Origin of the sequence: Actinomadura citrea (assembly GCF_013409045.1) — a bacterium.
Taxonomy (GTDB): Bacteria; Actinomycetota; Actinomycetes; order Streptosporangiales; family Streptosporangiaceae; genus Spirillospora; species Spirillospora citrea.
The window spans coordinates 4,163,503-4,276,978 of sequence record NZ_JACCBT010000001.1 but is presented as its reverse complement, the minus strand read 5'-3'; the positions used below and the strand labels follow the sequence as shown (position 1 = coordinate 4,276,978).

Here is a 113,476-nt window from a genome sequence, read left to right as displayed (position 1 = left end):
CTCCCGGTCATCTTCACGCTCTCGTTCACCTACCTGGTGGGCGGGGCGATCGCCGGGTCGCCCGGCCGCTACCTGCACTTCTTCCTGCCCGGCGTCATGGTCATGGCGGTGGCCCTGACGACGGCGTACACCGGCATCGTGCTGAACCAGGACATCGACCAGGGGGTCTTCGACCGGGTGCGGTCGCTGCCGGTGTGGCAGTCGTCGGTGCTGGTCGGGGCGATGCTGGGGGATGTGGTCCGGTACGCGGTGGCGTCGGTGGTGCCGTTGCTGCTGGGGCTGGCGCTGGGGTTCCGCCCGGACGGCGGGCCGGCCGGCGTGGTGCTGGCGCTGCTGTTCCTCCAGGTGTTCGCCTTCAGCCTCGCCTGGATCGGAACCTTCGTCGGCGTCAGCGTTCGGACGCCGACCGCGGCGCAGACGCTGAGCTGGACGCTCCTGTTCGTCCTCGTCGTCGCCAGCAACGTCATGGTGCCGCAGCAGACGATGCCGGGCTGGCTGGAGGCGCTGATCAAGGTCAATCCGATCAGCGTCGTGACGACCGCCATGCGCGGGCTGATGGACGGCACCGTGACCGCGGGCCAGATGGGCTGGGCGTTCCTGGCCTGCGCGATCCTCGTCGCGGTCTTCGCGCCGCTGACCATGTACCGGTACGGCCGCGCCCGTCGCTGAGCGCGCTCACAGTGCGTGCAGGCAGAGCAGCAGACTGCGGGCCTCGATGTTGACCTGGTAGCTCTGGCGGGCCAGCTCCATCACCTGGGGCACCGTGAGCCAGCAGAAGTCCGGGGGCGGTTGGGCGGGGAAGCCGCCGCCGACCTCGACCACGAGATGGCGCGTCAGGGCCTGCCGGAACCGGCCGCCCTCCTCTGACTGCACCACGTCGTACTGCACCCGGACGGCTCTGGACAGGACGAGATCGAGATACCGCGGGCGCCGCTCGCCGGTCGCGTCCTCGTAGTTCTCGGGGGTGCACTGCACGGTGGGGCCGAGCTCCACGGTGTCGCGGCATCCCGGACGCAGGTCGGCGCGGACCAGAAGGTGCCGGACCCCGTTGATGCGGCGGACGACGAGGGCGGCCAGCCCGGTGCCGCTGGGCGCGAGCAGCGGCTGGCACCAGTCGGACACCTCCCGGTTGCCCGCGTGGACCTCCACCCCGACGACGCTGAAGTATCTGCCGTCGGGACGGCGGATCGCCTCGGCGTCCCGCTCCCATCCGTCCACGGAGTCGAGGGGGACCGCGCGCGTCGTGAGCGTGTACGCGGACTTGCGCTCGGTGAGCCAGCTCCTCACCTGCACCGGCGAGAGGAGCGCGCTCCCGGAGGCGGCCGGCGCCCCGTCGCCCGGCAGCGCGCCCATGTACGGGGCCGAGGACAGCAGGCAGGCCAGGACGGTCCTGGAGTCCATGTTCACGACGTTGGGGTGGTGCAGGAGGTCGAGGATCTGGCCGAGCGTCATCCAGGCGAAGTCGTCGTGCGGCTCCACCTCGTCGGTGACCTCCATGACCACGTTCCGGTTGCGCTTGGCCCAGAACCACGCCCCCTGCTCGGACTGCAGGACGTCGACCAGCACCCGGGCCCGCCCGGGTTCGGTGAAGTACTCGACGAACCGGGACCGGGCGCCGCGGTGCGTCCGCAGGTAGTTGCTCGACGTGGACTGGACGGTCGGCGACAGCTGCACCGTGTTCACGTTGCCGGGTTCGATCTTGGCCTGCATCAGGAAGTGCAGGACGCCGTCGATCTCCTTGGCGAGGATGCCCACGATCGCGACGTCCTGCTGGTAGATGATCGGCTGCCGCCATTCGGGGGTGGCGCCGTAGTCGGTACGGGCGTGGATGCCGCCCACGGTGAAGAAGCGGCCGCTCTCGTGCACGAGGTCGCCCGAGTCCGGGGCGAACGACCATCCGGCCATGCGCTCGAACGGGATGCGCGTCACCTGGACCGGGACGCGGCGGCGGCGCTCGGCCAGCCAGTCGACGATGTCCCCGGCCGGGCGCGGCCGGTACTCGGCCGACGCGGCGAGCCGCCGGTCCAGCTCGGGCTCCTCGCTCGGCGCCCTCAGCCGAGAGCCCGCGTTCACACCCGCCATACCTGCCATGCCCGCCTCCGTCCACGGCCCCCGGATCTGGCCGCCGTTCGCGCTCGGCTGTACGATTTCACTTAAGTTACATATAGCATCTGGCGGCGAGAAGGGAGACCCCCGTGTCCGCCACGGAGCGCGACGTCGCCTTCGGCCCGGAGCACGCCGAGGTCTACGAGCTGACGTACCGGCACCGCGGCAAGGACTGGGGCGAGGAGGCGGCGGAGGTCACGCGGCGCATCCGGGAGCACCGTCCCCGTGCCCGGTCCCTTCTCGACGTCGCCTGCGGCACCGGGGCCCACCTGGAGGCGTTCCGGTCCGGCTTCGACCACGTCGAGGGCCTGGAGATCTCACGCTCGATGCGCGAGCGGGCCGTGCGGCGGCTGCCGGGAGTGACCGTCCATGACGGTGACATGCGGGCCTTCGCCCTCGGTCGCGCCTTCGACGCGGTGACGTGCCTCTACACCGCGATCGCCTATCTGCCGAGCGTCGCCGCCATGCGCGCCGCGGTCGGAGCCATGGCCCGCCATCTCGTCCCCGGCGGGGTCCTCGTCATCGAACCCTGGTGGCCGCCGGAAAGATTCATCGAGGGGTTCGTCGGAGCCGACCTGGTGCGGGACGGCGACACGGTCGTCGCGCGGGTCTCCCACTCGATCCGGCGCGACCGGGCCGCGCACATGGACGTGCGCTGGCTGGTGGGCCGTCCCACGGGCATCCGCGAGTTCCGCACCGTGGAGACCTTCACCATGTTCACCGCGGACGAGTTCCTGGCGGCGTTCCGGGACTCCGGATGCGACGTCGAGCACGAGGAGGCCGGCCTGAACGGGTACGGCCTTTTCGTCGGAGTCCGCCGCGGCCGAACCGAGGCCGAGCCGAGGCCGAGGCGGACGGGTGCTACTCGCCCCAGCGCAGGTAGGTGATGGGCGGCTCCCGGCCGGGGAGGGTGCGCAGGGTCACCACGTCGAGGCCGACGGCCTCGCGCAGCGCGGCCGTCTCCCCCGGCCACTTGGAGTAGGCGATCTCGTCGAAGGCGAGCACGCTGCCCTTGGTCAGGTAGGGCCGGATCGCCTCCAGGGCGGCGCGGGTCGGCGCGTAGATGTCGAGGTCGAAATAGGCCAGCGCGATCACGGTCTCCGGGTTGTCGGCGAGGTAGCGCGGCAGGGTCTCGCGGACGTCGCCCTGGACCACCGCGGTCCGCCGGACGTGTGCGAAGGGCTCGCCGGACTCGTGCGCGTCGAGCACCTCGCGCAGGTGGTCGGGGTAGCCCTCGCTCACGGCGAACCGGCCGGCCACCGCATTGGGCCCGGCCCGGTCGACGTCGGCGATGTCGGGGAAACCGGTGAAGGTGTCGAAACCGATGACGCGCCGCACCGAGGTGTACGGCTCGTGGCACCCGCGAAGCGCGGTCAGCGTGGCCAGGTGCCGCCCGTGGAGCACGCCGAACTCCATGATCACGCCGGGGACGTCGAGGATCATGCGGTACAGCGCGTCCATGCACAGCAGGTCGGTGAGCTGCTGGCGCCGCAGGTACAGCGCCAGATTGTCGATCAGGTACTCGGGCGGGATGGGGGTGTCGCGCAGCAGTCGGGTGAGCCGCTCGCGCACGTCGCGCTCCTGGTCCGACTCGCGCGCCAGCGAGCGCGGGTCCCTGTGGTTCGGCGGGGTCACCTGTCTCGTCCTCCCAGCGGCAGAGATCGCGTCAAGACGGGATCAGCTCATCCACGCGGCGGGCGCCGGTCCGCCGCGGCCGACGGGCGGGAAGAGGGCCTCCAGCCGGTCGGTCTCCTCCTCGGTCAGGGGCTTGTCCAGCGCCCTGACCGCGCCGTCGACGTGGTCGGGGGTGCGCGGGCCGACGAGGACGCCGGTCACACCCGGCCTGGACAGCGTCCAGGCGAGGCCGACCTCCGCGGGGTCCCGCCCGATGTCCGCGCAGAACCGCTCATAGTCGGCGATGGCCGCCTCGTGCTCCTTCAGCGCGTCGACCGCGCGCCCCTGCGCGGACTTGACCGCGGTCCCCTCCGCCTTCTTGCGCAGCACGCCGCCGAGCAGGCCGCCGTGCAGGGGCGACCAGACCAGCACCCCGAGCCCGAGAGCCGTCGCCGCGGGAATCACCTCGAGCTCCGCGTGCCGGGTGACGAGGTTGTAGACGCACTGTTCGGAGGCCAGCCCCGGGACGCGGCGGCGGGCGGCGGTCTCCTGGGCCAGGGCGATGTCCCAGCCGGCGAAGTTGGACGAGCCGACGTGGCGGATCTTGCCCTGGCCGATCAGCAGTTCCATGGCCAGCCAGATCTCGTCCCAGGGGACCGACCGGTCCACCTGGTGCATCTGGTAGAGGTCGATCCGGTCGGTGTTCAGCCGGCGCAGGGAGGCCTCGCACGCCGCGACGATGTGCCGCGCCGACAGGCCGCGGTCGCCCGGGTCGTCGCTCATCGGGCCCCCGACCTTGGTGGCCACGACGACCTCGTCCCGGCGGCCCGGGCGTGCCCCGAGCCAGTCCCCGATCACCTCTTCGGTGTGGCCCTTGTAGACGCGCCAGCCGTAGATGTCCGCGGTGTCGACGAGGTTGATGCCGCTCGCCAGGGCGTGGTCCATGAGGCGGTGCGCGTCCGCCCCGTCCACACGGCCGCCGAAGTTCACGGTGCCGAGGCCGAGGCGACTGATCCGCAGATCGGTGGAACCCAGCGACGCGCGGAACTCTCCGGGGTGGGGCATCGACCGCCTCCTCAGGCTCTCGACCGGCTTTCACGATACTAGTTATTCAAGTCAGATTCCCCTATGTCCCCTACTATCGCGTCCTGCGACGTCAATGCTATCGTTTTCTCAAGTGTAGGACCTTTGGCGGGTAAAGGTGGTCCACATGGCCCCGAGGGCGGTGCCGCATTGGCGCGGGACAGCGATCCGGTCCACGGCGGACGACCCGCCGAGCGTGTCCGGCGACAGATCCTCGGTGACCCCACCGAGGAAATCGGGGGGTGGGGGATCGTCATTGACTCCGACGGCATCCCACGCGTGAGCACGGCACGGTGACGGGGAACGCGCCGCCTCTTCCGGCGGCGCCGGACTGCTGATCGTCCCCGCGCGCCGTCGTTGGAACGCGGCCGAATTCCGCCGGGGCGAGGCCGCGGCCGACCTCGATGGACCGTCTGACCCGATCTGCTCTTTGCTTCGACCCGTCGAATCCAGGGTCGTGCGAGATGGGAGAAACGCCCATGGTAACGAAGGCATCCGGCGGGGATGCTGTGGGAGCCGCCGCACCCGATCCCGCATCGGACCGGCCTCGGAAGTTCATCCCGGAGCTCGAAGGACTGCGCGGCGCCGTCGTGCTGCTCGTCGTCCTCGGCCACACCGGAGTGGCGACCAGCGTGCAGGGCTGGTCCTACATGCACTCCACCGGGAACGGCGTCTGGGCCATCATGCTGAACCGGGTGGCGGTCGCCTTCCCGATCTGGTTCGTGATGACCGGCTACCTGCTGTACCGCGCGTTCGCGCTGTACACGCTCACCGGCGAACGGAAGCCGAACGCCAAGCGCTACTTCTGGCGCCGGGCGCTGCGGATCCTGCCCGCCTACTGGGTACTGACGATCACCGCTCTCCTCGTGCTCAACCGCGACACCGTCCACGGGGTCTGGGAATGGATCCGCCCGCTGCTCCTGCTGCAGATCTGGGAGCACGGCGCCATTCCCATGGGGATGATGCACACCTGGAGCAACGCCAACGACTTCCTGTTCTACCTGGCCATGCCGGTGTTCGCCTGGCTCCTCCACCGGTACGCGCGGCGCGCCGAAAGCCCCGAGGCCCGGGTGCGGCGGCTGCTCGTGCCGCTGGCCTTCCCGGTGTTCATCGGCTTCGGCTTCTTCACCTGGCTCCACTTCCCGCAGTTCAGGGACGACCCGATGAAGCTGTGGCCGACGCAGTACTTCTGGCCGATGAGCTACATGGGCTGGCTCTCGGTGGGCATGATGCTGGCCGTGCTGTCCGCCGCCGCGGAGACGCGCCCCGACGCGGTGCCGCGGGTGTACCGCCTGATCGGCCGGCATCCGGGCAAGCTCTGGCTGGGGGCGCTCCTCATCTTCGTCCTGGCCTGCCTCTCCCCGCTCGCGGACTACCGCCTGGTGGACTACGTCGCAGCGCCGGCGGCGGCGGCCGACTACTGGCTCTTCCTCGCCTTCTCCGTGGCCGTCTTCGCGCCGCTGACCGTGCCGGGCGTGCGGTTCAAGCTGGCGGGCCTGCTGCTGGACAACTCGTTGCTGCGATTCTTCGGCCGCATCTCCTACAGCGTCTATCTCTGGCACATCTTCGTCTACGCCCAGTTCGTCGGACCGCTCTTCGCGCCCGAGGTCGGCGGCTACTGGGAAGTCCTGGGCGTCGAACTGGCGCTGTGCGTGATGGTCGGCTACGCGAGCTACATCGTCGTCGAGAAGCCGTTCCACATGCTCCGGCCGCGGCTGGGCAAGGCGCCGGTCGAGTTGAGCGTCGCCGTCAGCACTCCCGCCGAGGCGCACGCCACGGCGGGCGCGGTGCGCACCCCCCGGGACGCGCAGGCCTGACCAACGCCCGCGGCGGGCGAGACGATGCCCCGGCACGTCTCGCCCGCCGCGGGCGTGAAGACCACCAGGGAACGCCGAGGAGGCGGGGCGATGAGACTCCTGGTCACCGGGGGCGCCGGTTTCATCGGCTCGGAGTTCGTGCGGGCGACGCTGCGCGGCGAGCTGCCGGGCACGGCGGGCGCGTACGTCACCGTGCTGGACGCGCTCACGTACTCGGGGAACCTGCAGAACCTGGCCCCGGTCGCCGGGCACCCCCGCTACCGGTTCGTGCACGGCGACACCTGCGATCCCGACGCGGTCGACGCGGCCGTGGCTGGCCAGGACGCGATCGTCCATCTCGCCGCCGAATCGCACGTGGACCGCTCGATCGACACCGCCACGCCCTTCGTGCGGACCAACGTGCTGGGCACGCAGAACATGCTGGAGGCGGCCCAGCGGCACGGCGTCGGCAGGTTCGTGCACGTGTCCACCGACGAGGTCTACGGATCGATCGCCCAGGGGGCGTGGGCGGAGGACGCTCCGCTGCTGCCCAACGGCCCCTACGCGTCGGCCAAGGCCGGGTCGGACCTGCTGGCGCTGGCCTGGCACCGGACCCGCGGCCTCGAGGTCATGGTCACGCGGTGCACCAACAACTACGGCCACTACCAGTTCCCGGAGAAGGTGATCCCGCTGTTCGTGACCAACCTGCTCGACGGCCGGCGGGTACCGCTCTACGGCGACGGCCGCCACCGGCGGGGCTGGCTGCACGTGTCGGACCACTGCCGCGCGCTCGACCTGGTGCTGCGATCGGGCCGCCCGGGCGAGGTGTACCACATCGGCGGTGGGAAGGAACTGTCCAACGAGGACCTGACGGACCTGCTGCTGGAGGCGTGCGGCGCCGGCTGGGAGGCGGTCGACCACGTCCCCGACCGCCAGGGGCACGACCGCAGGTACGCGCTCGACACCACCAAGATCGAGGAACGGCTCGGCTTCGTCCCGCGCGTGCGCTTCGAGGACGGGCTCGAGGCGACCGTCGAGTGGTACCGCGCGAACCGCGCCTGGTGGGAACCCCTGAAGGCCGGTCTCCGGGAGCTGCCGGGGCCGGCGCTCAGATCGCCTCGCTGACCGCCGACATCGTGTAGTCGCCCACCCGGAGCGCGGGCATGGCCGTCCGGGGCGTGGAGTCGTCCCTCTCCCTCGGCAGGGTTCGTTCGGTGCGGCCGATCTCCGTCACCCGGCCCAGCAGGTCCACCGGGCTCTCGTTGAAGCGGAAGTTGTTCGTCTCCCCCACCACTTCGCCGTCCTCCACCAGGTAGACGCCGTCGCGGGTAAGCCCGGTGAGCAGCAGCGTCCGGGGGTCGACGTCGCGGACGTACCACAGCGAGGTGACCAGGAGCCCGCGCCTCGTGGTCGCGACCAGCTCGGCGAGCGACCGGCCCTCCCCCGGCCCCTCCAGCACCAGATTGCCGACCTGCGGCGTGACCGGCAGCCCGGTGAGATCGGCGGAGTGGCGGGTCTGGACCAGGCGGGTGAGGACGCCGTCGTGGATCCACTCGGCCGGCGAGAGCGGCAGGCCGTTGTCGAACACCGAAACCGTGTCCGCGAACACCTGAGCGACGTCGGCGGAGCCCCGGGCGGCGACGAACGGCGCGCACCGCAGGCCCGGCTCGTGCGGGTCGCTCCGCAGCGTGAGCGGTGCGCCGGTCAGGCGCTCACCGATCCGGGTCCCGCCGTCCGGGCCGCCGAACACGGTGCGCGCGTCGACCGCGTCCTTCGCCCCGGCCGCGCGGTAAAGCCGCAGCATGAGATCGGCGACGCACGACGGGGACAGCAGCACCTCGTAGCGCCCGGCGGGGAGCTCGACGCGCCTGCGTCCCCGGTCGAGCCGCTCCCCCAGCCCCTCGTACAGGGGAAGCGGATCGATCTCGCCGAGGTCGGCCGCCCCGGTGCCGCTCCACGTCGAGGCCGCGCCGTCCCCGGTCTTGGCGGTCAGGTCCACGACGCCCGAGGTCTGGACGTGCCGCAGCCGCAGGCCGGTGGAGGACGCCAGCCACGTGGCGTGCTGCCGCTGTTCGGCGTAGCCGTACAGCAGGCGGCGCTCCCCGCGGGCCCGCTCGAACGTCGCGGCGAGGCTGGCGGCGAACCGGGCGAGGACGCCGGCCGACGCCGTGGGCGCGGGCTCGGCCCAGTCCGCCGAGGAGGGCACGACGTCGCCGGTCAGCAGGGGACGGGCGTCGGCGGCGGGCGTCGCCGTGCGCGCGGCGCGTTCGGCCGCCGCCACGACGGCCCGCACCGCCTCCTCGTCCACCGCGCCGCGGTGCGAGACGACGCCCGCCGCGGTGCCGTGCGCGCCCGGGGTCACGGCGATCACCGTCAGCCTCGTGTCCGCGGTGAGACCGCTCGACGTCAGCGCGTTGCCCGCCCACCGCGCGTGCGCCGTGGCGGCCTCGTCGACGATCGCCACGTAGGCGTCGGCGTCCTTGCCGACCTGGACGGCCAGCTCCGCGAGCCGTGGTGCGCTACCGATCTCTGCTGCCCTCCTCGACCGTGGCCCGCGGACCGGGAACCGTGCTCCGAGGCGCCGCCCGGGAGGTCACGGCAGCCCGTCCGCGCCGGTGTCGATGACCTTGATCCCCCTGAACACGGCCGCGGGGCAGCCGTGGCCGGCCGCGGCCACCTGCATCGGCTGGCCCTTGCCGCACAGGTCGGCGCCGAAGAGCCGGTAGGTGTCCTCGCCGCCGAGTGCGGTCAGCGCCGACCAGAACTCCGTGGTCGAGGCCTGGTAGGCGACCCCGCTCAGTTGACCCTCCAGGCGTCCGTTGCGGATCCGATGGCATCGCTGGGCGGTCATCTGGAAGTTCTGGCGGCGCATGTCGATGGACCAGCTGTCGGAGCCGACGAGGTAGATGCCGTCCTCGATCCCCGCGATGAGGTCGTCGGTGGACGGGCCTCCGGGCGCGGGACGGAGCCCGACGTTGGGCATCCGCGGCAGCGGCACGTGCATCGCGGACTCGGCGAACGAGCAGCCGTTGGAACGTCCCAGGCCCGCCAGGCCCGCGGTGCGCCGGTCGTGCTGGAAGCCGGTGAGGACCCCGTCCCGCACCAGGCTCCAGGACTGCGCCGCCACCCCTTCGTCGTCGAAGCCCACCGTCGCGAGGCCGTGCTCGGCCGTGCGGTCCGCGGTGACGTTCATCAGCGGCGAGCCGTACCGGTGCGAGCCGAGCCCCTCCGGAGTGAGGAACGTCGTGCCGGTCGAGGACGCCTCGTGCCCCAGCGCGCGGTCCATCTCCGTGGTGTGGCCGACCGACTCGTGCACGGTCAGCCAGAGGTTGGACGGATCGATGACCAGGTCGTAGCGGCCCGGCCGCACCGGGCGGGCGCGGAGCTTGGCGGCGAGGTGCGCGGGCAGCTCGGACAGCTCGCGCTCCCAGTCCCAGCCGTCGCCGGCGAGGTACTCCCAGCCCCGGGCCGTGGGAGGCCCGAGGGTGCGCAACGTCGCCGTCCCGCCACCGCGCGGGTCCGCGCCCTGGACGAAGAACAGCGGGTGGACCCGCACCCGCTGCTGAGTGGTCACCGTGCCCGCGAGGTCGGCGTAGAACTTGTTCTCCCGGACGACGGTGAGGAAGGCCAGCACGTGCTCGACCTCCGGCGCGGCCAGCAGCCGCCGGCTCCAGTCGGCCATGAGCGCGATGCGCTCCTCCTCGGGCACCTCGAACGGATCGACCCGGTACGACGAGACCCACGTCGCGCCGTGGTGGACCGGTTCGCCGACCGGCTCACCGGAGCCGCCGCCGATCGCCGAGCACGCGCGGGCGACGGCCACCGCCTGCTCGGCGGCTCCGGCGGCGGCGCGCGCCGTCAGCTCGGGGGCGGCGGCGAAGCCGGGGACGCCCCCGTGCCACAGGCGCACGGCCAGCCCCGTGTCCGTGGCGTCCTGCCCGCCGCCGAGGACGCCGTCGCGCAGCAGCAGCCGCGCCGTGCGGACGCGGTCGAGGCGGAAGGACGCGTGCCCGGCCCCGAGCCCGGCCGCGCGGCCGAGCGCCGCATCGGCCAGGGAGTCCAGCGGGAGGGCGGAGAACGAGGCGTCCACACCACGTCGCACGCTGCCTCACTTTCCACACCCGGGCACGTCCTACTAGAAAAACATATTGCCTCGCGTTGTAAAAGCCGACCGCGAACGCCAAATCCAGCAACTGCCGGGGAAGGCAATCCGTCGATCTGGGCGATAACTATAGTTTTTGATAGCATTGACATTCGACCCCGTCCGGTGCGGAGGGAACCAGGTCCGCGACGGGACGACCGGGATCGGTGCGACGCCGAGGGGACGCGATGGACGATGTCGCGGCTGCTGCCGTGGGGGGCAAGGTCTGTGACGCGGCGACCGCGGCGGCCCTCATCGAGGACGGGCAGTCCGTCGCGAGCACCGGAGTCATCGGCTGGATCACGCCCGACGCGGTCCTGCGCGCCATCGGCGAGCGGTTCGAGCGGCTCGGCTCCCCCCGGGACCTGACCTTCTTCTTCCCCTGCGCCACCGGCGACGCCATGGACATCGGCGGCATGGACGGCGTGGCCCGCGAGGGGCTGATGCGCCGGATCGTCGCCGGCTCCTACATCAATCCGCGGCATCCGCGCACCGGTGCCCGCCCGGCGCTCACCGAGCTGATCCGCGACGATCTCGTCGAGGCCTACAGCTGGCCGATCGGCGCCGCCATGCACTGGCTGCGGGAGGTCGCGCGGCGGAGCCCGGGCTACCTCACCCGCATCGGTCTCGGCACCTTCGCCGACCCGCGCCACGGCGGCGGCCGCCTCACCGGCCGGGCCAAGGACGACCTGGTGGAGGTGGTCGAGCTGCGCGGCGAGGAGCTCCTGCTCTACCCCACCTGGCCGCTGGACGTGGGGATCATCCGGGCCAGCAGCTCCGACGCCCACGGCAACCTGTCCTTCGAGGATCTGCCGCTCACCTCCGCCGCCCTCGCCCTCGCCCTCGCCGTCAAGGCGAGCGGCGGCACCGTGATCGCGCAGGTGTCGCGGATCGTGCCGCGCGGGTCCCGGCCCGCGCGCGAGGTGCAGGTCCCCGGCGTGCTCGTCGACCGCGTCGTGGTCGCGGCGGGCGAGCTGATCGGGACGGAGGTGCGCAACGACCCCGGCTACCTGCGGCCGGTGCCGCACCCGGTCGGGCGCCTGCCGCGCCTGCGCCCCGGGCCGGGAAAGGTCATCGCGCGCCGTGTCGCGCGGGAGATCCGCCCGGGTGAGACCACGATCCTCGGGTTCGGCGCGGCGTCGAGCGCGATCCTGGCCATGGCGGAGGACGGCGCCTTCCGCGACGACCGGCTGGACGACTACACCTTCACCACCGAGCACGGCTCCTTCGGCGGCGTCGTCATGGGCGGCTGGCAGTTCTCGGCCAACTACTCCCCCGAGGCGCTGGTCGACGGGACCTACCAGTTCGACTTCATCGACGGCGGCGGCTGCGCGCTCGCCGCGCTCTCCTTCGCCCAGCTCGATGCCGCCGGGAACGTCAACGTCAGCCGCTTCGCGGGCACGAGCCCGGGCGGCGGCGGATTCGTCGACATCGCGCACAACGCGCAGCGGATCGTCCTCGGAGGCACCCTCACCACCCAGGGCCTCGACGTCTCCTGCGAGGGCGGAAGGCTCGACATCCTGCGGGAGGGCGAGATCCAGAAGCTCGTGCCCGAGGCCGACCACGTCACCTACGCGGTCCGCGCCGGTCTGGAGCGCGGCCAGCGGGCCCTCGTCGTCACCGAACGCGCCGTGTTCGAGATGACCGCCGAAGGACTCGTGCTGACGGAGGTGGCGCCCGGCGTCGACGTCCGGCGGGACGTCCTCGGGCAGATCGGCTTCCCTGTCCGTCCCGCCGCCGGCGTCACCACCATGGCCGCCGACCTGTTCCGTCCGTAGCCGCGCACCGGGGAGATCGATGAACCGCATGGTCAAGCCTGACGAGCCGCACGGCCGCCGGTCCGGCGGCCCCGCACCGGCGCGTCACGACGGAGGACTCGTGTCGGCGGCGGCGGACGAGGCCGTCCCCGCGCTGTGGGCGATGGCCCAGCTCGCGACCCCGATGGCGGTGCGGGTGGCCGCGACGCTGCGCATCGCCGACCACATCGCGTCAGGTCTGCGGACCGTGCCCGAACTGGCCGAGGCCACCGGCGCCGCCCCTGACGGGCTCGCCCGCCTGATGCGCTACCTCGCGGTGCGCGGGGTGCTGAGCCTGGACGACTCCGGCCGGTACGGTCTGACCGCGCTGGGCGAGCCGCTGCGCGGCGATCACCCCGCCGGCCTTCGCGCCTGCCTCGACATCGAGGAGGGCGGCCGGGCCGAGCTGTGCTACGTCGAGCTGCTGCACAGCGTGCGCACGGGCGAGCCCGCCTACCCGCGGCGCTTCGGCCTCTCCTTCTGGGACGACCTGGCCGCCGAGCCCCGCCACGAGGCCGCCTTCCGCGCCATGCTTCGCCCCGGCGGCAGGGACCGGGCGCGCCGGATCGCATCGGCGTACGACTGGGCGTCCCTGGGCCGCGTGGTGGACGTCGGCGGCGGGGACGGCACGCTCCTGGTCGCGCTGCTCACCGCGCACCCGGGGCTCCGGGCCGTGCTCGTCGAGCGGCCCCCCGCCACCGACGCGGCGCGAAAGGCGCTGGCCGCGGCGGGCGTCGCCGACCGCGCCGAGGTCGAGACGGGCGACATGTTCGGCCCGCTCCCGCCGGGGGCCGGGGGCTATGTCCTCTCCCTGGTCGTCCACAACTGGGGCGACGATCCGGCGCGCGCCATCCTGGCCCGCTGCGCGGAGGCCGCGGGCACGGGCGGCTCGGTGTTCGTCGTGGAGAACGTCGGTCCGGGCGGCGGGCCGACCGGGTTGGACCTGCGGATGCTCGCCTACTGCGGGGGGAAGGTGCGGTCGCTGCCGGAGCTGTCCGCGCTCGCCGACGAGGCCGGGCTCAGGGTCGCCTCCGTCCATCCCGCCGGAGCGGTTTCGATCGTCGAGCTTCACCCCGGCAGGTGACCCGGGACACGGCGGGCCGCGGCGGGCCGAGGAACCCCGCGCCGGCGGCGACAACGAGGAATCTCGCGGAAGGGACGAGCCGATGGCCACGGGGACGATGCAGCCGCGTGAGGCGCTCGCGGCGCTGGTGGGCGAGGGACTCCGGGATCCGTATCCCCTGTACGAGGAGATACGGGCGCACGGCGACCTGGTGAAGATCAAACCCGGGGTGATGGCCGCCGTCGGGTACGACGAGTGCGACCGGGTGCTGCGGGATCCGCGGCTGCGCGTCCAGGACGGGGAGAGCTTCGACCTCTTCTATCCGGAGTGGCGGGCGCACTCCTCGCTGCGCGCGTACACCGACTCCATGCTCTACAGCAATCCGCCCGCGCACACCCGCCTGCGGCGGCTGCTGCGGGGAGAGTTCACGCCCCGGCGGGTGGCGGGCTACGAGACGGCGATCGAGCAGATCACCGACCGGCTCCTGGACTCGCTGGCGGAGGCGGGCGCGGGCGGCACGGCGGTCGACTTCATCGCCGAGTTCGCCTCCCGGCTCCCGATCGCGGTGATCAGCGGGCTGCTCGGGGTGCCCGAGCGCGACCAGGCGTGGTTCCGGGCCATCGCGGCCGACGTCACGACCGCCCTCGAGGGGATCACGAACGCCTCCCGGCTCGCTCCGGCGGACACGGCCATGGACGACCTGGCCGTGTACTTCGACGAGCTGATCGAGCGGCGTCGCCGCTGTCCCGAGGCGGACCTCGTCAGCTCCCTGGTCCGGGTGCACGACGACGGAGGCGGGCTCGGCCGCGACGAGCTGGTCGGCAACATGATGCTGCTCCTGACGGCCGGGTTCGAGACGACGAACTTCTTCATGGCGCACGCGCTCCTCCTTTCCTTCGAGCATCCCGGCCTCGCCGACCGCCTTCGCGCCGAGCCCGGCTTCGCCTCCGCCTACGCCGAGGAGGTGCTGCGGTTCGAGCCGCCCGTGCAGGCGACGAGCCGCTGGGCCGGGGCGGACGTGGAGCTGCTGGGGACGACGATCCCGGCGGGCACGAAGGTGGTCGCCATCCTGGCCGCCGGCAACCGGGACCCGCGCCGCTACCGCCGGCCCGACCGCTTCGACCCGGACCGGCCCTACACCGCGCCGCTCACCTTCGGCGCAGGCGGCCACTTCTGCCTCGGAGCGCCGCTGTCGCGCCTGGAGGCGCGGATCGCGCTTCCCCGGCTGCTGCGCCGCTTCCCTCGCATCCGGCTCGCCGGAGAGCCCGCCCGCCGCGACTCATGGGTGGGCCGCGGCATCGACCACTTCCCGATCGCGATCGACTAGACGGAGCCCGCGCCGGATTCCGATCCGCCGGCGTGGGGTCACGGCCTGGTCCAGGCCGCCTCGCACGCGGTGAGGCGAAGCAGCCGGAAGCCCACGGCGTCGCCGAGCCCGGGCTGCTTTTCGAGGCGCATGAGCAGTTGGGCCAGGGCTTCGATCCAGCGGCTGCCGGGGAGGTCGCCCGCGTCGGCGACCTCGAGTCCGCCGGACTCGACGATCGACCGGACCGCCTCTTTCGCGCGGGGATGGTCTCCGGCGATGGGGACCGTCAGCGTGACGCCGTTGTGCGCGGCGCCGGCGAGCTGCCGCGCGGAGAGGCAGTTGAACGCCTTGACCACGGCGCCGCCGGGAAGCAGGCAGGCGATCAGCTCGGCGGCGGAGCCGTGGCCGAGGAGGTCGTGACCGCCCGGGTTGGACATGTCGATGACCGGCTTGCCGACCACGTGGGCGCGGATGCGCGGAGCGATCTCGGTGTGGATGGCGGCGAGAGGGCTGGCCAGGGCCACGATGTCGGCCTCGCGGGCCACCCGTTCCAGGCTGCCGGCACGGGCGCCCGGCAGCCGTTCGGCGAGGCCGCTCGCGGAGCCGCCGCCCCTGCTGGCCAGCAGTAACGGCCGTCGCTGCGCCGCGAAGGTCTCGGCGAGCGCCGTGCCCATCCGTCCGCAGCCGACGATGCCGATGACCGGCGCGCGGGCCTCCGGGACCGCGCCGGATTCGGAGAACCTCATCGCGGCGGCGTCTCCGATCGCGGGCGGCGGGCTCCGTGCGGGTCGGGCGCGTAGGCGTCGAGGGCCGTCCGGAGTTCGTCGGGGACTTCGACGGGCGTCAGGCCGCCCTCCTCCACCCGCACCGTGCAGGAGACGGTCTGCTCGCCGCGCGCCACGAGCCGGGCCGGCCCGTCGGTGGTCCGGTAGTACTCGAAACCCATGGTGATCTGGTGGAAATCGATGGCGACGAGGGACATCCGCACCGAGACGGTGTCGAGCGCATAGAGCTCGGAGAAGAACTCGCACGAGCACGACGAGGTGACGAGCGCGAGGTCGTCGTTCAGGCGCGCCACGGTCTTCGGTGCCTTCTCCGCGAGAAACCTCTCCCGGCAGGCGCCCTGCCAGGACAGGTAGTTCGTGAAGTAGACGTTCCCCACGAGATTGGTGTCGGCGAAGGTCACGAGGTGCCGGTATTCGAAGTACGCCCTCACGATGCCCCCTTGACGGGGATCGCCATCGCCATCGGCCCGGCTTCGCCTTCGACGGAAAGGACCACGGAGACGATGTCCGCTCCCCCGGCCTGGAGGACCACCCATCCGTTCTCGTAGACCCCTTGGACGGCGAGTCCGGGCGGGCCCGGCGGCCCGGACAGGCATGCGCCGACCGTATGCAGGCGTGTCCGGATGTGCCGTTCCGGCTCACCGACGAGGCGGCCGAGCCGGTCGGCGAGACCGGTCCAGTGCGTGGGGGGTTCCGGCGCGGGGTCGGAGGTCCGCGCGCAGGCGACCGGCTCCCCTTCCACCAGGACGTCCCAGGGTCGGCCGTTCGCTCGGCGACCGGCGTTGAGGTCGTGGCCCGGCCCGGCTGCCTCGACGACCAGCCGGACGTCGCGCTTCGGGAGCAGGGCGGTGAGGGTGCGCTGCAGGTAGGGCCCGACGAGCACCGGATGCAGGGTCGTGACCGGCAGCGGGCCGACGTCGCGAAGGCGAAGCCCGGTCCAGCTCACGACCGGCCGGCCGGAGCCGTCGCGCACGACCACGTCGTAGGTGTGGTCGGCGCCGGAGTGCTCGCGTTCGACGGCGGCGAGCGTCAGCTCACCCCCTTCGGCCCCGCCCTGGTGGACGGCGAACCGCGCGCACCCGACCGGCAGCAGGCGCCGATGGGGGACGCATCCCTGGAGGACGTGGATCGAGGCGTCGTTGCGTGCGGGGTCACCGAACAGGAGGTCCGCCGGAAGGCCCTCCCCGAACCGCCAGGGCCGGTCGCCGTCCAGCACGGCCGTGCACGCGGTGGCCTCCAGCTGAGCGTAGCGGCGGAGTCTGCGGAAGCGCCGGCCGTGGAAGAACAGCGGCCCGTACATGTCGTCACCGGTGTGGGCCGGTACCCGCGCCGTCACGGCCGGGTTCTCCGGTGGCTCCGCGTCCGCCGGGGTGACGGTCCCGGTGAAGTGATCGACGGCGAAGCCCGTCTCGTCACTGCGCACCGCGACGTCCACGTCCCCGTCCTCGCGGACGAGCGCACATATCCGGACGGTACGGGTCCCGTGCTCGGGGACGACCACGGGGCGGTCGAAGCGGGAATCCACCACCCCCGCCACGGGCCGGCCGGTCAGCGCGGCCGCCGCCTGGGCCATCGCTTCGAGCACGCACACCGCGGGCAGCACGGCCACACCGTCGATGCGGTGGTCGTCGAGGTAGGGGTCGCCCGGCAGGCTCAGCTCGGCCTCGGCCACCAGTTCGACGCCCGGGGTCCACGCGCGCACCCGCCGCAGGAAGCGGTGCCCGTCCAGGGCCGCCTCCCCGGCCTGGCCGAGCTGCGGCAGCCGCCCGCTGATCACCATGGAATGCGACGGCGGCCGCGCCTCGGCCGCCTGCGCGAGCAGCTCGGTCCCCCGGTCGGGGGGCACCGGCGCCACGCCGGCGCGGGCGAGGTCGTCGAGCACCTTGAGGCGCTCGCCCATACCGACTCCCGACCAGACCGTCCAGTCGAGGTTGGCGACCCGGCAGCCCGGCAGATCCCGGGCGAGGGTCCGGACCAGCTCCCGCATGCGGCCGTTGGCCAGGGCATAGTGCGCCTCCCCGGCAAGGCCGAAGCGGCCGATCACGGACCCGAAGGTGAGGAGCAGCCGCAGCCCCTCCGCGTCGACGGCGTCCAGCAGCGCACGCAGCCCGTGGTGCTTGGGCGCCGCGTGCTCGGCGTAGGCGGCGCCGATCTCGCTGAACCGCGCCGGACGGTTCAGGCCACTGGCGTGGATCACTCCTCTGACCGGTCCGAGCCGGTCGACGATCGCGGCGACGCCGTGGTGGAGCGACTCCGGATCGGTGACGTCCGCCGCCTCGTAGCAGAAGTCGATGCCGGCCTCCCCCAGCCGGGAGAGGTTGGCGCGCAGCTCGGCGTCGGCGTCCGCCCCGCTGCGTCCGATCAGCCCCAGCCGCACCCCCCAGCGCCGCGCCAGGAAGTACGCGCTCGTGAAGCCGATGCCCTTCCCGCCTCCGGTCACCACGAGCACTTCCCCGGCGGACAGCGGGGGTCCGGCCGCGTCCGGAACCGGCCCGGCCGGAGCGCCGGAGCCGGCCGCCCGGTACGCGGGGGCGCGGGTGCGGCCCTCCTCGTCCACGACGATCTCGGCATGACCCTCCCACGAGGCCGTGAGCAGCGCGCCGACCGCGTCCGCGGGGGCGGCCGCCAGAGCCCGGACCCAGCGGACCGGCAGGGAGGGGTACTCGGCGGCGATCGTGCCCACGAAGCCCGACGCCGTGTCCCCCGAGTCCACGACGGTGAAGGGCGCGCCGGTGTCCACCGCGAGGTGGGCGGCTTCGAGCAGCGCGTCGATCGCGCCGTCGTCCGGGTTCTCGGGGAGGAACGCGACGACCGCCGGGCGAGGGTCCCCGGAGGAGTCGGCTCGCTCGTCCCCCTCGGTGAGGGCGGTCAGGCGGGGCTCGACGAGCGCGCGCAACCTGCCGTCCCCGAAGACGTGCCAGACGCGGGACCCCGGTTCGGCGTCCAGCTCGACCGGACGGGCGTATTCGACCAGTACGCGATGCCAGTCGCGGACCCCCTCCGGCGGCCCCTGCGAACCGGCCTCGCCTTCCGCGGCGGGCAGTTCCTCGATCGCCTGGGCGAACGAGCCGACCGTGGCCTCCGCGAAGAGCGGCGGGGCGGCCGGTACCGCCCGCCGGGTCCGTTCGGCGGCCTCGGCGGCGAGCTGGACGACGCGCAGGGAGTTGAGATGGAGGTCGCCGAGGAGCCGGTCCCCGTCGCCGATCACATCGGGGGGAAGCTCCAGGGCGTCGGCGATGAGGCCGCGCACCACGGAGGGCACGTCGGAGTCCGCTCCGGGCGGTGCCTCCGCCGCGGGCGCCGCGGTATCGGCGGCGACCGGTCCCGCGGCGACCGCCGCGGAACGGCCGAACCGACGGTCGAGGCCGTCGGTCGGGGCGCTCTCGCAGGGGTTGGCGAGGAACTCCGGCTCCCGCCAGAGGTCGAACGGGCGGTGGAAGCGTTCGGCGAAGAGCGCCGTGAGGTCGGAGACGGCGCCGACGGCGAACAGCGCGGCGGTGGCGTCGCCGAGCGCGGCGGCCGACCCGGCGCCCGCGTCCAGCGTGCGGACCGGCACGTCCGTGATCGACTGGGCCATCGCCGTGAGGGTGTGGCCGGGGCCGGCCTCGACGAGCAGGTCGCAGTCGGCGGCGAGGAGCTCCAGCGCCTGGCGGAACCGCACGGGCGCGGTGAGCTGCCGGGCGAGCAGCGTGCGGATGTCGTCGGCGGCCGTCAGCTCCCGGCCGGTGACCGTGGAGTACACGCGACCGGGCAGGGCCGCCACCGCCAGGTCCGCGAGGTGCCGCGCGAGCACCGGCTCGGCGGCGGCGACCGCCGGGGAGTGGAAGGCGTGGCTGACCCTCAGCCTGCCGGCGGTGATCCCCTTCGCGCGGGCCCTCTTCACGACGCGGTCGACCTCGGTGAGGGGGCCGGCGACGACTTGGACGGCGCCGTTGTCAGCGGCGATCACCAGATCGGCGTCGTCGATCAGTTCGGTGACCGTGCCGGCCGGCGCGGCGAGGGAGGCCATCCCCGTTCCCGCCTGGGAGGTGTCGGCCATGATGCGGCCGCGCCTGGTCACCAGGTGCAGGGCGTCCTGGCGGCTCAGCGCGCCGGCCCAGTGCAGGGCGGTGATCTCGCCGAGGCTGTGCCCGACCGCCGCGTCCGCCGTGACCCCGAGCCGGTCGAGCCAGCGCAGCGCCGCGGTGGAGGCGCGGAAGACGGCAGGCTGGGCGACGGCGGTGTCGATCGGGTCCGCCGCGAGCCCGTCCTCGAAGTGCTCCCCCGCCTCGGGGAGGACCACGCCGAGGGCCCCGGCGCGCTCCCGTACGGGGGCGCCCTGCCCGGGGAACAGCAGCCCGACCCGGGCCGGAGCGCCGCGGCCGACGTAGATGCCGGGCCGGGCGGCGAACCCCTGTTCGCCGAGCCCGGCGAGGAGCTCGCCGGCCCGTTCCGCGCGCGCGGAGAGCTCGGCGGGGTCGCGGGCGACGACCGCCGCCCGCACCGGCGCGTCACCGTGCGCGCGCTCCCCGAGGCCGGCGGCCAGATCGGCGTGCTCGGCGAGCGACATCGTCCTCGCCCGCACCGCCACGCGCTCCAGGAGGGCGGTGAGGTCGGCGACCGTGTCGGCGGAGAGGGCGAAGACCTCGCAGTCGAGCGGCTCCCGCGCCGCCCGGCGGTCCCGGGCCGCCAACCGCGCCGTGGTGCGGCGGACGCTCGCGGCCTCCAGGACGACGTGGGTGTTGATGCCGCCGAATCCCATCGCGCTGACAGCGGCCCGGAGGGGAGCGTCCGGCCAGGGCTCGGCCTCGCGGACGATGCGCAGCGGCGCGCCGGGGTCGCGCAGGAGCGGGTGGGGCTCATCGCAGCCGGTGGTCGGCGGGATGACCTGACGCTGCAGCGCCAGCGCCGCTTTGATCAGCCCGGCGGCGCCGGCGGCCGCCTTCGTGTGCCCGATGTTGGCCTTGATGGATCCGAGCGCCGCCGGTCGGGGCCTCCGCCGTCCGTCATGGATCTCGGAGAGGGCGTGCAGTTCGGTGCGGTCGCCGACCTCGGTGCCGGTGCCGTGGCCCTCGAACAGCGCCACGGTCTCCGGTCCGAAGCCCGCGCGCGCGTAGGCACGCTCCAGAGCGAGCCGCTGCCCGGAGACGTCCGGCCGGGTCAGCCCGCCGTTCCCGTCCGAGGACATCCCCCAGCCCCTGATCAGGGCGATCGGCCGCTGCCCGGCGGCGACGGCGTCCCCGGCGCGCATCAGGGCGACCATCGAGCAGCCCTCGCCGGGCAGGAAGCCGGTGGGCCGGGCGTCGTACACCCGCATCGCCGAGTCGGCCAGCGCACCGAGCCGGGAGAACCCGACCAGCTCGAACGGGTCGAGGCTGAGGTCGACACCGCCCGCGAGCGCGAAGTCGAGGTCGCCGTCGCGCAGGTAGGTGCAGGCAGTGATGACGGCGAGCAGGGACGACGAGCAGGCGCCGTCGACCGTGTAGCCCGCGCCGCGGAAGTCGAAGTGGTTGCACACCCGGCCGGCGATGGCGTTGGCCAGCCCGCCGACGAGGCTCTCGTCGTTGGGCTCGGCGAAGGGCTCCTTGTAGGACTCCTCGACCTCCCGCAGCAGGCCGTCCAGTTCCGTGGTCCCCCAGCCGCGCGCGGCGAGGGCGGACACCAGGTTCCTGCGGACGTAGGGCCAGCGCAACCGCATGAGCGCGGCGCGGCTGAACTCGCCCGTCAGGGTGTTCCCGAGGATCACGCCGGCGCGCCGCCGGTCCAGCCCGCGTCCCCCGGGGAAGCCGGCGGCGGTCAGCGTGTCGCCGGCGACGTCCAGGGCGAGCCAGTGCGCGAGGTCGGTCACGCGGTACGCCGGCCCGGGCACCCGGTAGCGCGAGCGGTCGAAGGTCCAGCCGTCGAGGACGGCCGCGTACCGCAGATCGGTCGTGTCGGGACCGCCGGCCGGGTCGCCGTAGTCGCCGAGGTCGAGGCGCTCACGCGGGAGCGGCCGGAAGGCGCGCCGCCGCGCCAGCACCGTCTCCCACAACTGCTCCGGCGTGGAGGCGTCGGGGTGGCGGCAGCCGAGGCCGACGACGGCGATCGCGTCGTTCTCGACGGTCACTTCGCCTCCTCGCCGGTCGCCAGCACGCCTCCGCGGGCGGGCGCCGGCCGCGGCGCGGTCTTGGGCTCGGTCAGCGGCGCCGGCTGCGCGGTGGCGCGCTGCCGCGCCCCCATGATCGCCAGGGCGGCGCCGCGCAGCACGCACACGATGACGAGCGCGAAGAACAGGCCGTAGACCACGTGGATGTGGACCAGGAACGCGTACACGAGGGCGGTCGACGCGCCGAAGAAGAACTGGTTGCGCGGCCGCACCGGTGTCGTCCCCGGGTCAGTGATCATGTAGTTGGTGAACAGGACGAACGCCACGCCGGTCATCGCCAGCAGCGCGCTGAGCGTCGCCGTGCCCTCGATGGGCGTCCGGATCAGCGCCTGGAGCGCGAACACGCCGATCCAGCCGAGGATCAGGGGCATCTTCCTGGTGAGCTTGGCGTTCAGCATCGTCCCGGCCGCGAGGATGAGCGCCGGGATCGCCACGTCGAGCGGTCCGCCGACCCACTCGGTGAACTGGTACGGAGGCGCGATCCCGACCCAGGGGAACAGCACCAGGACGACCGCGATGCCGAAGTTGGAGGGGTTCAGCACGTGCCGCGGCCGTCCCTTGATCCGGACCCTGATCAGATACTTCGAGGCGACGGCCACGATGACCGCGAAGATGACCGGGCCCAGCCGCGCGTTGGCGTAGAGGAGCATCGCGCAGGCCAGCGCGGTGATGTGGGCGGGCATCAGGAAGTTCATGAAGGCGACCGGCCCGCCCGCGTACTTCACCGGCCGTCGCGTCGCCCAGGCGTCCAGGGTCTCCAGCCCCAGCTCCATCACGTACGCCACGGCCATCGCGGCGAGCGGGGTCGCCCACGACGGCTCGAACCCGAGGACCGTGTGCCCGAGGATGTTGAAGACCGTGATCGATATCGCGAACCGGCGCAGCGCGATGATCCGCGGATCCTTGGCGGGTCCGCTCGGGGCGGCGGACGCCGGGTTGGTCGTGGATTCCACGTTCGCCGAGTTCACGAGGCCATCTCCCTGATCGAACCGTCGGGCCCGAGCAGCATGCTGTGCCAGCCCGGAGTCGCCTGGACCTTGCCGGTGTGCCGGGTGCCGCAGGAGTCGCGCCAGGTGATCGTGACGGGGACCGGCGCCGCGGTCCCGTCCAGCGCGAACAGCAGTTCCGGCGAGGACACGCCGGCATGGCCGTTGGCCGGATAGACCTGGCCCGTCCGCTGGCCCTTGGCTCCGGAGTCCAGGACGACCTGCGCGCCGATCGCCGGTACTCCGGCGGAGCCGGCCGGTGGCGTCGCGGCGGAACCGCCCTGCCGCGTCCCGCATCCCGGCGGGCTGAGGAGCCTCAGCCCGAGATAGGGCCGCTGCGCACTGCGGACGTTGCGGTAGAAGTGCGATTGACCCCACTGGTTCGCGACGGCGAAGTCGAGCCGCCCGTCGTGGTCCACGTCGGCGAGCGCGATGCCCCGCGACGCCTGGCGGTCCGCGACGCCGAGCCGGCCGGCGACATCGTGGTACCGGCCGTCCGAGCCGCGTACGAAGAACCTGTTGGGATTGTCGCCGGAAATGTCGTCCTTCTTCTGCACATTCGGCCACAGGCGCGGGTGCGCCAGGACCTCGTCGTTGGACATCGCCAGCTCCTGCAGCTGGGCCCAGCGGTTGTCCTTCCCCTCGACGAATCCGGTGGCCTGGACGATCTGGTCGCGCCCCTCGCCCGCGAAGTCGCCGGCCTTGATGTCCCAGCCCCAGCCCGACCGGGACAGCCCCAGCCGCTCGCTGTGGTCGTCGTAGTACGCGCGCCCGTCTGTCCCCACGACCTTCTTGCGGGTGCTCACCCAGGCGAAGTTGCTCTCCAGGAGCCCGTACTCCTGGGTGATGTTGCTGACCACGATGTCGGGCACGCCGTCGACGTTGATGTCGGTGAACCCCACGCCCATGCCCTTGAAGGAGTCCCTGCCCAGCTGCATCGACTTCGGCGTGGTGAGGTGGCGCACGCCCTTGAGAAGGCGGAGCTTGAGCTTCCCTGGCCTGGACTCGTTGGCGAGCAGTCGGTCGGGGCCGAAATCGTTGGCGAAGTAGAGCTCCGGCAGGCCGTCGCCGTTGAGGTCCTGCGCCCCGATCGCCAGTGTCCAGCCCTTGGCGACCTCCTCGGAGAAGAGCCGGCGCTCCTCGCCGTAGACCGCCGAGGGACGGGAGCCGCCCTCCGCGGACCGGAACCGCAGGACCCGGTTGACGCCGCCGTTGATTCCCGCGGACATCGAGCCCTGCATCTGCAGCTCGCTCTGGCGCGCGGTCGGATCGAGGACCCGCGCGCGGTCCGGGAAGTAGTTCCCGACCACGATGTCGGTGTGGCCGTCACCGTCCAGATCGGCAAGCGACACCGCGTTGGTGTTCCACACCTGGTATGGGCGCATCAGTTCCTGTGGGGCGAAGGCCTCGTTCTTGCCCAGCGCCGCCGGAGTGCGCAGGAACAGCACCGGCGATCGGCCCCAGTAGTAGACGAGGACGTCCATGCGGCCGTCCTCGTTGAAGTCGCCGGGCACGCACCCCATCGGCGCCATCGTCCTGTCGTAGGGCAGGCCGTGCGGAGCCAGGCTCGTCGCCGGGAGACGTGACCCGGTGCCCGGTACGGGGCGCAGCATGACGCTGTCGTCGCGCGGATCGACCAGGCAGACCTCGTCCGCACGGCCGCTGCCGTCGATGTCGGCGAGCGCCACCGCGGCGCCGACCGACGAGATCCAGTGGTCGATCCCCTTGTAGGCCGGGGCGACCGTGCGTATGTCGCGGGGCGAGGCCGTGCCGTTCAGCGGCTGCTGCTGGAACGCGAACCGGCTCGCAAGGCGTTCGTTCTCCGCCTGCGCCACCGATGGAAGCCGGGCGTTGTACCAGCCCGCCACGATGAGCAGCGCCGCGCAGATCGGGGCCAGCCACACCCGAATCCTTCTGGTCATGCCCTCACCCCTCGTTGTGCTTCCGCCACGCCTGACGCACCCTCGCGCGCCACACCTCGTAGCCCTCCGGACCGCTGCCGCAGCGCTCGGCGGTCACCGCCGCCTCGTCCGTCCACGCCGCGGCGACCGCGGGGGCGGCTCCGGCCAGCGTCTCGATCGCGGCCGCCGACCGCTCCGGCACCTCCTGCGACTCCACGTGCGCCTTCGCCGCGAACGCGGCGCCCTGGGCGATGTGCTCCTCGAAGCCCGCGGCCCGGTCCAGCAGCTCACCCAGCCGCTCCGGGGTGAGGGCGCCGGTGTACGCGGCGGCCAGGCCGATGCCCGCCCAGACGTCGGACCGACGGGCGGCCGGAAAGGCCCCGATCGTCTCGGCCACCTCGACCGGATCGCCGCCGGCGTAAAACCACAGCGCCCGGCCGACACCCTGGTCCCGGATTGTCCGCATATTTCCCCGCGCCGGCCGCTCGACCCAGTGCCGGACCAACACCCGTCTGGACTTGAAGAAAGCCTGATGGAACCCCCAGCCGTCCCACACAAGCCAACGCAGCAGTGGTCGCCCAAAGCGAATGCCCGTCCACGGATGCACATGCGTGCGCGCGTACGCCCAACCGACCCCGACATGAATCAGGTGGATGTACCGTGCGCCGGGCCCTTCGGCCAGCGCGCGTACTCTGCGGCCGCCCGAAAACGTGCCCAGGTCCGCCAGGGCGACGCCCATGGCCGCGCCTTCGAAGGCGAATCCACGTAGATCGTGCGGCAGCGCCTGGAAATCCAGGCTCGCCGGATCCGCACCGAGGGAGGTGTTGAATCCGGTGGCGAAGCTCTGCACCACGTCCGCCAGCCGGGCACGAGCCTGCGGATCACCCGGCGGAAAACCCAGGCGCTCGACGTCGAGGGTCTTGGGATCGATTTCGAGGAAGCCGCGCAACGGCGGCGTCAGCAGATTCCCTACAGCGGCCATTCCAACCCCACAGTGGCAATACTGACCGGCGGCGTTCGGCCAAAGAGTTTCTTGCCGTGCTGGCGACGACCGCCATGGCCATCGGTCAGAACGGTCTATGGGGTAATCGCGGCCGAAAGATGACCCGACTGGCGCCCCATGAACTTCCGCGCAGCGCGCTGAGTGGCCTTACGCCCTTCTACACATACACTCGACTCGGCGAAAAGTCACGCCTCTTCGTCGTTGCTTCCAACGGCTCCGCCGACCTGGCCCGCGGCCTGGTCGAGAATGACCACGATCCATTCCGCCAGGCTGAGCTCCATCGCTTCGGCGGCCTCCTGCCAGCGGAGTTGGCGCTCAGCGATCACGTCGATGCGGACAGTGGCCTCATCCGGCTTCTTGCTGTCGTCACCGTTGCGGATTTCTCGCAGGCGCTTTCTGAGCTCTCGTCTCGTCCATCCGAGTTCTGCCGCCTGCTGCAGCCAGTGCTCCTGGTCGGATGGCGGGAGCGCGGCCACCTCCGCGTGGTGCTGGAGACTGAGCTGGTCCCGCCGGCGGGACCTCGGGATGCGGCGCGCGATCCAAGCGTAGTTCTTGAGTGTCTGGTAGTCGAGCGACGTGGCCTCTATGGCCATCCGATACCGGTTCGGGTAATGCCGCTCTCCGTAGATGAGCCAGTCGCCGAGCCACCAGCGCGAGCAGTCCGAGATAAGGGATATCTGGCGTCCGATTCGCTGCCACGTCTCGAAGGGAAGTCGGGGGGGCAACTCCAAACCGCTTCGCCGCGGCCTCGCCGATTGGTCGAGCACCATTCTGGCCGCGGAGACCCGATTTGCCTCTTCAATCGGGGACCGATGAGGCGATGTGTAACGTTGCCCATTTCCGGAGCCGGACACGAATATCCTCCCGAACAGTCGCGGTGCGCTGCGTGTTGCCGAATGAGGTCAGAGGCTGGAGATGAATTTTTCGACCACGGCTTCTGCGGATCCCCTTGGACGTGGCGCACGCGAATTCCCTGGCAGACTTAATTTCGGCCCCCTCCGGTCGCCCACCACCGTCGGCCGCCCCCCTTCGATCACGCCTAACGCCCGTCGCCCGCCCACCTCCGATCGTCTCCAGCCGTCGGGGTGAGCAGCAATGATGGTCATCGTCAAACTATTTCACCAGGTTGTCAATAGGGCGAATCGGTTATTAACGCCTTGCCAAGGTGATCTCACCGAGATGCACCAGGAACATTGACCTTTCAAGCGTGTCTCACGTGGAAGGGTGAGATTCTTATGACCGGCGACGGCGGCACGACGCGCGAGAGGGGCGGCCGGCTCGGATCGACGACGGATTCGGAGGTCCCGTTTCCAGGGGCTCGCCCGACCGGCCCTGTCCGGGCACCGGTCAGTTCGCCGCCCGTTTCGCACGGGCGGCGGCGGCCTCCACGATCGCCGACGCCCAGTCGAGCTGCCCGCGCGCCCCTGGCTCCTCCAGCGCGGCGCGGTGCAGGCGCGGCCACAGCCCCGCCCTGGTCCACGCGGTGAAGCGCCGGTGGGCGGTGGGCACGCTCACGCCGAACTCGGCCGGCAGATGCCGCCAGGCGCACCCGCTGGTCAGCACGTACACGATCGCGGTGAACACCATCCGATCGTTCACCGGCGCCGTCCCACCGCCCTGCCGCCGCGGCGCGAACTCCGGGATCAGAGGGCCGACGATCTCCCACAGCTCATCCGGCACCAACCGGATCGCAAGGTCCGACAACACGAACACCGATCATGCCGCATCCGTCATCCGGCCACATGAGACATGCTCTTAGTAGTCTCGGACAGGCGGGCTCGGGAAGCCGCGCGGACGGTTCGCGTCGGCCCGAACAGCGCGAAGCCACGCTATGAAGTTGTCCCACCACAAAAGATCAGCTCAATGGCGTTGGGCTCTGCGTGATCTCGCTCATCGCGCCCATGCGCGACGTCTCCGGGAAACTCGTGCGGTCCGGGCCCGGCTCCTGCGCGGCCGGCGCCGACGGCAAGGCCCTCACGCCGGCGATCGGGGCGCGGACCTGCCCCGGCAGGCGGCGCCGGCGTCGTGCCGGCCCGCGATGGCGGGAGGCCGACCGCCTCGGGACGAGACCGCGAAATCCCCTGCTCGGCCGCCTGGCGCCATCCACCGGCCGGCCTCACCGGCTGAGAATGCACACCATCACCGAAACCGCACCCCGCCGCTTATTCCATGACGGGCAAAGCCGCCCGCATAAAGTCGCGGAGATCACACCGCCAGGGGTTACCATTCACAGCCGGTCCTGAGGGTCCCGCACGACTCCGATGGGCCCCGGCCCTGCACCCGGCACGGTCACCTCTGGCGCTCCTGCCGGGACGGCACCTCAGCCGGTCGCGCCGCTCGTGACGAGAAGGCCGTGCATCACGAAAGGCGCGGCCTCCAACTGGAAGTCCATCATCGGGTGATGGCGCTTGACCACACCCTGCAACGTGAGCAGGCAGAGCATGGGGAATATGAACTCCGGCTCGGCGTAGAGGCGATATTTCCGCTGCAGATCGAAGAGATCCAGGCAGAACGCGGGGAGATCGAAGTCTCGGGCCACCATACCGACATTTCGCAGGACAAGGTCGGATATCTCAGCGCGAAAGGCCGCAATATCCGTTTCCGGGTCCGTGCGCCGCACCGTTGACAGCAGAATGTCGGCGCACACCTCCCCGTCTCCTCGGATCATGCCGGCGAAGAAGCCGGTGAACCTCTCCCGCGCCCTGGGGCTCATTCGGAAGACCAGACCGGCGTCCAGGAGCACGACGGTGCCGTCGGGCTTGAAATAGGTGTTCCCCTGGTGCAGGTCGAGGTGGAGGAAACCCTCGATGAACAGCATCCGGTAGACGGCGTGCACCAGCGAGGTGATCTGCGCCTCGCGGACCCGCGCGGGGAGGTCCTCGATCACGCCGCGATCGAGACCCTCGATGAACTCCATCGCGATGACCCCGTCCCCGCTCAGTTCGGGGACGGGCCTCGGGACGACGACGCCCGGTATCCCGGCGAGATCGTCGTGCAGCCGCCGCAGGTTCGCCGCCTCCGCGCCGAAGTCGAGCTGGGCCATGAGGCAGTCGCCGACCTGGTCGACGATCTCCATGAACGGCACCCGCCGGAAAGCCGGGAGCCGTGCGGCGGCACCGGCGGCGGCCCGCAGCACGGCCATGTCCGCCGCGATCGCGGCACCCGCGCCGGGGCGGCGCACCTTCACCGCGAGCACCCGGCCCCCGCGCTCCGCGCGGTACACGCAGGCGATCGAGCCGCCGGCCACCGACGGCCCCCCGACCGCCCGCACGAACTCGGGTGGCGTCAGGCCGAGCCCGGCGCGCATGGTCCGCAGCGCCTCCTCGGGGGTCATCGGCTCCACGTCGTCATGCAGCCTGCCGAGCGCGGTCGCGAGCGTCTCCCCCACGAGGTCCACGCGGGTTCCGAGAATCTGCCCGGTTTTCACGAACGCCCCGCCCAGCCGTTCCATGAGACGCGCGAGCTCGGCGGCCAGCCGCGTTCCGCGAGTGCCCTCGGACGAGGTCGCGGCGATGGCCGCCATGCGGACCGCGGCCGCTCCGCCGCACGCGCCTATCCGGACCGTCCGCGCCGCCAGAGAGCGGGCACTGGCACGATCCACCATCAGGCCGCCGTTCCGGAGAGCCCGCGCTCAAGCGCCTCCCGGAGTCGTGCGGGCCCGGCGTCGAAGGCCTCCTGCGGGACGGGGACCGGCTCCCCGACACGGCGGAAGTCCGTCCAGCCACCGGTCCGCGTGCGGCAGGCCCTGACCCGCTCGGGCAATCCACCCACGTCCGGACGGCCCATCTCCACGACCTCCCAGCGGCGGAACGGTATCCGGAGACGCTCGACGGCACGCGCGACGACCAGGCCGGTCTCGTGGTCGATCGCCTCGGTGACGGTGAGGCCGGGCGTGGTGACCGGTCCCAGATAGCACCGCGGCTCGGCCGCGGGCCACCGGCTCCAGGACATGTCGACCTCGACGTCCTCGGGAGTGGCGCCCAACCCCGGATAGCGCCAGGCCATGAGATCCAGGTATCCGATGTCGGTCAGTGGAAGGCAGTCGAACAGGTAGCGCTCGACCAGGCGAACCGAATTCCTCATCGTGGGTATATGCGTTTCCACTTCGCATTCACCGCGAGCGGAGTTCTCGGTTATCCACACATGACTTCCGGCAAGGATCTGCGGGTGCAGAACGAATAGGGTGGTCACCGCCGAGTGGTCGGAGAAACGGCGGCCGATCAGGTAGCGCATGGGGCGTCGACCGATCGCGGCTTCGATGGCGAAGCCATATGATGTCAGGCCACCCGCGCTGAGGTTCGGACGCGCCGGCCTGGTCATGCGCACATGCTCCACTGATGGCACCTTCCCGATGACGGCTGCGACCGCTCTTCGCTTTCCGTCTTATCGGCGATCAGAGTGGGCTGATGGTTTCATGTCGATGGCGATCACGTAGTGGGCTCATTACTCTGCGCCGAGGTGTAACGTCTCGTCATGTCGTCATGGAAATAGAGGCGCTCGCCGCCAGTAAAAGCTATCGTCGCGACGGCGTCAAGATAAGACTTCCAACTCCGGCGCGGTCGGCGGCGCGGCGACGGAAGATCCGCCGCAGAACGCGGCACCGGGGGCGCGTCCCCGGACGCATGCGGTATTACCGGCACGGGGCATGCGGCTATCGAGATCTGCCTTTGAAGGCCGGAAGCCGGCCGCTGATACTCCCCGGGCGGGAGTGCTCTCTCAGGCCACCAGGCCGAGCAGGCGCGAGCAGCGGATGATCGCGTCCTCGTCGCCCTCCATGACGATGCGCCTCGTGAGCGTCGCCTCCAGCGGGTCCAGGCGCCCGGCACCGATGTCGACGAAGGTCACCGCGTCCGTGTGGACGACGAGCGCCGGTTCGACGGTCGCCTTCCCATGGGCGACCGACACCTTGCCCTCGTGGACCGTGATGTGGAACACGTCGTCGTCGATGCGGAACTCGTACTGCTCGTCGGGGCCTTCCACGGTCGGGGCCGCCATCGCCTCCACCGCGAGCACCGCCCACCTGGGTCGCACGATGTACTCGGCCTTGGGCTCCGTGAGCACGCCGAGCCCCCAGCGCGCGAGCACGAGCACCGCCTCGCGCAGGCCCTCGCCCTGCTCCGTGAGTTCGTACACCCGGACTTTCGAACCTTCGCGGGGCCGCTGTCGAATGATTCCGACCTCGGTGAGGAACTTCAACCGGTCCGCCAGCAGGTTGGTCCCCAGACCGGGCAGGTTGGCCAGAAGCTCGTTGTAGCGGCAGGGTCCGGTGAGCAGTTCCCGGATGATGAGCAGCGTCCAGCGCTCACCGACGATGTCCAGCGCGCCGGCGAGGCCGCAGTACTGTCCGTAGTTCCGACGCTGATTCACGTACCCGTACCGCCTCCCAGGTTCACTTTAGAAGTGTATACCCAGTTGGCCGCGCATCGCGGAACCTCGGCCGTGCGGGCCGGCGCCTTCGCCGCGATGGCCCGGCCCTTCCGGGACCGTCGCCGGCCCGGCGCCGCGCGAGGGCCGTCAGCTCTCCGTCGCGGCCCAGGCCTTCTTCGCGTTCTTCCATGTCGAGGAGTTGACCTCCTCCCACGCGCGGCTGCGCAACTCCTCGAGGACATGCGACGGCACCACCGTTCCGGACATGTTCGCCCGGTAGATGTTCATCGTGTCCGGGTCGAAGTCGCTCCGGAGATGCCCCTCCGAGATCGCCGTGTCGAACAGCGGCGTCCCCGGGAGCGGGACCACGATGAAGAAGTTCGCGGCGTCGAGACCGAAGGACACATGGTCGCGGGCCAGGTTTATCGTGGTCTGGATCTCCTCCAGGGTCTCGTCCGGGTAACCCATCATGTAGTTACCGAAGATCTTGAACCCGTAGTCCTTCAGTGCCACGATCAGCGATTCGATGTCGGCCATCTCGATGTTCAGCTTGTTGCTCGCGTACTTGCGCAGGATCCGGAGATTGCCCGACTCGAACGGCAGGTTGAGCTGGGTGAACCCGGCTTCGGCCAGGGCCTCCAGCACCTCGTGATCGGGTTTCCACCGCTTGAGGAGGTGGATGATGTTGATGCCGTTCAGATCGCAGATGTTGACTCCGGCGCCCTGGATCTTCCGCAGCAGCCGCAGGGCGCGCTTCTTGTTCCCGAGGAGGGAGTCGTCCTCGATCATCACGTGCTCCACGCCCAGCCCTTTCAGGACGTCCAGTTCCCGCAGCACGCGATCGTCCGACTTGGCGCGGTAGCGCCCGATGGGGCCGCTCATGCTCCCCTCCTGCTCTCCCGCTATATGGCAGTAGGCGCAGTGGAACGGGCAGCCGAGCGAGGTCATCATGTCCGCGTAGCGCAGCTCCGTACCGGACTCCCACACGCCCGAGTGCGGCCGGGCGAGGGTCCAGTACCGCTCGTTCGGCAGCAGGTCCCAGGCCGGCATGGGCAGGGTGTCCAGATCCCACACCACGTCGTCCGGGCGCGCGGGGTTGACGCGGATCTCACCGGAGTCCAGGAACGCGACGCCGCTGATCGCCGCGAAGTCCGGACGGGCCGACCTGCGCACCTCGTCGGCGATCTTCGTGATCGTGCCCTCGGCCTCGGAGAGGCAGACGACGTCGAAACCGGCCCGGAAGAACTGCGGCAGCCGCGACCGCGCGTTGACCCCGCCGGAGACGAGGACCTTCTCCGGGAAGGCCGCCCGGAGGAGTCGCGCGCAGTGCAGGACCATCGTCTCCTGGTCCGTGAAGATCGAGGTGATCCCGACGATGTCGTACGCCGCCGCCTCTTCCAGGATCCGCTCGTCGCTGACGCCCGTCCGGAGGAGGCCGCTCGGCAGCTGACCGGGCTTGTCGAAGATCGCGTCGAGCGAGTCGGAGTCGTCGCCGACGCACGCGTCGAACACCCGCACGTCGACGCCGTGGTCGCGCAGGGCGCCGCCGAGGTTGGGATACGCGAGCGATCCGTTCGGCTTGCACACCGTCCCCGGGGCGGTCTGGTTCGGCGGATACAGAAGCAGGACACGTACATCACGCAAGGCCATGTATGACTCCTCAACCGACGGCGTCCCGGTCCGTCCCGCGTTCCGCCGGCGGACTCATCGGTGCCGCCCGCCGCGGAGGCGATCCTGGGGAGGAGCTCCCCGGGCCCGCCGTGCCACCTCACTGTACTATATGCTTCTAAAGTTAACACCGCGGTGGTGTCCGTCTTCTCTGGAGGTACGTCGATGTCCCACGGGTCCTCCCCCGCCTCGCAGGGCCACGCCCTGACAGAGATCGACCGGTCCGCCGCCCCGGTGTACGTCCGATGGGAGCGGCAGCTCCCGGGGCTGATGGACCGGCTCGGCGTGGCACCGGTGGGAGTGGTGCAGGTCGGGGCACATATCGGACAGGAAGTGCCGGCGCTCGTCCGGTGCGGTTTCCGGCGGCTCGTCATGGTGGAGCCCAACCGCGACCACTCCGCGGCGCTCGCCCGCGAGCTCGGGCGCCACCTGTCCGGCCGGCCGGAGCCGGAGGGGGGCCGGCCCGCCCAGGAGGTCGTCCTGGCAGCGGCGGGGCGAGAGCGCGGAACGGCCACCCTGCACGTCACGGAGTACGACCAGCAGGCCAGCCTGCTCGCGCCGCTGCCGCCGATGACGGTGACCAGGCTGGACACCACCGAGGTCGTTCCGGTGCGCGAGGTCCAGCACGGCTGCAACGTGCTCGTGGTGGACGCCCAGGGCGCGGAACTGGACGTGCTGGCGGGCGCGGACCTGGACCGGCTGGACCTGGCCGTGATCGAGGGCAGCGCGGAGGCCCGTTACCACTGCGGGGCGACCCGGCAGGCCGTCGCGGCCTACATGCAGGACCGCGGCTGGCGGCTGGTGGCGAACTGGACCCACGCGCGCGCCAACGTCGCCGACATGGCCTGGCTGGCCCCCTCGACCAGCCTCCGTGCGACGTACCGCGCCGACCGGGGCTGAAGGCGGCCCCGCGATGCGACTGTCACGATCGGCGCGGCATGCACGTCAGTGAGACGGCCGTTCCCGGGGCCTACGTCTTCACCTCCGACCACAACTCCGACCGGCGGGGCGACTTCTTCGAGGTCATGCGCGCCGACGTCCTCGACGTCACGCTGGGGCGCCCTTTCGTACCGCGTCAGATCAACTGTTCGACGTCGCGGCGCAACACGCTCCGCGGCATCCGCAGCGTCACCGTCCCGCCCGGTCAGGCCAAGTACGTCACCTGCGTCAGCGGCGCGGTGCGCGACATCGTGGTCGATCTGCGGGTCGGTTCCCCGGCGTTCGGGCACCACGCGGTCAACGAGCTGTACGCCGGGTCGGGCCGAAGCGTCTACATCCCCGAAGGCGCCGGCCACGCCTTTCTGGCGCTCACCGACGACACCTGCATCTGCTACGCCCTGTCCAGCACCTACACGCCTGACGCCCAGATCTCCATCAACCCGCTGGATCCCGACCTCGCGCTTCCCTGGGGGATCACGGAGCCGCCGCTGCTGTCCGACGGGGACGCGGCGGCGCCCACCATGGCCGAAACCATCTCCGCCGGGCTCCTGTCCCCTTGGCAGGAGGCCGACGCTCCTTCTACGCGCCTGCGAGGAAGCAACCGATGAAAGCTCTGGTGCTGTCGGGTGGATCGGGAATGCGGCTGCGTCCTTTCAGCCACTCCATGGCCAAGCAGATGATGCCGATCGCCAACAAGCCGGTTCTGGAGTACGTCCTTCTCAACATCCGCGCCCTCGGTGTCACGGAGATCGGCATCATCGTCGGCGACCGGGCCCAGGAGATCATCGATTTCGCGGGCGACGGTTCCCGGTTCGGCGCGCGGGTGACCTACATCCACCAGGACAGGCCGCTCGGTCTCGCGCACTGCGTGATCTTGGCTCGCTCCTTCCTGGCCGACGACGACTTCGTGATGTACCTGGGCGACAACATGCTGCCCCACGGAGTCGCGGACGTCGCCCTGGACTTCGCCGCGCAGCGCCCCGACGCCCAGGTGCTGGTGCACAAGGTGGCGGACCCGCGCGCCTTCGGGGTGGTGGAGCTGGACGTCGAAGGCCGGGTCGAGCGCCTGGTGGAGAAGCCGGAGGACCCCCGGAGCGATCTCGGACTGATCGGGGTGTACTTCTTCACCCCGGCCATCCATGAGGCGGTGGCCTCGATCGAGCCGAGCGCGCGCGGGGAGCTTGAGATCACGGACGCCGTCCAGTGGCTGCTGGCCCGGGGCGCGGACGTGCGGGCCAGCGAGTACGCCGGCTACTGGAAGGACACCGGCCGCGCGGAGGACGTCCTGGACTGCAACCGCCGGCTCCTGGAAACGCTGCAGCCCTGCATCGCCGGTGACGTCGACGCGCACTGCGAGATCGACGGCGCGGTCGTGGTCGAGGCCGGAGCGCGGATCGTGCGCTCCCGCATCCAGGGCCCCGTGATCGTCGGTGCGGGCTCGGTCATCGAGGACAGCCACATCGGTCCCCGCACGTCGATCGGCCGGGGCTGCGTCCTGCGGCGCACCGGCGTGACCGGCTCCATCGTCCTCGACAACGCGTCCATCTCCGGTTTCGCCGGGCTGCACGACTCGATCATCGGCCGCAACGCCAGCGTGAGCGCCTCGGCCCGGCCCCGGCTGGTCGTCGGTGACGACACGCGGGTCGAGGTTCCGGCATAGCCCGGCCGGTGCGCCCGGGCCCGGGCGTTCTCCTCAGCCCGGGCGTCGTCCTCAGGTCCGGGCCGCTGACCGCCGGGCCCTCGCCTCGAGCCAGGCGTCGTGGGCGCCCCGGACCTTCGTCCACAGCGCGGTCCGCTCCTGCGGACCCACGTCCGCCAGCGGGAGATCGAAGACCTCGGCGAGCGCGCCGTACCACTCCGTGAAGGTACCGAGCTCCCTGGTCGTCCTGCCGGAGTCGTCGACGTGCCGCAGCATGCATCCCGTCAGGCTGTCGACGCTCGTCGCGTCGCGCCGCATCACCGCGACGGTCCGCACCAGGCGCGATTCGGGATCGGTCGCCAGGTAGGGGTGCCACTCGGCGAAGTCCGCCGGACCGGCGGGCTCCATCGAGAAGTCGAGCCCGGCGATCGCGCCGCCGTCGTCGTGCTCGAAGCGCCAGCCGCCGGACCCGAACCGCGAGGGGCCGAGATGGAAGGTGAAGGGTCCTTGGCGGTACGCCCCGGCACGCAGCGGCAGCGGCTCGTGCAGCCCGTCGCCGAGGCCGACGTCCACCATCCAGGCCCCGCCCTCGACGCTCACGGTGAGCACCAGGTGCGGGGCCGGTTCGGCCGGCCCGACCGGCGGCAGCTTCCGGCCGGCGTGAACGCCGGCCCGGTGCCACGTGACGTCGTATCCGAGCGCCGTCAGCAGAGTGGAGAACGCGCCGTTGAGCTGCACGCAGTACCCGCCGCGCCCCTTCAGCACCTGACCGGCCGCGTAACGCGGGTCCGCGGTGGTCGGCCGTCCCAACTGGATCTCCAGCACCTCGTACGGCACCCGCTCCACATGGGCCCGGTGCAGGGCGAATAGTCCGGAGAGCGACGGCTCGCCCGGGTCGCCGATGCCGAGACGTTCCAGGTACTCGGCGACGTACCGGGAGCCGCCCGGCTCCTCTGGGACGGGCGCGGAACCCGATGTGTGCTGGCCAGGCATGACCCTCCGTCCGGACCGGGTGCGGTCGCGCCACCGCTCCACCGATGCTACTTCAAATTAAAGTAGCACAGCCTGCCTCTCCCCCTCGGGAGGGGCGCGGCGGCCCGTTCGCCGCTACCCGCGGCCGCGCCGCGAGTACGCGTACGCCGTGAGCGGCGCGAAGACCGCGACGAGGATCGCGCAGGCCAGGAACGCCCGGCCCATCTGGCCCGCGGTCTCGGTGCCCTGCATCAGCCCGCGCACGGCCGTCGCCGCGTGCGTGATCGGGTTGACCCCGATGACGGTCTGCAGCCACGACGGCATGGTCTCGCGCGGCGCGATGATGTTGCTGCCGAACAGCAGGACCGAGTCCAGCGTGATGATGAGCATCTGCGCCGACGCCGCCTGGCGCACCGCCACCCCGACCAGGGCCCAGATCCAGGCGAGGCTGAAGGCGAACACCTGGAGGAACAGCAGCGCCAGCACCACGCCGGCCGGCCCGCCGTCCGGGCGGAACCCCAGCGCCAGCCCCAGCAGCAACGGCACCACCGACGCCACCGCGTACCGGACCACATCCCCCAGCATCGCCCCGACCAGCACCGACGACTGCCACACCGGCAGCGACCGCACCCGGTCGAAGACCCCCTGGTCGATGTCCACGTTCAGCCCGAACCCGGTGTTCATGCTCGCGAGCACGACCGCGATGACCGACACCCCGGGGAGGAAGAAGTCCAGGTACGCGCCGGGGGACCCCGCGATGGCACCGCCGAAGAGGTAGGTGAAGAGCAGGGTGAACATGACGGCCTGCAGCAGGGCGCCGAACAGCCCCTCGGGCGCCCGCTTGATCTTCAGAAGCGAGCGGAGCGCGAAGGTCAGCGACGCCGAGAGCGCGCCGGCCCTCGGCGGGCGCTCGCGGGGCGTCAGCAGGGGTCCGCGCAGTCTCTCGTCCGCCACCGGCTGGGACGTCGTCATCTCGCCCGCCTCCCTCACTCACTCCGCGCTCGGGCCGTCCAGGGCAAATAATAAACCCGGAGCTTATATAAGGCAAGTCTAATGAGATGCCCTGGAGGCCGGGCGGCCGGTGGCCGTCGCGCCCGCGCCACGCCAGTGCGCTCGACGGAGCCGGTCCGGGGCCCGCGATGACGAAGCCGTCCGTCCAGAACCGATCAGGCGTTGTCGCGGTGGTAGAAGTCTTCGATGTATTTCACGAAGGGGTCCCTGTCGAGATAGCCGTCCCCGTCCTCATCAAGGCGCTGGAACCCTGCCAGACTCTCCAGCTGCGGGTAGCCCGTGGCCGAATGCGTCGTCATCCACACCTGGAGGGACACTCGTTCGTCGGCGTCGGCGCCCATGTCGAACACGGCGACGCCCCACGGAATGGCGACGTTCTCGATGAAGCCCGGCTGCTCGTGCGAGGCGACCCACTCCCCCTTGCTCACCTTCTTGTCCCCGGCCTCGTCGACGCGCCCCTTCAACTGCTGCCACAGCCTGTTGGACGGTCGCGTGATCGCCAGCCACTGCGGGGAGCCGGGCGAGACGTGCAGCGCGCGGCACCACCGCTGCACCAGCAGGTCGACGTCGGATTGTTCGATGATGCCGTCGCCGTCGTGGTCGAAAGCCTTGAAGAGCGCTTCGTACTCTTCGGCAGTGGCCATGCGGAACACTCCTCGGATCGGGAACGCGTGGCGCGCGTCGCCACCGGTCAGGCCTCCGCCCCGCGCAGGATGGGATCGAGGCGGTTCAGGAGGATCGATCTCCACGCAGTCTCGTGCTCTTCCCTCACCTTGTCGTCCGGGAAGCCCGCGTGCGTCAGGTGCAGCAGGGAGCCGCTCGGCCGGGGTGACATCTCGACGGTCAGCACCGTCTCGACCCCGCGGGTTCCCGCCTCGTTGAGCCACGTCAGTTCGATCAGACGGTCCGGGTCGACCCGGAGGAACCGGCCGTAGTGCGGGTGCCGCCGTCCCTCGTGGAACGTCTGGAAGAAGTAGGGCGCGTCGACCTCGGCCTTCATGACGATCTCACCCGGCTGGGCGAACCACTGGTCGAACCGCTCCGTCCAGGCGCGGAACACCGCGTCGGCCGGCGCGTCCGCGAGGTGGTCCACGATCGCGCGGTACGGCCTGGCCGACAGGTCGGGCGGACAGATCGGCAGCGTCACGAACTCCTCCAGCTCGCTAGACACTTGAACTATATATAGTAATCTCCTGGAGGAGTAGACCGGAGATTTCCTCGTCGGCGCTCGGTCCATGCCCCAGGGAGGATTCCACCATGCGCGTGCTGTTCATCTCCGTCCCCGCGGCCGGCCACGTCTTCACGCTCGTGCCCCTGGCATGGGCCTTCCGCTCGGCGGGTCACGAGGTGCTCGTGGCGCTCGCGGAACGCCCCGAGTGGGCGGCCGACGCGGGGCTGCCGGTGGTCGACGTCGCGCCGGGCTACGACGCCGTGGCGATCGCGAAGAAGGTCTTCGAGGACGATCCCGAGTTCGCGAAGACGTGGTACCGCAATGTCGGGCCGGACAGGGACATCTCCCCCCGGGCGCCCATGTTCGCCGGGTTCAACCGGCCGCTGGTCCCCGGGACCATGGAGGTGGTCGACCAGTGGCGCCCGGACCTCGTCGTCTACGAGCAGACGACCACCGTCGGGGCGATGGCGGCGGCCAGGCTCGGTGTTCCGGCCGTCCAGCGGAACCTCGGGCCCTTCACCACCGGGCGGACCCATCAGCTGACGGCCGGCCTGCTGTCGGATCTGTGCGCCGAGTACGGGGTCCCGGCCATCCCGCGTCCCGCGATGATCCTGGAGCGGCTGCCGCCGAGCATGCTGCACGCCAGGCCCGAGGGCGGGTTCATGGGCGGCCACTCCTACGACGGCGGCGGCGTCCTGGGCGGGCTGTGGCGGCAGCGGCCGCAGCGGCCGCGAGTCGTGCTCTCGCTCGGAGGCGGATTCTCGGCCAGGTTCTTCGGCCTCGGCACCCTGCCTCCGGTCATCGAGGCCGCTTCGAAGGTGGACGCCGACTTCGTGCTCGCGCTCGGCAAGGTCGACGCCTCCGCCCTGGGCACGCTGCCGGCGAACGTCCGGCCCGCCGACGGCTGGGTCCCCTTCGGCGAGCTGTTCCGGACGTGCTCGGCGGTGGTGCACCACGGTGGCGCCAACACCGTCCTGACCGCGGTGGAGGCCGGCATCCCGCAGATGGTCGCCCTCGACCCGCAGGACGTGGCCTCCGAAGCCATCGGGCAGGATGTGCGCGACCGGGGAATCGGGCTGATGGCGCCGGCCGATGAGATCACCGCGACGATGCTGGAGCGCCTGCTCGAGGACGAGACGCTGCGGACGGCGACCGCCGAGGTCCACACGGAGGTCGCGGGCCTGCCGTCCCCCACGGCCGTCGCCGCCGAGCTCGCCGACCTCGTCGCGCGCCTGTAGCCGCCTGCTCCCCGGGGCGGGCGACCTGAGTGGATCACGCTTTCCGCGACGTCCGGTTCCCCGCCGCGCCGCGGCCCTCGCGCCGGCCCCGGGCGACCTCCGTGGCCAGTGCGTCGAGGGGCTGGGCCCAGAACCGCCGGAACTGCTCCAGCCACATGTCGACCTCGCGCAGGGGCCCGGGGTCGATCGCGTACAGGCGCCGCGTCCCCTCGGCCCGGACCGAGGCGAACCCGTTGTCGCGCAGCACCTTCAGGTGCTGCGACACCGCCGGCTGGGAGATCCCGAACTCCTCCTGGATGACGGCGCAGATCTCCCCGGAGGAGTGTCCGCCACCGGACAGCAGCTCCAGGATGCGGCGGCGAACCGGATCGCCGAGAACATCGAACGCGTGCACGGGATAATAATATCAAACTTATATAACTCGGCCTCGAACGCTCACCGGAGCCCGGCCCGCGCCGGGACCGGCTACCGGGCGCCGAAGAGGCCGCGGTTGAGGACGGGCTTCGCGGTCTCCTGGAAGTCGATCTCCGGGTCGAGCTCGCGGATGGTGCCCTCGATGACGAGCAGGGACAGCAGCGGGAAGATCAGCTCGGGCGCGGCGTGGATGCCGTACCGGCGCTGCAGGTCGAACATCTCCGTGGCGAAGGCGATCAGGCTGAACTCCTTGGCCGGCAGGCCGTGGCTGCGCTCGACCAGGTCGGCCATCCGCACGATGAAGCCCTCGAGGTCGGCGCCCTCGCGCACCCCCGCCGAGCTCTCGATGACGATCTCGGCGCAGCGGCGGCCCCGGCCGGTGGACATGTTCATGAAGAACTCGGCGAACAGCCGGCGCAGGCGCTCGGTCAGCTGCACGCTGAAGCCGGCGTCGAGCACGACGACCTGCCCCTGACGGGTGAAGTAGAGGTTCCCCGGGTGCATGTCGCAGTGCACGAAGCCGTCGACGAACAGCATCTGGTAGATGGCCGTCAGCGCCGACACCGCGAACCGCTTCCTCATCGCCAGGGGGCATTTCGCCGCGGCGCCCACATCCAGGTCCGGTATGAACTCCATGACGATGCAGCGCGGCCGGGACTCGGCCTGGTGCACCTGCGGCACCCACACCCGGGGCACGGGCGCGAGGTTGTCGCGCAGCCGCGTCAGGCTGTCGGCCTCGCGGGCGAAGTCCAGCTGCCCGAGGACGGCGGCGCACATGTTGTCCACCACGTCGGTGACCGGAACGCCGCGGAACACGGGCAGGCGGGCGGCCAGCGAGGCGCCCGCCCTCATCAGCGCGAGATCCTCCCTCATCACCCGGTCGATGCCGGGGCGGCGCAGCTTGATCGCCACCTGGCCGCCGGACGCGAGCGTGCCCTGGTAGACGGAGGCCACGCTCCCGCTGGCGACCGGCCGCTCCACGAGGTGTGCGAAGCGCCCTTCGACCGACCGCATGCCGTAGGCCTCCGCGAAGGCGCGGCGGGTCTCGGCGCGGTTCAGCGGCGCCACCGAGTCCTGGAGGACGGACAGCTCGTCGCAGAGCGCCGCGGGAAGCACGTCCCGCCGGGTGCCGAGGACCTGACCGGCCTTGATGAAGGTGGGGCCGAGCCTCATCAGCAGGACGGCCGTCCGCCGGTAGAGGTACCGGCGTCCCGCCGTGCGACCGCGCAGCGCCGTCCGGACGAGCCCGACGACCCCGGCCGGCACCAGGGTCACGGCGACGATCGCCAGCACGCGCGCCCCCCGCCCGGCGAGCGCGAGCAGGGCGGGGGACCCCCGCCCGGCGGGGATCGTCTCCGATCGTCGCTCAGCGCCTGTCGTTGTCATGGGCCTGCCTGCCTCCGGTGATTCCGGGTACCTCGATCGCCCGCAGCTGGAGGGTCGCGTGGTCGCAGTACCAGATCAGCCGGCCGTCCCAGGCGATCCCGGTGGGACTGCCGTTGACCGTGATCGACGCCACCTCGCGTCCCTGGTTGAGATCGATCAGGTTGATGGAGCATCCGCGGTAGTCGGCGTACGCCAGGTAGTCGTCGGAGACGGTGACCCCGGCGACCGGACGGCGCACCGGGTAGCTGGCGATCAACCGCAGGTCCTCAACGCTTCGCAGGTCGATGACCTGGAGGTCCTCGTATCCCGTCCACACGCCCTGGCTCGTGGCCTCCAGCCCGCACAGGAGCCGCCCGGGCCGCGGGTTGGGCAGCTCGCCGACGACGTCACCGGACTCGGGGTCGATGACGCGCAGGGTCCGCTGCTCGCCCACCACCTGGACGAGGCTGCCGCCGAGCGTGGTCAGGTCCGTGCGAACGCCGGGGCACGGGATCTTTCGCACCACCTCGCCGGTCCGAGGGTCCATCGCCGCGATCTGGTTCTGCACGGCTTCCGAATACCAGAGGTACTGTCCCGTCCAGGTCAGCCCGCACAGTTTCAGGCCGCCGCGAACCGGGATGTCGCGCACCGAACCCGCCGCGTAAGGCATCACCGCCCTCCCTTCTTGCTGAGGCCGCACTCAAGCCGCCAGTCGGTGGCCACCCGTACGTCTTCGGGCCGGTGCATCTGGACGTGCAGCACGTCCCCCGCCGACACCGCGGTGTGCCGGAGCGGCCAGATCCAGACCGCCCAGTTGCAGCCCGGATAGGAGGGGAGGTTGGACAGCGTCACGCCCGGCGCGAGGGTGGCGGTGAAATACCCGGCGATGGCGTGCAGCCGACCGGTCCGGTTGATGGTCAGCCGCCGGCTCGGCCGCTGCTGGCCCCCCTTGCCGCCGCGCTGGTCGGCGATGGCCGCCGGCTGGCTGAGCATCGTGGGCGGGCGCTGGAAGAAGTGCAGCTGTGCCGCGGGGGCTATACATTCCTGAACCGCGTCCAGCCGGTAGCCGAGGAAGTCCTCGTCCCAGATCCCCCAGCCCTCGCCGTCGAACTCGATGGCCGCCAGCTGGGTGACCAGGCGCTCGGGAACGACCCGGCCGCCGGGAGCGAGGTTGCGCCGCGCGAAGGAGCCGAGGACCTCCATCATCTGCTCCTCCGGCCCGAGATTGCCCATCATCTCCGAGACCACGACGTCCGCCTTGACGGGCAGCCGCACCCGGCGCGCGTCTCCCTGGACGAGGGTGAGCCTGCCCTTGAGGTCGTTCTGCTCGGCGATTCTGGCCGCGACCGCCGCCATCTCGGGGTCGGCCTCGACGGCGTAGACGTGCTCGGCGCCGCACCGCAGCGCGAGCATGGACAGCGCGAGCGTGCCGGCCCCGACGTCGGCCACCACGCCACCGGGCGGGATCGCGTCCTCGAGCGCCCGCCCGTAGGCCTCGAGCCGGGGCCGGTCGGCGAGCATCGCCTGGTGCATCAGCAGCAGTCGCTGGTCCACGACGCCTCCCCTTCGCAGGTACCCGGAACGGCCGGCGGGGCGGGCCGCACGCACGTCCCGGCGGGACTGGAACTATTGGAATTTCCATCAGATCCAGTCCCGCCGGTCACGTCAAGAGGCTCGCGGGAAACCTCAGATGTTGACCGCCGCCGTCTCGCCGACGTGGGCGTCGCGCATCGCCAGCCGGACGCCGGTCAGCCGTGCCTTGACCGTGCCGTCGGTGGTGACGAGCGGCGCGTCCGCGCCGACCATGCTCAGCTCGCTGCCGGTGGCCTCGAGGTCCCTGAGCTTGCCGGCCACGTGCGCGGGCCTGGCCGCGTACAGGTTGCCGTGCGGCGTCACGAGCTCGAGCTCGGCGTCGATGTGCAGCTCACTCGGGAACCTGACCCGGCTGAGGCTGTCCTCGGTGCCGTCGCCCAGCGTGCCGCCCGAAGGCCGCGGCCAGCTCGCCCGCAGCATCACGCGGCCGCCGAGGGCCTCGTTGTGGCCGACCATGGCGACCCGGGCCATCTGGGCGAGCACGCCCTGGCCCTCGTCGTGCTTGTCGGGGCCGAACAGGAGGATCTCCGTGCCGGCCGCCTTGCGGTAGTCACCCTCGAGCTCGATGACCTCGGTCTTGCCGTTGTACTCGACCTCGATCTGGCCCTCCAGCGAGACCTGCATGATCATGGAGGGGTCGACCAGCATCGACATGCACGGGCCGGCGCTCGCGGCGAAGAACACCGTGGGCGTCAGGCCGACCGGCTCGTTCTGGTCGTTGGCCGGGTACCAGGCCTCGGGCAGGGTGGTCCCGCGGACCACGTTGGGCGCCTGCACCACGTCGAACGGGCCGTCGCCGCGCGGGCTGCCCAGGTACGGGCCGGTCAGCGGCTTCTTGTACGGCGGGATGCTGTCGACCACGCCGTAGATGTCGATGACGTTGCGGTGGGCCAGCCGCAGGGTGCTGGTCTCCAGGATGCCGAAGCGCCGGATGTAGAACTCGGCCGGGAAGTTCTTGCCCGGGACGATCTGGCGCACGTGGCCGGAGTTGGGGAGGAACGGGTTGGACAGGACCTGGATGCGGTCGTCCAGCTCGTAGCTGTACCCCTTGATGCCGACCTCGGGCGCGCTGATCAGTTCGGTCTCCAGCTCGGCGTGGCCCTTCTCGTCCACCCGGTGCTCGAAGCCCGGCATCGGCCACTTGTTCAGCTGGACGAAGCCGGACAGGTTGATGGTCTCCCGCCGGCCGGCGTAGTAGTCGTCGCCGAACACGACGGTGGCCGCGGCGAGGATGTGCGGACGAATCGGCTTGGGTTCGAGGTTGAGGGACTCGTACGTCTCACGGAGAGAGCTCAAACCAGACACCTCCAGCGTCTGTCGAGAACGTGTGGTGGGCCACTGCCTGGTCCGCGGATCGATGACGGGGCCCTGTTCGCTGAAGTTTTATATAGCGATTCGCCCTCGTCAACCCCTGCTCGAGCGACGTCATCAGGGCCCCGGACGGCCGAGGATTTCACTGGCCACTTAACTGACCAGCTCAAAGCAAGCACAAGGGGACGCCAGGGCCGGTGTGGGCACCTTGGAAATGAGAGGGATGTTGCTACAATTTATTAAAGTTTCTGGGAAGAACACGGAGAGGCCGGGGCCATGTGCGCGCTCAAGACCACGCCGGTGACGGCGGAACTGTACGACTACCTCATCGCGCACAGCCTCCCCTTGGACGACGTACAGCGCCGTCTCATGGAGCGGACCGCCCGGCTCGGCCCGGTGGCGCGGATGCAGATCGGCCCCGACGAAGGAGCGTTCCTGACCCTGCTGGCGCGGCTCATGGGCGCCCGCCGGGCGATCGAGATCGGCACGTTCACCGGCTACTCGGCGCTGTGCATCGCCCGGGGCCTCGCCCCGGGCGGCCACCTTCTGTGCTGCGACGTCGACAAGGAATGGGGGCAGATCGCCCGCGAGGCCTGGGCGCAGGCCGGCGTGGCCGACCAGGTCCGGCTGCGGCTCGGCCCCGCGCTGGACACGCTACGGGCGCTCGCCCCGGATCCGGTCGTCGATCTCGCCTTCATCGACGCCGACAAGGAGAACTACGTCGCCTACTACGAGGAACTGCTCCCGCGCATGCGGCCGGGCGGCGCCGTCCTGGCCGACAACGTCCTGTGGCGCGGCCACGTCATCGACCCCGTCGGCGACGCTCCCCCCGCGGAGGTCTCCGCGACCAGGCGCGCGAGAGATGCCGACACCCGGGCGATCCGCGAGTTCAACGATCACATCGCCGCGGACGACCGGGTCGAGGCGGTCATCCTCTCGATCGGGGACGGCGTCACGCTGATCCGCAAACGGGACTGATCGCGCCCGGGATGCTCATGCCCGACGCCCACCCGGCACGCCGGGAGGACGGAGCCGCGTGGCCGCCCCGTTCGCGCGACGACCGCGACGCCGCCGGACCCGGCCCCGATCGACGTCGCGGATGCCCGTGCCGCCGGTAGGGGTCGTCGGGCCGGTCAGCGGACCCGGGGACGAGCGCGTCGACCATGGGATGGTTCTCGAGAGACATGGGTCCCTTCCGGGTCGAGGGCGGCATACGGAGGACCGGCCGGGACCGGGGCCCTCCCAGAGTTCTTACGCCCATTGCGAACAGACGCCAATCCTCGCCAAATCACTTTAGAATATGATAGTAACCGGCGGCCCCGGGAGGAGCGAGGAGATGTTCGAGAGGTTCACCGACCGCGCGCGGCGGGTTGTTGTTCTGGCTCAGGAAGAGGCCAGGATGCTCAACCACAACTACATCGGCACCGAGCACATCCTCCTGGGTCTGATCCACGAGGGTGAGGGGGTTGCCGCCAAGGCTCTGGAGAGCCTGGGGATCAGTCTTGAGGCTGTGCGTCAGCAGGTTGAGGAGATCATTGGTCAGGGGCAGCAGGCGCCTTCTGGTCACATCCCGTTCACTCCGCGTGCCAAGAAGGTTCTTGAGCTGTCGCTGCGTGAGGCGTTGCAGCTGGGTCACAACTACATCGGTACCGAGCACATTCTGCTGGGTCTGATCCGTGAGGGTGAGGGTGTCGCGGCTCAGGTGCTGGTGAAGCTGGGTGCGGATCTGAACCGGGTGCGGCAGCAGGTGATCCAGTTGCTGCACGGGTATCAGGGTAAGGAGCCGGCGGCTTCGGGTGGTCCGTCGGAGGCGGCGCCGTCGACGTCGTTGGTGTTGGATCAGTTCGGTCGGAACCTGACGCAGGCGGCGCGTGAGGGCAAGCTTGACCCGGTGATCGGCCGGGACAAGGAGATCGAGCGGGTCATGCAGGTGCTGTCGCGGCGTACCAAGAACAATCCGGTGCTGGTGGGTGAGCCGGGTGTGGGTAAGACCGCGGTGGTGGAGGGGTTGGCGCAGAAGATCGTCAAGGGTGAGGTGCCCGAGACGTTGAAGGACAAGCAGCTGTACACCCTGGATCTGGGTGCGTTGGTGGCGGGGTCGCGTTACCGGGGTGATTTCGAGGAGCGTCTGAAGAAGGTGCTCAAGGAGATCCGGACGCGTGGTGACATCATCTTGTTCATCGATGAGCTGCACACGCTGGTGGGTGCGGGGGCGGCTGAGGGCGCGATCGATGCGGCGTCGATTCTGAAGCCGATGCTGGCGCGGGGCGAGTTGCAGACGATCGGTGCGACGACGCTGGATGAGTACCGCAAGCATCTGGAGAAGGATGCGGCGTTGGAGCGGCGGTTCCAGCCGATTCAGGTGGCCGAGCCGTCGTTGTCGCACACGATCGAGATCCTCAAGGGGCTGCGGGATCGTTACGAGGCGCATCATCGGGTGTCGATCACCGATAGTGCTCTGGTGGCGGCGGCGCAGTTGGCGGATCGCTACATCTCTGATCGGTTCTTGCCGGACAAGGCGATCGATCTGATCGATGAGGCGGGGTCGCGGATGCGGATCCGTCGGATGACCGCGCCGCCGGATCTGCGGGAGTACGACGAGAAGATCGCTGATGTGCGTCGGGACAAGGAGTCGGCGATCGACGCGCAGGACTTCGAGAAGGCCGCGGCGCTGCGTGATTCGGAGAAGCAGCTGCTGGGGCAGAAGGCGCAGCGGGAGAAGGAGTGGAAGGCCGGCGACATGGACGTGGTCGCCGAGGTCACCGATGAGTTGATCGCCGAGGTGCTGGCGACGGCGACGGGGATCCCGGTGTTCAAGTTGACCGAGGAGGAGTCGACTCGGTTGCTGCGGATGGAGGACGAGCTCCACAAGCGGGTGATCGGGCAGGAAGACGCGATCAGGGCGTTGTCGCAGTCGATCCGCCGGACCCGGGCGGGGTTGAAGGATCCCAAGCGGCCGGGTGGGTCGTTCATCTTCGCCGGCCCCTCTGGGGTGGGGAAGACCGAGTTGTCCAAGACGCTGGCGGAGTTCTTGTTCGGTGACGAGGACGCGCTGATCCAGCTGGACATGTCGGAGTTCATGGAGAAGCACACGGTGTCGCGGCTGTTCGGTTCTCCGCCCGGCTATGTCGGGTATGAGGAGGGCGGTCAGCTGACCGAGAAGGTGCGGCGCAAGCCGTTCTCGGTGGTGCTGTTCGATGAGATCGAGAAGGCCCACCAGGACATCTTCAACTCGCTGCTGCAGATCCTGGAGGACGGTCGGCTGACCGATGCCCAGGGCCGGGTGGTGGACTTCAAGAACACGGTGATCATCATGACCACCAACCTTGGGTCCAAGGACATCTCCAAGGGCGTGTCGATGGGGTTCGCCCGGCAGAACGACGAGCAGGGCTCGTACGAGCGGATGAAGGCCAAGGTGTCGGAGGAGCTCAAGCAGCACTTCCGGCCCGAGTTCCTCAACCGTGTCGATGACACGGTGGTGTTCCACCAGCTCACGCCCAAGGAGATCATCCAGATCGTGGATCTGATGATCGCCAAGGTCGACCAGCGGCTGCACGACCGCGACATGGGCATCGAGTTGCGGCAGGAGGCCAAGGACCTGCTGGCGCTGCGCGGGTATGACCCGGTGCTGGGCGCCCGGCCGCTGCGCCGCACCATCCAGCGCGAGATCGAGGACAACCTGTCGGAGAAGATCCTCTACAACGAGCTCAAGGCCGGCCAGATCGTGATCGTGGGCACCGAGGGCTTCGACCCCGACAACCCCGACACCACCGAGAACGCCAAGTTCACCTTCAAGGGCGTTCCGAGGTCCGCGTCAGTGCCCGACGCGCCGTCCCAGGGCGCGGTCACGCGTTAGCCCTCATGGCGCAGGTTCAGGAAGGACGATCGCAGCGGGCGCTCGTGATCGGCGGGCTGGGCGCGATAGGCGGCGCCGTGGTCCGGCGGTTGCGGGACGCCGGCTGGGAGTGTCTGGTGGCGTCCCGGTCGCCGAGCGCCGACATCAGCCTCGACGTGGGGGACGAGGCTTCGGTCGTCACGGCGTCGGCGGCGTCCCCGCCCTTGGACGCGCTCGTCATCGCCACGAATCTGGAGCCGAGCGCTTCGCTCTCCGAGCTGACCGGCCGGCACGCGGCGGCGATGTTCGCCACGCATGTCACCGGTCCGCTCCTGTTCATCCGGAGTGCACGCCATCTGCTGGCGAAGGGGTCGAGCATCGTCTTCCTGTCGTCCCCGGCCGCCTACCGCGGTAGCTACGACCCGTGCTACGCCGCGGCGAAGGGGGCAACGATCGCCCTCGCCCGGACGCTGGCGAAGGAACTCGCGCCGGACGTGCGCGTCAACGTCCTGTCCCCCAGCATCGTCGAGGACTCACCCGTGGCCCGGAAGATGACACCCGACTTCCGTGCCCGCCATCGGGAGGCCTCCCTTCTGGAGCGAACCCTCTCCATGGACGAGTGCGCGGAGGCCGTCTGCTTCCTCGTCTCCCACCCGCACGTGACGGGTGCGACCCTGCATCTGAACGGCGGCGAGTTCCTCGGAGCGTAGCGGGCCTACTTGTCCTCGAACTCGGCGCCCAGCGCGTCCAGATGCTGGGTCCAGAACCTGCGGAAGCGCTCCAGCCACGTGTCGATCTCCCGCAGGGTCGCGGAGTCCACGGCGTAGAGGCGGTGGGCGCCCCTCGCCCGGACCGTCGCGAGGCCGCTCTCCCGGAGCACGCGCAGGTGCTGGGACACCCCCGGCTGCGAGATCCCGAACTCGGCCTGGATGACCGCGGCGATGGCGCCGGAGGTCTGCTCGCCGTCGGCGAGCAGCTCCAGGATCCGGCGCCTCACCGGGTCCCCCAGGACATCGAACACGTGCATCAGGCCATTATTTCGGTGCGGCTTATATAAGTCAATGGCTAAACAAGGCGCCGGGCCGTCCCGCCCGGCGGAGCCGGGGCCGGTAGCGGCCAGCGCGACCGGCGCGCGGACGCCACGGCCAGGGCGCCGGTCACTACCACGACATGGCCAGCCCAGCTATATTTTTTTATAGCGGACTCTCTGACCGCGCTCATTCCAGCGCGATGCTTCCGGCACGCCGGCCGAAGTCTTCGCCCGCCTTGGATGGAGAGGTGGCCCGATGGAGCCCAGCGCCTCCGCGCACGTCGACACGTTCTGCCGCGACAACCTGCCCCCCTACGACGAGTGGCCCGAGTTCGACTTCACGCTTCCGGAGGTCGTCCACCCCGGGCGGCTCAACTGCGCGCACGTCCTGCTGGACGAGACGGCGAGGGCGGTGGGCGCCGACCGCCCCTGCCTCCGCACCCCCGGCGGCCTCCTGTGGACCTACGGCGACGTGCTGCGGCGGGCGAACCAGGTGGCCCGGGTGCTGGTCGACGACCTCGGACTGGTGCCGGGCAACCGCGTGCTGCTGCGCGGGCCGAACAACCCGTGGCTGGCCGCGGCCTGGCTCGGCGTGCTCAAGGCGGGCGGCGTGGTGGTCACGACCATGCCGATGCTGCGCGCCCGGGAGCTGACCACCATCGCCGAACTGGCCGAGCCGAGCCTGGCGCTGTGCGACCACCGCTTCCTGGACGACCTGGCCGCGGCGGAGACCCCCGGGATGCGTACCGTGCCCTACGGCTCGGACGACGGCGACGACCTGGTGTCCCTGGCGGCGGGCAAGGACGGGACCTTCGAGGACGTCGAGACCGCGGCCGACGACGTCGCCCTGCTGGCGTTCACCTCGGGCACCACCGGACGGCCCAAGGCCACCATGCACTTCCATCGCGACGTGCTGGCGATCGCCGACACCTTCTCCCGGCATCTCCTCAAGCCCGTGCCGGACGACGTCTTCGCCGCGTCGCCGCCGCTCGGGTTCACCTACGGGCTGGGCGGGCTGCTGGTGTTCCCGCTCCGGGCGGGCGCCTCCGCGCTGCTGATCGAGAAGGCGACTCCGGCCGAGCTCGCCGAGATCGCGGCCGGGCACGGCGTGACGGTGCTGTCCACCGCGCCGACGACCTACCGCGCGATCCTGGCCGCCGGGCTGGCCGGGCTGCTGGCCGGGGTGCGGCGCTGCGTCTCGGCGGGCGAGCACCTTCCGGCCGCGGTGTGGAGGGCGTTCCACGAGGAGACGGGCGTGCGGATCATCGACGGGATCGGCTCGACGGAGATGCTGCACATCTTCGTCGCGGCCGCCGACGACGACATCAGGCCGGGCGCGACGGGCGTACCGGTCCCCGGCTACCAGGCGGCCGTGGTGGACGCCGCGGGCCGGCCGGTGCCGGACGGGACCCCCGGGCAGCTCGCGGTCCGCGGCCCGACCGGCTGCCGCTACCTCGCCGACGCCCGGCAGAAGACCTACGTCCAGGACGGGTGGAACATCACCGGGGACACCTACATCCGCGACACCGACGGCTACTTCTGGTACCAGGCCCGCAGCGACGACATGATCATCTCCTCCGGCTACAACATCGCCGGGCCCGAGGTCGAGCAGGCGCTGATCGGGCATCCGGACGTGGTCGAATGCGGAGTGGTCGGCGCTCCCGACCCCGACCGCGGCGCCGTGGTGACGGCGTTCGTGGTCCTGCGCGAGGGGGTCGAGGGGAACGCGGACAAGGCCGCCGAGCTGCAGGCCTTCACCAAGCAGACGATCGCCCCGTACAAGTACCCGAGGTCGGTCCGGTTCGTCGACGAGCTCCCCCGCACCACCACCGGCAAGCTGCAGCGCTTCCCCCTGCGCGAGCTGGTCGGGGGCGCCCGGTAGAGGCCGGAGCGGCGCCATCGACGCCCACATCCGGTCATCTGCCCGGCGATCGAGCAGCCTTCGCGGGGACGCGAATATCGTTGGTGTCACCCGGTGGAAGGCAGGCTCATGCTACTGGGCGCCCTCAGCGGAATCGCCGCCGCGATCTGCATCGTGCTCGTCCCCCACCAGGAGGGCGTGGTCGCGGCCTTCCCGCCGGGGTGGGCGGCCGCCGTGTCCCCGGGTCTGCTGATCAGCCTGCTGCCGGCGGCCTCCGCGATGCCCCGCCTGACCTTCGCGGCCGGCCTGCCGGCGATGTTGGGCGCGATCATCGGCGCGGTCGGGGCGCTGTTCGGCGAACACCCCGTCTACGGCCTGATCTGGACGCTGTGGGCCGCGCTCTTCCTCATCGGGCAGCAGAGAGCCTGGCTCAAGGCCCAGGCGAATCCCGCCTGACCTCCACGCCCACCTGACCGGTGCCGAACCCGGCCCGAAGGCGGGTCACGCCTTCGGGCCGGACACGGCGCGCCCGGCCCGAAGGCGGGTCTACAGTCCTCGGCTGCGGCGGTAGTCCGCGACGACCAGGTCGGTCAGCTCCTGCAGGGAGGTCTCGGACGTCGGCTTGTCGAAGGAGATCCGGCCGTGCTGCAGCAGGTTGACCCGGTCGCAGACGTCCAGGACCTGGGCGTAGTTGTGCGCGATGATGATGATGGAGACCTCGCCCCGCGCCTTGAGGTCGCGGACGAGGTCGAGGATCATCGTGCCCTCCTTGGCGCCCATCGCGGCCAGCGGCTCGTCGAGCAGCAGGATGCGGGCGTCGGAGTAGACCGAGCGGGCGACCGCGATGGCCTGCCGCTGGCCGCCGGACAGCTTGGCGACCTCGACGTCCACCGACGGGATCCGTACCCCCATGTCGGCCAGCTGGCGGGCGGCCCGTCGCCGCATCGCGCGGTTGCTGAGCAGCGGCCAGCGCACCAGCTCCCGGTTGAGGAACATGTTGTGGTAGACGCTCAGCTCGTTGACCAGGGCGAGGTCCTGGTACACGGTGTCGACGCCGAGCGAGCGGGCGTGGTCCACCGACCGCGGGCTCACCTCCTTGCCGTCGATGAGGATGCGTCCGGTGTCCGGCCGCTGGAAACCGCTGATGATTTTGATGAGCGTGGACTTTCCGGCGCCGTTGTCACCGATGAGGCCGAGCACCTCGCCCTTGCCGAGGTGCAGCGTGACGTCGGCGAGGGCCTCCACGCCGCCGAAGCGTTTGCGGATGCCCTCCACCCGCAGAGCCTCGCTCATGAGCGCCCCGCCCTTCGCAACCGGGCCAGGTGGACGTTCAGCACCATCGAGATGATGATCGCCGACCCGAGGATGATGTTGAACGGGTTCGCGCTGATCCCGATGAGGTTGAAGCCGTTCTGCATCTCGGCCAGCACCAGCGCGCCGAGCAGCGCGCCGACGACGGTCCCCGAACCCCCGGCCAGGGCGGTGCCGCCGATGACCGCCGCCGACACCGCGATGAACATCGCGTTCGACCCGCCCGAGCTCGGGTCGATGGAGCCGACCCGGAAGGCCTCCAGGAGGCCGGCGAAGGCGCCGAGCGCCCCGGTGAGCATGAAGTTGCCGATCTTGATCCGGCCGGTGCGGATGCCCGCCTCGGCCGCGCCGAGCGGGTTGCCGCCGGTGGCGACCGTGTGCAGCCCCCACCGGGTGCGGGTGAGGACCAGGTGGAAGAAGACCACGATCACCAGGCACCAGGTCAGCTCCGCCCAGGGGGCGCGCCCGAACCCGCCCGCCAGGCCGTCGGCCGCCTCGGGGATCTGCGCCGGGTAGGCGTGGGAGGTGGTGAGCATGATGCCCTGCACCAGGAACATCGAGCCCAGGGTGGCGACGAACGACGGCACCCGCAGCACGACCGTCACCAGCCCGTTGCCGAGTCCGATGAGCGCGCCCGCCAGGACCGCCAGCACGATCGCGATGATCGGGTAGACGCCGGAGAAGTCGACCATGTAGTGCATGAGGAAGGGTGCCAGCGCGAAGACCATGCCGACCGACAGGTCGATCTCGCCGCTGACGAGCAGGAACACCTCGCCGACCGCGATGATGGCGTAGGGCGCGGTGCCCTGGGAGACGTTGACCAGGTTGTCGTGGGACAGGAAGACCGACTTGGCGGTCTGGAAGTAGATCAGCAGTCCGAGCGCCACCAGGAGGATGGTCGCCTCCCGGCGGCGCAGGAACGCGTCGGTGGCGAGGCCGGGCAGCCCCCGGGCACGCCGCCTCGGTGGCGTGCCCGGGGTTGCCGCCTGGTCCCGCAGGGTGCTCTCGCTCACTCGGTGTTCCTCCCTGTCAGACGTGAGCGATGGCGCCGGACCGCGGCACCAGCTGCTGGGCCGGGCTGGAGCCCTCGTACCGGGTCTTGGTGGTGAGGTACGGGCCGACGGTCTGCTTGCTGACGAAGGTCAGGCCGGTGTTGGTCACCGGGGGGAAGACCAGGCCGCCGGACAGCCTGTAGAACCACAGGGCCAGCACGGGCAGGAATCCCTGCAGGTAGGGCTGCTGGTCGATGGTGAAGTCCAGGTCGCCGGACTTGACGGAGCTCAGCGTGCCCGGGGTGAGGTCGAACCCGCCCGCGGCCACGCCCTTGCCCTTGAGGCGGTATTTCTGCATGACCTTGCCGATGCTCTCGGTCGAGCCGGCGTCCACCGCGAACATGCCCTTGATGTTCTGGTGGCCCTGGGCGTAGGCGTCGATGGTCGACAGTTCCTTGGGCAGCTCGGCGCCGCTGGCCACCGAGGTGAACTTGATCGGCTTGCCGGAGGCCTTGATGGCGTCCTGCGCGCCGTCGATGCGCGGCTGGATGTTCAGGGAGCCGGGGGTGGCGATGAAGCCGACCGCGTCCCCCCCGGTCATCAGCGCCGCGATCTTGGTGCCGAGCTGGTAGCCGGAGGTGTAGAGGTCCTGGCCGATGTAGGCGAGCCGGTTGGTGCCGGGGTCGTCCTTGGCGCCGTCGGCGTTGTAGGAGACCACCGGGATCCCGGCGTCCAGCGCCTTGTCCACCGGCTGCCGGAAGGCGGCCTTGTCCACCACGGCGACCGCGAGCCCGTCGGCCTTGCCGGAGATGGCCGCGTTGGTGGCGCTGACCATCTCGGGCACCGCCGAGTTCTGCGAACCCGTCCACTGGAACGAGCAGCCCAGCAGGGCGCAGGCGTCCTGCGCGCCGTACTGCGTCGGCGTGAAGAAGGGGTTCGTGGTGACATGGTTGACGAACACGAACTTCCAGTTCGGCGTCTTCGGGAAGTGCCCGGGCCCGCCCGTGGGCGAGGACGGGCTCTTGTTGTCCGAGGAGCAGGCGGCCAGCAGCGCCGACGCGGCCGCCGTCGCGCTGACCAGGCCGGCGCCGCTGAGCAGCCGGCGCCGGGTGGGCTCGCTCAGGCCGAGGGTGTCGACGGCCTCTTCGACCGCCGGATCGATGCGCTCCATGTCAGGCTCCGAACTGGTAGACGGTCGTGGAGTGGAGGGCTTGGCCGGGGTCCAGCTCCGTCGAGGGGAAGTTCGCCTGGTTGGGCGAGTCGGGGAAGTGCTGGGTCTCCAGGGCGAACCCGTCGCCCTGCCGGTAGACGCGGCCGCCGGTGCCGACCAGCGTGCCGTCGAGGAAGTTGCCCGAGTAGAACTGGAGCCCGGGCTGGTCGGTGGAGATGGCCAGCGTCCGGCCGCTGCCGGGATCCTGCACGCGCGCGGCGACCTTCCAGCCGGAACCGTCCAGGACGAAGTTGTGGTCGTAGCCCTGGCCGTAGAGGAGCTGGTCGAAGCCGGTGCGGATGCGGGCGCCGATCGCGGTGGGCCGGGTGAAGTCCAGCGGGGTGCCGCGCACCGAGGCGATCCGGCCGGTCGGAATCAGCTCTGACGAGCTGACGGGGGTGTACCGGGAGCCGTTGATCTGGAGCCGGTGGTCGTAGACCGTGCCGCCGCCCTCGCCCGCGAGGTTGAAGTAGGAGTGGTTGGTGAGGTTGACGACGGTCGGCTTGTCGGTGGTGGCGTGGTAGTCGAACCGGATGGCGTTGTGCCGCGTGACGGAGATGGTCACGTCGGTCTTGAGGGTGCCGGGGAAACCCTGGTCGCCGTCCGGGCTGGTGTGGGACAGCCGGAGCGCGACGCCGCCGCCGGTCGTGATCGGGGCCGCGGACCAGACGTGCTGGTCGAAGCCGGTCGTGCCGCCGTGCAGCGTGTTCCCGTTGTTGTTGGTGGTCAGCTGGTACGCGTGCCCGTCGAGCGTGAACCGGCCCTTGGCGATGCGGTTGCCGTACCGGCCGATGAGCGCTCCGAAGTACGTGCTGTTCTTGGTGAGGTAGTCGGAGAGGGTCGGGAAGCCCAGCGTGACGTTGGCGAGCCTGCCGTGCCGGTCGGGCGTCTCGATGGTCTGGACGATGCCGCCGTAGGTGATCACCCGGATGCGCATCGAGCCGTTGGTCAGGGTGTAGCGCCAGACCTTGGTGCCGTCGGGCATCGTCCCGAACAGGTCCTTGCCGATCCCGGACTTCAGTTGGCGGCCGGACGCCGTGGAGGAGGGGGCGAATCCGCCGATCGCGGTGCCGGCGAGCGCGGCCAGCGCGACCAGCCTTACTGCGAAGCGTGATCTGGTCATGGGACGGGTTCCTCACAGATCTCGGGGGGGTGGGGTGTCCTGGCGGCTAGAAGCCTTGCGCCAGGCGGTGGTACGCCTGGTTCCAGCGCATCTCGCGGCGGAACCGGGCGACCTCGGTCTCGCTGTCGATGACGAGCAGTTCCACGCCCGTCATCTCGGCGAGGTCGGCCAGGATCTCGGTGGTGATCGCTTGGGACAGCACCGTGTGGTGCGGTCCCCCGGCCGACAGCCAGGCCTCGGTGGAGGTACGGAAGTTCGGGCGGGGCGCCCACACGGCCCGGGCCACCGGCAGCCGGGGCAGCGGTTCCGGGGGCCCCACCAGGTCGATCTCGTTGGCGACCAGCCGGAACCGGTCGCCGAGATCCGCCAGCCCGACGACCAGACCCGGTCCCGGCGCCGCGTCGAACACCAGCCGGACCGGGTCCTGCCGTCCCCCGATGGACAGCGGATGCACCTCGCAGCTCGGCACGCCGGCGGCGATGGAGGGGCAGACCTCCAGCATGTGGGCGCCCAGGATGAGTTCCCGGCCCGGGACGAGGTGGTAGGTGTAGTCCTCCATGAAGGAGGTGCCGCCCGGCAGTCCCGCGGCGGCGCTCTTGAGGGCCCGCAGCAGCAGGGCCGTCTTCCAGTCCCCCTCCGCGCCGAAGCCGTGGCCGTCGGCCATCAGGCGCTGCACGGCGACGCCCGGCAGCTGGGTGAGCCCGCCGAGATCCTCGAAGTTGGTGGTGAACGCCTGGTAGGACCCGGCGGCGAGGAAGTCGCGCAGCCCGAGCTCGATCCGCGCGGCGTCGCGTAGCGCCGGGTGGCGTTCGCCGCCGGACCGCAGCTCCGGCGCGACGGCGTACGTCTGCTCGTACTCCTCGGCGAGCTCGCCGACCCGGTGGTCCGGCACCGCGTCGACGGCCGTGACGAGGTCGTTCACGCCGAAGGCGTTGACCGAGGCGCCGAACCGGATCTGCGCCTCGACCTTGTCGCCCTCGGTGACGGCGACGTCCCGCATGTTGTCGCCGAAGCGGGCGAGCCGCAGTGTCCGCAGATCGGCGTGGCCACGGGCGGCCCTGACCCAGGAGGCGATCCGCGTGCGCACCGCGGGATCGCTGGTGTGCCCGGCCACCGTGGTGCGCGACATGCCGAGCCGGGTCTGGATGTGGGCGTGTTCGCGGTCCCCGTGCGCGGCCTGGTTGAGGTTCATGAAGTCCATGTCGATGCTCGACCACGGCAGCGCCACGTTCGCCTGGGTGTGCAGGTGCAGCAGCGGCCGGAGCAGCGCGTTCAGCCCGGCGATCCACATCTTGGCGGGCGAGAACGTGTGCATCCAGGTGATGACCCCGATGCAGTCGTCGTCCGCGCCCGCCTGGAGCATCGTCCGCCGGATGGCCTCCGCGTCGGTGAGCACCGGGCGCCACCGCACCGCCGCCGGGATGTCCGGATCCTCGTCCAGGGCCTGGGCGATCCGCCGTGACTGCGCGGCGACCTGGTGGAGCGTGTCCTCGCCGTACAAGGACTGGCTTCCGGTGAGGAACCAGACGGTCGGTGCCATCGCGGGGCTGCTCCCTTCGCGGGTCACGGACGCTGTCCGTAGGCGTTCTGGTAGCGCTGGTACAGGCGGTCGATGTCCTCGGGCCGCAGCGGGACGGGGTCGCCGAGCTGGCGGGCGAGGTGCACCGCCCGCGCCGCGTCCTCGCACATCACCGCGGCCTTGACCGCGGCCCGCGCGTCCGCGCCGATGGTGAAGACGCCGTGGTTGCGCATGATCACCGCTGGGGAGCGGTGGCCGCGCAGCGTGCCGACGATCCCGCGCCCGATCGAGTCGTCGCCGATGGGCGCGAACGGGCCGAGGGGGATCTCCGCGCCGAACTCGTCGGCCATGGCCGTCAGGACGCAGGGCACCGGTTCCCCGCGGGCGGCCCAGGCGCAGGCGTACGCGGAGTGCGTGTGCACCACCCCGCCGACGTCGGGCATGTGCCGGTAGACGTAGGCGTGCGCGGCGGTGTCGCTCGAAGGCCGGAGGTCGCCCTCGACGACCGTCCCTTCGAGGTCGCAGACCACCATCGCCTCCGGGGACAGGTCGTCGTAGGAGACGCCGCTGGGTTTGATGACCATCAGGTCGCGGCCGGGCACCCGCGCGGAGACGTTGCCGGCCGTCCACACCACCAGTCCGTACCTGACGAGCTCGCCGTGCAGGTCGTTGACGGTCCGCCGCAGCGCGCGGACCCGCTCGTCGGGCGTGCCGGGCATCACAGGCCCCCTTCCGAGCCGAGCGCGTCGTTGCGCAGCCGCCGCAGCCGGTGCAGGACCGCGCTGCTCGCACCGCCCCGGGCCGCGAAGTGGTCGTGCAGTTCGCGGTACTCCGCGTAGAGGAGGTCATAGACCCGGGCCCGGGCGGGGTCCGGCGCGTAGGCCGCGGTGACCACCCGGCCCATCACCGCCGCGGCCTCCGGCACGTCCCGGTAGGCGCCCGCCGCGACCGCGGCGTGGATGGCGGCGCCGAGCGCCGGCGCCTGGTCGGAGGCGGCGATGGAGACCGGCCGGCGCAGGACGTCGGCGTAGATCTGCATCAGCGCCGCGTTGCGTTTCAGCCCGCCGGCGACGACGAACTCCTCGACCGGGACCCCGGCCGCCTCGAAGGCCTCGACGATGACGCGGGTCCCGTAGGCCGTCGCCTCCATGAGCGCGCGGTAGACCTCCTCCGGCCGCGTGGCCAGGGTCATTCCCGCGATCACGCCCGACAGGTGGTGGTCGACCAGGACCGAGCGGTTGCCGCCCGTCCAGTCCAGCGCCACCAGTCCGTGCGAGCCGACGGGCGCCGCGGATCCGGCCGCCAGTTCGTCGTGGTCCCGTCCGGTCATGCGGGTCCACCAGGCGAAGATGTCGCCGACCGCGCTCTGCCCGGCCTCGTAGCCGTAGGCTCCGGCGGTGATGCCGCCGTCCACGACGCCGCAGATCCCCGGGACCTCGGCGAGGACCGCGCTGCTGACCACGTGGCAGGTCGACGTCCCCATGATCGCCAGCAGCCGGCCGTTCTCGACCGCGCGGGCGGCCGGCGCGGTGACGTGGGCGTCGATGTTGCCGGCGGCCACCGCGATGCCCTCCGGCAGACCGGTCCGGCGGGCCGCCTCCGCGGTCAGCGTCCCCACCCGCGACCCCAGCGGGGAGAGCGGATGGGCCAGCCGCGTGGCCGCGAAGTCGGCGAAGCCGGGATGCAGCGCGGCCAGGTAGTCGGCGGAGGGGTAGCCGCCGTCCTGGTGGATGCCCTTGTAGCCGGCGGTGCAGGCGTTGCGCGTCTCGCGGCCCGTCAGCTGCCAGACGATCCAGTCCGCCGCCTCGATCCAGCGTTCCGTACGCCGGTAGGTGTCCGGATCCTCCTCCAGGACCTGCAGCGCCTTGGCGAACTGCCACTCCGAGGAGATCCGTCCGCCGTACCGCTTGATCCACTTCTCCGCGCGCTCGTGCGCCAGTGCGGTGATGCGGTCGGCCTGCGGCTGGGCCGCGTGGTGCTTCCACAGCTTCGGCCAGGCGTGCGGCCGGCCGGCCGACTCCGGGAGCTCGCACAGCGGGGTGCCGTCCGACAGGACGGGCAGCACCGTGCAGGACGTGAAGTCGGTGCCGATCCCGACGATCTGGGCCGGATCCACCCCGGCCTCCGCGACGGCCGCGGGGACGGCGGTGCTCAGCACGGCCCGCCAGTCCGCGGGATTCTGCAGTGCCCAGTCGGGCGGGAGCGTCTCCCCCGTGACGGGCAGCGCCCGCTCGATCACCGCGTCGGCGTAGTCGTGGACGGCGCCGCCCAGCTCGGCGCCGTCGGCGACCCGGACGACGACCGCCCGGCCGGACAGCGTGCCGAAGTCGACACCGACGACGCAGGCGGCCTGGCTGATGTTAGCGCTCACAATTCCCTCATCGCTGGAGTACGCGGACATCGGTCGGTCAGGTGCGCGGGGCCGGCCGGGCGCTGGACCTGACCACCAGCTCCGGCGGGATCAGCACATTCCCCGGCGGCCCCGAGGGTTCGCCCAGGCGCTGCACCAGCAGCTCCAGCGAACGGCGGCCGAGCTCGCCGAAGTCCTGGCGCACCGTGGACAGCGGCGGGATGAAGTAGGCGGCCTCCGGGATGTCGTCGAAGCCGACCAGGCTGACGTCCTCGGGGACCCGGCGGCCGGCCTCGTGCAGCGCGCGGAGCACGCCCAGGGCCATGTGGTCGTTGGCGCAGAACACCGCCGTGACCGCGGGGTCCTCCGCGAGCCGCCGGCCGGCCTCGTAGCCCGACCTGGCGCTCCAGTCACCGGTCAGCATCTCCGGCACCGCGGCTCCGGCCCCGGTCAGGGTCGCGCGCCAGCCGTCGGCCCGGCCGACCGCGTCGAGCCAGGTCGCGGGGCCCGCGACGTGGTGGACCGTGCGGTGCCCGAGGTCGAGCAGGTGGCGGGTGGCCGCCACCGCGCCGGCCCGCTGGTCGATCGCCACCATCGGAACCCCCGCGGTCAGCCCGCACCCGGCCCCCACCAGCGGCACGAGCCGGCCGGCCTGCGCCAGCACGTCGTTCGTCGAGATGTGCGGGGCGATCACCACGACGCCTTCGACGGCCTGCACCGCCAACCGCTCGACCGCGTCCAGCAGGGCGCGCCGCGTGATCGCGCGCAGGCTGACGATGCTGACGAAGAAGTCGGCGTTCCGGGCGGCCTGCTCGATGCCGTGCAGCATCGACGCCGGACCGTAGAGCGTGGATTCGAAGCTGACCACACCGAGCGTCCTGGAGCGCCGGGTCACCAGGGTCCGGGCCGCCGAGTTCGGCCGGTAGCCGAGCTCGGCGATCGCCGCCTGCACACGGGCGCGGGTCCGCGCCGAGACGTTCGGATGGTCGTTGACCACCCGCGACACCGTCTGGTGCGACACCCCCGCCAACTGGGCGACGTCGGCCATGATCGGCGGATTCGACGAGCCGTGTTCCGCCACTCGTCCCCTCCTCCGCGGTCGCGCCGGGAGCCCGGCAGTGATGCGTAGGGCCGATTGTGAGCGCAAACATTTCACCCGTCAACCCCCCGTACGCGATGGGTTCGAACGGGCGGTGACGGGCACTCGGCATCGGCGATCAGGTAGTCGGATGATCACCGATGCCGAGCCGGACCCCGCCGGCCCACGGGGACGCCTAGCGCACCGGCAGGCCCGTGATGGTGCGGCCGACCACCAGGCGCTGGACCTCCGAGGTGCCCTGGGAGATGGTGAAGACCTTCGATGGCGAACCCGTGACCTGCGTTCCCTGCTCACTCCCAATCTGGCCCCGCTCCAGGCACGCTTAATCCCGTCCCCGATACGTCCTATCCCGCTTGATCCACTCCCGCGCGACCCCCAGCCGTCACCCAGCTCCGCGCGCTACGAGCGGGTGCCGCGCCGGGAGGTATGACAGAGGATCGGCAAGACGGGCCAGATTTCGGCCGCGCGCGCGGCCTCGCCGCATCACAGCAATGTGTCTGTCGGTAAGGCCCGTGGCAGCATCGTGCGCATGCCTCCCCCCGACATCGATGTCGACCGCCCCTCAGCCGCCCGCGTCTACGACTACGTGCTCGGCGGCAGGGACAACTACGCAGTCGACCGTCAAGCCGCCGAGCAGCTCTTTGAGATCGCGCCGGAGATCCGCGACACCGCGCGGGCCAACCGCGCCTTCCTGCAACGCGCGGTCCGCCATCTCGCCGGGCAGGGCATCCGCCAGTTCCTCGACCTCGGCGCCGGCCTTCCGACGGTCGAGAACACCCACGAGGTCGCCCAGGCCGCGGCCGATGACACCAGGACCGTGTACGTCGACAACGACCCGATCGTCCTCGCGCACGGTCGAGCGTTCCTGGACTTGGACGCGCAGACCTCGTTCCTGCCAGCCGACATCCGCGACACCTCGGCGGTAGTGAAGGGCGCCGGTGAGCAGCTGAACCTGTCAGAGCCCGTCGGATTGTTCTTCGTCAACGTGCTGCACCTGGTCGGCGACCAGGACGACCCGGCCGGGCTCGTGGCCGCATACACCCGCGCGCTGGCACCCGGCTCACACGTGGTGATCACGCACGTGTCCAGCGACGGCGCCGGCTCGGAGCTCCGGGAGCGCATCGGCAGGGTATTCGCCGGGACCTCGGCCGACGCGCGGCTCCGCACGCGCGAGGAGATTCACGGGATGTTCGGCGAGCTGCCGCTGCTGGAGCCAGGCCTGGTCGACGTTGCGGCGTGGCGTCCCGAGGACGGCGACCCGCCCGTCGGCGAGCTACGCGTGTTCGCCGGCATGGCCCGGGTGCCGTAGGTCGTGGCGGCCGGCGCGCACGGCCTGCACCAGCCCCGCCCACGTGCCGGCCGACATGCCCAGCTGCGACCCAGGGTCCTTGGAGTCGCGGATCGCGACGCCGACGGTGGACGGGCGGACTTCGACGCATTGGCCGTGGGCGTCGCTGCCGCCGGCCTTCCGCCAGACCCTGGAGTTGGTCATGTTCCACCTTCGCCCGGAGGTAGTTCACCCGCGCTCCGATCAGGGTGAGGGTGTCCGCCGTCGAGCAAGCCGCAGCGATCAGCCTCTCCCATGAGCGGAGGAACTCGGTGACCCGCGGCACGTCCTCCTGCCACAGGTCCCCGCGGTGTCTCGAGATACACCGCTTCAGGGTCGCTGGGCTCAACGAACGACAGAATCGAGAAAGGGCCAACCGCGGGGGGCGGCGCCTGCGGCGAAGGGCAGGATCTGCAACCGCACATGCCGGAGTTGCGCGACCTTGTGCAGGTGGTCGAGCTGCTCGACCATGACCTCGGTGCCGCCGACTGCTCGGCGCAGCGTCTCCTCGGCCAGGACCGCCGAGAGGTGGATCGGGTCGGGGACCGACAGGAGTCGCTCCTGCCGCTCGACGCGGAGGTCGGCCAGATCGTCGCCCTGGTCGGCGGTCAGTCTGGCGCGCGTTTGGCGATGAGCGCACGAGCGTAGCCGGGGTCTGCAGGAGGCCCGGGACCACGCCCGGTTCGTAGTTGCGAACCATGTCGGCCTCGGCCTCCAGGCCCACGTAGTTCGGTGGTGTGGCGAGCAAGGCCCGCCCGCAGCTCGCCCAAGTCTTCCCGGGAGACGGTCGGGTTCATGCGCCACGGTCCGGCGCGGCGATGGCGGCGGCGACGGCCCCGCCGAACGCGAGGTCTTCCCGCGGTGACCCGGAACCCGTCCCTGGGGCGCGGTCGGGCCGAGCGGCCCCCGTGTAGTCAGCTCTGGACGGCGGCGATGGTCACTAATCGACGTGCGGGTGAGCATCCTGATGGACGCGGTCCGCGGGCAGGCCGCTGGGGAGAGCGGCACGGACGCGGCGCGCCGCTGCGCGGCGTCCGCCTCCAGCGTCTTCAGCCGGTCTATGGTCATTCCGTCGGAAATGTGCGGGAGGTCCGGGTGGCGGTAGGGCGGGTTCTGGCGGCGGTCGTGCTGGCGGGTGGGATGCTGACAGCGTGCGGGCAGGGCGGCGCCGAGTCGTTGCTGGACGAGCCGACCCTGGTGGTGGGGGTGCGGCCGGACCTGCCGGGGCTGGGGCTGCGGCGACCGGACGGCCGGTTCGAGGGGTTCGACATCGATGTCGCGCGGTACGTGGCGAACCGGCTCGGGAAGAAGGCGCGGTTCGTCCAGGTGCTGGCGTCCGAGCGGATCACGGCGCTGACGTCGGGGCGCGCCGACCTGGTCCTCGCGACCCTGTCGGTCACGCCCGAACGCAAGACGCAGATCGCGTTCGCCGGGCCGTACTACATGTCCTACCAGGACGTGCTGGTCCGGGCGGACGAGCGCGGCGTCAAGGGCGTCCGGGACCTGACGGGGCGCCGGTTCTGCGCCGTCGAGGGGGCCGACCCCATCCAGCGGCTGCTGGCGGTGCACGGGATGACCGCCAGGACCGTCCCCGCCAAGAGCTATGACCAGTGCATGGGCATGATCAAGGGTCGGACGGTGGACGCGATCACGACGAACGACGTCATCCTGGCCGGCCTCGTCCGGCGGGAGGGCCGCGGGTATCGGCTTGTCAACGCGCGGATCAGCGAGCAGAACACCGGCATCGGGCTCCGCCGCGGCGACGTCGAGGGCTGCGAGGCGCTGAACCGGGCGATCACCCGCATGTACCAGGACGGGACGGCGGCGAGGTTGATGCACCGGTGGTTCGGCGGCACCGGGCTGGACCTGTCGATCATCGAGGTGCCACAGTTCGAGGGGTGCGTCTAAAGGGACATTTGGTCGAGGATCAGGTGCAACTCCTCGGCGCCCCCGCCCGAGCTGCCGCCCTCCCGGGTGCGGGTGGCGATCTTGTTCTGCGGGTAGGCGACGTCCTCCCGGCGGCGCTCGCGGGGCCGCCGGCTCTCGTCGAGCCTCCGCCCGATCACGTTGCCGAGGTCGAGGCCGACGTCCGTCGCGGACGTCGCCGGCGGCGACCCCCTCGTACACGGCGCTCCGCAGCCGTAGCAGCGCCTCGTGGATTCCCGTCGCGGGACGCTCCGGCTCCTCCATGGGGTGGGCCCCGGCGTCTCCGGAGGCGGGTCGGTGGTCTGCGGGGCCGTCGTCGCGGGCGTGGGCCCGGGGAACTCTCCCGCTTCGTGAGCGATAGCAGCGATGGCGCCGAAGGCGGTTAGCATGACGCGGCCGATGAGGTCCGGGGCGATGTCGGGCAGCTGCGCCTGGATCGCCTCGGCGAGCTGCTGGACGCCGGCGTCGGCGTCGGGCGGGCGGCGCGCTCGCCTGTCCGGGTGCTGGACGAGTTCCTGGCGGCCGGGGCCGCCATCCCGCGATGATCGGCTCCCGATCGGCTCCCAATCTCGGCTGCGGCATGCGCGAGGCCGGGAAGACAGCGGGGGCGGCAGATCGTCTTGCCAGAGGTCGCCCCCGCTGTCCGTGCAGCTCAGCTTCTATCTGACGGGCAGGCCCGTGATGGTGCGGCCGATCACCAGGCGCTGGATCTCCGAGGTGCCCTCGAAGATGGTGAAGATCTTGGAGTCGCGGTGCATGCGCTCGACGGGGTACTCGCGGGTGTAGCCGTTGCCGCCGAGGATCTGGATGGCCTCCTCGGTGACGTGGACCGACATCTCACTGGCCATCAGCTTGGCCATCGAGCCCTCGGCGCTCTGGAAGTCCTTGCCGGTGCGCGCCATCCAGGCCGCCCGCCACACCATGAGGCGGGCGGCGTCCAGGCGGCACTTCATGTCGGCCAGCTTGAAGGCGATCGCCTGGAAGTCGCCGATCTTCTTGCCGAACTGCTCGCGGTCCTGCGCGTACTGGAGGGCGTAGTCGTAGGCGGCGCGGCCGACGCCGAGGGCCATCGCGCCGACGGACGGGCGGGTCGTCTCGAACGTCTTCATCGCGGCCTGGCCCTTGGAGCTCTTGCCCTCGCGGCTGCGCGCGATGCGCTCGTCGAACCTGGCCTTGCCGCCGACGATCAGGTGGGACGGGATCCGGACGTCGTCCAGGATCACCTCGGCGGTGTGGGAGGCGCGGATGCCGTGCTTCTTGAACTTCTGGCCCTGCCTCAGGCCCGGAGTGTTCGGCGGGACGATGAAGCTGGCCTGGCCGCGGCTGCCGAGGTCGGGGTGCACCGAGGCGACGATCACGTGGACGTCGGCGATGCCGCCGTTGGTCGCCCAGGTCTTGGTGCCGTTCAGCACCCACTCGTCCTTGGCCTCGTCGAACACGGCGCGGGTGCGAATGGAGCCGACGTCGCTGCCGGCGTCGGGCTCGGAGGCGCAGAACGCGCCGAGCTTGATGTCGTCGGCGGTGCCGAACATCTGCGGCACCCACTCGCTGACCTGGTCCGGCGTGCCCACGGCGGCGACGGACGCGGCGGCGAGGCCGGTCCCCACGATCGACAGGGCGATGCCCGCGTCGCCCCAGAACAGCTCCTCGAACGCCACCGGGATGCCGAGGCCGGTCGGCTCCAGCCACTGGGTGGCGAAGAAGTCGAGGGAGTAGATGCCGACCTTGGACGCCTCCTGGATCAGCGGCCAGGGGGTCTCCTCGCGCTCGTCCCACTCCTCCGCGGCGGGGCGGATGACGTCCTTGGCGAACTCGTGCACCCAGTCCCTGACCTCGCGAACGTCCTCGCTGGGCTCCAGCGAGAACGGCGTCTGCTCCGCGCTCGTCATGATTAATTGACCCTCTCTCCAATATTGCGTGTTACCAACGGTAGCACCTTCGAAGTTACCGCGGGTAACACGTGGGCGGGGTGCGCGGAGCGGTCAGCGGCGGGGAGAGAAGGAGCGGACGGCTGCGTAGGCGGGGACCTCGATCATCGGCGGGCGCTCCCCCACGGCCACGTCGGCCGTGCGGGCGTCGTGCCCGTCCGCGCCGCGCCGGAACCGGGTGAGCGCGGTGGAGGGGGCCGCGAGGGGGATCATCCGGCCGTGCCGCTCCAGCCGCGACCAGGCGGTCAGCATGATCTGGCCCGACATCGCCCCGAGCGCCTCGGTGGACTGGTGGGCGTGGATCCGGCGGCCGAGGTCGACCTGCGCGATCGCGTCGAGCCCGGAGTCCTGGTAGACGTCCAGCAGCAGGCCGAGCTCCACCCCGTAGCCGGTCACGAACGGCAGCCGCTCCAGCAGCGCGCGGCGCCCCGCGTACTCGCCGCCGAGCGGCTGCATGACCCCGGCCAGCAGCGGCCAGTGCAGGTTGATCAGGGGACGTGCGACCAGTTCGGTCACCCGGCCGCCGCCGCCCTCGACGCGACGCTCCCCCTCGACCAGCGGCCGGTCGTAGCAGCCCTTGACGTAGCCGACGGAGGGGTCGGTCAGCAGCGGCCCGAGCAGCCCGGTGACATAGGAGGAGGTGAACTCGCGCAGGTCGGCGTCCACGAACACGATCAGGTCGCCGGAGGTCGCGGCGAGGGACTTCCACAGGGCCTCGCCCTTGCCGGACATGCGGCCCTGCTCCGGCAGGACGGCGTCCTGCGCCACCACCTGCGCACCGGCCGCGGCGGCCACGGCGGCGGTCCGGTCGCCGGAGCGGGAGTCGACCACGACGATCTCGTCCACCAGCGGGATCCGCTCGACCAGGTCGGTGCGCAGAGCCGCGACGATCGCGCCGACCGTCGCCTCCTCGTCGCGCGCGGGCAGCACGATGCTGATCCTGGTCGCGCCCTTGGCCGCGAGCAGGAGACGCGGCGGCCAGTCCTCCGCCGCACTCGTACGGTGGGCCAACCACGACGCGACCTCGGGCAGCACGCGCTCTCCCTTCTGTGCGGGGCGACCTGGACCGGACGCCCTCCTCACGTACTAGGAAACGCCGGATCCGGCCAGATCAGTCACCGTTCGCGCCTCGCACGGCGAACCGACCCGAAGGTTTAACGCGGCCACAACACGTCCGTCATTCGGCGGCGTGCCGGTCCAGGAATTCGTAGACGTCGGCCTCGTCGACGCCGGGGAACGCTCCGGGCGGCAGGACCGACAGGACGTGCGAGTGCGCGCGCGCCGACGGCCACGCCATCCCCTCCCACCGGTCCGACAGTGACTTCGGGGGCCGCTGGCAGCAGTCGCCGTCCGGGCAGGCCGACCTGACCCGTCGGGTCGTCTCCCGGCCACGGAACCAGCGGGAGTCCTCGAAGCGGACGCCCAGCGTGATCGCGAAGTCGCGCTCGTGGCTGGGGTCGATGTGCGACAGGCACCAGTACGTCCCGTTCGGGGTGTCGGTGTACTGGTAGTAGACGGAGAAGCGGTCCGCGGCGCCGAACACGTGCCTCCCGGCCCACTCCCGGCACATCCGCTGGCCCTCGATCGCGCCGTCCTCGTCCTGCGGGAAGGCCAGGCCGTCGTTGGCGTAAGCCTTGTAGATCGTGCCGTTCTCGTCGTTCTTGGTGAAGTGCAGCTGCAGGTCGAGGTGGTGGGTCGCGACGTTGGTGAAGCGGTGCGCGGCCATCTCGTAGGAGACGGAGAAGACGTCAGCCAGATCCTCCACCGACAGCTCCCGCGCGGCCTTGGCCTCCTGGAGGAACGGGACGACGCTGCGCTCGGGCATCAGGATCGCGGCGCCGAAGTAGTTGGCCTCGACGCGCTGGCGCAGGAAGTCGGCGAAGTCGCGCGGCTGGTCGTGGTCGAGGGCGATGTGCCCGAGGGTCTGCAGCAGGATCGTGCGCGGCGTGTGCATGCCGAGCTGCTCGCGCTCCAGGTAGATCCGCCGGTTGCGCAGGTCGGTGATCGACCGGACCGAGCGCGGCAGGTCCTGGACGTACTGGAGGCTGAAGCCGAAGTGCCCGACCAGCGTCATCAGCAGCCCCTGCGAGACCGCGCCGCGCCGGTACCCGACCGAGTCGAGGGTCTGGGACGCGACGCGCTCGATGTCGGCGAAGTGGTTGCCGCGCTCGTGCATCTGGCGGCGCAGCTCGGCGTTGGCCTTGCGCGCCTCCTCGGGGCTCGCGGTGGGCTTGGTGCGGCTGCGCCTGAGCTCCCCGTACAGCGCGAGGATGTGCTCGATGACCTCGTTCGGCATCCGCTTGCCGACCTTGAGGTGCGACAGGCCGAGGGTCCGGTACAGCGGGTCGCGCTGCGCCTCCTCCAGCTGGATCTCCAGCTGGGCGCGCCGGCTGGGTGGCTGGCGGCGCAGCAGTTCCTCCACCGGGCATTCCAGCGCGGCGGCGAGGGACTGCAGCAGGGACAGCTTGGGCTCGCGCCGCCCGTTCTCCAGCAGGGAGAGCTGGGACGGGGCGCGGCCCACGCGCTCGCCGAGCTCCGACAGCGTCAGGCCGCGGGCGCGCCGCAGATGGCGGAGCCGCTGCCCGAACGTGACGAGATCCACGCCACTCGTCAAGTTGAGGGGTTCTTCTGTCCGCAAGGTCGTCACCGCTTCATCGTAGCGGAAATTTCGCACTTCTTCTGTTACTCGCCAGTTCATAACCGGTTCGCGCCGGGGGCATAGTCGTGAGCAAGCACCCAGGGGACGACACGGAAGGGCAAGATCATGAGCGATAGTCGCCTCAAGGGCGCAGCCGAGGAGCTGCAGCGACAGTGGGAGACCGACCCTCGCTGGCAGGGCATCGAGCGGACCTACACGGCCGAGGACGTCGTCCGGATCCGCGGATCGGTCCAGGAGGAGCACACCCTCGCGCGTCTCGGCGCGGAGCGGCTGTGGACCCTCCTGCACGAGGAGGACTACGTCCACTCCCTCGGCGCGCTGACCGGTCTGCAGGCCGTCCAGCAGGTCAAGGCGGGCCTGAAGGCCATCTACCTGTCCGGCTGGCAGGTCGCGGCGGACGCGAACCTGGCAGGCCAGACCTACCCGGACCAGAGCATCTACCCGGCGAACTCGGTTCCGTCCGTCGTGCGCCGGATCAACAACGCGCTGCTGCGCGCCGACCAGGTGCAGTGGGCCGAGGGTGAGGGCGACACGCACTTCCTCGCCCCGATCGTGGCCGACGCCGAGGCCGGCTTCGGCGGCGTGCTGAACGCCTTCGAGCTGATGAAGGGCATGATCGCCGCAGGCGCCGCGGGCGTGCACTGGGAGGACCAGCTGGCCTCCGAGAAGAAGTGCGGCCACCTCGGCGGCAAGGTCCTCATCCCGACCTCGCAGCACATCAAGACCCTCAACACCGCTCGCCTCGCCGCGGACATCTCGGGCGTGCCGTCTCTGATCATCGCGCGGACCGACGCCGAGGCCGCGACCCTGATCACGACGGACGTGGACGAGCGCGACCGCGAGTTCACCACCGGCGAGCGCACCGCCGAGGGCTTCTACCGCGTCCGCAACGGCATCGAGCCCTGCATCGCCCGCGCCAAGGCCTACGCGCCGCACTCCGACCTCATCTGGATGGAGACCGGCACCCCGGACCTGGAGCAGGCGCGCAGGTTCGCCGAGGCCGTGAAGGCCGAGTACCCGGACCAGATGCTCGCCTACAACTGCTCGCCGTCCTTCAACTGGAAGGCGCACCTGGACGACGCGACCATCGCCAAGTTCCAGCGCGAGCTCGGCCACATGGGCTTCAAGTTCCAGTTCATCACCCTGGCCGGGTTCCACGCGCTCAACTACGGCATGTTCGACCTGGCGCACGGCTACGCCCGCGAGGGCATGACGGCCTACGTCGACCTGCAGGAGCGCGAGTTCGCGGCGGCCGAGAAGGGCTTCACCGCGGTCAAGCACCAGCGCGAGGCCGGCACCGGCTACTTCGACCTGGTCAGCACCGCGATCAACCCCGACTCCTCCACCACCGCCCTGAAGGGCTCGACGGAAGAGGGCCAGTTCCACTGACCCGCGCCGGCCGGACCCGCCGGCCCTGCTCTCCGGCCTGATCCCCAAGGACCCCGAAGGCCCCCGCGTTCCTACACCCGCGGGGGCCTTCCGGCGTCCCGGCGCAACCCGCGGCCCCTCCCACCCCCCTCGCCCGTCCCTCACGTTCCGGCCACATTCGGTAATGGATCTCGACAAACGCCGCCACAGGGGCGCATCGTGAGCCCCGCTAGTTGATCTCTTTTGAGAGAGGACCCCTGATGGCGCGTCACCCCCGGTTCATCCGGTCCCGGGCGATCCCCGGCCGGATGCTGCCGCTCGCCGTCGCCGCGGTGAGCGTCGTCGCGCTCGCGCCCGCCGCCTCCGCGGACGGGCAGGGCCACCACGGGCGCTTCACCCCCGGCGCCCCCGGTGTCGGCGACTCCTACTTCCCGCTGGAGGGCAACGGCGGCTACGACGTCCGGCACTACTCGCTGGCCCTGAGCTACGACCCCGACTACGACCAGCTCGACGGCACCGTGACCGTCACCGCGCGCGCCACCCAGGACCTGTCGCGGTTCGACCTCGACCTGTCCGGGATGGACGTCGACAAGGTCTGGGTCGACCGGCACCAGGCCCGCTACCAGCGGCGCGGCCAGGAGCTGGTCATCACGCCGCGGCAGGGGTTGCGCAAGGGGCGGACCTTCACCGCCGTCATCAGGTACGGCGGCGTGCCGCAGACCATCGTGGGCTCGCCGATCGTCTTCGGCTCCCCCTACGGCTTCCTGCACACCCCCGACGGCGCGTTCGTCGGAGGCGAGCCGAACGGCGCCAGCACCTGGTTCCCCGTCAACGACCACCCGAGCGACAAGGCCACCTACGACTACACGATCACGGTGCCGAAGGGCCTGACCGCCGTCGCCAACGGCCGCCCGGCGGGGCACCGCACCGCCGTCGCCGGCTTCAGCCGCCGCGCGTCCAAGACCCGCGCCGAGGTCTTCAAGTGGCGCGAGGACAGCCCGATGGCGAGCTACCTCACCACGATCGACATCGGCAGGTGGGACGTGCGGCAGGGCCGCACGCCCCGGGGCGTCCCCAACTACACGGCCGTCGACCCCGAGCTGCTCGCCGCCCAGCCGGACGCGGTGAGCTTCTTCTACGACACCACCAGCGAGGTCACCGACCTCTGGTCCAAGACGTTCGGGGAGTACGCGTTCGGCAGCACCGGCGCGATCGCCGACGACGCCCGCTTCAACGGCCAGCCGCTCGGCTTCTCCCTGGAGACGCAGAGCAAGCCCGTGTACTCGGCCGTGCGCAGCACCGGCACGATCGCGCACGAGCTGGCGCACCAGTGGTACGGGGACGCGGTCTCGCCCGCGCGGTGGAAGGACGTGTGGCTGAACGAGAGCTTCGCCACCTGGGCCGCCTGGTACTACAACGAGGTCCACGGCCGCCAGACCGTGCACGACGCGGCCCGCGCCACCTACGCCGCCCGGCCGTTCCCCGACCGTGAGGGCCGCCCGTACTGGTCGGTGCTCACCGCCGACCCGCAGCGCGACACCATGTTCAACGACCGCGTCTACAGCGGCGGCGGCATGATGCTGCAGTTCCTCCGGGAGAAGATCGGTGACGACAGGTTCTTCACCCTGCTCCGGACCTGGTACGCGCAGCACAAGTACGGCAACGCCAGGACCGAGCAGTTCACGGCGCTGGCCCAGCGGGTCGCCGGGCAGGACCTGAGCGGGTTCTTCAAGGACTGGCTCTACTCCCCCGTCAAGCCCGACATCCCGCAGGACTGAGCTCGTCCCGCCCGTGGACCGGGCCCCCGGCGCGACCCGCCGGGGGCCCGGTTCTGTGCGAAAGTACGTGGTCGGAGGCGGGCCGCCGGTCTAGGCTCCCGGCAAGTGGGCGTTCTTCCGTGGGTGTGGTGGTACGGGTTCCGCCGCCACACCGCCTATCCGTTCGGATCCCTGACCGAGTCGCTCACCAACACGATGTTCGGCTTCCTGCGCGCCTACGTTCTGCTGGCGCTGTGGGACGTCCGGCCGTCGCTCGGCGGGTACGCGGCCGCCGACGCCGTGACCTTCTGCTTCGTCACCCAGGCGCTGATCGGGCCGGTGCAGATCTTCGGCGGGATGGAGCTGACCGAGCGCATCCGCAGCGGGGACGTCGCGATCGACCTGCACCGGCCCGCCGGGCTGCAGGGCTGGTGGCTGGCCCACGACCTCGGCCGCGCGGCGAGTTCGCTGGTGCTGCGCGCGGGACCGCCGCTGCTGGCCGGCGCACTGGTGTTCCCCTTCCGGTGGCCGGCTCCGGCGCACCTGGCCGCGTTCGCGGTGGCGGTGGTCCTCGCGACGGTGGTGAGCTTCGGGCTGCGCTACCTGGTGGCGATGGGGATGTTCTGGCTGCACGACGACCGCGGCCTGAGCGCCGTCACGCTCGTGATGTCGCTGTTCTTCTCCGGGATGATCCTGCCGCTCGTCGTGTTCCCCGGCAGGCTCGGCCGGATCGCCGAACTCCTGCCGTGGGCGGCGCAGATCCAGGTGCCGGCGGACGTGTTCCTCGGCCGGTACGACGGCGCCGGCCTGGCCGGCGCGCTGGCGTTCCAGGCGGGGTGGGCGGCCGTCCTGCTCGGGGCGGGCGCCCTGGTCACGCGGGCGGCCCGGCGGAGGCTGGTGGTCCACGGTGGCTGAGCCCGCGGCGCCCGGCGCGCTGCGCCTGTACGGGGTGCTCGCCTGGACGTGGGTCCGGGCGGCGGCGCAGTACCCGGTGTCGATGGTGCTGCTCGGCCTGGCCACGGCGGTCGTCTCCGTCCTGGACGCGGCCGCGATCATGGTGCTGTTCTCGCGGGCGCCGCGCATCGCCGGGTTCGGCGTGTCCGAGGTCCTGTTCCTGTACGGCACGTCGGCCCTGTCCTTCGCGCTCTCCGACATCGTCCTCGGATCGACCGAGCGGCTCGGGGCGCACGTGCGGGAGGGGACGCTGGACGCGATGCTGGTGCGCCCGGTGAGCCCGCTGGTCCAGATCGCGACGGAGGGCTTCACCCCGCGCCGGCTCGGCAAGCTCGTCCCGGCCGTGCTGGTGCTCGGGTACGCGCTCGGCCGGCTGGACGTCCACTGGACCCCGGGCCGGCTCGCGATGCTCCCGGTCATGGTGCTGTCCGGAACGGCGATCTTCGGAGGGCTGTGGGTGCTGACGGCCGCGGTGCAGTTCGTGCTCGTCGACAGCCACGGGGCGAGCAAGTCGGTCACCTACGGCGGCGCGTTCCTCACCCAGTACCCGATGACCGTGTTCTCCCGGGACCTGGTCCGCGGGGTGACGTTCGTCGTGCCGCTGGCGTTCGTCAACTGGCAGCCCGCGCTGTACGTCCTGGACCGTCCGGACCCGCTCGGGCTGCCGGGCGCCGCGCGGTTCGCCTCCCCGGCGGTCGCCGCGGTGCTGTGCGCGGCGGCGGCGACCGCGTGGCGGGCCGGCCTGCGGCACTACCGATCGACAGGGAGCTGATGCCGGTGCCGATGATCGAGGCCGAGGACGTGGCCAAGACCTTCACCGTGCGGGCGCGTTCGGGCGTCCTGCGGCGGGCGCGCAGGCCGGTGCACGCGGTGGACGGGGTGTCGTTCACGGTGGAGCGGGGCGAGTTCGTCGGCTACCTCGGCCCGAACGGGGCGGGGAAGTCCACGACGATCAAGATGCTGACCGGGATCCTCACCGCGTCGTCCGGGACCCTGCGGGTGTGCGGGCTGGACCCGTCGCGGCGCCGCACGATGCTCGCACGCCGCATCGGGGTGGTGTTCGGGCAGCGGACGACGCTGTGGTGGGACCTCCCGCTGCGCGCCAGCCTGGAGCTCGTGCGGCGGCTCTACCGGGTCGAGGCGGCCGCGCACCGGGCGCGGCTCGCGGAGCTGACCGCGCTGCTGGAGCTGGAGCCGTTCCTGGACACCCCGGTCCGGCAGCTCAGCCTCGGCCAGCGGATGCGGGGCGACCTCGCGGCGGCGCTGCTGCACGACCCGGAGCTGCTCGTCCTGGACGAGCCGACGATCGGCCTGGACGTGGTGAGCAAGGCGACCGTCCGCGACTTCCTGGAACGCGTCAACGCCGAGCGCGGCACCACGATCCTGCTGACCACGCACGACCTCGGCGACATCGAGCGGCTCTGCCGCCGCGTCCTGATCATCGACCACGGCCGGCTCGCCTACGACGGCGGGCTGCAGGAGCTGCGCCGCACCGTGGACGCCGACCGGCTGCTGGTGGTGGAGCTCGCGCGGCCGGCGCCGCCGATCATGCTGGACGGGATCGAGACCGAGCGGGTGGAGGGGCCGAGGCAGTGGCTCCGGCTGCCGAACGCGGCGAACGCGGCGGCCGTCGTCGCCGCGCTGGCGCGCGACCACGATATCCGCGACATCTCGCTGCGGGAGGCGGGCATCGAGGACGTCCTCGCCGGCCTCTACCGGGGCGACCACGCGTACTGGTGCTCGGGCCGGCCCGTGGCGCCGTAGCGCAGCGTCACCACGACCCGCCCGGCCTCGGCGAGCGCAGCGAGGTAGCGCTGGGCGGTGGCGCGGGAGATGCCGACCTGGTCGGCGATCTCGGCCGCGGACCGCGGCTCGTCCGCCCGCCGCAGCGCGTCGCCGACCAGCCGCGTCGTCACCGGCGACTGGCCCTTGGGCGCGGGCGTGCGGGCGTGCAGCGGCGCGTACAGGGCGCGGACCGCGCCGTCCAGGGCCGCCTGGGACAGCTCGCTCCCGCCGGACAGCGCCTCCCGGTAGCGGGCGTAGGCGGTGAGGCGCTCGTTCAGCGCGGCGGCGGTGAACGGCTTGATCAGGTAGTGCAGGGCGCCGTGCCGGAGCGCCTCGCGCACGGCGCCGGGGTCGGCGGCCGCCGTCGCCATGATGACGTCGGCATCCAGCTCGGGCAGCAGGGTGAGGCCCGAGGCGTCCGGCAGGTAGACGTCCAGCAGGACGAGGGCGGGCCGCAGCTCGGCGGCCATGGACCTGGCCTGGGCGGCGGAGTGCGCGAGCCCGGCCACCGCGAACCCCCGCAGCGCCGCCACGAACCCGGCGTGGACCTGCGCCACGCGGAAGTCGTCGTCCACCACGAGCACGTCGATCATCGCACCGCCTCCGCGCCGAGCACCCCGGGAAGCCGGGCGACCGCCACGGCCCCGCAACCGTCGGGCCCGCCCGTTCCCGCGTCCACGAACGTCACGTCGCCGCCCCGGGCGCGGGCGGTGCGGCGCGCGAGGCCGAGTCCGATTCCGCGCGAGCGGCCCGCCGCGGTGTCGCGGGTGGAGACGCCGTCGTCGAACACGGCGTCGCGCAGGCCGTCCGGCAGCCCGTCGCCGGAGTCGGCGACGGTGGCGTGCAGGTCGCGGCCGTCGCCGAGGAGTTCGACCTCGACGCGGGCGGGCCGCCGCCGCCCGAGCCGCGCGGCCTCGACGGCGTTGTCGACGAGGTTGCCGACGACGGTCGTCACGTCCAGGGGGTCGGCGACACGGCCCGGCACGTAGCTGCCGGCGCCGATGTCGAGCCGGACGCCCTTCTCGGCGGCGACGGCGGACTTGGCCGACAGGAACGCGCGCAGGTACGGGTCCGACAGGGGGTCGGGCAGGTTGTCGGGTGCCGGGGCGCGGCGCGCGGCGTCCTCCATCAGCGTGCCGATGTAGTCGGCGGCCTCCTCGCTGTGGCCGAGCTGGAGCAGGCCCGAGAGGGTGTGCAGCCGGTTGGCGTACTCGTGGCGCTGCGCCCGGAGGGCGTCGAAGAGGGTGCTGACCGAGTCCAGCTCGCGGGCGAGGGTCTCCAGGTCGGTGCGGTCGCGCAGGGTGATGACGGCGCCGAGGTCGCGGCGGTGCCTGCGGACCTCCCGCCGGTTGACGACGAGGACGCGCTCCCCCGCCGTGACGAACAGGTTGGCGGCGTCGCGCCGTCCCGTGAGGACGTCGCGCAGCGCCCCCTCCGCGGCGAGGCCCCCGGCGGGGGCGCCGCGCTCCGGCGCGACGCCGAGCAGCCGGGACGCCTCGTCGTTGCAGACCGCGATCCGGCCCGCGGTGTCCACGGCCACGACGCCCTCGCCGACGCCGTGCAGCACCGCCTCCCGCTCGTGGACGAGCTCCACCAGCTCGTACGGTTCGAGGCCGAGCGTCTGCCGCTTCAGCCTGCGGCCGATCGCGGCGGACGCGACGACGCCGAGCAGCACGGCCCCGGCGACGAACAGCGACATCTCGCGCAGCACGTGGCCGAGCTCCCGGTCGATGGCGCGGGCGTCGAAACCGACGCTGACCTCGCCGAGGATCCGGCCGTCCGGACCGTACAGCGGCACCTTGCCGCGCGCGGACAGGCCGAGCGTGCCGCGCTCGACGCGGACGACCTCGCGCCCGGCCAGGGCGTCGGAGGGGTCGGTGCTCACGTGCCGGCCGAGCTCCAGCGGGTTCGGGTGGGACAGGCGCAGGCCGCGGTTGTCGGTCACCACGACGAACAGCGCCCCGGTCCGGACCCGGACCCGTTCGGCGCGGTCCTGCACGAGCCCGCCGGGGTCGCCGGCGGCGACCGCCGCCGCGATCTGCGGGTCGACGGCGACGCTGCGCGCCACCGTGAGGGCACGCTGGCCGTACTGGTCGCGGAGCCGGCCGTCGAGCATCCAGGCGACCAGCCCGTACCCGAGGACCGCCACCACGACCACCACGCCCACCTGCAGGATCAGCACCTGGCGGGCGAAGGAGATTCGGGGCCGGACGGGCATGACGTGCACCGTAGACCATGCCGGCCCGGCCGCCCAGACCCCGGCGTGAGCAGAAAGCGCAGAACCTCGGGTATCGCGCTTAACGTGGGAATTCGCGGCTTGCGAGCACATCGCGGGCAAGGGTTCCGGTGACGCGTGCCACATTCGTACGGTGCCGCCGTGTCCACATCAGCATCACCCAAGCGAGACAGCGCCGGGCGACCCGCCGGGCCCGTGATCGAACTGGACGGCGCCACCAAGCGCTTCCGGTCGGCGGGCGGCGTCCACACGGCGGTCAGGGACCTGCACATGGCCGTGGGGCCCGGCGAGTTCGTCGCCGTGGTCGGCCCGACCGGCTGCGGCAAGTCGACCACCCTGTCCCTCGTCTCCGGACTGGAGCCGGCGTCCGCGGGCCGCGTCCTGGTCCACGGCCGGCCCGTGGACGGGATCCCCGACGGCGTCGGCTACATGTTCCAGAACGACGCCGTCCTGCCCTGGCGGTCCGTCCTGGACAACGTCGCGGCGGGCCCCCGCTACCGGGGCGCCGCCAAGCGCGAGGCCCGCGACCGCGCCCGGGACTGGGTCGCGCGGGTCGGCCTCGCCGGATTCGAGGGCTACTACCCCCACCAGCTGTCGGGCGGGATGCGCAAGCGCGTCGCGCTCGCGCAGACCCTCGTCAACGAGCCTTCCGTGCTGCTCATGGACGAGCCCTTCTCCGCCCTGGACGTGCAGACCCGCGGCCTCATGCAGGACGAGCTGCTGCGCCTGTGGTCGGGGTCCGGCGCCGCCGTCGTGTTCGTCACGCACGACCTGGAGGAGGCGCTCGTGCTGTCCGACCGGGTCGTGGTCATGACCGCCGGGCCCGCGACGATCAAGAGCGTGTTCGAGGTGCCGCTGGAGCGGCCGCGCGACGCCGAGGAGGTCCGGCTCACCGGCGGGTTCCTCGAGATCTACCGCGAGGTGTGGGACTCGCTGCGCGAAGAAGTCCAGATCACCCGCGAGAGAGGGGTCGGCCATGCGGCGTGAGGCGAGGACGCGCGAGGCGGAGGCCGGCCTGCCCCCGCAGACCACCGACCGGCCCGCGACGGCGCCGGAGGCCGCCGCGCCGGACGAGGGCGACCAGGGCGACCGGGCCGCGATCGCGCGGATGCGCACCGCCGGGCTGCGCCGCACCCTCGGCATCACCGCCGTCCGGGTCGCGCTCGTGGCGGTCTGGCTCGGGACGTGGGAGCTGGCCGCGCGGAACTGGATCGACCCGTTCTATTACTCGATGCCGTCGAAGATCTGGGAGCGCCTCGTCGACTGGTTCACCGAGGGCACCTCGCAGGGGTCGATCTGGGAGCAGATCTCGGTCACGCTCCAGGAGGCGGTCGCGGGCTTCGCGCTCGGCTCGGCGGGCGGCGTCGTGCTCGGCATCGTGCTCGGCCGGAGCCGGTTCCTGTCGGACGTGTGCGCGCCGTTCATCAAGGCCGTCAACGCGATCCCGCGCATCATCCTGGCCTCGCTGTTCATCATCTGGTTCGGGCTCGGCATGCAGTCCAAGATCGCGACGGCGTTCGTGCTGGTGTTCTTCGCGGTCTTCTTCAACGCCTTCCAGGGCGCCCGCGAGGTCGACCGGAACCTCGTCAACAACGCGCGGATCCTCGGCGCCGGGCGGACCCAGGTGCTGTGGACGATCGTGGTGCCGAGCGCCACCTCGTGGATCCTCGCCTCGCTGCACTCGGCGTTCGGGTTCGCCATCATCGGCGCGATCGTCGGCGAGTACACCGGTGCCGACAAGGGACTCGGACTGCTCATCAACCACGCCCAGGGCACCTTCGACGCCGCCGGGATCTACGCCGGGATGATCATCATCACCGTGCTGGCCCTGCTGGCCGAGTACCTGCTCACGCTGCTGGAGGGCCGGCTCTTGCGCTGGCGGCCCGCCGCGTCCGGGCACGACGTCCAGCTCTGACCCCTCCCCCCCGGTCCCCGCTCCCGGGCCTTCCCACCCCTCACCGGCACGACCAGGAGAACCGTCATGCCCAGCACCTCCGTCCGGGCGGGCGCAGCCGCGCTCGCCGCCCTCACCGCCCTGTCGTCCCTGTCCGCCTGCCGCGACTCCCGTTCCGGGGCCGACGGCGGCTCCGGCGGCACCGTCAAGATCATGGTGGGCGGGATCGACAAGGTCATCTACCTGCCCGCCAAGCTGACCGAGCAGCTCGGCTACTTCAAGGAGCAGGGCCTGGACGTCCAACTGCTCACCGAGCCCGCCGGCGCGCAGGCCGAGAACGTGCTGATCGCCGGGGACGTCCAGGGCGTCGTCGGCTTCTACGACCACTCCATTCACCTGCAGACCAAGGGCAAGTGCGTGCAGAGCGTCGTGCAGATGGCGGACGTTCCCGGCGAGGCGGAGATGGTCTCGGCGTCCAAGGCGGGCTCGCTGACCTCCCCGGCCGGGTTCAAGGGCAAGAAGCTCGGCGTGACCAGCCCGGGATCGTCCACCGACTTCATCACCCGCGCGCTGGCCGTGCGCAACGGCGTCAAGACCTCCGACTACACGACGGTGAAGGCGGGCGCGGGCCAGACGTTCATCTCCACGATGGAGAACGGCGGCATCGACGCCGGCATGACGACGGACCCGACCATCGCCAAGCTCGTCAGCACCGGCAAGGGCAAGGTCATGGTCGAGATGCGCACCGAGGACGGCACCCGCCGGGCGCTCGGCGGGCTCTACCCGTCCAGCTCGCTCTACATGGACTGCGCGTACGTGAAGTCGCACGGCGGGACCGTGCAGAAGCTCGCCAACGCCTTCGTCAAGACGCTCGGCTGGATCAAGCAGCACAAGCCGGCGGAGATCGCCGCGAAAATGCCGAAGGACTACGCGGGCGGCGATCCGGCGCTGTACGAGAAGGCGGTCGGCGACTCGATCAGCATGTTCAACGGGGACGGCGTGATGAAGCCGGACGCCGCCGAGAACGTCCTGAAGGTGCTGGCGCAGTTCTCCCCCGAGGTCGCGGAGAAGAAGGGCCAGATCGACCTGACCGAGACCTACACGACGCACTTCGTCGTCAACGCGAAGCAGGGCTGATCGCTTCTGCCGGACCTGACCGGACGCCGTGACGCGGGCCGGGCCTCGCGCGGAGGCCCGGCCCGTCAGCGTCCCACGGCGGAGTAGAAGTCCGCGTCGGCGCGCTCGTCCCGGCGGCCCGACCCCCAGCGCCGCGGCGCCCAGGCGGGCATCAGCAGCGCGAGCCCCATCATCCCGTACACGCCGGACCCGAGCAGCATGCGCAGGCCGAAGTCCATGTCGCCGGCCGGCGGCACCCGGCCGGGCAGGTCGAGGGCGCGGCCGGGGTCGACCAGGAAGTAGGCGGACGCGCCGAGCAGCGCCAGCGCCGGCACCAGCGAGACCAGCGGCGACGCCCACCGCGCGACGATGATCACGCCCATCACCAGGCCCACGGCGGCGAGCAGCGCGAACGCGCCGTAGATGCGCGTGCGGTCGGTGATCTCCTGCCCGGTGCCGTCGAAGGACTGGCCCGCCTGGACGTACCCCCAGGCCGCGCCGTACACCAGCGCGGGGGTCAGCAGGACCCCGAGGACTAAGCCGAACGCGTGGCGCACCGCGCATCACATCCATTCGAACGCGCCCGCCGCGGGGCGCGGGATTCCGGTAGCGCCCCAATCAGAACACGGGCGCCGGAGAGACCGCAGGAAATCCGTACCGTTTTATGGTGGTTCGTTTTGAACGCCTTGGGCTGGGCATCGCCGTCTCATTCGATCCGACAGCACGTTGGAGGAAACAATGTCGACCGCGATTTGGGTCGTCGTCGCCCTGGTGGTCGTCGCCGTTCTCGCCGCGGCCGGGTACCTCGCCATGACCCGGTCCCGCACGGCGCGGCTCAGGCGGCGGTTCGGCCCCGAGTACGACCGGGTCCTGGAGCGCCAGGGCGGCCGCGCGGCCGCCGAGCGGGAGCTGCGCTCCCGCGAGCAGCGCCACGAGGAGCTGGAGCTGCGCGACCTCGACCCCGGGCGCCGCGAGGAGTACCGCGAGCAGTGGATCCGCGTCCAGGAACGCTTCGTCGACGCCCCCGAGGCGGCGGTCGAGCAGGCCGACCAGCTCGTCACGGTGGTGATGGGCGAGCGGGGCTACCCGACGCACGGCTTCGAGGAGAAGGCGGCCCACCTGTCCGTCGAGCACGGCCGCACGCTGGAGCACTACCGGCGGGCCCACACCATCAGCGGGAAGGCCACGACCAAGGAGGCGTCCACCGAGGACCTGCGCCAGGCCATGGTGCACTACCGCGCCCTGTTCGAGGAGCTGCTCGCCCCGCACGGCGAGGCTCACCGCGGCAAGGGCGAGGAGCACACCGCGCAGGACCCCGCGCAGCACGCCACTCCGCAGAACGATCAGCATGCCGAGCGGCGCGCCGCAGAGCACACCGACGAACACGCCGGCAAGCACGCCGCCGCCCCCACCGGCCCGGCCACCGGCCCGGCCACCGGGCACCGCGGCGACGACCGAACCATGAGGAGCTGACCCGATGGAGCACAGGCGACCCGAGACCGGAACGCCCGCGGCCACCGGGCCGCTCACCGGCGAGCGCGCCCGCGACGCGGGAACGGCGGAGCCCGGGATGACCGACGACCGCCACGTCGCCGGCCCCGGCCCGACCGCCCCCGGGACACAGGCGCCGGAGACCGTGCCCGACACGGTCCCGGACCCGGTCCCGGCCCACCGCGGCACGGACCGTGCCAAGACCCCCGTCAGGGACGCGGGCACGATCAAGACCCCGAGCCAGGAGGCCAACCAGGCCAAGGCGTCCACCCGGGACACCGACCCGGTCGGGACCCCCGTGCAGGGCACCGAGCCCAAGCACGCCGCCCCCCAGAAGCCGGGCGCGACCCCGGGCGCCGCTCCGGGCGCGACCCCGGGCGCGACCCCGGGCGCGACCCCGGGGGCGACCCCGGGCGCCGCATCCGGCGGCGTTCAGGAGAAGCTGATCGCCGCGGCCGAGGCCGAGCGGTTCCGGGAGCGGTGGCACGAGGTCCAGGCCGCCTTCGTCGACGACCCCGGCGAGTCGGTGCGCAAGGCGGACGGTCTCGCCTCCGAGGCGGTCGACGCCCTCGGGCGCGCGCTCGCCGCGCACCGGCGCTCGCTCACCGGGGCGCTCGACGGCGGCGAGCCCGCCGACACCGAGCGCCTCCGGCTGGCGCTGCGCGGCTACCGCGACCTCCTGGATCGCATCTTCGCCGCCTGATCCGTCGCAACGGGCGCCCCCGCGGGATCGCGGGGGCGCCCGCCTGCGTCCGGCATCAGCCGTCCAGGAAGCGGGAGACCACCTCGCGGCCCCGGGTCCCGCGCTCGCGGGTCCTCGACGGAGTGGGCGGCGCCCTCACCACGACGAGCCCTCCCACTGGCCCTCGGTCGCCCCCTTCTTCCGCCGGGGCGCTCGGGTCGCTCGTCAGGAAGGCGGTGAGGGTGAATACTGAATCTCGTTCGGTAACCCCGTGAGCGGAGGACCAACGTGTCCGAGAACTTCTCGATGACCATCGACGGCCGGGCCGTGACGGCGCCCGGCGCCTTCGGCGTGATCGATCCGGCGACCGGCGAGGTGGCCGAGCAGGCGCCCGACGCGTCCCGGGAGCAGCTCGACGCGGCGATGACCTCGGCTCAGGCCGCCTTCGCCGACTGGCGCCGCGACGAGGCCGCGCGCCGCAAGGCGCTGCTCGCGGCGGCCGAGGTCATGTTCGCCAGGTCCGAGGAGATCGGCCGGATCCTCACACTGGAGCAGGGCAAGCCCCTGGCCGACGCGACCATGGAGGTCGTCGGCGCGGGCGTGTGGCTGAAGTACTTCGCCGACCTCGAACTGCCCCGCGAGGTCATCCAGGACGACGCCCGCGCGCAGGTCGAGGTCGTGCGCCGCCCCATGGGCGTGGTCGCCGCGATCACCCCGTGGAACTACCCGCTGCTCCTGGCCGTCTGGAAGCTCGCCCCGGCGCTGCTCGCGGGCAACACGATGGTCCTCAAACCGTCCCCGTTCACCCCGCTGTCCAGCCTGAAGCTCGGCGAGGTGCTGCGCGACGTCCTGCCGCCCGGCGTGCTGAACGTCGTCACCGGCGGCGACGAGCTCGGCGCCTGGATGACCGGGCACGAGGTGCCCCGCAAGATCAGCTTCACCGGCAGCGTCGCGACCGGCAAGCGCGTCGCCGCCGCCGCGGCGCCCGACCTGAAGCGCGTCACGCTGGAGCTCGGCGGCAACGACCCGGCGATCCTGCTCGACGACGCCGACCCGGCCGCGGTCGCCGACCGGCTGTTCGGCGCCGCGTTCCAGAACAACGGGCAGGTCTGCTCGGCGATCAAGCGCGTGTACGTCCCGGAGGCGCTCTACGGGGACGTGGTGGACGCGCTCGCCGAACGGGCCAGGGCCGCGCGGGTCGGCAACGGGATGGACGAGGGCGTCCAGTACGGGCCGATCAACAACCGGCCGCAGTACGAGCGGGTCGGCGAGCTGGTCGCCGACGCGCTCGCGGGCGGCGCCCGCGCGGCGGCGGGCGGCAGGCCGATCGACGGTCCCGGCTACTTCTTCGAGCCGACGATCCTCGCCGACGTCTCCGACGGCACCCGGATCGTGGACGAGGAGCAGTTCGGCCCCGCACTGCCCATCGTCAAGTACACCGACCTGGAGGACGCGGTCGCGCGCGCCAACGGCACCCACTTCGGGCTGTCCGGATCGGTGTGGGGCGCCGACGCCGACCGGGCCGCTGAGGTCGCCGGGCGGCTGGAGTGCGGCACCGCGTGGGTCAACACCCACCTGGCCCTCGCCCCCAACCAGCCGTTCGGCGGGTTCAAGTGGAGCGGCGTCGGCGTGGAGAACGGCCCGTGGGGGCTGTACGGGTTCACCGAGCTCCAGGTGATCCACCGCTCGAAGGGCTGAGCACGTCCGGTAGGGGCCCGGCCGCCGGGCCCCTACCTCATCTCGGTGCGTACTGCATGAGGGGAAAGGCACGACTTCGAGTCCGGAAAGTGATGCCGCCGCTACTGGCGGCCTGATCCCGGAATGGGACACTTCCGGACAGGGGCGTGGATCACCGCACCGACCCTGGAGGAACCGGATGCACACCTGGGACGTCATGCGGCGGGACGATCTCGGCAACGTCTTCCGCGTCGCGGTGCACGACTCCCGGGTCTCCGCGCTGGCCCAGGTCATGGCCTTGGAGAGCGGCGTCCGGCACCGGCAGACGTACTGGGTGGACGGCCCGCCGGGCCCCGCCGTGCGCACCAACCGCGACCTGTACCTGGTGTTCCTGCAGCTCGGTCAGGAGGCGAGGGCGGCCTCGTGGTCGCTGTCGGCGTTCCTGCGCTCGCTGTGGAAGGTCGGCGCCGCGCTCGCCGGCCAGGCGCGGCTGGAGCCCGACGACGTGGCGGCGATGTTCGCGGCGGCCGCCGCCACGCCGCCCCCCGCCTTCGACGCCGCCTGGAGCGGCAAGGACCTGTCACTGCCCGGCGACGAGCCGGACGGGTACGCCGACTGGGAGCGGGTCCTGCTCTCCCAGATCGCCGACCTGGAGGACTTCCTGGCCGCTCCCCCGGGCCCGCGGGCCCGGTTCGGCGTGGAGGCCCCCCGGCCGCCCGGCTCGGGCGCCCGCGCCACCCCGGCCCGCTGGTACAACTTCGACCCCGCGACGTACCTGGAGTGCGCGGTGGCGGGCAGCCTCGGCGGGTGGGACGCGGCCGACGGCGCCCGCGTCCCGCTGCCGGCGGGGCCCGGCGAGTCGCCGGCGCGCTCCTACGTCCGCACGATCATCACGATGAGCTGGACCGATCTCGCCCGGATCGCCGTGTGCGGGCAGATATACGAATAGTCCGCCCTGTCACCCTGACGTGGTAGGACTGGCACCATGACCGACAGGCCGGTCGAGTTCAGCGACCGGGGAGGCTGGTGCCTGGCACGGGGCCGCCCCCATCCCGCGCTGCGCCCGTTCCTGCGCGCCTACGACGGCTACTGGGAGACGGAGGCCGTGCCGTCCCGGATGCGGACCCTGCCCACCCGCACCACCGTGGTGATCCTCAACCTGGGCCCCCCGCTCCACCTGGAGGTCCCCGACCCGGGGGTGCGCGACCGCGCGTACGGGTCGTTCGTCGCGGGGATGCACGACGGGCACGGCATGTACCTCAGCCCCGGCGGGCAGCGCGGCATCCAGCTCGACGTCACCCCGCTCGGCGCCTACACACTGCTCGGCGTCCCGATGGCGCGGCTCACCAACGCCGCCGCCGACCTGCCCGACCTGCTCGGCCGGGAGGCGGGGACGCTGGTCGAGCGGCTCGGCGACGCGCGGACCTGGGGCGCGCGGTTCGCCATCCTGGACGCCTTCCTGCTGCACCGCCTCGACGCCGGTCCGGTCCCCGACCGGGAGGTGGCCCGGGCGTGGCGGCTGCTGAACGGGAACCCCGCCTTGCCGGTCGCCGACATCGCCGCCGACGTCGGCTGGAGCCGCAAGCACCTGACCCACCGGTTCCGGGAGCAGGCCGGGCTGCCGCCCAAGGTGATGGCACGGGTGCTGCGCTTCCAGCGCGCCGTCGGGCTGCTCCTCGGCGGCGCCGGGCTCGCCGAGGCCGCGTTCGCCTGCGGCTACTACGACCAGGCCCATCTCAACCGGGACTTCCGCACGCTTTCGGGCTGCACGCCGACCGAGCTGATCGGCGGCCAGCTGGAGCAGCAGCGCGTCTCCACGCTGGCCGAGGCCTCCGCCTGAGCCGGCCGGATCAGCCCTGGTGGACGCCGCCGCCCAGGTTCATCACGATGACGCCGAGCACGATGATGGCGGCGCCGGCGATGGTCACCGGTTTGACCGGCTCGTCGAACAGCAGCACGCCGCCCGCGAACGCGCCGATCGTGCCGAGCGCGGACCAGATGGCGTAGACGGGCCCGACGTTCAGCGACGTCAGCGCCCTGGCCATGAAGACGAAGGAGATCAGGTACCCGGCCACCACGATCAGCGACGGCCCCAGCCGGGTGAAGCCGTCGGAGGCGCGCATCGCCAGCGTCGCCGTCACCTCGAAGGCGATGGCGAGGCCGAGCAGGACGAACGGCATCAGAGCGCCTCGCCGTGCTCGGCGGCGATCGCCTCGAAGACCGTCATGTCCGCCTCGAACGGCGAGCCGGGGCGGGGCCAGTGCAGCGCGATCTCGGTGATGCCGAGTTCGGCGTAGCGGCCGGCCAGGTCGGCGAACGCGCCGGTCGACTCCAGCCAGGGCTCCTCGTTGAAGCCGGTCAGGAGAATGAGGTCGTCGAGGCGGCGGCCCTCGGCGTCGCACGCGGCGCGCAGGGCCTCCAGCCGGGAGCGGACGATGCCGTACGGCTCGTCTCCCTCGCCGTGGGCGCTGGTCACCCAGCCGGTCCCGTGCCGGGCCGCGACCCGCATCCCGCGCGGCCCGTTCCCCGCGATGACGAGCGGCACTCGGGGGCGCTGGACGCAGCCCGGTTCCTGCACGACCTCGCGCGCGGTGTAGTACTTCCCCTCGAAAGAGGTCTCGGGGTCGGTCAGCAGGCGGTCCAGCAGTTCCACCCACTCGGCGAAGCGGGAGGCGCGCTCGTCCGGGCTCCAGTCGCCGCCGAGGATCCCGGCGTCGGACGCGCGGCGCGTGCCGCCCGCCCCGGCGCCGACGGTCAGGCGCCCGCCGCTCACGTGGTCGATCGTCTTGATCGCGTGCGCTGTCGGGACGGGATGCCGGAAGTTAGGCGAGGTCACCAGCGTGCCGACGCGGACGCGGGAGGTGACCGCCGCCGCGGCGGCGAGCGTGGTGTAGGCGTCGTACCAGGGCGTCGTGCCGCGCCAGGCGATGTGGTCGTACACCCATGCGTGCCGGAACCCGAGGTCCTCGGCACGCCGCCACAGCTCCCCGGCCCCGGGCCAGGACTGCATGGGCCACATCACGGCGCCGATCCTCGGTGCGGTCACCGGCTCCTCCGTCCTCTCCCGCGTCCCCCGCGGAACGCCTCCACCCATAGATACATGCCGCCACGGTGGTTCACGCACCGGACCGGGCAAGCCACCGGTGCAGGGCCCACCACCAGTTCGCGGTGCGCGACACGGCCGCGCCCGCGCCGGGGTCGAGCAGCGGCCGCCCGGCCAGCTCCTGGAAGCGGCGGATCCGGTACTTCACGGTGTTGCCGTGGACGTGCAGCGCCGCGGCCGTCGGCTCGATCCGGCCGCCGTGGTCGAGGTAGGCCAGCGCGGTCTCGGCCAGTTCCCGGTGGAACGGCTCGCCGGGGTCGAGGCCCGTCAGAAGCGCAGCGGCGAGCAGGCCGCCGAGTTCCGGCTCGGCCTCGGTGGCGGTGAGCAGCGCGAGGTCGGCCAGCTCCCGCACCCCGGTGAGCCCGGCGGCGGCGCCCGCCCGCAGCGCCCGCCGCCCGAGCGCGTACATCGGGGCGATCTCGCCGGGACGCGCGGGCGGGGCGGCCACCAGCAGCGGGCCTGGTGACCCGGTGGCCGGGGCCCGCGGGCCGGGCAGCCGGGCGACGAGGGCCGCGAGCCGCCCGTCGACGAGCCCGCACAGTCCCGGCCCGGCGGCGGTGAGCGCCGACTCCAGCCGTCCCGCCACGGCCGGGTCGCTGACGTCGGAGACCACGCAGTGGTAGGCGGCGTGGGGGTCGAGCGGCGCGAGCACGGGGACGGACTCGCCGTGCAGCAGCTGCCGGAGCATCTGGAGGCGCCCCTCGCGGACGGTCCGCGCCATCTCCAGCTCGGCGACCCGGTGCGCGTGGACCATCCGCTGCACCAGCGCGGTGGTGATCTCATCGATGCGGGTCACGCCGTCCAGCAGCGCCGCGTCCGGGACGCCCATCCGGCGGCCGTCGGCGACGAGCGCCCGGACGAGGTGGGCGCGTCCCGCCTGGAAACCGTCCAGGAACGCCGCGACGGGCACGCCCTGCCGGGCCCGGTCCGAGCCGAGCCGCTCCGCCGCCGCGAGGACCTCCTCGCCCGGCTCGCCGTCCTCCAGCGCGGCGAGCACCCCGTGGACCAGGGCACGCGTGTGCCGCCTGGTCTCCTCCTCCGGCAGCGCGGCCACCAGCTCCGACCGGCCGCGGGCGGCGCGGACCGTCGTCTCCAGCAGCACCGGATCGTCGGTGTGCTCGATCAGCAACCGCAGGAACCGGTCGCCTGCGCTGGGCTCCATCCACCCATTGTGCGTCCTCGTTGTCCCCTCCGGACAACGGGGCGTGCGGGCATTGGGCGCCGCCGGTCTAGCCGGGAGACCGGACCATGGTGTTCGGTGGTCGGGAGACGAGCCCGAGGAGTGCGCGATGTCCGACGAGGAAGAGTTCCTGGAGAAGCTGCCGACCGACCTGATCTTCCGGTTGCCGCCCACGTTCGACGACGTCGCGGACGAGCGCCGGCACCGCAAGGAGCGCCTCACCGCCGCGCTGCGCATCTTCGGCAAGTTCGGCTTCGAGGAGGGCGTGGCCGGGCACATCACCGCCCGCGACCCCGAGCGCACCGACCATTTCTGGGTGAACCCGTTCGGCATGTCGTTCAAGCACATCCGGGTCAGCGACCTGATCCTGGTGAACCACGAGGGCAAGGTCGTCGAGGGCCGCTACCCGGTCAACGAGGCGGCGTTCGCGATCCACTCGCAGGTGCACCAGGCGCGCCCGGACGTGGTGGCCGCCGCGCACAGCCACTCCACCCATGGGCGGGCGATCTCGGCGCTCGGCCAGAAGCTGGAGCCGATCACTCAGGACGTGTGCGCGTTCTACGAGGACCACGGCCTGTTCGACGACTACACCGGCGTGGTCACCGACCTGGAGGAGGGCAAGCGCATCGCGGCCGCCCTCGGCGGCCACAAGGCCGTCATCCTGCGCAACCACGGCCTGCTCACCGTGGGCGACACCGTGGACGCCGCCGCCTGGTGGTTCATCACGATGGAACGCTCGTGCCAGGTGCAGCTGCTGGCCAAGGCCGCGGGGCAGGTCGTCCCGATCGAGCACGACAACGCCGCCCTGACCCACGAGCAGATCGGCAACGACCTGGTCGGCTGGATCAACTACCAGCCCCTCTACGACCAGATCACCCGCGAGCAGCCCGACCTGTTCGACTAGGCCGCCCGTCCCCCGGCCCCGGCGCGCTCGGCGGCGCCGGGGCCTTCGCGCGCCCCGGCCGCGCCCGCGGATCGTGGTGGGCGAGCAGGACGCGGGCGATGCGCTCGAAGGCGGCCCGGTCGTCCGGGGTGAGCGGCGCCAGCAGCTCCGCGTCCAGCCCGGCCGCGCGCCGGGTGACCTCGTCCAGCTCCGCGCGGCCCTCGGCGGTCAGCTCGACCACATAGCGGCGGCGGTCGGCCGGGTCGCGCTCGCGGCGGACGAGCCCGGCCCCCTCCAGCCGGCCCACGACCTCGACGAGGTCGCTCGGGTCGATGCGCAGCCGGACTCCCAGGTCGCGCTGCGAGGCGGGCGCGGCGTCGTCCAGCGCGGACAGGACGGCGAAGTGCCAGAGGCCGAGGCCGTGCTCGTCCATCATGCGGCCCATCCGCGCCCGTCCGGCCCGCCCGACCTGGGCGAGCACGAACGTGGTGATCCCGAGCAGGCGGGGCGGCAGCGGGCCGGCGGTCTCGTCCATCCGCCTATTGTAGGGTTACCCCAATCATTGGTGAGCACCCACGAATGGGGGACGGCATGGACGCGCTGTATCCGCGCCTTCTGGTGGACGACTTCCGCGCCTGCGCGGGCTTCTACGAGGCGGCGCTGCGCGCGCTGCTCGGGATCGAGCCGGTCAAGCTGATCCCGGAGGCCGAGTACGCGAACTGGGACCTGCGGGGCGAGGCCGTGCTGGTCGTGATGGGGCGCTCCCGGATGGCGAAGGCCACCGGCACCGCGGACCTGCCCGCGCCGTCCGGGCAGGACGGCTCGATGCTGGTGTTCCGCGTGGACGACGTGGCCGCCGCGGCCGGGACGCTCCGCGGGCTCGGCGCCGTCCAGGTCGCCGGGCCGCGGGACCGACCCGAGTGGGGACCGGGGCTGCGCACCGCCCATCTGCGCGACCCCGGCGGGAACCTGCTGGAGCTCCAGTCCTACTGAGGGGGCTCCTCGGCGGGCTCCTCGGCGGGCTCGGTGAGCGGGAGCAGGACCTGGAACCGGGTGTCGCCGGGCAGCGACTGCACCCGGATGTCGCCGCCGTGCCGGTCCGCGACGATGCGCCAGGAGATGTCGAGGCCGAGCCCGGTGCCCTGCCCCACCGGCTTGGTGGTGAAGAACGGCGTGAAGATCCGGTCGAGGTCCTCCTCGGGGATGCCGGTCCCGGTGTCGGCGATCTCCACCATCGCGTAGTCGTTCTCGCGGGCGGTGCGGATCGTCAGCGTGCCGCTGCCCTGCATCGCGTAGAGCGCGTTGACGATCAGGTTCGTCCACACCTGGTTCAGCTCGGCCGCGTAGACCGGGACGGGCGGCAGCGTCTCGTCATAGACGGTCTTGACCATCACGCCGTCCCCGAACTTGCGCTTCAGCATGGTGAGCGTGCTGTCCAGCAGCTCGCGCAGGTCGGTGCGCTGGTAGGGCGCGCGGTCGAGCTGGGAGTACTGGCGGGCCGAGTCCAGTAGCGCGGTGATGCGGCCCATCGCCTCGGAGATCTCCGCCTGGAGCTGGGTCACCTCCAGCACTTCGGCCAGCCAGCGCATCGCGGCCGGCAGGTGGCCGCCCGCCGCCTGCTCGACCTCCCCGGCCTGCTCGATGCCGATCCCGGCGGCCACCAGGCCGGGCGCGAGGTCCCAGGCGTCGTCGACGCCGTGTTCCTCCAGCCAGTCGCCCAGCTCGTCCTCCGCGTCGCTGACCTCCAGCGGGCTGCGGCGCCCGCCCGGCGCGGCGGGCAGCGCCGGGCGCAGCGCCACGAGCGCGCTCAGATGGGTGCAGTCGACGCCCTGCGCGGCGAGGCCGGCCAGGCTCTTCTGCGCGCCGATCAGCCGGTCGCCGAGCTCGGCGCTGGCCCGTGCCGCGGCGGCGGCCGGATTGTTCAGCTCGTGCGTGAGGCCCGCGGTGATGGTGCCGAGCGCGGTGAGGCGCTCGCGCTGGTCGACGACCCGCCGCGCGTTGGTCATCCCGAAGAAGATGCCCTCCAGCAGGTGCGTGGCCATCGGGAACCACTTGCGGACCATCTTGGCGAACTTGCGCGCCGGCAGCACGAAGAGCTTCGAGGGGCGCGTCGCGCGCAATGAGTGCTGGTACCTCTGCTCGATCTTGTCGCCCAGGTAGGCCTGCACGGCCCCGCCGTAGGTGCCGGGACGGTCGGTCCGGCTGACCTGCGCCACGTGGCCCCGGACGTTCTGGGTCATCACCATCTCGCCGTCGAGCAGCACGTAGAGGAACTCGGCGGCATCGCCCTGGGCGCAGATGATCCCGTCCTCGGGGTAGTCCGCGACCGTCCCGCAGGCCGACAGCCAGCCGAGCTTCTCGTCGTCCAGGTCCTCGAAGAGGAACAGCTCCCGCAGCTGCTCCGGTGACGCCGTGTTCATGCCTGCTCCAGGTAACGATGGACCAACGCGACGGCCATCGCGCCGTCGCCGACCGCGGACGCCACCCGCTTCATCGACTCCGAGCGGACGTCGCCCGCCGCGAACACCCCGGGGACGCTGGTCTCCAGGTGGTAGGGCTGGCGGGCGAGCGGCCACCCGGCGGGGCGGCGGCCGCCGCCGACGAGGTCGGGCCCGGTCAGGACGTACCCGCGCACGTCGCGCTCCACGAAGCCGTCCAGCCACTCCGTGCCCGGTTCCGCGCCGATGAACACGAACAGCCAGTGCGCGTCGATGGTCTTCTTGCCGCCCGGCCACGCGAACGTGAGCCGTTCCAGCCGGTCGGCGCCCTCCGCCGCGCACACCGTCTTGCCGGTGTGCACCTCGATGTTGGGCGTCGCCGCGATCTGCTCGACCAGGTAGTGCGACATCGACTTCTCCAGGTCGTCGGCCCGGACGATGATGTGCACCTTCCTGGCGTACTTGGCCAGGTGCACGGCCGCCTGGCCCGCGGAGTTGGCGCCGCCGACGACGGCGACCTCCTCGTCCTTGCAGGACGGCGCCTCGGTGAGCGCGGCACCGTAGTACACGCCGCGCCCGACGAAGTCGTCCACGCCCTGCGCGTTGAGGCGCCGGTAGGAGACGCCGGTGGCGAGGATGACGGCGTGCGCGGCGATCTCGGTGCCGTCCGACAGCCGCGCCACCCGGGCCGTGCCCCGCGACTCCAGCGCGGTCACCTCGCCGGCCTGCAGCAGCTCGGCGCCGAACCGGTCGGCCTGGCGGCGGGCCCGGTCGGCGAGCTGCGCGCCGCTCACCCCGTCGGGGAAGCCGAGGTAGTTCTCGATGCGGGAGCTCTGCCCTGCCTGGCCGCCGAGGGCGCGGCGCTCCACGACCACCGTCTTCAGGCCCTCGGACGCGCCGTACACGGCCGCGCCGAGCCCGGACGGGCCCCCGCCGACGACGATCAGGTCGTAGAAGCCGGTGGACGGGGTGCTCGGCAGCCCGACCGCGGCGACCAGCTCGGCGTCGGACGGGGCCGACAGCGTCGCCCCGTCCGCGGTCACGATCAGCGGCAGCTCCGGGCACGCGGCCGCCGCGAGCAGCTGGGCGCCCTCGGGGTCGCCGTCCATCAGCCAGGTGTAGGGCACCTGGTGGCGGGCCAGGAAGTCGCGGACCTCGTAGCAGCGGGCCGACCAGCGGTGCCCCACCACCCGCAGCTCGCCCGGCGGGCGCCGGTCGACGCGCGCCCAGGCGTCCAGCTGCTCGTCGATCACCGGGTAGAACTTCTCCTCCGGCGGGTTCCACGGCTTCAGCATGTAGTGGTCGAGGTCGACGTCGTTGATCGCGCGGATCGCCGCGTCCGTGTCGGCGTAGGCGGTGAGCAGGACCCGCCGCGCGAACGGGAACAGGTCCATGGCGCGTTCCAGGAACTCCACGCCGTCCATCCCGGGCATCCGGTAGTCGGCGAGCAGCACGGCCGTGTCGTCGCCGCGCAGCCGCAGTTCGCTCAGCGCGTCCAGGGCTTGCCCGCCCGACTCGGCGCGCACGATCCGGTACGCCTCGGCGTACCGGCGGCGCAGGTCCCGCGCCACGGCCCGGGACACACCCGGGTCGTCGTCGACCGTCAGCAGCACTGGTTTGGACAACATGTCCCCCTCGATCCGGCACAACCCCGTACGAAAGCCTACGTGGATCCGGCCCCGCCGTGCGGGACCGGACCCGCCGATCGGGCCCCGCCGCCCGGTCGCCGCCCCGCCATCGGTCATGATCGGGACATGGATCTGCGTGTTGCCCTGATCGGATTCGGCACCGGCGGCTCGGTGTTCCACGCCCCGCTGATCTCGTCCGTGCCGGGGATGCGGCTGGCCGCGGTCGTGACCGGCGCGCCGGAGCGGCAGCGGGCCGTGCGCGAGCGGTACCCGGAGGCGGAGGTCCTCGACAGCGTGGACCGGCTGTGGGGGGCGTCGGGCGCCTGCGACCTGGTGGTGGTCACCGCCCCGAACCGGCAGCACGTGCCGCTGGCCCGGACCGCGCTGACCTCGGGCCTTCCCGTCGTCGTGGACAAGCCCGTCGCCGCCGCCTCGGCCGAAGCCCGCTCCCTCGCCGCGCTGAGCGCCGTCCGGGGGCTGCCGGTCTTCCCCTTCCACAACCGCCGCTGGGACGGCGACTTCCAGACGGTGCGGCGGCTGGTCTCCTCGGGCGCCCTCGGCGACGTCCGGCGCCTGGAGTCGCGCTTCGAGCGCTGGCGGCCGGAGGTCAGGGAGAGCTGGAAGGAGAGCGCCGACCCCCGCGACGCGGGCGGCATCCTGTTCGACCTCGGATCCCACCTCGTCGACCAGGCGATCGCGCTGCTCGGCCCCCCGGACCGCGTCTACGCCGAGATCGACGCCCGCCGCCCGGGAGCCGCGGCCCCCGACGACGTGTTCGTGGCCCTGACCCACCCGGGCGGCGCCCGGTCGCACCTGTGGATGAGCGCCACCGCGGCCGAACTGGGCCCGCGCTTCCGCGTCCTCGGCGGCAGCGCGGCGTACACGGTCTCGGGCATGGACGTCCAGGAGGAGCAGCTCCGCGCGGGCCTCACCCCCAAGGACCCCGGCTACGGCATCGCCCCGCCCGGGTCCAGCGGCCTGCTCGGCACGCCCGGGCACGAGACCCCCGAGCCCACGGCCGCCGGGGCCTACCACGACTTCTACGCGGGCGTCCTGCGCACCCTGCGGGACGGCGCGCCGCCCCCGGTCACCCTCGCCGAGGCGATCACCGGGCTGGAGGTCATCGAGGCCGCCGCCCGCTCCGCCCGCGAGTCCGCCGTCGTCGAACTCGGCGATCGGTAAGGGCGCCCGCGCGGCCCTCCGGCGGCCGCGCCGGAGGGCGCGGACCCGTCAGAGCACGGAGACGTGGACGTGGTCGAAGTGGTTCTGGGTGACGCTGCCCCGGTCCTCCATCTGGCGCCAGCCGCCACTGCCGCGCATGTCGTAGATGCGCTGCTTCCAGATGACGTACTTGATGCCGAGGCGGGACGCGTTGTCGATCACGTACTGGGCGACGCGGTCGCCGTGCGCCTGGGCGGAGGCGCTCGGCATCTTGCCGCCGGTGCTCTCCATGAAGTCGCAGGCCCGGCCCGAGCCGTGGTCCTGCGGGTCGCCGGGGCGCGAGCAGCCGATCGTGGGGAACGCGCCGAACTTTCCGTCGATGTCCAGCAGCGCGGTGCGCATGCGCGCGGTCATCGAGTTGCCGACGATCGGGGACTTCGTGCCGCTCGCCCCGTCCGGGCGGCCGCCGCCGGCGGGGACGGTGGTGCGGGTCGCCTCCGGCTTGTACTTGGCGAGCAGCTTCTTGACGCGGGCGCGCTGGCCCTCCAGGTCGTCGATCTCCTTCTCGACCGCGTCCAGCTTCTTCCTGGCCGTCGCCTGAGACTGGACCGCCCTGGTGTTCAGCGCCTCCAGGGTCTGGATGCGGCGGCCGTTGTTGCGGCTGATGTGCTCGATCACGGCGGCGTCGCGGACAGCGGCGCCCGGCTCGGCCGAGGAGATCATCGGGATCACGTCGAGACGGCCGGTCATGTAGGTGGAGGACGCCAGGCGGGCCACGTCGACGCGGGCGGCGTCGTACTCGCGGCCGGCCCTGGTGGCGTCCGCGCCGGCGCGGACGGCGGCCTTCTTCGCCTCCTCGAGCGAGACGAGCTCGCCCCGGTACTCCTTGGAGAGCTTCTCCGAGCGCACCTTGAGCTTGGCGTACTCCTTCTTCAGGTCCTTCGGCTCCTGCGGGAGGGCCGCCGCGCTCCCGGACACCGGCGGCAGCGCCGCCGAGACGCCCGCCGCGAGGGCGAGCGCCGCGAGGCGCTTCGCCGTTCTGCGCCCGCGCGGGGGGCGGGCAGTCCTGCCGGGGGGATCGAGGGCCGCCACAGATCTCTCCTAGATAACAAAGCTCAAGATTGGCGGCACATTACCACAATCGCCCTAATTGCCTCACAAGCTTCACAAAACACACAGAGTCACGTGCGGGCTACCGGACGGCGCCGCGGCGAGAGGCCAGGGGCCGGACCGCACGACGCGGTCCGGCCCCTCCCCCGACGGCGCCGGGCGGACCCGGCGCCTCCCGTCACGACCCGACGAGTTCCTCCCAGCGGGGCACCCGCGGCCGCGACAGCAGCCGCAGCCCGGCCTCGGCGAGCGTCCGGTCCCCCTTGCGGTTGTTGCACCTGCCGCACGCCAGGACGGTGTTCTCCCAGGTGTCCGCGCCGCCGCGGGACTGCGGGTGGACGTGGTCGATCGTGTTGCCGCGCTTCCCGCAGTAGCAGCAGCGGCCCCCGTCGCGCAGGTACACGCCGCGCTTGCTCCAGGGCGGGCGCCTGCCGTGCCTCCAGCGCATCGCGACGTAGCGGACGAGCCGCAGGACCCGCGGGACCGGGAAGCGGCCGAAGGTGCGGCCCTCCTCCGCCTCCTCGACCACGGCCACCTCGCGCACCAGCATGCGGATGGCGTGCCGCAGATCGACCCTCTGCATGGGTTCGTACGACGCGTTCAGGACGAGCACGTTCACCGGGTCACCTCCCTAGCCCGTGCCGCTCCCCCGCCAGGATTCGAACCTGGATATCCGCATTAACAGTGCGGCGTTCTGCCGTTGAACTACGAGGAAATGCTTCGGCAATTCTCCGCCTTCCGGGCATTTCCCGGAAGGCCTCCATGAGAATGCCCAGCGGCGGGCCGCGGGGGCAACGTGTTTTCCGGTCAGCGACCGGCGGCAGGGAGGGCGGACACGGCGGCCTGGAACTCCAGGGACTCGCGCTCCAGGCGGAAGCCGAGCTCCTCGTTCACGGCGATCATGTGAGCGTTGTCGCCGGAATTGTCCGTTTCGATTTCCCGCACGCCGGGGCACTCCTCCTCCAGCCAGCGCAGCATCGCCGCCTTCACCCAGATGCCGAGCCGCCTGCCGCGGTGCTCGGGCAGCACCGCCGTGTCGTACTGCGCCGCGCGCCCGGCGCACCCGGCCGGCACCACGACCTCGGTGAACCCGGCGATGACGCCTCCCGACAGCGCCGCGACCGTGTAGAGGTCGTCGCCGCGCTTGGCGACGATCTCGGCCATCTCGCGGACGCGGTGCGCGTCCCAGGGCGTCCCCTCGTACTCGGCGAAGTCGGCCATGGCGTGCTTGGCGCGGGCGAGGGCGCCGGCGTGCTCGTCCGGCACCACGCCCCGCCAGCGCACGAGCCGGTACCCGGCGGGCGCCTCGGCCAGCAGCCGCGCCACGCGCTCGGCGGGGACGTCGTCCAGCCGCAGCAGCATGCCGCGCAGGGTCAGCACGCACTCGAAGCCGTGCGACTCCAGGAACGGGACGGCCGGGGTGCCCGCGAGGACCTGCGCGATCACGCTGGAGCGGCCGTCGGCGCGCAGCCCCGCCGCGGCCGCGGCGAGGAGCCGGGCGCCGAGCCCGCGCCGCCGGTGCTCGGGGCGGACCTGGATGTCGACCTCGCCGGGGCGGTCGGCGCCGGGCTCGCCGGGCAGCCGCAGCGCCGCCACCGCGGCCAGGGCGCCGCCCGCCGCCCCCGGCCCGCCGGCGGCCGCCGCCCACAGCCGCTGCCGCGAGCCGGCCTCCGCGCCGAGCAGCAGCCGCGCCGTCCGCTCCGGGTCGGGCGCGGGGTCGCCGTCCGGCTCGGCCGCGTGGACGGCGGCGAGCACCGAGTGCCACCCCCGGATCTGCGCGTCCGTCGGATCATCGAGCGCGATGACGTCCATCCGACTTTTGTACCTGATCCCCGTCCGCCGCGACCGGGACCTGGGACAACCCAAGGTTTCGGACATACGGGAACCCCGTTCAGCGGTCCCGCGAGAACGCCTCCAGGATGCGCTCGGCGGCCAGCGCGGGCGTCAGCGTCCCCTCCGCGACCTCCCGCTCCAGGCCGGGCGCGGCCTCCCGGACGCCGGGATGCCCGCGCAGGTCGGACAGCAGCCGCTCGCGGACCAGCGCCCACGTCCACCCGACCTGCTGGCGGCGCCGCCGGGCCTCCAGCTCGCCGGACTCGCGGAGCCGGTCCTGGTGCTCCACGAGCGCGCCCCACACCTCCTCCAGCCCGGTGCCCTCCTTGGCGCTGCACGTCAGGACCGGCGTGGCGCGGGTGCGCTCATCGCTGCGCAGGAGACGCAGCGCTCCCGCCAGCTCGCGGGCGGCGCGCTCGGCCTCTCTCCTGTGCTCGCCGTCGGCCTTGTTCACCGCGATGACGTCGGCCAGCTCCAGGACGCCCTTCTTGATCCCCTGGAGCTGGTCGCCGGTGCGGGCGAGGGTGAGGAAAAGGAAGGAGTCGACCATCTCGGCGACGGCGGTCTCGGACTGCCCGACGCCGACCGTCTCGACCAGGACGACGTCGTACCCGGCGGCCTCCATGACCACCATCGCCTCGCGGGTGGCCTTCGCGACGCCGCCGAGCGTCCCGGCGGTGGGCGAGGGGCGGATGAACGCGGCCGGATCGGTCGCGAGGCGGTGCATGCGGGTCTTGTCCCCGAGGATGCTGCCGCCCGTCCGGGTGGAGGACGGGTCCACGGCGAGGACCGCGACCTTCTCGCCCTCCCCCGTCAGCCGGGTGCCGAGCGCGTCGATGAACGTGGACTTGCCGACCCCGGGCACGCCGGTGATCCCGACGCGGCGGGCGTTCCCGGCGTGCGGTGTCAGCTCGACCAGCAGCTTCTGCGCCAGCTCCCGGTGGTCCGGGCGGGCCGACTCCACCAGCGTGATCGCCCGCGCGATCCACGCCCGCGACCCGTCCCGCACCCCGGCCGCGTAGTCGTCGAGGCCCGGCGCGCTCACGGCGCTCCCCGAGCGCCCGCCGGGCGCCCCGCGGCGCCGCCTTCCCTCGTCACTCCCGCGGCGCTCCTCAGGAGTGCTCGGGCACGGCGTGCCCGAGCGCGGCGGTGAGCTCCTCCAGCAGGCCGATCGCCGCGTCGGCCAGGACGGTGCCGGGCGGGAAGATCGCCGAGGCGCCGGCGGCGCGCAGCTCCTCGAAGTCCCCGGGCGGGATGACGCCGCCGACGACGATCATGATGTCGCCGCGGCCCAGCGCGGCCAGCTCCTCGCGCAGCGCGGGGACCAGCGTCAGGTGGCCGGCGGCGAGCGAGTTGACGCCGACGATGTGCACGTCGGCCTCGACGGCCTGCAGGGCCACCTCGCCGGGGGTCTGGAACAGCGGGCCCACGTCGACGTCGAAGCCGAGGTCGGCGAACCCGGTCGCGATCACCTTCTGGCCGCGGTCGTGGCCGTCCTGCCCCATCTTGGCCACGAGGATGCGGGGGCGGCGGCCCTCGGCCTCCTCGAACGCGGCGGCCGCGGCCCGCGCCCTCTCGATGCCCGTCACCCGCCCCGCCTCTTCCCGGTACACACCGGAGATCGTACGGATCTGCGCCGCGTGCCGCCCGTAGGCCCGCTCCAGGGCGTCGGAGATCTCGCCGACGGTGGCCTTGGCCCGGGCGGCGTCGATGGCGAGCGCGAGCAGGTTGTGCTCCAGGCCCCGCGGGCGGGTGCCGTCCTCGGCGGCCCCGGCGGTGCGGGTGAGCGCCTCCAGCGCGGCCCGCGTCACGGTCTCGTCGCGCTCCTCGCGCAGCCGGCGCAGCTTGTCGATCTGCTGCGCGCGGACGGAGGCGTTGTCGACCTTGAGGACCTCGATCTCCTGCTCGACGTCGGGCCGGTACTTGTTGACGCCGATGACGGGCTGCCGCCCGGAGTCGATGCGGGCCTGGGTGCGGGCGGCGGCCTCCTCGATGCGCAGCTTGGGCAGCCCCTCGTCGATCGCCTTGGCCATGCCGCCGGCCTGCTCGACCTCGGTGATGTGGCCCCAGGCGCGGCGGGCGAGGTCGTAGGTGAGCCGCTCGACGTAGGCGCTGCCGCCCCAGGGGTCGATGGTGCGGGTCGTCCCGGACTCCTGCTGCAGGACGAGCTGGGTGTTGCGGGCGATACGGGCCGAGAAGTCGGTCGGCAGCGCGAGGGCCTCGTCCAGGGCGTTGGTGTGCAGGGACTGGGTGTGCCCCTGCGTGGCGGCCATGGCCTCGACGCAGGTGCGGGCGACGTTGTTGAACACGTCCTGCGCGGTCAGCGACCAGCCGGACGTCTGCGAGTGCGTCCGTAGCGACAGCGACTTGGGGTTGCGCGGCCCGAACGTCTTCACCAGCCGCGCCCACAGCAGCCGCGCGGCGCGGAGCTTGGCGACCTCCATGAAGAAGTTCATCCCGATCGCCCAGAAGAACGACAGGCGCGGCGCGAACGCGTCGATGTCGAGGCCCGCCTCGCGCCCGGCGCGGATGTACTCGACGCCGTCGGCGAGCGTGTAGGCGAGCTCCAGGTCGGCGGTGGCCCCGGCCTCCTGGATGTGGTAGCCGGAGATCGAGATGGAGTTGTACTTCGGCATCCGCTGCGAGGTGAACGCGAAGATGTCGGAGATGATCCGCATGGACGGCTGCGGCGGGTAGATGTAGGTGTTGCGGACCATGAACTCCTTGAGGATGTCGTTCTGGATGGTCCCCGCAAGCGCCTCCGGCTCCACCCCCTGCTCCTGCGCGGCGGCGATGTACAGCGCGAGGACGGGCAGGACGGCGCCGTTCATGGTCATCGACACGCTCATCCGGTCCAGCGGGATGCCGTCGAAGAGCTGCCGCATGTCGTAGATGGAGTCGATCGCGACCCCGGCCATGCCGACGTCGCCGGCCACGCGCGGGTGGTCGGAGTCGTAGCCGCGGTGCGTGGCCAGGTCGAAGGCCACCGACAGGCCCTTCTGCCCGGCCGCGAGGTTGCGCCGGTAGAAGGCGTTGGACTCCTCGGCGGTGGAGAAGCCGGCGTACTGCCGGATCGTCCACGGCTGGGTGGCGTACATCGCCGGATAGGGGCCGCGCAGGAACGGCGCGACGCCCGGATAGGTGCCGAGGAAGTCGAGCCCGGCCAGGTCGTCGCCGGTGTAGAGGGGCTTGACGCCGATGCCCTCCGGGGTGTCCCAGGTCTGGGCCTCGGGGTCGGCGCCGGTGGCGTCGGCGACCGCGGCGCGCCACCGCTTGGCGGCCTCGTCGGCGGGGGGCGCCGTCCCGAGGTCGACCTCGGCGAAGTCGGGGATCATTCGTTCACTCCCAGATCGTGGAGGGTGGTCTCCAGCACCTCGATCGCGTCGCATCCCGCGTGCACGCGGGCGTCGACCCCCTCGTAGGTTCCCTTACCCGCCAGCCAGACCTTCACCGCACCCGCGTCCCGCAGAACCCGCGCGGCCTCCGCGGCGCCCTCCTCGTAGAGGGCGTCGCTGGAGCAGATGCAGGCGACCGCGGCGCCGGACGTCCCGAACTCCTCGGGGGCGCCCGTGATCGTCTCGATCCCGCCGGCCTGGAAGAGGTTGGCGGCGAACGACGCGCGCGCCGTGTGGGCGGCGATCGGCCCGAGCGTCGCGAGGAAGACCTTCGGAGGGGCGCCGGTGGCCTCGGCGTGGGCGTCGGAGCGATCGCGCAGGGCCTCGAAGTCCTGCGCGTAGGCGACGGTCGGGAGGCCGCCGCCGGGCCCCGGTGGCGCCGGGGCGCGCTGTGGCAGCGTCTCGGTGAGGTTGGGGAACTCGCTGATGCCGGTGAGCGGCGCCTTGCGGCGGGCGACGTCCTTGCGCCGCCGCTCCCAGGTGGCGGCGAGGCGGCGGGCGACGAGGCCCGAGTCGAGGGCGGCGGCCAGGCCCCCGGCCTTCTCGATCTCGGTGAACCAGGTCCAGGCGGCCTGGGCGAGCCCCTCGGTGAGGCTCTCGGCGTACCAGGAGCCGCCCGCCGGGTCGACGACGCGGGCGAGGCTCGATTCCTCCAGCAGCAGCGTCTGGGTGTTGCGGGCGATGCGCCGGGCGAAGCCGTCGGGCAGGCCGAGGCGGGCGTCGAACGGCTGGACGGTGACCGCGTCCGCGCCGCCGACCCCGGCGGCGAACGTCGCGATGGTGGTGCGCAGCATGTTCACCCACGGGTCGCGCCGCGTCATCATCGCCGACGAGGTGACCGCGTGGACGCGCGCGGCGGTGCCCTCCGCGGCGCCGCTGACCTCCGCGACCCGCGCCCACAGGCGGCGGGCGGCGCGGAGCTTGGCGATCGAGGCGAACTGGTCGGCGTTGACGGCGAGGCGGAACTCGATCTGCCCGAACGCCTCGTCCACGCTCAGCCCGGCGCCGGTCAGGGCGCGCAGGTACGCGACGCCGGCGGCGACGGCGGCGCCCAGTTCCTCGGCGTCGCCGCCGCCCGCGTCGTGGTACGGGGTCCCGTCGGCGACGACCGCGCGCAGCCCGGGGAACTCGCGGACGCAGCGGACGGCGAGCGCGGCGGCCTCGTCCAGCGAACCTGGCGTGCCGGTGCGCGCCGCGAGGCCGAGCGGGTCGGCACCGAGACTGCCGGACGCGACGGCCGCGTTCCCGCGCTCGGCGACCAGGGCCAGGAACGCCTCCGCGGCCTCGCCCGCCGACGCCCCCGCGTCCAGCACCACGGGGGCCAGGTCGAGCAGGACGCCGCGCAGCGCCTCGGGGAGCGCGGCCACGGGCAGGCCGCCCTCGCCGAGCCGCAGCCACACGGAGGTGGCGCCGTTCTCCAGGTCGGCGAGGATCGCCTCGCGGGTGACGGCCGGGTCGGGGTGCGCGTGCCGCTGCCGGACGTCCCATCCGGCGATCCCCTCGCCGTCGGGGCGCACCTCGCGCACGTAGGGGGCCAGCCCGGGACGTCCGGGCGGCGCGTCGTCGCGGGTGTAGAGCGCGGCGATGGGCACTCCGTCGTAGGAGTCCCGGGTCAGCAGACCCTCGATCTCGTCGAGGGGGGTGTCCTCGCCCGCCGCGCCGGACCTGCGCAGCACCCCCTTCACCATCTCCCGCCACCGGTCGCGGTCGGCCGTGGGGAAGGCGGCGGCCAGTTCGAGTTCCTCAGGCGGCACCGTCATGTCCTGGATCGTAGGTGAGCGACCGAATCCGGCTCGAAACCGGGTCCCGCTGACCAGTACGCGGCGCCCGGCGCGGGCCCCCGGCCGGCGGGCGCGGGCGGCCGGTTAGCGGGGCGCGGTCCGGGAAGGGGGGTGGTCATGACCCTGGAATCACTCCCCGGCGACCTCTACCACATGCAGGAACTCCTCGACGAGCGGGAGAAGGAGATCCTCGGGAGGGTGCGCGGCTTCCTGGAGGCGAAGATCGCGCCGATCGCCAACGACTGCTGGGGGCGGGCGGAGTTCCCGTTCGACCTGATCCCGCAGTACGGGGAGCTCGGCATCGCCGGCCTGGCCTACGACGAGTGCCCGGGCGACAAGCCGAGCAGCCTGCTCACCGGGTTCCTCGCGATGGACATGGCCCGCGTGGATCCGTCCATGGCGACGTTCTTCGGAGTGCACGCCGGGCTCGCGATGGGCAGCATCGGGCGGTGCGGCTCCCCGGAGCAGCGCGAGCGCTGGCTGCCCGCGATGGGGCGGATGGAGAAGATCGGCGCGTTCGCGCTCACCGAGCCGGAGGGCGGTTCGGACGTCGCGCTGGGCCTGCGCACCACGGCGCGGCGCGACGGCGACCACTGGGTGCTGAACGGCGCCAAGCGCTGGATCGGCAACGCCACCTTCGCCGACCACACCGTCGTGTGGGCCAGGGACGAGGCCGACGACCAGGTGAAGGGGTTCGTGGTCGCGAAGGGCGCACCCGGGTTCACCGCGACCCGGATCGAGAACAAGATCGCGCTGCGGACCGTGCAGAACGCCGACATCCTCCTGGAGGACTGCCGGGTCCCCGAGTCCGACCGGCTGGCCGGGGCGAACGGGTTCCGGGACACCGCCGCGATCCTGCGCCAGACCCGCAGCGGCGTCGCCTGGCAGGCCGTCGGGGTGATGCTCGCCGCCTACGAGATCGCCCGCGACTACGCGGTGGAGCGCGAGCAGTTCGGGCGGCCGATCGCCAAGTTCCAGCTCGTCCAGGACCTTCTGGTCAGGATGCTCGGCAACGCCACCGCCTCTCTCGGCATGGTGGTGCGGCTCGCCCAGCTCCAGGACGAGGGCCTCTACCGCGACGAGCACTCCGCGCTCGCCAAGGCCTACTGCACCAGCCGCATGCGCGAGGCGGTCGGCTGGGCGCGCGAGCTGATGGCGGGCAACGGGATCGTCCTCGACTACGGCATCGGCCGGTTCGTCGCCGACGCCGAGGCCCTCTACTCCTACGAGGGCACCCGGGAGATCAACACGCTGATCGTCGGACGCGCGGCGACCGGTCTGGGGGCGTTCGTCTGATCCGTCCCGCCCTGGGGCGGCCCCCAGGCCACGGGGCGATCTTCGGGTACCCCCGAAGGCCCCGTGGCTAGGGGCGTTGCTAGAGTTCGGCGTCGTAGACCCCAGCCCCCGAACCTTGCAGAGGGAAGACGAACGCATGTCGACTGGCAGCCACGCCGGGCGTCCCAAGTCCTGGGTCGCCGTGGCCATCATCTTCATCGGTTTCGCCATCGGCGGCGTCGGCATCACCCTGGGCCCCGACTGGGTCGTGTTCGGAGTGGGCGCCGCACTCGTCGCGATCGGCGGCGTCATCGCACTGGCCGTCGACATCATGACCGACGTCGTGGTCGACGAGCCCCGGGGGTAGCGGTGTTCGGCCGGCCTCCGATCGAGGAACGGATCGCCGCGCGGCAGCGCGAGCGCGGACCGCTCAAGCCGGGGACCGTCTTCCCGCACGGCCCCGCCAAGATGCTGTTCTTCTTCGGCATCGGCGTGGTCGTCGTCACGCACCTCATCGCACTGTCGATGTACTTCGTGGACCCCGGCCCCTGAGGGCGGCCGGGGGTCCGCGCGCGGCACGCGCCGGCGGCCCGTCTCAGCGGCCGCGATCCGAGCCGTTGGGCGGGCCTTTGCGCTTGTCGCCGAGGTAGAACAGCCCCGCCAGGACGAACACGGCGACGGCGACCAGGATGACGAGCACGCCGATCGGAGTCGAGCCGGGCATCCGATCTCACCTCCCTTTCCTTCCACTGCGCCTCCCCGGACAGTGCCCGCTGAGCGCCGGGTCAAAGAAGGTCAAAGAGATCCCTTTCCACCTATTCCGGACCGTCCGGCAGGTGCGTAGGGCGCGGCGGCGACGTAGCGTCGAAGGACCGAGCCCGAGGTGGTGGGATGGCCCTGCGATTCGGAATCGAGGAAGAGTACTTCGTCGTCGATCCCGTCTCCCGGGGGGTCGTCCCCCGTGCCGCCGCCGTGGTGCGCCGGGCGGGCGCGGCACTGGGCGAGCGCGCCTCCACCGAACTCGTCGCCTACCTCGCCGAGGCCAAGACCTCGCCGTGCGACGACCTGGACAAGCTCGGCGAGCAGATCCGCTCGATGCGGGCGGTGATGGCCGCCGCCGCGGCGGCGGAGGGCGTCCGGCTCGCCGCGACCGGGACGCCCGTGCTGGGGGACCTCGTGCCCGCCCCGATCGCCCGCGGCGCCCGCTACGCCGAGAGCCTCGCCGTCTACCGCGGCCTGGACGACGAGCAGAGCATCTGCTCGTGCCATGTCCACGTCGAGATGCCCGACCGCGAGCGCGCCGTCCAGGTCAGCAACCATCTGCGCCCCTGGCTGCCGACGCTGCTGGCCCTGGCGGCGAACTCGCCGTACTGGGCGGGACGCGACACCGGCCACGCCTGCTGGCGGGCGCTGGCCTGGGCGCGGTGGCCGGTGGCGGGGCCTCCGCCCTACTTCGCGTCGGCGGGCCACTACGACGACCTCGTCGGGGCGCTGCTCGAATGCGGTGCCCTGATGGACTCCGGGACGATCTTCTGGGACGTCCGGCCGTCGGCGCGGCTGCCCACGATCGAGGTCCGGCTCGCGGACGTCGCCCCGACGGCCGGGGAGGCCTCGGTGTTCGCCGCACTCGTCCGGGCGCTGGTGCAGGTGTCGTCCGACGCGGTGGACGCCGGCGAGCGGGCGCCCGACCCGCCCTCCGAGATACTGCGCGCGGCCTACTGGCTGGCGGCGCGGCACGGACCGGCCGGGCGGGGCCTGGACGTGCGCACGGGACGGCCCGCGAGCTTCGGCGAGCAGGCGGGCGACCTGCTGGCGCACGTGCTGCCCGCGCTGCGCGAGACCGGCGACCTCGACGCCGTCGCCCGCGGGGTCCGGCGCCTGGTCGCCGGCGGTACGGGAGCGGAACTGCAGCGCGCCGCCCACCGCGGGCGCGGGCGGCTGACCGACGTCGTCGACGCGGTCCTCCTGCCCGGCTAATGACCCCTCGGTCATGTGGTGGCGGGAGAGCGACACCGCGGCGCCGGACGTGATTGGTCCGGATATTGTCTGTTTTCGGAGGGCGCTTCGCGGGTACCGCTGATTCGGAACATCAGATCGGCTGACCTCGGGGGATGTCCGCATGGCCCTGCTCGTACGGCTTCCCTCCGACGCGTATTCTCGATCGAATGCACGAGACGGCGGCACCGGACGGAGCGACCGAACGATGAGCCTCAGGCCCGGCGGAACGGGCGTGGCACACGAGGAGGCGTTCGTCCACCCCGCGCTCTTCTACCGCGGTGACGAGGAGTACCTCGCGGGCACCGTGCCGTTCATCCGCGCCGGGCTCGACGCCGGCGAGCCGGTGGCCGTGGCGGTGCCCGGCGCCCGCACGGCCCAGCTCGGCGGCGCCCTCGGCGCGGCCGCCGGTCAGGTGACCTGGATCGACATGGCGGAGGCGGGCCGCAATCCCGGGCGCATCATCCCGGGGGTGCTGCGGCACTTCGCCGACCGGCACACCGGAGGCCGGGTGCGGATCATCGGCGAGCCCGTCTGGCCCGGTCGCTCGGCGACCGAGTACCCGGCCTGCGCGCAGCACGAGGCGCTGATCAACCTGGCTTTCGCGGGGCGCGAGGCGACGATCCTGTGCCCCTACGACGTGGCCCGGCTGGACCCGGTGGCGATCGCCGACGCCCGCGCCACCCATCCGGTCGTGATCGACCGGTACGGCCTGCGTCCGAGCGGCGACTACGCGCCGCACCGTGTCATCGGCGACTACAACCTGCCGCTGCCCGAGCCCGCCGAGCCCGCCGAGGCGGTCGCGATGAGCTTCGACATCGACGCGCTCTCCCTCGTCCGCGAGTTCGCCTGCCACTGGGGGACGCGGTTCGGCCTCGGCGCCAGAGCCGTCGGCGACCTCGAACTCGCCGTGAACGAGCTGGCCGCCAACTCCTGCCTGCACGGCGGCGGCACGGGCACCGCGCGGCTCTGGGCGGAGAACGGGCACGTCGTCTGCGAGGTCAGCGACGCCGGGACGATCAGCGACCCGCTCGCCGGCCGCCGCCCCGCTGACATGAGCCCGAACGGCGGCCGCGGCATCCTCATGGTCAACCACATCGCCGACCTGGTCCGCGTCCACACCGGGCCGGAGGGCACCACGATCCGCGTCTACATGAGCACCCTGAGCCCCGGTCTCAGCTGAGGGCGCGTCCGAGCCCCGCGAGTGTCTCGGCGAGCAGCGCGTCCCGCCCGGTGGACGCCGCGTACTCGGCCAGCGTCGCGGTGAGGTTCAGCGCCAGGGTGCGCGCGGCGGCCTCCTGCTCCCCCGGCACCGGCCCGTACTCCGCGAGGAACGCCTCCCGCGCGGCGCCTTCGAACCCCGCGTAGGCCAGCGACAGGTCCACGGCCGGGGCGCCGAGGCAGACGTCCCCCCAGTCGATCACTCCCGCCGCATGGCCGTCGGCGGTGAGCAGGAGATGCCGGACGTGCAGATCCCCATGGACGATCACCGGTTCCCCGCCCGGCGCGTCCCAGCCCTGGGCCGCCGCCAGGAAGTCCTCGACGGCCGGATCCCGTTCCCAGACCCCTCCGGCGGCGATCGCGTCCAGGCGGCCGTAGGTACGCGACGCGCGCCCGGCGGGGTCGGCGCGTCCCATCGGATCGAACGGCAGGCCCTCCCCCGCCTCCCGGGCCAGGGCAGGGTCGTGCAGGGCCCGCAGGAAGGCCCCGGTCTCGGCGGCGAGGACGACCCGGTCCCCGTCCGCCGGCCGCACGTCGGCGAGCTCGCGGCCCGGGATGCGCCGCGCGCCCCAGAACGGCCAGGGGAAGTCGTCCGACGGCGCCCCGGCGAAGCGCGGCACGGGCACCGGCAGCGGCAGCCGTGGCGCCAGGACGGGCAGCACCGCGATCTCGCGCTCGACCCCCGGGATCGCCATCTGCCGGCGCGGGAACCGGAACACCCAGTCCCCGCCGACGAGGAAGACGGTGTTGTCCCAGCCGGTGGCGAGGCGCTCCACCGGGGCGCCGCGCAGCTCAGGGAACCTCCGCCCGATCAGCGTGCCCGCCAGTTCGGGCGTCACCTCGCGCTCAGGGGCCCATTCGGGACTCGTCACGCGGAGAAAGGCTACCCCTGCCGATCGGCGGTCCGGGCGTGTGCGGAGGCGTTGCGGGCGGTCGGAGAGCGCCTGCCGGACGGGCGGCCAGCATCATGAGCGGACGCGCCGCCGGACGCGGCCGCGAGGCTTGAACACCGACAGGGCGGTGGCGGTGAGCAGCATGACGAGCTGGCAGGAGACCACCGCCACCTGCTCCCACCGCCGCCCGGACGGAACCGCCCCGCCCGCGGTCGCGTCCGCCATCGCCTCGGGCGTGAACAGCAGCATCCCGGCGAGGATCACCGCGATCAGCAGCACCAGCTTGGCGAGCACCCAGTAGTGCCGCGCCAGGCCCCACGAGCTGCCGGTGGCGAGCGCGATGCCGCTGGCCAGGGCGGTGAGGCTGAGCGGGATGCCTCCCCCGAACACCAGCACGCCCATGAGGCGGTAGGCGGAGTGCGCGAGCGTCGCGTCCTCGGTCAGCGTGGCGGTGAGGTTGAGCAGCACGAGGGCCCACACCTCCCCCAGCAGCGCGACGGAGGCGACGACGTGCACGACGGTGATGGTCTTGCGGACGGGCGGTCCCGGCCGCCACCGCTGCCCGGCGGCCGCCGGCCGCGTCTGGACGGTCGACATCTCAGCGCTCCGGTTCTCTCGACGACGGCCCGATCGTGCAACGGCGGCACCGGGGGCGTCGTCGGCCGCCCGGAGGCTTCCCGCCTGCCCCGCTCGGGGCATTCGCCGACCGGGCGCCTGCTCCCCGCGCGGTAGTCCGCCCGCCGCGCGCCGGCAGGCCGAGACTTGACCCGGCGATCAGGTGTGAAGGCGAATCGGCGGGAATGATGCCCTGCGCCCGGTCTTCCGATCGCTTATGGGGACACGATGCGTCTACTTGCTCGCGCTCACCAGATGCCCGTCCGGCTGGCCGTCGGCGCCTTCGTCCTGAACTCGGGCCTGTCGAAGCTCCAGGGACTGGACGAGGCGGCCGATCAGACCCACGGGATGGCGAAGGCCGCCTACCCGTTCCTGGAGGCGCAGGATCCGCGGGACTTCACCCGCACGCTCGGCAGGGCGGAGGTCGCCCTCGGCACGGTCCTGGTGGTCCCGCTGGTGCCCTCCCTCGTCGCGGGCGCGGCGCTCACCGCGTTCTCGGCCGGGTTGACCGGCCTGTACCTGCGGCTGCCCGGGGTGCGGCAGGAGGGCGGGCTGCGCCCCACCCCGCAGGGCATCCCGCTCGCGAAGGACACCTGGCTGATCGGGATCGGCGTCTCGCTCATCCTGGAGGAGCTGGCCCGGGCGCGGGCCGAGCGCCGCGGCCGAGCGTGACCGCGCTTGACGCGGGGACGCGCCCCCGGTGAGGATCGGCGCGTCCCCGAGGAGGTCGCGCCATGACGTCCGAGCCCCGTCCGTCCCCCCTCGTCCGCGTGGCGGACGACGCCGACGCCGCACCGATCGCGACCCTCCTCGGGCGCGCGTTCGACGACGACCCCGTCTGGCGCTGGCTGCTACCGGACGACGCCTCCCGCGTGCGGCGGATGACCGCGCTGTTCGGCATCCTGCTGCGGCGGGTCCACCTCCCCCACGGATCCACCGAGACCACCGGGCGCGGGGACGGGGCCGAGGCCGCCGCGCTGTGGGACCCGCCCGGACTGTGGAGCGTGCCCCTGCGATTGCAGGCGGCGCACGCCATGCCGCTGCTGCGCATCCTCGGCACCAGGACGCCCGCCACCCTCCGCGCGCTCGGCGCGATCGAGAAGCACCATCCGCGCGAGCCGCACTGGTACCTGGCCGTGCTCGGCACCGACCCCCCGGCGCAGGGCAACGGTCTGGGCGCGGCCCTGCTGCGGTCGCGGCTCGATCGCTGCGATGCCGAGGGCCTGCCCGCCTACCTGGAATCGTCCAAGGAACAGAACGTGCCCTACTACGAGAGGTTCGGCTTCAGGGTGACGCGCGAACTCCGGCTGCCGGGCAGGGGGTGCCCGCCGGTCTGGCTCATGTGGCGCGACGCCGAACGGTGACCACGGTGGGCTCTCCACCGCGAATCGACGTCTTCGGTTAAGTGCTTGTCATGGCCGGAAAAGGCCAGTCGCACGCCGGTGCCCGGGCGCGGATGCGTCCGCGCCTTGACCGCCCGCCGCAGAACCGGGCGGGGGTGCGTCAAACCCGGCTGGCCCCATGCGGCCATACGCCCGGCGGGTTTCGGACGGTCCACCGGACGCGGCCGCCCCCGGGCCCGCCGCGGCGGCCTACCGTCGTAAGCGAGCCATTGCACCGATCCCGTCTGGTGAAGGCGACAGGTGAAGCACCATGCCCATGCCCGGCACGAGGGCGCCGGAGACCACCCCTCTCGCCCTGCACCGGCCGGGTCCGGCGCGCGTCCAGGACTACCTCCTCGGCGGTAAGGACAACTACGCGTCCGACCGCGACCTCGCCCAGCGGATCCTGGGGATCCTCCCGCAGGCCGCGGGCGCCGCCCGCGCCGCCCGCCGCTTCCTCGCCGTCTCCGTCGCACTGCTCGCCGGACGCGGGGTGCGGCAGTTCCTCGACCTCGGCTGCGGCCTGCCGAGGGCCGACAACCTGCACCAGATGGCCGCGGGCCGCGCGGGCGGCGCCCGCGTCGTGTACGTCGACCACGACCCGCTCGTCATCGCGCACGCCCGCGCGCTGCTCATCGACGGCGGCAACATCGCGGCGCTGCGGGCCGACATCCGCGACCCGGCCGCCGTCATGGACAGCCCCGAGGTGCGGCGGCTGATCGACCCGGCCGAACCGGTCGCGCTGGTGTTCTCCTGCGTCCTGCACTTCGTGCCCGGCGCCGGGGACCTCGTCGACCGCCTCGCGGCGGTCACGGCGCCCGGCAGCGCGCTGGTCGTCTCGCACGCCACCGCCGACTTCGCCCCCGGCGCCGTCACCGAAGCCGCGCGGCTCTACGGCGAGGCGACCTCGGTCGCGGTGCATCCGCGCGGCGGCGCCGAGATCGCACGGCTCCTCGGGCCGTTCCGTCCGCTGCCGCCCGGGGTGGCGCCGCTCATCGCCGAGGGGCCGCCCGGCCCCCGCGACGAGCCGGTCATGTACGGCGCCGTCGGCGTCCGCTGACGCCGATGTGGGGTTGATCACATTTTTCCGGTACGTCCGGCCCGGCGGCCTCCTCCGGTTCGCCATGCCCGCCCTGCTCCAGCCGCTCATCCGGTGTCCGCGCCCCGTGACGCTGCGTCAGGCGACGGGTGCCGCGATTAAGAGAAATCTCATTTGCCCGTTAGAAACGGTAACGGTTCGGCCCCTATGGTGGCCCGGATGCCGACGAACACCCTGACTCCGCCTGACACGACGATCGGCGCTCCCCCGGCGAAGGCACCGCGCATGGGCTGGCTGGACGCGCTCCGCGGCCTCGCCGCCTTGGTGGTGGTGTTCGAGCACTCCCTGGACGTGCTGCTGCCCGAGGTCCGCCGGGCGACCGGCCCGTGGTTCGACTTCGGCCGGTACGGGGTCTTCGTGTTCTTCCTCGTCAGCGGCTACGTGGTGCCGTTCTCCCTGGAGCGGCGCGGCAGCGTCCGGCAGTTCTGGGCCGGGCGGTTCTTCCGGCTGTATCCGGCGTGGGGCGTGTCGGTGGTGCTGGCGCTGCTGCTCGGCGCGGCCGGCCTCTCCTACGGGCTGCCCGCGGCGATCGGGGACCGGCCCTGGACGTCCGCGCTGGCGCACCTGACGATGCTGCAGGACCTGCTGGGCGTCCCGAACGTCGTCAACGTCTTCTGGACGCTGTCCTACGAGATGGTCTTCTACCTGCTCGTGACGGCGATGTTCGTCGCCGGCGTGCACCGCGCCAGCGCCCGCGTCGCCCTCGGCTTCGGCGTGGGCGCGGCCATCCTCGGGGTCGCGCTGCCGTCCGGGCTGCTGGCCTCCCGGTGGCCGGGCGGGACGATCTTCGCCGCCGCGCTGCTGCTCGCCGGCGGCCTGGCCGCCATGGTGAGCCGGCGCCGCGGGCTGCGGCGGGCGGGCGTCGGGGTGGTGGCCGCGCTGGCCCTCATCCTGCTCGTGCTGAACAGCCGCATCGGCGCCATCGAGAGCCTGTGCATCATCGCCACCATGTTCGCCGGGACCGCGATCCGCGGCATCCAGGACGGGCGGCTCCGGCCCGGACCCGCCGCGGCGATGGTGGCGATCGTCCCCGCCCTGACGGTGGCGGCGGGGATGCGCACCCCGACCAGCTGGGCCCTGCACGCCAACCCGAACCCCCTCGGGCCGGACTGGTCCATCGCCGTGGGCGCCGCGTGGCTGACGTTCCTGGCCGGCCTCGCCCTGCGGCACCGCTCCATGCCGCGCGTCCTCGTGTGGCTGGGCCTGGTCAGCTACTCGGTCTACCTGCTGCACCCGCTGGTCATCCAGGCGATCTGGCACGCCGCCGGACAAGACACCTGGGGGCTGTCGGCGCCGATCCGGGCCGCCTGGGGCGTGGTGCTGCTGGCGACCGTCCTCACCTCGGCCGCGCTGGTGCACCGGTATGTCGAACTGCCGGCGCAGAAGCTCGGCCGCCGCGTGACGGCGCGGCGGCGCTCCCCCACCGCCTCCGCCTCCGCCTCCGCCTCCGCCTCCACCGCCGCGTCCACACCGCAGCCCGCCCATCCCTGACCGTGTCGGCGGGTGATGACAGCGTTCGCTTTCTTGCCTAGGGTGATTCGCCCGAGCCCACCCCGCCGATCGGACAACGGATGACAGAAGGGCCGATGCCCGCCGAGCTGCCCGACGTGCTGCGGCAGCACCTCCAGGCCGCCGTGGACGAGATGGAGCGGGAGATCCGCGACCAGGTCCCCGAGTACGCGGGCGCCGACGGGGGCGAGTACGCCCGGAAGGTGGAGAAGACGGTCAGCGACACCGTCGCCTTCTTCGTGGACTCCGTCGACCATCCGACCGCGGACGCGCGCAAGATCACCGAGCTGTACCTGCGGCTCGGCGAGGAGGAGGCGCGGCACGGCCGGAGCCTGGCCGCGCTGCAGAACGCGATGCGCGTGAGCAGCCAGGTCGCCTGCCGCAGGTTCATCAAGGACGCCTACCGGCTCGGCTGGTCGCGCGAGACGCTGGGCCGGCTCACGGACTCGCTGTTCATGCTGCTGGCGCGGGCCGCCGACGCCGCCGCGCAGGGCTACGCCCGCGAGCAGGGCCAGCTGGCGACCGAGCGGGAGCGCCGCCGCGACCGGCTCCGCGACCTGCTGGTCGCCGAGCCCCCGCCCGGGCACGAGGCGATCGCCGAGCTGGCGGTCGCGGCCCGCTGGGAGCTGCCGAAGAGCATCGCGCTGGTGGCGCTGCCCGCCGGGGCGCCCGCCGGAGCCCGGATCCTGCCGCCCGCCGTGCTGGCGGACTGGGAGGCGCCGATCCCCTTCCTCGTGGTGCCCGACCCGGAGGGCCCCGGCCAGGACCGGCTGTGGCCGGCGCTCCGCAGGCTCGGCACCTCGGCGCTCGGCCCGACCGTCCCGGTCGGGCAGGGCGCGGTGTCGCTGCGCTGGGCGCGGCACGCCCTGACCCTGGCGGAGCGGGGGCTGCTGCCGGACGAGGAGCCCGTCCGGTGCGTGGACCACATCGCCTCCCTGGCCACGCTCGCGGCGGACGAACTGGTCGACGCGACCGCCGAGGCCGCCCTCGGGCCGCTGCTGGAGCTGCCGCCGGGGCGCCGGCAGCCGCTCGCCGAGACGTTGCTGACCTACCTGCAGTGCGGTGACAACGCGGTGATCGCCGCGGAGCGCCTGCACATCCACGAGCAGACCGTCAGGTACCGGCTGCGCCGCATCACCGAGCTGACCGGCGGCCGGTTCACCGAGCCGGACGGCCGGCTCGACCTCATGCTGATGCTGAGCTGGCTGGTGCGGACGGGCCGTGCCGACCGGCCGGGCCGTGTCGAACGGACGGCGTAGCCGCGGGTCACAGGAACGCGGCGACGCGGGCGGCGAACTCCTCCGGCGTGACGATCTCGATGCCGAGCCGCTCGGCCCTGGCCTTCTTCGACCCGGCCTTCTCCCCCGCGACGAGCAGGGACGTGCGGGCCGACACCGACGAGGACGCCGTGCCGCCGGCGCGTTCGATCAGCTCGTTCACCTGGTTGCGCGAC

The 113,476-nt window shown here is 72.2% G+C and carries 104 protein-coding genes and 1 tRNA gene (2 of these 105 running past the window's edge); 44 read left to right on the top strand and 61 right to left on the bottom strand.

Features of this window, described 5'->3' with window-relative positions:
* A protein-coding gene (locus BJ999_RS19980) for an ABC transporter permease (RefSeq protein ID WP_179834696.1) crosses the window boundary here: on the top strand, positions 1-669 show its 3' portion. It extends 159 nt beyond the left edge of the window; 669 of the gene's 828 nt are visible here — the last part of the coding sequence; its start codon lies off the left edge, out of view; its stop codon occupies positions 667-669.
* Positions 670-675: 6 nt separating this feature from the next.
* Here BJ999_RS19980 and BJ999_RS19975 read toward each other — a convergent pair whose 3' ends face one another.
* Complete coding sequence (locus tag BJ999_RS19975) at positions 676-2,091, bottom strand: NDP-hexose 2,3-dehydratase family protein (RefSeq protein WP_229810765.1); 1,416 nt, start codon at positions 2,089-2,091, stop codon at positions 676-678.
* A gap of 104 nt (positions 2,092-2,195) precedes the next feature.
* On the opposite strand from BJ999_RS19975, the gene BJ999_RS19970 reads away from it, so the two are divergent.
* A complete protein-coding gene (locus tag BJ999_RS19970; protein ID WP_179834695.1) occupies positions 2,196-2,993 on the top strand; it encodes a class I SAM-dependent methyltransferase in 798 nt (265 codons plus the stop codon).
* On the opposite strand, the gene BJ999_RS19965 is transcribed toward BJ999_RS19970, so the two are convergent.
* On the bottom strand, positions 2,968-3,741 hold the full coding sequence (locus BJ999_RS19965; protein WP_179834694.1) for a class I SAM-dependent methyltransferase: 774 nt from the start codon (positions 3,739-3,741) through the stop codon (positions 2,968-2,970). The two genes, BJ999_RS19970 and BJ999_RS19965, sit on opposite strands and share 26 nt — an antisense overlap.
* A gap of 42 nt (positions 3,742-3,783) precedes the next feature.
* A complete protein-coding gene (locus BJ999_RS19960) occupies positions 3,784-4,785 on the bottom strand; it encodes an aldo/keto reductase (RefSeq protein ID WP_179834693.1) in 1,002 nt (333 codons plus the stop codon).
* A gap of 497 nt (positions 4,786-5,282) precedes the next feature.
* On the opposite strand from BJ999_RS19960, the gene BJ999_RS19955 reads away from it, so the two are divergent.
* Together BJ999_RS19955 and rfbB are read left to right on the top strand one after the other, a co-directional pair.
* Positions 5,283-6,620 (top strand): acyltransferase family protein, encoded by a 1,338-nt coding sequence (locus tag BJ999_RS19955; protein ID WP_179834692.1) that lies wholly within the window; start codon positions 5,283-5,285, stop codon positions 6,618-6,620.
* A 90-nt stretch (positions 6,621-6,710) separates the two neighbouring features.
* Positions 6,711-7,724: a dTDP-glucose 4,6-dehydratase gene (rfbB, locus tag BJ999_RS19950; protein WP_179834691.1), complete on the top strand. Its 1,014-nt coding sequence runs from the start codon at positions 6,711-6,713 to the stop codon at positions 7,722-7,724.
* Here rfbB and BJ999_RS19945 read toward each other — a convergent pair.
* Positions 7,708-9,063, bottom strand: coding sequence for a metallopeptidase TldD-related protein (locus BJ999_RS19945; RefSeq protein ID WP_229810766.1), 1,356 nt, complete (start codon positions 9,061-9,063; stop codon positions 7,708-7,710). The genes rfbB and BJ999_RS19945 overlap by 17 nt on opposite strands.
* A 129-nt stretch (positions 9,064-9,192) precedes the next feature.
* Positions 9,193-10,701 (bottom strand): TldD/PmbA family protein, encoded by a 1,509-nt coding sequence (locus BJ999_RS19940; protein WP_179834690.1) that lies wholly within the window; start codon positions 10,699-10,701, stop codon positions 9,193-9,195.
* 227 nt (positions 10,702-10,928) lie between these two features.
* Here BJ999_RS19940 and BJ999_RS19935 point away from each other — a divergent pair, with 227 nt between their 5' ends.
* The 3 genes from BJ999_RS19935 to BJ999_RS19925 all read left to right on the top strand — a co-directional run bounded on the left by BJ999_RS19935 (position 10,929) and on the right by BJ999_RS19925 (position 14,926).
* On the top strand, positions 10,929-12,518 hold the full coding sequence (locus BJ999_RS19935) for a CoA-transferase (protein WP_179834689.1): 1,590 nt from the start codon (positions 10,929-10,931) through the stop codon (positions 12,516-12,518).
* A gap of 19 nt (positions 12,519-12,537) precedes the next feature.
* Positions 12,538-13,620, top strand: coding sequence for a methyltransferase (locus BJ999_RS19930; RefSeq protein ID WP_229810767.1), 1,083 nt, complete (start codon positions 12,538-12,540; stop codon positions 13,618-13,620).
* A gap of 82 nt (positions 13,621-13,702) precedes the next feature.
* Positions 13,703-14,926, top strand: coding sequence for a cytochrome P450 (locus BJ999_RS19925; RefSeq protein ID WP_179834688.1), 1,224 nt, complete (start codon positions 13,703-13,705; stop codon positions 14,924-14,926).
* A gap of 38 nt (positions 14,927-14,964) precedes the next feature.
* On the opposite strand, the gene BJ999_RS19920 is transcribed toward BJ999_RS19925, so the two are convergent.
* From BJ999_RS19920 to BJ999_RS19865, 12 genes are all read right to left on the bottom strand, one after another.
* Positions 14,965-15,651, bottom strand: a complete 687-nt coding sequence (locus tag BJ999_RS19920) for an NADPH-dependent F420 reductase (RefSeq protein ID WP_179834687.1) — start codon at positions 15,649-15,651, stop codon at positions 14,965-14,967.
* The gene (locus BJ999_RS19915) at positions 15,648-16,121 is read right to left on the bottom strand and encodes an acyl-CoA thioesterase (protein ID WP_179834686.1); all 474 of its coding nucleotides are present in this window, start codon (positions 16,119-16,121) and stop codon (positions 15,648-15,650) included. The genes BJ999_RS19920 and BJ999_RS19915 overlap by 4 nt, the downstream gene beginning before the upstream one ends.
* Positions 16,118-21,775, bottom strand: coding sequence for a type I polyketide synthase (locus tag BJ999_RS19910; protein ID WP_179834685.1), 5,658 nt, complete (start codon positions 21,773-21,775; stop codon positions 16,118-16,120). Before BJ999_RS19910 ends, BJ999_RS19915 begins: the two co-directional genes overlap by 4 nt.
* Entirely contained in the window at positions 21,772-22,782 is a 1,011-nt protein-coding gene (locus BJ999_RS19905) for an enediyne biosynthesis protein UnbU (RefSeq protein WP_179834684.1), read from the bottom strand. The genes BJ999_RS19910 and BJ999_RS19905 overlap by 4 nt, the downstream gene beginning before the upstream one ends.
* Positions 22,779-24,722: an FG-GAP repeat domain-containing protein gene (locus BJ999_RS19900; RefSeq protein WP_179834683.1), complete on the bottom strand. Its 1,944-nt coding sequence runs from the start codon at positions 24,720-24,722 to the stop codon at positions 22,779-22,781. The genes BJ999_RS19905 and BJ999_RS19900 overlap by 4 nt, the downstream gene beginning before the upstream one ends.
* Positions 24,723-24,726: 4 nt before the next feature.
* The gene (locus BJ999_RS19895; RefSeq protein ID WP_179834682.1) at positions 24,727-25,683 is read right to left on the bottom strand and encodes a DUF1702 family protein; all 957 of its coding nucleotides are present in this window, start codon (positions 25,681-25,683) and stop codon (positions 24,727-24,729) included.
* A gap of 206 nt (positions 25,684-25,889) precedes the next feature.
* Positions 25,890-26,474, bottom strand: coding sequence for an LmbU family transcriptional regulator (locus BJ999_RS19890; protein WP_179834681.1), 585 nt, complete (start codon positions 26,472-26,474; stop codon positions 25,890-25,892).
* Between the two features lie 577 nt (positions 26,475-27,051).
* Positions 27,052-27,384 (bottom strand): transposase, encoded by a 333-nt coding sequence (locus BJ999_RS19885; protein ID WP_179834680.1) that lies wholly within the window; start codon positions 27,382-27,384, stop codon positions 27,052-27,054.
* A 640-nt stretch (positions 27,385-28,024) separates the two neighbouring features.
* Positions 28,025-29,308 carry an ABC1 kinase family protein gene (locus tag BJ999_RS19880; RefSeq protein ID WP_179834679.1) on the bottom strand — a complete coding sequence of 428 codons (1,284 nt, stop codon included), beginning with the start codon at positions 29,306-29,308 and terminating at the stop codon, positions 28,025-28,027.
* Positions 29,308-30,039 (bottom strand): hypothetical protein, encoded by a 732-nt coding sequence (locus BJ999_RS19875; RefSeq protein ID WP_179834678.1) that lies wholly within the window; start codon positions 30,037-30,039, stop codon positions 29,308-29,310. Before BJ999_RS19875 ends, BJ999_RS19880 begins: the two co-directional genes overlap by 1 nt.
* 381 nt (positions 30,040-30,420) lie before the next feature.
* Positions 30,421-31,071, bottom strand: a complete 651-nt coding sequence (locus BJ999_RS19870) for a winged helix-turn-helix transcriptional regulator (protein ID WP_179834677.1) — start codon at positions 31,069-31,071, stop codon at positions 30,421-30,423.
* Between the two features lie 147 nt (positions 31,072-31,218).
* Complete coding sequence (locus BJ999_RS19865; protein ID WP_179834676.1) at positions 31,219-32,721, bottom strand: B12-binding domain-containing radical SAM protein; 1,503 nt, start codon at positions 32,719-32,721, stop codon at positions 31,219-31,221.
* Between the two features lie 183 nt (positions 32,722-32,904).
* On the opposite strand from BJ999_RS19865, the gene BJ999_RS19860 reads away from it, so the two are divergent.
* From BJ999_RS19860 to BJ999_RS19850, 3 genes are read left to right on the top strand one after another with little or no spacing between them, the layout of a single operon-like run.
* Positions 32,905-33,639: an FkbM family methyltransferase gene (locus BJ999_RS19860; RefSeq protein ID WP_179834675.1), complete on the top strand. Its 735-nt coding sequence runs from the start codon at positions 32,905-32,907 to the stop codon at positions 33,637-33,639.
* 38 nt (positions 33,640-33,677) lie between these two features.
* Positions 33,678-34,286: a dTDP-4-dehydrorhamnose 3,5-epimerase family protein gene (locus tag BJ999_RS19855; RefSeq protein WP_179834674.1), complete on the top strand. Its 609-nt coding sequence runs from the start codon at positions 33,678-33,680 to the stop codon at positions 34,284-34,286.
* Positions 34,283-35,338 carry a glucose-1-phosphate thymidylyltransferase gene (locus tag BJ999_RS19850; protein WP_179834673.1) on the top strand — a complete coding sequence of 352 codons (1,056 nt, stop codon included), beginning with the start codon at positions 34,283-34,285 and terminating at the stop codon, positions 35,336-35,338. The genes BJ999_RS19855 and BJ999_RS19850 overlap by 4 nt, the downstream gene beginning before the upstream one ends.
* Before the next feature lie 51 nt (positions 35,339-35,389).
* On the opposite strand, the gene BJ999_RS19845 is transcribed toward BJ999_RS19850, so the two are convergent.
* The 4 genes from BJ999_RS19845 to BJ999_RS19830 all read right to left on the bottom strand — a co-directional run bounded on the left by BJ999_RS19845 (position 35,390) and on the right by BJ999_RS19830 (position 38,471).
* Entirely contained in the window at positions 35,390-36,310 is a 921-nt protein-coding gene (locus BJ999_RS19845; protein ID WP_179834672.1) for an arylamine N-acetyltransferase family protein, read from the bottom strand.
* 114 nt (positions 36,311-36,424) lie between these two features.
* Positions 36,425-37,261, bottom strand: coding sequence for an ABC transporter permease (locus BJ999_RS19840; protein WP_179834671.1), 837 nt, complete (start codon positions 37,259-37,261; stop codon positions 36,425-36,427).
* Positions 37,262-37,455: 194 nt separating this feature from the next.
* Positions 37,456-37,944 (bottom strand): EF-hand domain-containing protein, encoded by a 489-nt coding sequence (locus tag BJ999_RS19835; protein WP_179834670.1) that lies wholly within the window; start codon positions 37,942-37,944, stop codon positions 37,456-37,458.
* Positions 37,945-37,991: 47 nt separating this feature from the next.
* Positions 37,992-38,471 carry an SRPBCC family protein gene (locus tag BJ999_RS19830; RefSeq protein WP_218935142.1) on the bottom strand — a complete coding sequence of 160 codons (480 nt, stop codon included), beginning with the start codon at positions 38,469-38,471 and terminating at the stop codon, positions 37,992-37,994.
* Between the two features lie 86 nt (positions 38,472-38,557).
* Here BJ999_RS19830 and BJ999_RS19825 point away from each other — a divergent pair, with 86 nt between their 5' ends.
* Positions 38,558-39,709: a nucleotide disphospho-sugar-binding domain-containing protein gene (locus tag BJ999_RS19825; protein ID WP_179834668.1), complete on the top strand. Its 1,152-nt coding sequence runs from the start codon at positions 38,558-38,560 to the stop codon at positions 39,707-39,709.
* A 34-nt stretch (positions 39,710-39,743) separates the two neighbouring features.
* Here the strand turns inward: BJ999_RS19825 and BJ999_RS19820 are convergent, their stop codons facing one another.
* From BJ999_RS19820 to BJ999_RS19800, 5 genes are all read right to left on the bottom strand, one after another.
* Positions 39,744-40,103 (bottom strand): ArsR/SmtB family transcription factor, encoded by a 360-nt coding sequence (locus tag BJ999_RS19820; RefSeq protein WP_179834667.1) that lies wholly within the window; start codon positions 40,101-40,103, stop codon positions 39,744-39,746.
* A gap of 71 nt (positions 40,104-40,174) precedes the next feature.
* Positions 40,175-41,509, bottom strand: a complete 1,335-nt coding sequence (locus BJ999_RS19815; protein WP_179834666.1) for an ABC1 kinase family protein — start codon at positions 41,507-41,509, stop codon at positions 40,175-40,177.
* On the bottom strand, positions 41,490-42,158 hold the full coding sequence (locus BJ999_RS19810; RefSeq protein ID WP_179834665.1) for an NHL repeat-containing protein: 669 nt from the start codon (positions 42,156-42,158) through the stop codon (positions 41,490-41,492). The genes BJ999_RS19815 and BJ999_RS19810 overlap by 20 nt, the downstream gene beginning before the upstream one ends.
* Complete coding sequence (locus tag BJ999_RS19805) at positions 42,158-43,042, bottom strand: class I SAM-dependent methyltransferase (RefSeq protein ID WP_179834664.1); 885 nt, start codon at positions 43,040-43,042, stop codon at positions 42,158-42,160. The genes BJ999_RS19810 and BJ999_RS19805 overlap by 1 nt, the downstream gene beginning before the upstream one ends.
* A 132-nt stretch (positions 43,043-43,174) precedes the next feature.
* Positions 43,175-44,377, bottom strand: coding sequence for a DUF6004 family protein (locus BJ999_RS19800; RefSeq protein WP_179834663.1), 1,203 nt, complete (start codon positions 44,375-44,377; stop codon positions 43,175-43,177).
* 291 nt (positions 44,378-44,668) lie between these two features.
* Here BJ999_RS19800 and BJ999_RS19795 point away from each other — a divergent pair, with 291 nt between their 5' ends.
* From BJ999_RS19795 to BJ999_RS19785, 3 genes are all read left to right on the top strand, one after another.
* The gene (locus BJ999_RS19795; RefSeq protein ID WP_179834662.1) at positions 44,669-45,370 is read left to right on the top strand and encodes an O-methyltransferase; all 702 of its coding nucleotides are present in this window, start codon (positions 44,669-44,671) and stop codon (positions 45,368-45,370) included.
* A gap of 358 nt (positions 45,371-45,728) precedes the next feature.
* Entirely contained in the window at positions 45,729-48,248 is a 2,520-nt protein-coding gene (locus tag BJ999_RS19790; protein ID WP_179834661.1) for an ATP-dependent Clp protease ATP-binding subunit, read from the top strand.
* Between the two features lie 5 nt (positions 48,249-48,253).
* Positions 48,254-48,937, top strand: coding sequence for an SDR family NAD(P)-dependent oxidoreductase (locus BJ999_RS19785; protein ID WP_179834660.1), 684 nt, complete (start codon positions 48,254-48,256; stop codon positions 48,935-48,937).
* Positions 48,938-48,942: 5 nt separating this feature from the next.
* Here the strand turns inward: BJ999_RS19785 and BJ999_RS19780 are convergent, their stop codons facing one another.
* Positions 48,943-49,254 carry an ArsR/SmtB family transcription factor gene (locus BJ999_RS19780; RefSeq protein WP_179834659.1) on the bottom strand — a complete coding sequence of 104 codons (312 nt, stop codon included), beginning with the start codon at positions 49,252-49,254 and terminating at the stop codon, positions 48,943-48,945.
* A gap of 259 nt (positions 49,255-49,513) precedes the next feature.
* Here BJ999_RS19780 and BJ999_RS19775 point away from each other — a divergent pair, with 259 nt between their 5' ends.
* Complete coding sequence (locus BJ999_RS19775) at positions 49,514-51,139, top strand: AMP-binding protein (protein WP_179834658.1); 1,626 nt, start codon at positions 49,514-49,516, stop codon at positions 51,137-51,139.
* Positions 51,140-51,247: 108 nt separating this feature from the next.
* Entirely contained in the window at positions 51,248-51,574 is a 327-nt protein-coding gene (locus BJ999_RS19770) for a hypothetical protein (protein WP_179834657.1), read from the top strand.
* A 90-nt stretch (positions 51,575-51,664) separates the two neighbouring features.
* Here the strand turns inward: BJ999_RS19770 and BJ999_RS19765 are convergent, their stop codons facing one another.
* The 8 genes from BJ999_RS19765 to BJ999_RS19730 are packed head-to-tail and all read right to left on the bottom strand — an operon-like array spanning position 51,665 to position 60,704.
* Positions 51,665-52,411: an ATP-binding cassette domain-containing protein gene (locus BJ999_RS19765; protein WP_179834656.1), complete on the bottom strand. Its 747-nt coding sequence runs from the start codon at positions 52,409-52,411 to the stop codon at positions 51,665-51,667.
* Positions 52,408-53,442 carry an ABC transporter permease gene (locus BJ999_RS19760; protein ID WP_218935141.1) on the bottom strand — a complete coding sequence of 345 codons (1,035 nt, stop codon included), beginning with the start codon at positions 53,440-53,442 and terminating at the stop codon, positions 52,408-52,410. Before BJ999_RS19760 ends, BJ999_RS19765 begins: the two co-directional genes overlap by 4 nt.
* A gap of 16 nt (positions 53,443-53,458) precedes the next feature.
* Positions 53,459-54,592, bottom strand: a complete 1,134-nt coding sequence (locus BJ999_RS19755; RefSeq protein ID WP_179834655.1) for a sugar ABC transporter substrate-binding protein — start codon at positions 54,590-54,592, stop codon at positions 53,459-53,461.
* A 1-nt stretch (position 54,593) separates the two neighbouring features.
* Positions 54,594-55,754: an aldose epimerase family protein gene (locus tag BJ999_RS19750; protein ID WP_179834654.1), complete on the bottom strand. Its 1,161-nt coding sequence runs from the start codon at positions 55,752-55,754 to the stop codon at positions 54,594-54,596.
* Positions 55,755-55,800: 46 nt separating this feature from the next.
* Positions 55,801-57,294 carry an L-arabinose isomerase gene (gene araA / locus BJ999_RS19745; protein WP_179834653.1) on the bottom strand — a complete coding sequence of 498 codons (1,494 nt, stop codon included), beginning with the start codon at positions 57,292-57,294 and terminating at the stop codon, positions 55,801-55,803.
* A 23-nt stretch (positions 57,295-57,317) separates the two neighbouring features.
* Positions 57,318-57,992 carry an L-ribulose-5-phosphate 4-epimerase gene (locus tag BJ999_RS19740; RefSeq protein WP_179834652.1) on the bottom strand — a complete coding sequence of 225 codons (675 nt, stop codon included), beginning with the start codon at positions 57,990-57,992 and terminating at the stop codon, positions 57,318-57,320.
* On the bottom strand, positions 57,992-59,644 hold the full coding sequence (gene araB / locus BJ999_RS19735; protein ID WP_229810560.1) for a ribulokinase: 1,653 nt from the start codon (positions 59,642-59,644) through the stop codon (positions 57,992-57,994). The genes BJ999_RS19740 and araB overlap by 1 nt, the downstream gene beginning before the upstream one ends.
* 37 nt (positions 59,645-59,681) lie before the next feature.
* Entirely contained in the window at positions 59,682-60,704 is a 1,023-nt protein-coding gene (locus tag BJ999_RS19730; protein WP_308427279.1) for a LacI family DNA-binding transcriptional regulator, read from the bottom strand.
* A gap of 547 nt (positions 60,705-61,251) precedes the next feature.
* On the opposite strand from BJ999_RS19730, the gene BJ999_RS19725 reads away from it, so the two are divergent.
* The gene (locus tag BJ999_RS19725; RefSeq protein ID WP_179834650.1) at positions 61,252-62,031 is read left to right on the top strand and encodes an SAM-dependent methyltransferase; all 780 of its coding nucleotides are present in this window, start codon (positions 61,252-61,254) and stop codon (positions 62,029-62,031) included.
* Here the strand turns inward: BJ999_RS19725 and BJ999_RS19720 are convergent.
* Positions 61,996-62,214, bottom strand: a complete 219-nt coding sequence (locus tag BJ999_RS19720) for a DUF397 domain-containing protein (RefSeq protein ID WP_179834649.1) — start codon at positions 62,212-62,214, stop codon at positions 61,996-61,998. The two genes, BJ999_RS19725 and BJ999_RS19720, sit on opposite strands and share 36 nt — an antisense overlap.
* Before the next feature lie 180 nt (positions 62,215-62,394).
* Positions 62,395-62,637, bottom strand: a complete 243-nt coding sequence (locus tag BJ999_RS44020) for a Scr1 family TA system antitoxin-like transcriptional regulator (RefSeq protein WP_373292834.1) — start codon at positions 62,635-62,637, stop codon at positions 62,395-62,397.
* A gap of 507 nt (positions 62,638-63,144) precedes the next feature.
* Between BJ999_RS44020 and BJ999_RS19710 the strand changes: the two genes are divergently transcribed.
* A complete protein-coding gene (locus BJ999_RS19710) occupies positions 63,145-63,957 on the top strand; it encodes a transporter substrate-binding domain-containing protein (RefSeq protein ID WP_229810559.1) in 813 nt (270 codons plus the stop codon).
* Here the strand turns inward: BJ999_RS19710 and BJ999_RS19705 are convergent.
* The 4 genes from BJ999_RS19705 to BJ999_RS19690 form a co-directional block, all read right to left on the bottom strand.
* Positions 63,954-64,115: a hypothetical protein gene (locus tag BJ999_RS19705; RefSeq protein WP_179834646.1), complete on the bottom strand. Its 162-nt coding sequence runs from the start codon at positions 64,113-64,115 to the stop codon at positions 63,954-63,956. The genes BJ999_RS19710 and BJ999_RS19705 overlap by 4 nt on opposite strands.
* A 519-nt stretch (positions 64,116-64,634) precedes the next feature.
* Positions 64,635-65,864, bottom strand: coding sequence for an acyl-CoA dehydrogenase family protein (locus BJ999_RS19700; RefSeq protein ID WP_179834645.1), 1,230 nt, complete (start codon positions 65,862-65,864; stop codon positions 64,635-64,637).
* Positions 65,865-65,957: 93 nt separating this feature from the next.
* The gene (locus BJ999_RS19695) at positions 65,958-66,938 is read right to left on the bottom strand and encodes a glucosyl-3-phosphoglycerate synthase (protein WP_179834644.1); all 981 of its coding nucleotides are present in this window, start codon (positions 66,936-66,938) and stop codon (positions 65,958-65,960) included.
* Between the two features lie 142 nt (positions 66,939-67,080).
* A complete protein-coding gene (locus BJ999_RS19690; RefSeq protein ID WP_179834643.1) occupies positions 67,081-68,517 on the bottom strand; it encodes a helix-turn-helix domain-containing protein in 1,437 nt (478 codons plus the stop codon).
* A 150-nt stretch (positions 68,518-68,667) separates the two neighbouring features.
* Between BJ999_RS19690 and aceA the strand changes: the two genes are divergently transcribed.
* The 5 genes from aceA to BJ999_RS19665 all read left to right on the top strand — a co-directional run bounded on the left by aceA (position 68,668) and on the right by BJ999_RS19665 (position 74,405).
* Positions 68,668-69,951 (top strand): isocitrate lyase, encoded by a 1,284-nt coding sequence (gene aceA / locus BJ999_RS19685; protein WP_179834642.1) that lies wholly within the window; start codon positions 68,668-68,670, stop codon positions 69,949-69,951.
* 239 nt (positions 69,952-70,190) lie between these two features.
* Entirely contained in the window at positions 70,191-71,708 is a 1,518-nt protein-coding gene (locus tag BJ999_RS19680) for a M1 family metallopeptidase (RefSeq protein ID WP_179834641.1), read from the top strand.
* 105 nt (positions 71,709-71,813) lie between these two features.
* Positions 71,814-72,602, top strand: coding sequence for an ABC transporter permease (locus BJ999_RS19675; protein WP_179834640.1), 789 nt, complete (start codon positions 71,814-71,816; stop codon positions 72,600-72,602).
* Positions 72,595-73,413, top strand: coding sequence for an ABC transporter permease (locus BJ999_RS19670; protein WP_229810558.1), 819 nt, complete (start codon positions 72,595-72,597; stop codon positions 73,411-73,413). The genes BJ999_RS19675 and BJ999_RS19670 overlap by 8 nt, the downstream gene beginning before the upstream one ends.
* Positions 73,413-74,405: an ABC transporter ATP-binding protein gene (locus tag BJ999_RS19665; protein ID WP_229810557.1), complete on the top strand. Its 993-nt coding sequence runs from the start codon at positions 73,413-73,415 to the stop codon at positions 74,403-74,405. Before BJ999_RS19670 ends, BJ999_RS19665 begins: the two co-directional genes overlap by 1 nt.
* On the opposite strand, the gene BJ999_RS19660 is transcribed toward BJ999_RS19665, so the two are convergent.
* Together BJ999_RS19660 and BJ999_RS19655 are read right to left on the bottom strand one after the other, a co-directional pair.
* The gene (locus BJ999_RS19660) at positions 74,354-75,019 is read right to left on the bottom strand and encodes a response regulator (protein WP_179834639.1); all 666 of its coding nucleotides are present in this window, start codon (positions 75,017-75,019) and stop codon (positions 74,354-74,356) included. The two genes, BJ999_RS19665 and BJ999_RS19660, sit on opposite strands and share 52 nt — an antisense overlap.
* A complete protein-coding gene (locus BJ999_RS19655; RefSeq protein ID WP_179834638.1) occupies positions 75,016-76,644 on the bottom strand; it encodes a sensor histidine kinase in 1,629 nt (542 codons plus the stop codon). The genes BJ999_RS19660 and BJ999_RS19655 overlap by 4 nt, the downstream gene beginning before the upstream one ends.
* A 213-nt stretch (positions 76,645-76,857) precedes the next feature.
* Between BJ999_RS19655 and BJ999_RS19650 the strand changes: the two genes are divergently transcribed.
* The 3 genes from BJ999_RS19650 to BJ999_RS19640 all read left to right on the top strand — a co-directional run bounded on the left by BJ999_RS19650 (position 76,858) and on the right by BJ999_RS19640 (position 79,693).
* On the top strand, positions 76,858-77,649 hold the full coding sequence (locus BJ999_RS19650; protein ID WP_218935139.1) for an ABC transporter ATP-binding protein: 792 nt from the start codon (positions 76,858-76,860) through the stop codon (positions 77,647-77,649).
* On the top strand, positions 77,639-78,577 hold the full coding sequence (locus BJ999_RS19645) for an ABC transporter permease (protein ID WP_218935138.1): 939 nt from the start codon (positions 77,639-77,641) through the stop codon (positions 78,575-78,577). Before BJ999_RS19650 ends, BJ999_RS19645 begins: the two co-directional genes overlap by 11 nt.
* 66 nt (positions 78,578-78,643) lie before the next feature.
* A complete protein-coding gene (locus BJ999_RS19640; protein ID WP_179834637.1) occupies positions 78,644-79,693 on the top strand; it encodes an ABC transporter substrate-binding protein in 1,050 nt (349 codons plus the stop codon).
* 65 nt (positions 79,694-79,758) lie between these two features.
* Here the strand turns inward: BJ999_RS19640 and BJ999_RS19635 are convergent, their stop codons facing one another.
* Positions 79,759-80,229 (bottom strand): hypothetical protein, encoded by a 471-nt coding sequence (locus BJ999_RS19635; RefSeq protein WP_179834636.1) that lies wholly within the window; start codon positions 80,227-80,229, stop codon positions 79,759-79,761.
* 181 nt (positions 80,230-80,410) lie between these two features.
* Here BJ999_RS19635 and BJ999_RS19630 point away from each other — a divergent pair, with 181 nt between their 5' ends.
* The 5 genes from BJ999_RS19630 to BJ999_RS19610 all read left to right on the top strand — a co-directional run bounded on the left by BJ999_RS19630 (position 80,411) and on the right by BJ999_RS19610 (position 85,362).
* Complete coding sequence (locus tag BJ999_RS19630) at positions 80,411-81,145, top strand: hypothetical protein (protein WP_218935137.1); 735 nt, start codon at positions 80,411-80,413, stop codon at positions 81,143-81,145.
* Positions 81,146-81,149: 4 nt separating this feature from the next.
* A complete protein-coding gene (locus tag BJ999_RS19625) occupies positions 81,150-81,866 on the top strand; it encodes a hypothetical protein (RefSeq protein ID WP_179834635.1) in 717 nt (238 codons plus the stop codon).
* Positions 81,867-82,133: 267 nt separating this feature from the next.
* Complete coding sequence (locus BJ999_RS19620) at positions 82,134-83,543, top strand: aldehyde dehydrogenase family protein (protein WP_229810556.1); 1,410 nt, start codon at positions 82,134-82,136, stop codon at positions 83,541-83,543.
* Between the two features lie 178 nt (positions 83,544-83,721).
* Positions 83,722-84,471 carry a hypothetical protein gene (locus tag BJ999_RS19615; protein WP_179834634.1) on the top strand — a complete coding sequence of 250 codons (750 nt, stop codon included), beginning with the start codon at positions 83,722-83,724 and terminating at the stop codon, positions 84,469-84,471.
* A 36-nt stretch (positions 84,472-84,507) separates the two neighbouring features.
* Positions 84,508-85,362 (top strand): helix-turn-helix domain-containing protein, encoded by an 855-nt coding sequence (locus BJ999_RS19610; protein ID WP_179834633.1) that lies wholly within the window; start codon positions 84,508-84,510, stop codon positions 85,360-85,362.
* 10 nt (positions 85,363-85,372) lie between these two features.
* Here the strand turns inward: BJ999_RS19610 and BJ999_RS19605 are convergent, their stop codons facing one another.
* From BJ999_RS19605 to BJ999_RS19595, 3 genes are all read right to left on the bottom strand, one after another.
* Positions 85,373-85,702, bottom strand: a complete 330-nt coding sequence (locus BJ999_RS19605) for a DMT family transporter (protein WP_179834632.1) — start codon at positions 85,700-85,702, stop codon at positions 85,373-85,375.
* Positions 85,702-86,568, bottom strand: coding sequence for an LLM class flavin-dependent oxidoreductase (locus tag BJ999_RS19600; protein WP_229810555.1), 867 nt, complete (start codon positions 86,566-86,568; stop codon positions 85,702-85,704). Before BJ999_RS19600 ends, BJ999_RS19605 begins: the two co-directional genes overlap by 1 nt.
* A 70-nt stretch (positions 86,569-86,638) precedes the next feature.
* On the bottom strand, positions 86,639-87,787 hold the full coding sequence (locus BJ999_RS19595; protein WP_179834630.1) for a helix-turn-helix domain-containing protein: 1,149 nt from the start codon (positions 87,785-87,787) through the stop codon (positions 86,639-86,641).
* A gap of 127 nt (positions 87,788-87,914) precedes the next feature.
* Here BJ999_RS19595 and BJ999_RS19590 point away from each other — a divergent pair, with 127 nt between their 5' ends.
* Positions 87,915-88,709 (top strand): class II aldolase/adducin family protein, encoded by a 795-nt coding sequence (locus tag BJ999_RS19590; RefSeq protein WP_179834629.1) that lies wholly within the window; start codon positions 87,915-87,917, stop codon positions 88,707-88,709.
* Here the strand turns inward: BJ999_RS19590 and BJ999_RS19585 are convergent.
* Positions 88,678-89,223, bottom strand: a complete 546-nt coding sequence (locus BJ999_RS19585; RefSeq protein ID WP_179834628.1) for a MarR family winged helix-turn-helix transcriptional regulator — start codon at positions 89,221-89,223, stop codon at positions 88,678-88,680. The two genes, BJ999_RS19590 and BJ999_RS19585, sit on opposite strands and share 32 nt — an antisense overlap.
* A gap of 56 nt (positions 89,224-89,279) precedes the next feature.
* Between BJ999_RS19585 and BJ999_RS19580 the strand changes: the two genes are divergently transcribed.
* Positions 89,280-89,681 (top strand): VOC family protein, encoded by a 402-nt coding sequence (locus tag BJ999_RS19580; protein WP_179834627.1) that lies wholly within the window; start codon positions 89,280-89,282, stop codon positions 89,679-89,681.
* Here BJ999_RS19580 and BJ999_RS19575 read toward each other — a convergent pair.
* Together BJ999_RS19575 and BJ999_RS19570 are read right to left on the bottom strand one after the other, a co-directional pair.
* Positions 89,675-91,108: an ATP-binding protein gene (locus BJ999_RS19575; RefSeq protein ID WP_179834626.1), complete on the bottom strand. Its 1,434-nt coding sequence runs from the start codon at positions 91,106-91,108 to the stop codon at positions 89,675-89,677. The two genes, BJ999_RS19580 and BJ999_RS19575, sit on opposite strands and share 7 nt — an antisense overlap.
* On the bottom strand, positions 91,105-92,754 hold the full coding sequence (locus BJ999_RS19570; RefSeq protein WP_179834625.1) for an NAD(P)/FAD-dependent oxidoreductase: 1,650 nt from the start codon (positions 92,752-92,754) through the stop codon (positions 91,105-91,107). The genes BJ999_RS19575 and BJ999_RS19570 overlap by 4 nt, the downstream gene beginning before the upstream one ends.
* A gap of 126 nt (positions 92,755-92,880) precedes the next feature.
* On the opposite strand from BJ999_RS19570, the gene BJ999_RS19565 reads away from it, so the two are divergent.
* Positions 92,881-93,936, top strand: a complete 1,056-nt coding sequence (locus BJ999_RS19565) for a Gfo/Idh/MocA family oxidoreductase (RefSeq protein WP_179834624.1) — start codon at positions 92,881-92,883, stop codon at positions 93,934-93,936.
* A gap of 48 nt (positions 93,937-93,984) precedes the next feature.
* Here the strand turns inward: BJ999_RS19565 and BJ999_RS19560 are convergent, their stop codons facing one another.
* The 7 genes from BJ999_RS19560 to BJ999_RS19530 all read right to left on the bottom strand — a co-directional run bounded on the left by BJ999_RS19560 (position 93,985) and on the right by BJ999_RS19530 (position 102,013).
* On the bottom strand, positions 93,985-95,007 hold the full coding sequence (locus tag BJ999_RS19560; protein WP_229810554.1) for a coiled-coil domain-containing protein: 1,023 nt from the start codon (positions 95,005-95,007) through the stop codon (positions 93,985-93,987).
* Between the two features lie 196 nt (positions 95,008-95,203).
* Complete coding sequence (locus BJ999_RS19555; RefSeq protein ID WP_179834623.1) at positions 95,204-95,644, bottom strand: HNH endonuclease; 441 nt, start codon at positions 95,642-95,644, stop codon at positions 95,204-95,206.
* A gap of 25 nt (positions 95,645-95,669) precedes the next feature.
* Positions 95,670-95,740, bottom strand: a tRNA-Asn gene (locus BJ999_RS19550).
* A gap of 92 nt (positions 95,741-95,832) precedes the next feature.
* Entirely contained in the window at positions 95,833-96,837 is a 1,005-nt protein-coding gene (locus tag BJ999_RS19545) for a GNAT family N-acetyltransferase (RefSeq protein ID WP_179834622.1), read from the bottom strand.
* Positions 96,838-96,916: 79 nt separating this feature from the next.
* A complete protein-coding gene (gene meaB / locus BJ999_RS19540; protein ID WP_179834621.1) occupies positions 96,917-97,903 on the bottom strand; it encodes a methylmalonyl Co-A mutase-associated GTPase MeaB in 987 nt (328 codons plus the stop codon).
* A 67-nt stretch (positions 97,904-97,970) separates the two neighbouring features.
* Positions 97,971-100,193, bottom strand: coding sequence for a methylmalonyl-CoA mutase (gene scpA, locus BJ999_RS19535; RefSeq protein WP_179834620.1), 2,223 nt, complete (start codon positions 100,191-100,193; stop codon positions 97,971-97,973).
* Positions 100,190-102,013: a methylmalonyl-CoA mutase subunit beta gene (locus tag BJ999_RS19530; RefSeq protein ID WP_179834619.1), complete on the bottom strand. Its 1,824-nt coding sequence runs from the start codon at positions 102,011-102,013 to the stop codon at positions 100,190-100,192. Before BJ999_RS19530 ends, scpA begins: the two co-directional genes overlap by 4 nt.
* Before the next feature lie 138 nt (positions 102,014-102,151).
* Here BJ999_RS19530 and BJ999_RS19525 point away from each other — a divergent pair, with 138 nt between their 5' ends.
* The 3 genes from BJ999_RS19525 (at position 102,152) to BJ999_RS19515 (ending at position 103,861) form a co-directional block, all read left to right on the top strand.
* Complete coding sequence (locus BJ999_RS19525; protein ID WP_179834618.1) at positions 102,152-103,330, top strand: acyl-CoA dehydrogenase family protein; 1,179 nt, start codon at positions 102,152-102,154, stop codon at positions 103,328-103,330.
* 136 nt (positions 103,331-103,466) lie between these two features.
* Positions 103,467-103,676 carry an HGxxPAAW family protein gene (locus tag BJ999_RS19520; protein ID WP_179834617.1) on the top strand — a complete coding sequence of 70 codons (210 nt, stop codon included), beginning with the start codon at positions 103,467-103,469 and terminating at the stop codon, positions 103,674-103,676.
* A 2-nt stretch (positions 103,677-103,678) separates the two neighbouring features.
* On the top strand, positions 103,679-103,861 hold the full coding sequence (locus tag BJ999_RS19515; RefSeq protein ID WP_021600299.1) for a hypothetical protein: 183 nt from the start codon (positions 103,679-103,681) through the stop codon (positions 103,859-103,861).
* A 43-nt stretch (positions 103,862-103,904) separates the two neighbouring features.
* On the opposite strand, the gene BJ999_RS43055 is transcribed toward BJ999_RS19515, so the two are convergent.
* Complete coding sequence (locus tag BJ999_RS43055) at positions 103,905-104,033, bottom strand: hypothetical protein (RefSeq protein ID WP_268247850.1); 129 nt, start codon at positions 104,031-104,033, stop codon at positions 103,905-103,907.
* A 167-nt stretch (positions 104,034-104,200) separates the two neighbouring features.
* Between BJ999_RS43055 and BJ999_RS19510 the strand changes: the two genes are divergently transcribed.
* Together BJ999_RS19510 and BJ999_RS19505 are read left to right on the top strand one after the other, a co-directional pair.
* A complete protein-coding gene (locus BJ999_RS19510; RefSeq protein WP_179834616.1) occupies positions 104,201-105,286 on the top strand; it encodes a carboxylate-amine ligase in 1,086 nt (361 codons plus the stop codon).
* 226 nt (positions 105,287-105,512) lie between these two features.
* Positions 105,513-106,487: a sensor histidine kinase gene (locus BJ999_RS19505; protein WP_179834615.1), complete on the top strand. Its 975-nt coding sequence runs from the start codon at positions 105,513-105,515 to the stop codon at positions 106,485-106,487.
* On the opposite strand, the gene BJ999_RS19500 is transcribed toward BJ999_RS19505, so the two are convergent.
* Positions 106,480-107,397, bottom strand: coding sequence for a phosphotransferase (locus BJ999_RS19500; RefSeq protein ID WP_229810553.1), 918 nt, complete (start codon positions 107,395-107,397; stop codon positions 106,480-106,482). The genes BJ999_RS19505 and BJ999_RS19500 overlap by 8 nt on opposite strands.
* Before the next feature lie 93 nt (positions 107,398-107,490).
* On the bottom strand, positions 107,491-108,015 hold the full coding sequence (locus tag BJ999_RS19495) for a hypothetical protein (protein ID WP_179834614.1): 525 nt from the start codon (positions 108,013-108,015) through the stop codon (positions 107,491-107,493).
* A 246-nt stretch (positions 108,016-108,261) separates the two neighbouring features.
* On the opposite strand from BJ999_RS19495, the gene BJ999_RS19490 reads away from it, so the two are divergent.
* The 5 genes from BJ999_RS19490 to BJ999_RS19470 all read left to right on the top strand — a co-directional run bounded on the left by BJ999_RS19490 (position 108,262) and on the right by BJ999_RS19470 (position 113,282).
* The gene (locus BJ999_RS19490) at positions 108,262-108,705 is read left to right on the top strand and encodes a hypothetical protein (protein ID WP_179834613.1); all 444 of its coding nucleotides are present in this window, start codon (positions 108,262-108,264) and stop codon (positions 108,703-108,705) included.
* A 62-nt stretch (positions 108,706-108,767) separates the two neighbouring features.
* On the top strand, positions 108,768-109,397 hold the full coding sequence (locus BJ999_RS19485) for a GNAT family N-acetyltransferase (protein ID WP_179834612.1): 630 nt from the start codon (positions 108,768-108,770) through the stop codon (positions 109,395-109,397).
* A 289-nt stretch (positions 109,398-109,686) separates the two neighbouring features.
* Positions 109,687-110,475 (top strand): SAM-dependent methyltransferase, encoded by a 789-nt coding sequence (locus BJ999_RS19480; protein WP_179834611.1) that lies wholly within the window; start codon positions 109,687-109,689, stop codon positions 110,473-110,475.
* A gap of 198 nt (positions 110,476-110,673) precedes the next feature.
* Complete coding sequence (locus BJ999_RS19475; protein ID WP_179834610.1) at positions 110,674-112,005, top strand: acyltransferase family protein; 1,332 nt, start codon at positions 110,674-110,676, stop codon at positions 112,003-112,005.
* A gap of 95 nt (positions 112,006-112,100) precedes the next feature.
* A complete protein-coding gene (locus BJ999_RS19470) occupies positions 112,101-113,282 on the top strand; it encodes a PucR-like N-terminal domain-containing protein (RefSeq protein WP_179834609.1) in 1,182 nt (393 codons plus the stop codon).
* Between the two features lie 7 nt (positions 113,283-113,289).
* Here BJ999_RS19470 and ligA read toward each other — a convergent pair whose 3' ends face one another.
* Positions 113,290-113,476, bottom strand: the final stretch of a protein-coding gene (gene ligA, locus BJ999_RS19465; RefSeq protein WP_179834608.1) for an NAD-dependent DNA ligase LigA. The gene runs 1,883 nt beyond the window's last position; 187 of the gene's 2,070 nt are visible here — the last part of the coding sequence; its start codon lies beyond the right edge, outside the window; its stop codon occupies positions 113,290-113,292.

Bases quoted from the DNA above. Each gene is read 5' to 3' on its own strand.
- BJ999_RS43055 (WP_268247850.1), bottom strand. From the start codon at position 104,033: ATGCCCGGCTCGACTCCGATCGGCGTGCTCGTCATCCTGGTCGCCGTC.
- BJ999_RS19565 (WP_179834624.1), top strand. From the start codon at position 92,881: ATGGATCTGCGTGTTGCCCTGATCGGATTCGGCACCGGCGGCTCGGTG.
- BJ999_RS19655 (WP_179834638.1), bottom strand. From the start codon at position 76,644: ATGCCCGTCCGGCCCCGAATCTCCTTCGCCCGCCAGGTGCTGATCCTG.
- BJ999_RS19725 (WP_179834650.1), top strand. From the start codon at position 61,252: ATGCCTCCCCCCGACATCGATGTCGACCGCCCCTCAGCCGCCCGCGTC.
- BJ999_RS19610 (WP_179834633.1), top strand. From the start codon at position 84,508: ATGACCGACAGGCCGGTCGAGTTCAGCGACCGGGGAGGCTGGTGCCTG.
- BJ999_RS19845 (WP_179834672.1), bottom strand. From the start codon at position 36,310: ATGCCTGGCCAGCACACATCGGGTTCCGCGCCCGTCCCAGAGGAGCCG.
- BJ999_RS19740 (WP_179834652.1), bottom strand. From the start codon at position 57,992: ATGCCCGGCACGCCCGACGAGCGGGTCCGCGCGCTGCGGCGGACCGTC.
- BJ999_RS19785 (WP_179834660.1), top strand. From the start codon at position 48,254: ATGGCGCAGGTTCAGGAAGGACGATCGCAGCGGGCGCTCGTGATCGGC.
- BJ999_RS19660 (WP_179834639.1), bottom strand. From the start codon at position 75,019: ATGATCGACGTGCTCGTGGTGGACGACGACTTCCGCGTGGCGCAGGTC.
- BJ999_RS19570 (WP_179834625.1), bottom strand. From the start codon at position 92,754: ATGTTGTCCAAACCAGTGCTGCTGACGGTCGACGACGACCCGGGTGTG.
- araA (WP_179834653.1), bottom strand. From the start codon at position 57,294: ATGGCACCGACCGTCTGGTTCCTCACCGGAAGCCAGTCCTTGTACGGC.
- BJ999_RS19890 (WP_179834681.1), bottom strand. From the start codon at position 26,474: ATGGTGCTCGACCAATCGGCGAGGCCGCGGCGAAGCGGTTTGGAGTTG.
- BJ999_RS19575 (WP_179834626.1), bottom strand. From the start codon at position 91,108: ATGAACACGGCGTCACCGGAGCAGCTGCGGGAGCTGTTCCTCTTCGAG.
- BJ999_RS19900 (WP_179834683.1), bottom strand. From the start codon at position 24,722: ATGACCAGAAGGATTCGGGTGTGGCTGGCCCCGATCTGCGCGGCGCTG.
- BJ999_RS19895 (WP_179834682.1), bottom strand. From the start codon at position 25,683: ATGGCCGCTGTAGGGAATCTGCTGACGCCGCCGTTGCGCGGCTTCCTC.
- BJ999_RS19580 (WP_179834627.1), top strand. From the start codon at position 89,280: ATGGACGCGCTGTATCCGCGCCTTCTGGTGGACGACTTCCGCGCCTGC.
- BJ999_RS19865 (WP_179834676.1), bottom strand. From the start codon at position 32,721: ATGGCCTTGCGTGATGTACGTGTCCTGCTTCTGTATCCGCCGAACCAG.
- scpA (WP_179834620.1), bottom strand. From the start codon at position 100,193: ATGATCCCCGACTTCGCCGAGGTCGACCTCGGGACGGCGCCCCCCGCC.
- BJ999_RS19775 (WP_179834658.1), top strand. From the start codon at position 49,514: ATGGAGCCCAGCGCCTCCGCGCACGTCGACACGTTCTGCCGCGACAAC.
- BJ999_RS19485 (WP_179834612.1), top strand. From the start codon at position 108,768: ATGACGTCCGAGCCCCGTCCGTCCCCCCTCGTCCGCGTGGCGGACGAC.
- BJ999_RS19615 (WP_179834634.1), top strand. From the start codon at position 83,722: ATGCACACCTGGGACGTCATGCGGCGGGACGATCTCGGCAACGTCTTC.
- BJ999_RS19470 (WP_179834609.1), top strand. From the start codon at position 112,101: ATGCCCGCCGAGCTGCCCGACGTGCTGCGGCAGCACCTCCAGGCCGCC.
- BJ999_RS19595 (WP_179834630.1), bottom strand. From the start codon at position 87,787: ATGGAGCCCAGCGCAGGCGACCGGTTCCTGCGGTTGCTGATCGAGCAC.
- BJ999_RS19640 (WP_179834637.1), top strand. From the start codon at position 78,644: ATGCCCAGCACCTCCGTCCGGGCGGGCGCAGCCGCGCTCGCCGCCCTC.
- BJ999_RS19765 (WP_179834656.1), bottom strand. From the start codon at position 52,411: ATGAGCGAGGCTCTGCGGGTGGAGGGCATCCGCAAACGCTTCGGCGGC.
- BJ999_RS19530 (WP_179834619.1), bottom strand. From the start codon at position 102,013: ATGACGGTGCCGCCTGAGGAACTCGAACTGGCCGCCGCCTTCCCCACG.
- BJ999_RS19860 (WP_179834675.1), top strand. From the start codon at position 32,905: ATGTCCCACGGGTCCTCCCCCGCCTCGCAGGGCCACGCCCTGACAGAG.
- BJ999_RS19525 (WP_179834618.1), top strand. From the start codon at position 102,152: ATGACCCTGGAATCACTCCCCGGCGACCTCTACCACATGCAGGAACTC.
- BJ999_RS19750 (WP_179834654.1), bottom strand. From the start codon at position 55,754: ATGACCAGATCACGCTTCGCAGTAAGGCTGGTCGCGCTGGCCGCGCTC.
- rfbB (WP_179834691.1), top strand. From the start codon at position 6,711: ATGAGACTCCTGGTCACCGGGGGCGCCGGTTTCATCGGCTCGGAGTTC.
- BJ999_RS19590 (WP_179834629.1), top strand. From the start codon at position 87,915: ATGTCCGACGAGGAAGAGTTCCTGGAGAAGCTGCCGACCGACCTGATC.
- BJ999_RS19480 (WP_179834611.1), top strand. From the start codon at position 109,687: ATGCCCATGCCCGGCACGAGGGCGCCGGAGACCACCCCTCTCGCCCTG.
- BJ999_RS19955 (WP_179834692.1), top strand. From the start codon at position 5,283: ATGGTAACGAAGGCATCCGGCGGGGATGCTGTGGGAGCCGCCGCACCC.
- BJ999_RS19720 (WP_179834649.1), bottom strand. From the start codon at position 62,214: ATGACCAACTCCAGGGTCTGGCGGAAGGCCGGCGGCAGCGACGCCCAC.
- BJ999_RS19975 (WP_229810765.1), bottom strand. From the start codon at position 2,091: ATGGCAGGTATGGCGGGTGTGAACGCGGGCTCTCGGCTGAGGGCGCCG.
- BJ999_RS19520 (WP_179834617.1), top strand. From the start codon at position 103,467: ATGTCGACTGGCAGCCACGCCGGGCGTCCCAAGTCCTGGGTCGCCGTG.
- BJ999_RS19780 (WP_179834659.1), bottom strand. From the start codon at position 49,254: ATGCACGTGTTCGATGTCCTGGGGGACCCGGTGAGGCGCCGGATCCTG.
- BJ999_RS19835 (WP_179834670.1), bottom strand. From the start codon at position 37,944: ATGGCCACTGCCGAAGAGTACGAAGCGCTCTTCAAGGCTTTCGACCAC.
- BJ999_RS19605 (WP_179834632.1), bottom strand. From the start codon at position 85,702: ATGCCGTTCGTCCTGCTCGGCCTCGCCATCGCCTTCGAGGTGACGGCG.
- BJ999_RS19930 (WP_229810767.1), top strand. From the start codon at position 12,538: ATGAACCGCATGGTCAAGCCTGACGAGCCGCACGGCCGCCGGTCCGGC.
- BJ999_RS19495 (WP_179834614.1), bottom strand. From the start codon at position 108,015: ATGTCGACCGTCCAGACGCGGCCGGCGGCCGCCGGGCAGCGGTGGCGG.
- BJ999_RS19665 (WP_229810557.1), top strand. From the start codon at position 73,413: ATGCCGGTGCCGATGATCGAGGCCGAGGACGTGGCCAAGACCTTCACC.
- BJ999_RS19920 (WP_179834687.1), bottom strand. From the start codon at position 15,651: ATGAGGTTCTCCGAATCCGGCGCGGTCCCGGAGGCCCGCGCGCCGGTC.
- BJ999_RS19935 (WP_179834689.1), top strand. From the start codon at position 10,929: ATGGACGATGTCGCGGCTGCTGCCGTGGGGGGCAAGGTCTGTGACGCG.
- BJ999_RS19850 (WP_179834673.1), top strand. From the start codon at position 34,283: ATGAAAGCTCTGGTGCTGTCGGGTGGATCGGGAATGCGGCTGCGTCCT.
- BJ999_RS19645 (WP_218935138.1), top strand. From the start codon at position 77,639: ATGCGGCGTGAGGCGAGGACGCGCGAGGCGGAGGCCGGCCTGCCCCCG.
- BJ999_RS19770 (WP_179834657.1), top strand. From the start codon at position 51,248: ATGCTACTGGGCGCCCTCAGCGGAATCGCCGCCGCGATCTGCATCGTG.
- BJ999_RS19585 (WP_179834628.1), bottom strand. From the start codon at position 89,223: ATGGACGAGACCGCCGGCCCGCTGCCGCCCCGCCTGCTCGGGATCACC.
- BJ999_RS19505 (WP_179834615.1), top strand. From the start codon at position 105,513: ATGAGCCTCAGGCCCGGCGGAACGGGCGTGGCACACGAGGAGGCGTTC.
- BJ999_RS19475 (WP_179834610.1), top strand. From the start codon at position 110,674: ATGCCGACGAACACCCTGACTCCGCCTGACACGACGATCGGCGCTCCC.
- BJ999_RS19825 (WP_179834668.1), top strand. From the start codon at position 38,558: ATGCGCGTGCTGTTCATCTCCGTCCCCGCGGCCGGCCACGTCTTCACG.
- BJ999_RS19490 (WP_179834613.1), top strand. From the start codon at position 108,262: ATGCGTCTACTTGCTCGCGCTCACCAGATGCCCGTCCGGCTGGCCGTC.
- BJ999_RS19795 (WP_179834662.1), top strand. From the start codon at position 44,669: ATGTGCGCGCTCAAGACCACGCCGGTGACGGCGGAACTGTACGACTAC.
- BJ999_RS19680 (WP_179834641.1), top strand. From the start codon at position 70,191: ATGGCGCGTCACCCCCGGTTCATCCGGTCCCGGGCGATCCCCGGCCGG.
- BJ999_RS19840 (WP_179834671.1), bottom strand. From the start codon at position 37,261: ATGACGACGTCCCAGCCGGTGGCGGACGAGAGACTGCGCGGACCCCTG.
- BJ999_RS19880 (WP_179834679.1), bottom strand. From the start codon at position 29,308: ATGGTGGATCGTGCCAGTGCCCGCTCTCTGGCGGCGCGGACGGTCCGG.
- BJ999_RS19810 (WP_179834665.1), bottom strand. From the start codon at position 42,158: ATGCCTTACGCGGCGGGTTCGGTGCGCGACATCCCGGTTCGCGGCGGC.
- BJ999_RS19815 (WP_179834666.1), bottom strand. From the start codon at position 41,509: ATGACAACGACAGGCGCTGAGCGACGATCGGAGACGATCCCCGCCGGG.
- BJ999_RS19790 (WP_179834661.1), top strand. From the start codon at position 45,729: ATGTTCGAGAGGTTCACCGACCGCGCGCGGCGGGTTGTTGTTCTGGCT.
- BJ999_RS19755 (WP_179834655.1), bottom strand. From the start codon at position 54,592: ATGGAGCGCATCGATCCGGCGGTCGAAGAGGCCGTCGACACCCTCGGC.
- BJ999_RS19545 (WP_179834622.1), bottom strand. From the start codon at position 96,837: ATGGACGTCATCGCGCTCGATGATCCGACGGACGCGCAGATCCGGGGG.
- BJ999_RS19925 (WP_179834688.1), top strand. From the start codon at position 13,703: ATGGCCACGGGGACGATGCAGCCGCGTGAGGCGCTCGCGGCGCTGGTG.
- BJ999_RS19700 (WP_179834645.1), bottom strand. From the start codon at position 65,864: ATGACGAGCGCGGAGCAGACGCCGTTCTCGCTGGAGCCCAGCGAGGAC.
- BJ999_RS19510 (WP_179834616.1), top strand. From the start codon at position 104,201: ATGGCCCTGCGATTCGGAATCGAGGAAGAGTACTTCGTCGTCGATCCC.
- BJ999_RS19960 (WP_179834693.1), bottom strand. From the start codon at position 4,785: ATGCCCCACCCCGGAGAGTTCCGCGCGTCGCTGGGTTCCACCGATCTG.
- aceA (WP_179834642.1), top strand. From the start codon at position 68,668: ATGAGCGATAGTCGCCTCAAGGGCGCAGCCGAGGAGCTGCAGCGACAG.
- BJ999_RS19625 (WP_179834635.1), top strand. From the start codon at position 81,150: ATGGAGCACAGGCGACCCGAGACCGGAACGCCCGCGGCCACCGGGCCG.
- BJ999_RS19630 (WP_218935137.1), top strand. From the start codon at position 80,411: ATGTCGACCGCGATTTGGGTCGTCGTCGCCCTGGTGGTCGTCGCCGTT.
- BJ999_RS19855 (WP_179834674.1), top strand. From the start codon at position 33,678: ATGCACGTCAGTGAGACGGCCGTTCCCGGGGCCTACGTCTTCACCTCC.